The organism is Bradyrhizobium mercantei, from assembly GCF_001982635.1.
Lineage (GTDB): Bacteria > Pseudomonadota > Alphaproteobacteria > Rhizobiales > Xanthobacteraceae > Bradyrhizobium > Bradyrhizobium mercantei.
In genome coordinates this window covers 57,672-171,206 of sequence record NZ_MKFI01000006.1, presented here as the reverse complement: position 1 = coordinate 171,206, position 113,535 = coordinate 57,672, and the positions used below count along the sequence as shown (strand labels likewise).

The 113,535-nt window shown below is 65.3% G+C and carries 103 protein-coding genes (1 of these 103 cut by a window edge); 61 read left to right on the top strand and 42 right to left on the bottom strand.

From position 1 onward, the window contains the following. The 7 genes from lepB to BI327_RS27525 form a co-directional block, all read right to left on the bottom strand. Window positions 1-320, bottom strand: partial view of a signal peptidase I gene (gene lepB / locus BI327_RS27555; protein WP_076864440.1) — the 5' portion only. The gene continues 259 nt to the left of window position 1, outside the view; the window shows 320 of its 579 coding nt (coding positions 1-320); it begins with the start codon at window positions 318-320; its stop codon lies beyond the left edge, outside the window. A gap of 568 nt (window positions 321-888) precedes the next feature. Beyond that, window positions 889-2,061, bottom strand: a complete 1,173-nt coding sequence (locus tag BI327_RS27550) for an acyl-CoA dehydrogenase family protein (RefSeq protein ID WP_076864439.1) — start codon at window positions 2,059-2,061, stop codon at window positions 889-891. A 150-nt stretch (window positions 2,062-2,211) separates the two neighbouring features. Further along, a complete protein-coding gene (locus tag BI327_RS27545; protein ID WP_076864438.1) occupies window positions 2,212-3,441 on the bottom strand; it encodes an MFS transporter in 1,230 nt (409 codons plus the stop codon). Window positions 3,442-3,629: 188 nt separating this feature from the next. Continuing rightward, entirely contained in the window at window positions 3,630-3,962 is a 333-nt protein-coding gene (locus tag BI327_RS27540; RefSeq protein WP_076864437.1) for a hypothetical protein, read from the bottom strand. Between the two features lie 127 nt (window positions 3,963-4,089). Continuing rightward, window positions 4,090-4,479, bottom strand: a complete 390-nt coding sequence (locus BI327_RS27535) for an MAPEG family protein (protein WP_076864436.1) — start codon at window positions 4,477-4,479, stop codon at window positions 4,090-4,092. A 2-nt stretch (window positions 4,480-4,481) separates the two neighbouring features. Beyond that, the gene (locus BI327_RS27530; protein WP_076864813.1) at window positions 4,482-5,225 is read right to left on the bottom strand and encodes an SDR family NAD(P)-dependent oxidoreductase; all 744 of its coding nucleotides are present in this window, start codon (window positions 5,223-5,225) and stop codon (window positions 4,482-4,484) included. A gap of 45 nt (window positions 5,226-5,270) precedes the next feature. Continuing rightward, window positions 5,271-5,651 (bottom strand): DoxX family protein, encoded by a 381-nt coding sequence (locus BI327_RS27525; protein ID WP_076864435.1) that lies wholly within the window; start codon window positions 5,649-5,651, stop codon window positions 5,271-5,273. Window positions 5,652-5,799: 148 nt separating this feature from the next. Between BI327_RS27525 and BI327_RS27520 the strand changes: the two genes are divergently transcribed. Then, window positions 5,800-6,177 carry a winged helix-turn-helix transcriptional regulator gene (locus tag BI327_RS27520; protein ID WP_076864434.1) on the top strand — a complete coding sequence of 126 codons (378 nt, stop codon included), beginning with the start codon at window positions 5,800-5,802 and terminating at the stop codon, window positions 6,175-6,177. A 201-nt stretch (window positions 6,178-6,378) separates the two neighbouring features. Here the strand turns inward: BI327_RS27520 and lepA are convergent, their stop codons facing one another. Further along, on the bottom strand, window positions 6,379-8,190 hold the full coding sequence (gene lepA, locus BI327_RS27515) for a translation elongation factor 4 (protein ID WP_076864433.1): 1,812 nt from the start codon (window positions 8,188-8,190) through the stop codon (window positions 6,379-6,381). Between the two features lie 162 nt (window positions 8,191-8,352). Here lepA and BI327_RS27510 point away from each other — a divergent pair, with 162 nt between their 5' ends. From BI327_RS27510 to BI327_RS27500, 3 genes are all read left to right on the top strand, one after another. Beyond that, window positions 8,353-9,726 carry a YARHG domain-containing protein gene (locus BI327_RS27510; protein WP_076864432.1) on the top strand — a complete coding sequence of 458 codons (1,374 nt, stop codon included), beginning with the start codon at window positions 8,353-8,355 and terminating at the stop codon, window positions 9,724-9,726. Continuing rightward, window positions 9,727-10,506, top strand: coding sequence for a M15 family metallopeptidase (locus BI327_RS27505; RefSeq protein WP_076864431.1), 780 nt, complete (start codon window positions 9,727-9,729; stop codon window positions 10,504-10,506). A gap of 173 nt (window positions 10,507-10,679) precedes the next feature. Continuing rightward, window positions 10,680-12,293, top strand: coding sequence for a glycosyltransferase family 39 protein (locus tag BI327_RS27500; protein ID WP_076864430.1), 1,614 nt, complete (start codon window positions 10,680-10,682; stop codon window positions 12,291-12,293). A 164-nt stretch (window positions 12,294-12,457) separates the two neighbouring features. Here the strand turns inward: BI327_RS27500 and BI327_RS27495 are convergent, their stop codons facing one another. From BI327_RS27495 to BI327_RS27475, 5 genes are all read right to left on the bottom strand, one after another. After that, window positions 12,458-12,784 carry an HPr family phosphocarrier protein gene (locus BI327_RS27495; protein WP_076864429.1) on the bottom strand — a complete coding sequence of 109 codons (327 nt, stop codon included), beginning with the start codon at window positions 12,782-12,784 and terminating at the stop codon, window positions 12,458-12,460. Beyond that, window positions 12,781-13,182, bottom strand: a complete 402-nt coding sequence (locus BI327_RS27490; RefSeq protein WP_021076632.1) for a PTS sugar transporter subunit IIA — start codon at window positions 13,180-13,182, stop codon at window positions 12,781-12,783. Before BI327_RS27490 ends, BI327_RS27495 begins: the two co-directional genes overlap by 4 nt. A 214-nt stretch (window positions 13,183-13,396) precedes the next feature. Beyond that, the gene (locus BI327_RS27485) at window positions 13,397-13,837 is read right to left on the bottom strand and encodes an HPr kinase/phosphorylase (protein ID WP_076864428.1); all 441 of its coding nucleotides are present in this window, start codon (window positions 13,835-13,837) and stop codon (window positions 13,397-13,399) included. Next, window positions 13,834-15,642, bottom strand: a complete 1,809-nt coding sequence (locus BI327_RS27480; protein WP_076864427.1) for a sensor histidine kinase — start codon at window positions 15,640-15,642, stop codon at window positions 13,834-13,836. Before BI327_RS27480 ends, BI327_RS27485 begins: the two co-directional genes overlap by 4 nt. Window positions 15,643-15,752: 110 nt before the next feature. Further along, window positions 15,753-16,454 carry a response regulator transcription factor gene (locus tag BI327_RS27475; RefSeq protein WP_016843287.1) on the bottom strand — a complete coding sequence of 234 codons (702 nt, stop codon included), beginning with the start codon at window positions 16,452-16,454 and terminating at the stop codon, window positions 15,753-15,755. A 243-nt stretch (window positions 16,455-16,697) separates the two neighbouring features. On the opposite strand from BI327_RS27475, the gene BI327_RS27470 reads away from it, so the two are divergent. The 3 genes from BI327_RS27470 (at window position 16,698) to BI327_RS27465 (ending at window position 19,970) form a co-directional block, all read left to right on the top strand. Then, window positions 16,698-17,447 carry a HugZ family pyridoxamine 5'-phosphate oxidase gene (locus BI327_RS27470; protein ID WP_076864426.1) on the top strand — a complete coding sequence of 250 codons (750 nt, stop codon included), beginning with the start codon at window positions 16,698-16,700 and terminating at the stop codon, window positions 17,445-17,447. 219 nt (window positions 17,448-17,666) lie between these two features. After that, window positions 17,667-17,819: a hypothetical protein gene (locus BI327_RS42450; RefSeq protein ID WP_159450490.1), complete on the top strand. Its 153-nt coding sequence runs from the start codon at window positions 17,667-17,669 to the stop codon at window positions 17,817-17,819. A gap of 534 nt (window positions 17,820-18,353) precedes the next feature. Then, entirely contained in the window at window positions 18,354-19,970 is a 1,617-nt protein-coding gene (locus BI327_RS27465) for a phosphoenolpyruvate carboxykinase (RefSeq protein WP_076864425.1), read from the top strand. Between the two features lie 226 nt (window positions 19,971-20,196). On the opposite strand, the gene rocF is transcribed toward BI327_RS27465, so the two are convergent. The 3 genes from rocF to BI327_RS27450 all read right to left on the bottom strand — a co-directional run bounded on the left by rocF (window position 20,197) and on the right by BI327_RS27450 (window position 24,810). Further along, on the bottom strand, window positions 20,197-21,174 hold the full coding sequence (rocF, locus tag BI327_RS27460; protein ID WP_076864424.1) for an arginase: 978 nt from the start codon (window positions 21,172-21,174) through the stop codon (window positions 20,197-20,199). A 108-nt stretch (window positions 21,175-21,282) separates the two neighbouring features. Then, the gene (locus BI327_RS27455) at window positions 21,283-22,101 is read right to left on the bottom strand and encodes an acyl-CoA thioesterase (RefSeq protein WP_076864423.1); all 819 of its coding nucleotides are present in this window, start codon (window positions 22,099-22,101) and stop codon (window positions 21,283-21,285) included. 198 nt (window positions 22,102-22,299) lie between these two features. Further along, window positions 22,300-24,810: a glycogen/starch/alpha-glucan phosphorylase gene (locus tag BI327_RS27450; RefSeq protein ID WP_076864812.1), complete on the bottom strand. Its 2,511-nt coding sequence runs from the start codon at window positions 24,808-24,810 to the stop codon at window positions 22,300-22,302. 297 nt (window positions 24,811-25,107) lie between these two features. On the opposite strand from BI327_RS27450, the gene BI327_RS27445 reads away from it, so the two are divergent. Continuing rightward, the gene (locus BI327_RS27445) at window positions 25,108-25,341 is read left to right on the top strand and encodes a hypothetical protein (protein WP_076864422.1); all 234 of its coding nucleotides are present in this window, start codon (window positions 25,108-25,110) and stop codon (window positions 25,339-25,341) included. A gap of 274 nt (window positions 25,342-25,615) precedes the next feature. On the opposite strand, the gene BI327_RS27440 is transcribed toward BI327_RS27445, so the two are convergent. Further along, window positions 25,616-25,909 (bottom strand): GIY-YIG nuclease family protein, encoded by a 294-nt coding sequence (locus BI327_RS27440; protein WP_076864421.1) that lies wholly within the window; start codon window positions 25,907-25,909, stop codon window positions 25,616-25,618. A 206-nt stretch (window positions 25,910-26,115) separates the two neighbouring features. Here BI327_RS27440 and BI327_RS27435 point away from each other — a divergent pair, with 206 nt between their 5' ends. After that, window positions 26,116-26,547, top strand: coding sequence for a hypothetical protein (locus BI327_RS27435; RefSeq protein ID WP_076864420.1), 432 nt, complete (start codon window positions 26,116-26,118; stop codon window positions 26,545-26,547). A gap of 21 nt (window positions 26,548-26,568) precedes the next feature. On the opposite strand, the gene BI327_RS27430 is transcribed toward BI327_RS27435, so the two are convergent. Then, window positions 26,569-27,366 carry a DUF2865 domain-containing protein gene (locus BI327_RS27430; protein ID WP_076864419.1) on the bottom strand — a complete coding sequence of 266 codons (798 nt, stop codon included), beginning with the start codon at window positions 27,364-27,366 and terminating at the stop codon, window positions 26,569-26,571. A 282-nt stretch (window positions 27,367-27,648) separates the two neighbouring features. Then, window positions 27,649-28,212 (bottom strand): orotate phosphoribosyltransferase, encoded by a 564-nt coding sequence (gene pyrE, locus BI327_RS27425; RefSeq protein ID WP_076864418.1) that lies wholly within the window; start codon window positions 28,210-28,212, stop codon window positions 27,649-27,651. A gap of 224 nt (window positions 28,213-28,436) precedes the next feature. Here pyrE and BI327_RS27420 point away from each other — a divergent pair, with 224 nt between their 5' ends. Then, a complete protein-coding gene (locus BI327_RS27420) occupies window positions 28,437-29,063 on the top strand; it encodes a glutathione S-transferase family protein (RefSeq protein ID WP_076864417.1) in 627 nt (208 codons plus the stop codon). A 116-nt stretch (window positions 29,064-29,179) separates the two neighbouring features. On the opposite strand, the gene BI327_RS27415 is transcribed toward BI327_RS27420, so the two are convergent. From BI327_RS27415 to BI327_RS27390, 6 genes are all read right to left on the bottom strand, one after another. After that, a complete protein-coding gene (locus BI327_RS27415) occupies window positions 29,180-29,815 on the bottom strand; it encodes a LysE family translocator (RefSeq protein ID WP_076864416.1) in 636 nt (211 codons plus the stop codon). A 495-nt stretch (window positions 29,816-30,310) separates the two neighbouring features. After that, the gene (polA, locus tag BI327_RS27410; RefSeq protein ID WP_076864415.1) at window positions 30,311-33,349 is read right to left on the bottom strand and encodes a DNA polymerase I; all 3,039 of its coding nucleotides are present in this window, start codon (window positions 33,347-33,349) and stop codon (window positions 30,311-30,313) included. A gap of 233 nt (window positions 33,350-33,582) precedes the next feature. Then, complete coding sequence (locus tag BI327_RS27405; RefSeq protein WP_076864414.1) at window positions 33,583-34,320, bottom strand: response regulator; 738 nt, start codon at window positions 34,318-34,320, stop codon at window positions 33,583-33,585. After that, window positions 34,317-36,065, bottom strand: a complete 1,749-nt coding sequence (locus BI327_RS27400; RefSeq protein ID WP_076864413.1) for an ATP-binding response regulator — start codon at window positions 36,063-36,065, stop codon at window positions 34,317-34,319. Before BI327_RS27400 ends, BI327_RS27405 begins: the two co-directional genes overlap by 4 nt. Then, window positions 36,035-38,089 (bottom strand): sensor histidine kinase, encoded by a 2,055-nt coding sequence (locus BI327_RS27395; protein WP_076864412.1) that lies wholly within the window; start codon window positions 38,087-38,089, stop codon window positions 36,035-36,037. The genes BI327_RS27400 and BI327_RS27395 overlap by 31 nt, the downstream gene beginning before the upstream one ends. Window positions 38,090-38,123: 34 nt before the next feature. Further along, window positions 38,124-39,080 carry a TRAP transporter substrate-binding protein gene (locus BI327_RS27390; RefSeq protein ID WP_076864811.1) on the bottom strand — a complete coding sequence of 319 codons (957 nt, stop codon included), beginning with the start codon at window positions 39,078-39,080 and terminating at the stop codon, window positions 38,124-38,126. Between the two features lie 219 nt (window positions 39,081-39,299). Here BI327_RS27390 and ugpB point away from each other — a divergent pair, with 219 nt between their 5' ends. The 10 genes from ugpB (at window position 39,300) to BI327_RS27340 (ending at window position 50,550) form a co-directional block, all read left to right on the top strand. Further along, window positions 39,300-40,619, top strand: a complete 1,320-nt coding sequence (ugpB, locus tag BI327_RS27385) for a sn-glycerol-3-phosphate ABC transporter substrate-binding protein UgpB (RefSeq protein WP_089025599.1) — start codon at window positions 39,300-39,302, stop codon at window positions 40,617-40,619. A gap of 112 nt (window positions 40,620-40,731) precedes the next feature. After that, a complete protein-coding gene (locus tag BI327_RS27380; RefSeq protein WP_076864410.1) occupies window positions 40,732-41,679 on the top strand; it encodes an aminoglycoside phosphotransferase family protein in 948 nt (315 codons plus the stop codon). 243 nt (window positions 41,680-41,922) lie between these two features. After that, on the top strand, window positions 41,923-43,545 hold the full coding sequence (locus BI327_RS27375; RefSeq protein WP_076864409.1) for an ABC transporter substrate-binding protein: 1,623 nt from the start codon (window positions 41,923-41,925) through the stop codon (window positions 43,543-43,545). A gap of 298 nt (window positions 43,546-43,843) precedes the next feature. Beyond that, complete coding sequence (locus BI327_RS27370) at window positions 43,844-44,857, top strand: ABC transporter permease (RefSeq protein ID WP_076864408.1); 1,014 nt, start codon at window positions 43,844-43,846, stop codon at window positions 44,855-44,857. An 8-nt stretch (window positions 44,858-44,865) separates the two neighbouring features. Then, complete coding sequence (locus BI327_RS27365) at window positions 44,866-45,765, top strand: ABC transporter permease (RefSeq protein WP_076864407.1); 900 nt, start codon at window positions 44,866-44,868, stop codon at window positions 45,763-45,765. A 217-nt stretch (window positions 45,766-45,982) separates the two neighbouring features. Continuing rightward, on the top strand, window positions 45,983-47,767 hold the full coding sequence (locus BI327_RS27360) for a dipeptide ABC transporter ATP-binding protein (RefSeq protein WP_076864406.1): 1,785 nt from the start codon (window positions 45,983-45,985) through the stop codon (window positions 47,765-47,767). Between the two features lie 69 nt (window positions 47,768-47,836). Then, a complete protein-coding gene (locus BI327_RS27355; protein ID WP_076864405.1) occupies window positions 47,837-48,016 on the top strand; it encodes a DUF4089 domain-containing protein in 180 nt (59 codons plus the stop codon). 7 nt (window positions 48,017-48,023) lie between these two features. Further along, complete coding sequence (locus tag BI327_RS27350; RefSeq protein ID WP_076864404.1) at window positions 48,024-49,421, top strand: AtzE family amidohydrolase; 1,398 nt, start codon at window positions 48,024-48,026, stop codon at window positions 49,419-49,421. Window position 49,422: 1 nt separating this feature from the next. Then, window positions 49,423-49,815, top strand: coding sequence for an oxalurate catabolism protein HpxZ (gene hpxZ, locus BI327_RS27345; protein WP_076864403.1), 393 nt, complete (start codon window positions 49,423-49,425; stop codon window positions 49,813-49,815). Between the two features lie 3 nt (window positions 49,816-49,818). Further along, on the top strand, window positions 49,819-50,550 hold the full coding sequence (locus tag BI327_RS27340; RefSeq protein ID WP_076864402.1) for a GntR family transcriptional regulator: 732 nt from the start codon (window positions 49,819-49,821) through the stop codon (window positions 50,548-50,550). A 51-nt stretch (window positions 50,551-50,601) separates the two neighbouring features. On the opposite strand, the gene atzF is transcribed toward BI327_RS27340, so the two are convergent. Continuing rightward, on the bottom strand, window positions 50,602-52,389 hold the full coding sequence (gene atzF / locus BI327_RS27335) for an allophanate hydrolase (RefSeq protein WP_449240161.1): 1,788 nt from the start codon (window positions 52,387-52,389) through the stop codon (window positions 50,602-50,604). A gap of 237 nt (window positions 52,390-52,626) precedes the next feature. Continuing rightward, window positions 52,627-53,157, bottom strand: coding sequence for a MarR family winged helix-turn-helix transcriptional regulator (locus tag BI327_RS27330; RefSeq protein ID WP_076864400.1), 531 nt, complete (start codon window positions 53,155-53,157; stop codon window positions 52,627-52,629). 156 nt (window positions 53,158-53,313) lie between these two features. On the opposite strand from BI327_RS27330, the gene BI327_RS27325 reads away from it, so the two are divergent. Next, complete coding sequence (locus BI327_RS27325) at window positions 53,314-55,170, top strand: feruloyl-CoA synthase (protein WP_076864399.1); 1,857 nt, start codon at window positions 53,314-53,316, stop codon at window positions 55,168-55,170. A 461-nt stretch (window positions 55,171-55,631) separates the two neighbouring features. Here the strand turns inward: BI327_RS27325 and BI327_RS27320 are convergent, their stop codons facing one another. Next, entirely contained in the window at window positions 55,632-56,156 is a 525-nt protein-coding gene (locus tag BI327_RS27320; protein ID WP_076864398.1) for a MarR family winged helix-turn-helix transcriptional regulator, read from the bottom strand. An 83-nt stretch (window positions 56,157-56,239) separates the two neighbouring features. Here BI327_RS27320 and BI327_RS27315 point away from each other — a divergent pair, with 83 nt between their 5' ends. Further along, on the top strand, window positions 56,240-57,442 hold the full coding sequence (locus tag BI327_RS27315) for a cytochrome P450 (RefSeq protein WP_076864397.1): 1,203 nt from the start codon (window positions 56,240-56,242) through the stop codon (window positions 57,440-57,442). A gap of 42 nt (window positions 57,443-57,484) precedes the next feature. Next, a complete protein-coding gene (locus BI327_RS27310) occupies window positions 57,485-58,696 on the top strand; it encodes an ABC transporter substrate-binding protein (RefSeq protein WP_076864810.1) in 1,212 nt (403 codons plus the stop codon). A 253-nt stretch (window positions 58,697-58,949) separates the two neighbouring features. On the opposite strand, the gene BI327_RS27305 is transcribed toward BI327_RS27310, so the two are convergent. After that, a complete protein-coding gene (locus BI327_RS27305) occupies window positions 58,950-59,603 on the bottom strand; it encodes an isochorismatase family protein (RefSeq protein ID WP_076864396.1) in 654 nt (217 codons plus the stop codon). 148 nt (window positions 59,604-59,751) lie between these two features. Here BI327_RS27305 and BI327_RS27300 point away from each other — a divergent pair, with 148 nt between their 5' ends. Further along, window positions 59,752-60,702, top strand: coding sequence for an AraC-like ligand-binding domain-containing protein (locus BI327_RS27300; protein ID WP_076864395.1), 951 nt, complete (start codon window positions 59,752-59,754; stop codon window positions 60,700-60,702). Between the two features lie 184 nt (window positions 60,703-60,886). On the opposite strand, the gene BI327_RS27295 is transcribed toward BI327_RS27300, so the two are convergent. Together BI327_RS27295 and BI327_RS27290 are read right to left on the bottom strand one after the other, a co-directional pair. After that, a complete protein-coding gene (locus BI327_RS27295; protein WP_076864394.1) occupies window positions 60,887-62,161 on the bottom strand; it encodes an NAD(P)/FAD-dependent oxidoreductase in 1,275 nt (424 codons plus the stop codon). 115 nt (window positions 62,162-62,276) lie between these two features. Beyond that, on the bottom strand, window positions 62,277-63,683 hold the full coding sequence (locus BI327_RS27290) for an MFS transporter (RefSeq protein ID WP_076864393.1): 1,407 nt from the start codon (window positions 63,681-63,683) through the stop codon (window positions 62,277-62,279). A 181-nt stretch (window positions 63,684-63,864) separates the two neighbouring features. Between BI327_RS27290 and BI327_RS27285 the strand changes: the two genes are divergently transcribed. Together BI327_RS27285 and BI327_RS27280 are read left to right on the top strand one after the other, a co-directional pair. Beyond that, on the top strand, window positions 63,865-64,173 hold the full coding sequence (locus BI327_RS27285; RefSeq protein WP_076864392.1) for a hypothetical protein: 309 nt from the start codon (window positions 63,865-63,867) through the stop codon (window positions 64,171-64,173). 20 nt (window positions 64,174-64,193) lie between these two features. Continuing rightward, window positions 64,194-65,090 (top strand): sigma-70 family RNA polymerase sigma factor, encoded by an 897-nt coding sequence (locus BI327_RS27280; protein WP_076864391.1) that lies wholly within the window; start codon window positions 64,194-64,196, stop codon window positions 65,088-65,090. A gap of 136 nt (window positions 65,091-65,226) precedes the next feature. Here the strand turns inward: BI327_RS27280 and BI327_RS27275 are convergent, their stop codons facing one another. Then, the gene (locus BI327_RS27275; protein WP_076864390.1) at window positions 65,227-65,781 is read right to left on the bottom strand and encodes a hypothetical protein; all 555 of its coding nucleotides are present in this window, start codon (window positions 65,779-65,781) and stop codon (window positions 65,227-65,229) included. Window positions 65,782-66,163: 382 nt separating this feature from the next. On the opposite strand from BI327_RS27275, the gene BI327_RS27270 reads away from it, so the two are divergent. From BI327_RS27270 to BI327_RS27250, 5 genes are all read left to right on the top strand, one after another. Next, window positions 66,164-67,336 carry an ABC transporter substrate-binding protein gene (locus tag BI327_RS27270; protein WP_076864389.1) on the top strand — a complete coding sequence of 391 codons (1,173 nt, stop codon included), beginning with the start codon at window positions 66,164-66,166 and terminating at the stop codon, window positions 67,334-67,336. Between the two features lie 226 nt (window positions 67,337-67,562). Further along, entirely contained in the window at window positions 67,563-68,480 is a 918-nt protein-coding gene (locus BI327_RS27265; RefSeq protein ID WP_076864388.1) for a branched-chain amino acid ABC transporter permease, read from the top strand. Beyond that, window positions 68,477-69,424: a branched-chain amino acid ABC transporter permease gene (locus BI327_RS27260; protein WP_076864387.1), complete on the top strand. Its 948-nt coding sequence runs from the start codon at window positions 68,477-68,479 to the stop codon at window positions 69,422-69,424. The genes BI327_RS27265 and BI327_RS27260 overlap by 4 nt, the downstream gene beginning before the upstream one ends. After that, the gene (locus BI327_RS27255; protein ID WP_076864386.1) at window positions 69,417-70,184 is read left to right on the top strand and encodes an ABC transporter ATP-binding protein; all 768 of its coding nucleotides are present in this window, start codon (window positions 69,417-69,419) and stop codon (window positions 70,182-70,184) included. The genes BI327_RS27260 and BI327_RS27255 overlap by 8 nt, the downstream gene beginning before the upstream one ends. Next, window positions 70,177-70,905 (top strand): ABC transporter ATP-binding protein, encoded by a 729-nt coding sequence (locus BI327_RS27250; protein ID WP_076864385.1) that lies wholly within the window; start codon window positions 70,177-70,179, stop codon window positions 70,903-70,905. Before BI327_RS27255 ends, BI327_RS27250 begins: the two co-directional genes overlap by 8 nt. A gap of 381 nt (window positions 70,906-71,286) precedes the next feature. Here BI327_RS27250 and BI327_RS27245 read toward each other — a convergent pair whose 3' ends face one another. Both BI327_RS27245 and BI327_RS27240 read right to left on the bottom strand, forming a co-directional pair. Further along, window positions 71,287-72,723, bottom strand: a complete 1,437-nt coding sequence (locus BI327_RS27245) for a glutamine synthetase family protein (RefSeq protein ID WP_076864384.1) — start codon at window positions 72,721-72,723, stop codon at window positions 71,287-71,289. Window positions 72,724-72,882: 159 nt separating this feature from the next. Next, window positions 72,883-74,241, bottom strand: coding sequence for an aromatic ring-hydroxylating dioxygenase subunit alpha (locus BI327_RS27240; RefSeq protein WP_076864383.1), 1,359 nt, complete (start codon window positions 74,239-74,241; stop codon window positions 72,883-72,885). 110 nt (window positions 74,242-74,351) lie between these two features. Between BI327_RS27240 and BI327_RS27235 the strand changes: the two genes are divergently transcribed. Continuing rightward, window positions 74,352-75,137: an IclR family transcriptional regulator domain-containing protein gene (locus BI327_RS27235; RefSeq protein ID WP_076864382.1), complete on the top strand. Its 786-nt coding sequence runs from the start codon at window positions 74,352-74,354 to the stop codon at window positions 75,135-75,137. A 131-nt stretch (window positions 75,138-75,268) separates the two neighbouring features. Here the strand turns inward: BI327_RS27235 and BI327_RS27230 are convergent, their stop codons facing one another. After that, a complete protein-coding gene (locus BI327_RS27230; protein WP_076864381.1) occupies window positions 75,269-76,177 on the bottom strand; it encodes a helix-turn-helix transcriptional regulator in 909 nt (302 codons plus the stop codon). A 165-nt stretch (window positions 76,178-76,342) separates the two neighbouring features. Here BI327_RS27230 and BI327_RS27225 point away from each other — a divergent pair, with 165 nt between their 5' ends. The 4 genes from BI327_RS27225 (at window position 76,343) to boxB (ending at window position 82,426) form a co-directional block, all read left to right on the top strand. Next, on the top strand, window positions 76,343-77,884 hold the full coding sequence (locus BI327_RS27225) for a benzoate-CoA ligase family protein (protein ID WP_076864380.1): 1,542 nt from the start codon (window positions 76,343-76,345) through the stop codon (window positions 77,882-77,884). 300 nt (window positions 77,885-78,184) lie between these two features. Continuing rightward, on the top strand, window positions 78,185-78,991 hold the full coding sequence (locus BI327_RS27220) for an alpha/beta fold hydrolase (protein WP_076864379.1): 807 nt from the start codon (window positions 78,185-78,187) through the stop codon (window positions 78,989-78,991). A 282-nt stretch (window positions 78,992-79,273) separates the two neighbouring features. Beyond that, window positions 79,274-80,962, top strand: a complete 1,689-nt coding sequence (gene boxC, locus BI327_RS27215; RefSeq protein WP_076864378.1) for a 2,3-epoxybenzoyl-CoA dihydrolase — start codon at window positions 79,274-79,276, stop codon at window positions 80,960-80,962. A 12-nt stretch (window positions 80,963-80,974) separates the two neighbouring features. Next, window positions 80,975-82,426 carry a benzoyl-CoA 2,3-epoxidase subunit BoxB gene (gene boxB, locus BI327_RS27210; protein ID WP_076864377.1) on the top strand — a complete coding sequence of 484 codons (1,452 nt, stop codon included), beginning with the start codon at window positions 80,975-80,977 and terminating at the stop codon, window positions 82,424-82,426. A 335-nt stretch (window positions 82,427-82,761) separates the two neighbouring features. Here boxB and BI327_RS27205 read toward each other — a convergent pair whose 3' ends face one another. After that, window positions 82,762-83,562, bottom strand: coding sequence for an SDR family NAD(P)-dependent oxidoreductase (locus BI327_RS27205; protein WP_076864376.1), 801 nt, complete (start codon window positions 83,560-83,562; stop codon window positions 82,762-82,764). A gap of 251 nt (window positions 83,563-83,813) precedes the next feature. Next, window positions 83,814-84,008 (bottom strand): hypothetical protein, encoded by a 195-nt coding sequence (locus tag BI327_RS41905; protein WP_143271702.1) that lies wholly within the window; start codon window positions 84,006-84,008, stop codon window positions 83,814-83,816. On the opposite strand from BI327_RS41905, the gene BI327_RS27195 reads away from it, so the two are divergent. Both BI327_RS27195 and BI327_RS27190 read left to right on the top strand, forming a co-directional pair. Further along, the gene (locus BI327_RS27195; protein ID WP_076864374.1) at window positions 84,001-84,192 is read left to right on the top strand and encodes a hypothetical protein; all 192 of its coding nucleotides are present in this window, start codon (window positions 84,001-84,003) and stop codon (window positions 84,190-84,192) included. The two genes, BI327_RS41905 and BI327_RS27195, sit on opposite strands and share 8 nt — an antisense overlap. A 47-nt stretch (window positions 84,193-84,239) precedes the next feature. Next, complete coding sequence (locus BI327_RS27190) at window positions 84,240-84,965, top strand: sulfite exporter TauE/SafE family protein (protein WP_076864373.1); 726 nt, start codon at window positions 84,240-84,242, stop codon at window positions 84,963-84,965. A 29-nt stretch (window positions 84,966-84,994) separates the two neighbouring features. On the opposite strand, the gene BI327_RS27185 is transcribed toward BI327_RS27190, so the two are convergent. Beyond that, entirely contained in the window at window positions 84,995-86,053 is a 1,059-nt protein-coding gene (locus BI327_RS27185; protein WP_076864372.1) for a polysaccharide deacetylase family protein, read from the bottom strand. Window positions 86,054-86,221: 168 nt separating this feature from the next. Here BI327_RS27185 and BI327_RS27180 point away from each other — a divergent pair, with 168 nt between their 5' ends. From BI327_RS27180 to phoB, 13 genes are all read left to right on the top strand, one after another. Next, on the top strand, window positions 86,222-87,616 hold the full coding sequence (locus BI327_RS27180) for an OmpA family protein (protein WP_076864371.1): 1,395 nt from the start codon (window positions 86,222-86,224) through the stop codon (window positions 87,614-87,616). Between the two features lie 2 nt (window positions 87,617-87,618). Next, window positions 87,619-87,915 carry a hypothetical protein gene (locus tag BI327_RS27175; RefSeq protein ID WP_076864370.1) on the top strand — a complete coding sequence of 99 codons (297 nt, stop codon included), beginning with the start codon at window positions 87,619-87,621 and terminating at the stop codon, window positions 87,913-87,915. Between the two features lie 109 nt (window positions 87,916-88,024). Continuing rightward, window positions 88,025-88,615 carry a TetR/AcrR family transcriptional regulator gene (locus BI327_RS27170; protein ID WP_076864369.1) on the top strand — a complete coding sequence of 197 codons (591 nt, stop codon included), beginning with the start codon at window positions 88,025-88,027 and terminating at the stop codon, window positions 88,613-88,615. After that, a complete protein-coding gene (locus BI327_RS27165; RefSeq protein ID WP_076864368.1) occupies window positions 88,612-89,520 on the top strand; it encodes a haloalkane dehalogenase in 909 nt (302 codons plus the stop codon). The genes BI327_RS27170 and BI327_RS27165 overlap by 4 nt, the downstream gene beginning before the upstream one ends. Before the next feature lie 18 nt (window positions 89,521-89,538). Then, complete coding sequence (locus BI327_RS27160) at window positions 89,539-89,766, top strand: SelT/SelW/SelH family protein (protein WP_076864367.1); 228 nt, start codon at window positions 89,539-89,541, stop codon at window positions 89,764-89,766. 350 nt (window positions 89,767-90,116) lie between these two features. Beyond that, entirely contained in the window at window positions 90,117-91,172 is a 1,056-nt protein-coding gene (locus tag BI327_RS27155) for a lysylphosphatidylglycerol synthase domain-containing protein (RefSeq protein ID WP_076864366.1), read from the top strand. A gap of 84 nt (window positions 91,173-91,256) precedes the next feature. Further along, window positions 91,257-92,570, top strand: a complete 1,314-nt coding sequence (locus BI327_RS27150; RefSeq protein WP_076864365.1) for an ATP-binding protein — start codon at window positions 91,257-91,259, stop codon at window positions 92,568-92,570. A gap of 136 nt (window positions 92,571-92,706) precedes the next feature. Then, a complete protein-coding gene (pstS, locus tag BI327_RS27145) occupies window positions 92,707-93,717 on the top strand; it encodes a phosphate ABC transporter substrate-binding protein PstS (RefSeq protein ID WP_076864364.1) in 1,011 nt (336 codons plus the stop codon). Window positions 93,718-93,944: 227 nt separating this feature from the next. After that, window positions 93,945-94,934 carry a phosphate ABC transporter permease subunit PstC gene (gene pstC, locus BI327_RS27140; RefSeq protein ID WP_076864363.1) on the top strand — a complete coding sequence of 330 codons (990 nt, stop codon included), beginning with the start codon at window positions 93,945-93,947 and terminating at the stop codon, window positions 94,932-94,934. Between the two features lie 4 nt (window positions 94,935-94,938). Next, window positions 94,939-95,784 carry a phosphate ABC transporter permease PstA gene (gene pstA, locus BI327_RS27135; protein ID WP_076864362.1) on the top strand — a complete coding sequence of 282 codons (846 nt, stop codon included), beginning with the start codon at window positions 94,939-94,941 and terminating at the stop codon, window positions 95,782-95,784. Then, window positions 95,781-96,599 (top strand): phosphate ABC transporter ATP-binding protein PstB, encoded by an 819-nt coding sequence (gene pstB, locus BI327_RS27130; protein ID WP_074131128.1) that lies wholly within the window; start codon window positions 95,781-95,783, stop codon window positions 96,597-96,599. The genes pstA and pstB overlap by 4 nt, the downstream gene beginning before the upstream one ends. 20 nt (window positions 96,600-96,619) lie before the next feature. Beyond that, window positions 96,620-97,339 carry a phosphate signaling complex protein PhoU gene (gene phoU, locus BI327_RS27125; RefSeq protein ID WP_076864361.1) on the top strand — a complete coding sequence of 240 codons (720 nt, stop codon included), beginning with the start codon at window positions 96,620-96,622 and terminating at the stop codon, window positions 97,337-97,339. A 106-nt stretch (window positions 97,340-97,445) separates the two neighbouring features. After that, window positions 97,446-98,156, top strand: a complete 711-nt coding sequence (gene phoB / locus BI327_RS27120) for a phosphate regulon transcriptional regulator PhoB (protein ID WP_016844067.1) — start codon at window positions 97,446-97,448, stop codon at window positions 98,154-98,156. Window positions 98,157-98,430: 274 nt separating this feature from the next. On the opposite strand, the gene BI327_RS27115 is transcribed toward phoB, so the two are convergent. Both BI327_RS27115 and BI327_RS41900 read right to left on the bottom strand, forming a co-directional pair. Next, window positions 98,431-98,943: a GcrA family cell cycle regulator gene (locus tag BI327_RS27115; RefSeq protein ID WP_018269585.1), complete on the bottom strand. Its 513-nt coding sequence runs from the start codon at window positions 98,941-98,943 to the stop codon at window positions 98,431-98,433. A 260-nt stretch (window positions 98,944-99,203) separates the two neighbouring features. Continuing rightward, the gene (locus BI327_RS41900; protein ID WP_143271701.1) at window positions 99,204-99,443 is read right to left on the bottom strand and encodes a hypothetical protein; all 240 of its coding nucleotides are present in this window, start codon (window positions 99,441-99,443) and stop codon (window positions 99,204-99,206) included. Here BI327_RS41900 and BI327_RS27110 point away from each other — a divergent pair. The 3 genes from BI327_RS27110 to BI327_RS27100 all read left to right on the top strand — a co-directional run bounded on the left by BI327_RS27110 (window position 99,442) and on the right by BI327_RS27100 (window position 102,696). Beyond that, entirely contained in the window at window positions 99,442-100,647 is a 1,206-nt protein-coding gene (locus BI327_RS27110) for an aspartate aminotransferase family protein (protein WP_076864809.1), read from the top strand. The two genes, BI327_RS41900 and BI327_RS27110, sit on opposite strands and share 2 nt — an antisense overlap. After that, window positions 100,647-101,573 carry an ornithine carbamoyltransferase gene (gene argF / locus BI327_RS27105; RefSeq protein WP_028342316.1) on the top strand — a complete coding sequence of 309 codons (927 nt, stop codon included), beginning with the start codon at window positions 100,647-100,649 and terminating at the stop codon, window positions 101,571-101,573. Before BI327_RS27110 ends, argF begins: the two co-directional genes overlap by 1 nt. A 121-nt stretch (window positions 101,574-101,694) precedes the next feature. Continuing rightward, the gene (locus BI327_RS27100) at window positions 101,695-102,696 is read left to right on the top strand and encodes an Hsp33 family molecular chaperone (RefSeq protein ID WP_076864360.1); all 1,002 of its coding nucleotides are present in this window, start codon (window positions 101,695-101,697) and stop codon (window positions 102,694-102,696) included. A gap of 220 nt (window positions 102,697-102,916) precedes the next feature. On the opposite strand, the gene apaG is transcribed toward BI327_RS27100, so the two are convergent. Next, on the bottom strand, window positions 102,917-103,315 hold the full coding sequence (gene apaG / locus BI327_RS27095) for a Co2+/Mg2+ efflux protein ApaG (protein WP_076864359.1): 399 nt from the start codon (window positions 103,313-103,315) through the stop codon (window positions 102,917-102,919). A gap of 274 nt (window positions 103,316-103,589) precedes the next feature. Here apaG and BI327_RS27090 point away from each other — a divergent pair, with 274 nt between their 5' ends. From BI327_RS27090 to BI327_RS27070, 5 genes are all read left to right on the top strand, one after another. Beyond that, window positions 103,590-104,843, top strand: coding sequence for an OpgC domain-containing protein (locus tag BI327_RS27090; protein WP_076864358.1), 1,254 nt, complete (start codon window positions 103,590-103,592; stop codon window positions 104,841-104,843). After that, complete coding sequence (locus tag BI327_RS27085) at window positions 104,840-105,610, top strand: SGNH/GDSL hydrolase family protein (protein ID WP_076864357.1); 771 nt, start codon at window positions 104,840-104,842, stop codon at window positions 105,608-105,610. The genes BI327_RS27090 and BI327_RS27085 overlap by 4 nt, the downstream gene beginning before the upstream one ends. 16 nt (window positions 105,611-105,626) lie before the next feature. Further along, window positions 105,627-106,640: an SGNH/GDSL hydrolase family protein gene (locus BI327_RS27080; RefSeq protein WP_076864356.1), complete on the top strand. Its 1,014-nt coding sequence runs from the start codon at window positions 105,627-105,629 to the stop codon at window positions 106,638-106,640. A gap of 239 nt (window positions 106,641-106,879) precedes the next feature. Beyond that, window positions 106,880-108,382, top strand: a complete 1,503-nt coding sequence (glpK, locus tag BI327_RS27075; protein WP_076864355.1) for a glycerol kinase GlpK — start codon at window positions 106,880-106,882, stop codon at window positions 108,380-108,382. Between the two features lie 60 nt (window positions 108,383-108,442). After that, entirely contained in the window at window positions 108,443-110,887 is a 2,445-nt protein-coding gene (locus BI327_RS27070; protein WP_076864354.1) for a penicillin acylase family protein, read from the top strand. A gap of 184 nt (window positions 110,888-111,071) precedes the next feature. Here BI327_RS27070 and BI327_RS27065 read toward each other — a convergent pair whose 3' ends face one another. Next, window positions 111,072-111,353: a hypothetical protein gene (locus BI327_RS27065; RefSeq protein ID WP_076864353.1), complete on the bottom strand. Its 282-nt coding sequence runs from the start codon at window positions 111,351-111,353 to the stop codon at window positions 111,072-111,074. Window positions 111,354-111,502: 149 nt separating this feature from the next. Between BI327_RS27065 and BI327_RS27060 the strand changes: the two genes are divergently transcribed. Then, a complete protein-coding gene (locus BI327_RS27060; RefSeq protein ID WP_076864352.1) occupies window positions 111,503-112,096 on the top strand; it encodes a GNAT family N-acetyltransferase in 594 nt (197 codons plus the stop codon). Between the two features lie 348 nt (window positions 112,097-112,444). Next, on the top strand, window positions 112,445-113,071 hold the full coding sequence (locus BI327_RS27055) for a glutathione S-transferase family protein (RefSeq protein WP_076864351.1): 627 nt from the start codon (window positions 112,445-112,447) through the stop codon (window positions 113,069-113,071). The last annotated feature ends 464 nt before the right edge of the window (window positions 113,072-113,535 follow it).

The following is a 113,535-nucleotide window of genomic DNA, read 5'->3' as shown; positions in this document are numbered from 1 at the left end:
ACGCCACAAAGACGCTCTCCGACGAAATCCTGCATCTTCTCCTGCTTCACCGGCTGGCCATTGATCCAGAGCTGTCCATCCCGCATCTGGATGCGATCGCCCGGCAATCCGACCACCCGCTTGAGGAACGGAGCCGAGGTGCCTGACTTGAGCGACGTCAACGCAACGACATCACCACGCCCCGGAATCGTGTCGGCGGCATAGGCGACGATGCTGACGCTGTCGCCGACCAAAATTGTCGGGGCCATCGATGACGATTCGACCGCCAGCGGCTTCAGCAGGCTGGCGACGAGCGAGAGGATCAGGGCGGGAATGGACATTAAACCTCTTTAAAACCCTGTTAGCCGCGCTTTCTCGGTAGCCGCCTGTTCCGAACGACGGGCCGTTGTTAGCAATTGCCCGAGGAGCGCTGGTTCAAAGTAAAATTGTGCCTAGTTTGATTTCGGCGCATTGAACTTTATCGCGGGGCCGATCTGGACGTTCTCCTCACGAACGAGGGCACGTCCAATTTTCACCACGCACCCTGCTTGCCAATCCCAATAAGCCTCCTGTTTCATTGGCTCCCATCGCTTCTTGCATTGATCATTTGACACATAAGGAACGACGACAAGTGTGAGAACAGCGATAAGTCCGCATCCGACCCAAAATATGCGCATCGTTCATTTCTAAGCGACTAGTGAGGAGCCCTGAGTGGCTACCACTTTCCAAATCTTGTCGTTGCCGTCAAGGGTTGCATCGATAATATCGCGCAACCACGCCAGGCCGCCAGTGTCTCTTGTTGGCCCATAACGGACATACCGTGGTCACGCGGCGATGTCCGGTGCTAGGGGAAAGCCGACATTGCGACGTATCGGTGCGCGCCCTGCTTCAATCTGACTTCATCGCGCCTCAGCGCGTCGTCGGCGGTGCTGCGAGATTGCCCGACAGGATCGCCTTGCCGGCGTCCTCATACTGCGTGTCGCGGGCCTGGATCTGCTGGGCGATCGCGTGCATGTCACGAAACCGTCGCTCGAAAGGATTCTTCGCGAATACCGCGGTCGCGCCGGACATGTGATAGGCGATGTCGACCACCGCGGCGGACTGGTGGATGGTCCAGGTCGAGGCGATGCGGATCGCGATCCGGTGCGCCTCGCTGATCGCTTCACCGCGGGCGAGATCGCTCCAGACCTCGTGTGCCGTCGCATACAGATAGGCGCGCGCGGCGCGCAGGCTGGCCTCGGTGCGGCCGATCTGGCCCTGCACGGCGTTGTTGTCGCGCATCGCCTTGAGGCCTTGCGGGGTCTTGCCGCGCGCAAGCTCGGTCGCCGCATCCAGCATGGCGCGCGCGACGCCGAGCGCGGTGGCGGCAAAGCCCATGCTGAACACCATGTTGGTGGAGAGCTTGTAGAGCGGGCCCGGCTCGCGGCACGCGGCGGGATCGTCGCGCAGCGCCGCGAATTTGTCCGGAATGAAGAGGTTGTCGACCGAATAGGAATCGGTGCCGGTGCCCTTCAGGCCGATCACGTCCCAGACGTCGTACATTGTCGCTTGCGACATCGGGAACAGGATGGTGCGGATCTCCGGCGAGCCGTCGGCCTTCTTGCGCGGCGAACCGTCGGCCTCAACGATGCGGACATGGGCGCCGAGCCAACTCGCCTGCCGCGAGCCCGAGGCGAAGTCCCAGCGCGCACTGGCGCGATAGCCGCCGGGCTCGGCGCGGACCTCATGGGCGATCGCACCCCAGGCCAGGATGCCGGGCGCGGTGTTGAAGATCTCGTGGGCGGCGTCGGGCTCGAGATAGGCTGCGGTCATGGCGCAGACGCTGCACTGGCCGAGGCACCAGGCGGTCGAGGCGTCGGCCTTGGCGATCTCCTCCTGCATCTGCATGAAGGCGTCCAGCGTCGCCTCGGCGCCGCCGAAACGCTTCGGCAGCAGCGCGCGATAGAGCCCGTTCTCGACCAGCGCCGATGTGACGGAAGGCGTCAGCCGTCGCGTCCGTTCGATCTCGTCGGCTTCACTCGTGATCAGCGGCGCCAGCGCGCGCGCCCGCTCGACAAGGTCTACTCCCTGCGGCTTGTTCATGCGTTTCCTCGGCGCCTTCTGACGTTCTTGTTGGGCGGGTCACGCGATGGTGGCCCATCCGGCAAAGGAGGGCAAGGGAAGCCAAGGCGGGACGGCGCCGACGCAGATCAGCTATCCGTCAGCGATGCGCGAGCGTGGATTCATCCGCGCTCAGGCGGCGGCGCGCCCGAGATCGAGCGACGGCTGGCGCTTGGTCGAGAAACTCAGCGCCACGGCAACCGCGGCGAGGCCGATCGCGAAGGAACCGGCGTGCAGCCATGTATAGCCGTGGAACGTGTCGAACACGTAACCGCCGGCCCACGGCCCGAGCGCCATGCCGAGGCTCGCAAACGCCGACACCGCGCCGAACACGGTGCCCATGATGCGCGCGCCGAAGAACTCGCGCACCAGCACGGCATAGAGCGGCATCACGCCGCCATAGGCGAGGCCGAACACGACCGACAGCGCGTAGAACTGCCCGAGCTGCGCCACCGCAAGATACGTCGCGATCGACAGCGCCTGCACCAGGAGGCCGCCGACCAAAACCGGCTTGGCGCCGAGCCGGTCGGCGAGCACGCCGAGCAGCAGCCGGCCGCCGAGCCCGGAGAAGCCGGCGAGGCTGTAGACCGTGACCGCAGTCAACGGCGCGATGCCGCAGACCATGGCGTAGGAGACCATGTGGAAGATCGGCCCCGAATGCGCCGCGCAGCAGGCGAAATGCGCCAGCGCGAGCGTGATGAATTGCGGCGTGCGCAGCGCCTGCGCTGCGGTCCATTCGGTTTGCGGCGCGCCCGCGGTGGGCGCGTTGGTCGCAACCGTCGTTCCCTGCGGCGCCGGGCGCACCAGGAACGATGCGGGGATCAAGAGCGCCCATGCGGCGATGCCGATCACGAGCATCGCGAAGCGCCAGTCATAGGCCGTGATCAGCCAGCTCGCCGATGGCGCGACCGTCAGCGGCGATACGCCCATGCCGGCCGAAACGAGTGCGACCGCGAGGCTGCGATGCTTGTCGATCCAGGCGCTCGCCAGCGCCATCATCGGCGCATAGAAGCTGCCGGCGGCGATCCCGATCAGCACGCCGAAGCAGAGCTGGAATTGCCACAGGCTCTGCGCCTGGCTTGCGCTCACGAGGCCGAGCCCGAGCAGCAGGCTGCCGGCCAGCACCACGATGCGGGTGCCGAAGCGGTCGGACAGCGCGCCCCAGGCGAACGCCGCAAAACCCATGCAGAGGAAGTCCAGCGTCGCCGCCGCCGAGATGCCGGCGCGCGACCAGCCCATCGCATCCGAGATTGGCTGCAGGAACACCGCGAGCGACAGCATGGTGCCGAAGCCGACGCAGGTCATCAGCGCGCCCGCGCCGACCACGACCCAGCCATAATCGAACCGAGCGGCCTTGCTCATGCGTTTCCCCGTCTGCGCGGTTTTGCTGTTGTTGGTCCGCGCTTGAGGGGATGGTGGCGCATCCGTCCGCCATGGGCAAGCTCGCTTGCTCGCCGCGCAGACATCGCGCCGCGCATGGCTCGCAGCGATGTGAGCTCACCTCACGCAGAGCTTTCGGACCGCGCGGAAACGCCGCGGTCAGATTGAGGTTAGCCGCACTGCCAGGCCCGGCCGATCGGCGTCCAGGTCCAGCACGGACCAAAACTGCCGCCATTGTAGCGGCCGCGGTAGAAGCCGGGGCGGCCGAAATAATACAAATCGTCGCCATACCAGTAGCGCGGCGCATAGTCCGGGTAGCCGCGGGCGGCGCCGCGCGGGCCGAGCACCGGAATGGTCTGATTGGGCGGTTGCCGGTAGCCGGGCAGGAAGCCGTAGCCATGCCAGCGGGTGCTGCCATGCCGCTTTTTCGACGATGCGGCCGAGCTCAGGTCCGGCTGCAGCAAGGCGAGGATGACGACGAGGAGGGACAGGATGCGCAACATGACCCGAGTCTAGTCGGGCGGCCGTGCGATGGCGATTCAAATCATGGTGCGTTTTGTTGCTGAGATAAGGAGCGACATCGACTGCGCCAGGGGCATCTCGGCCCTGGGTTGGCAGCCGACGTCCGGGCTACCAAGGCGCTGCGTCCAGAACGAGGCATCCAGCCGCAACAAGCAGCGCTGCGTAGGTCAAGAGCATCCCGAAACCGCGTAGCGCCTCCAATCCCCAAAGCATGCCGATTGCATGCAGGAGCCGCCCGGACGCAAGCGTTGTCCCGATGGCAACAACCATCCAGGCCGCGGCGACGTGCGCCTCGACCAGGCCCAGCGAGATCACCCCAAGTGGAACGTACTCGATGAAGTTGCCCTGGGCGCGAATGCGCCGACGCAGCGTCTCGTCGGCGCTGTCGCCGACCATCTGCCCGACCTTCGCGCGGCGCACGGAAATGGGAAACGACAGGGCGACAAGGGAAACAGCAAAGGCTGCCGCGAACACGGAAGTGGTGGGGAGTACAGTCATGACTAGCGCGCGCCGTCGATGATTGCGCCGCCGTCAGCGGGGAGGCTGGCTCCCGTCACAAACTGCGCGTCCTCGCTCGCAAGGAACAGGACGACCGGCGCGACGTCATTTTCCGGCGCGCCGTATCGGGCCAGCGCGTTTGTCGGTGCGGGCACATTTGCGGCTGAGTCCCATGTCTCCGCGAGCGGCAGGATGTTATTCACGGTGATTTTGTCGACGCCCCATTCGCGGGCAGCGGTCCGCGTCAGGGCGCGCACCGCCTCTTTTGCCATGTTGTAGGGACCATAACCGGTCAAGCCGAGGACGCCGGCCATCGAACCGAAGTTGATGACACGACCTTTGCCGCTCATCTTTAGGTAGGGGTAACAACCTTGCATCGTTCGCAGATACGCGATTGGGCCCGTCTCGAAGTTGCGCTGCAACTGCTCGACTGACAAATCCTTGACGGATGAGTTGGGAACGGACGGATCGAACGCATTGTTCACGAGAATATCGATCCCGCCGTAAGCCGCGACCACCTTATCGATCGCCGATTTGACCTGGTCAGCATCGCTGATATCGCAGACGACGCCCAGCGCCGTGCCGCCCGTCCCTTCGATCTCTGCGACGACGGCATCCACGTTTGCAGGTGTGAGCGACAGGACCGCAACCTTTGCGCCCTCCGCAGCGAACAGCTTCGCGATAGACCGGCCAATACCGCGACCGGCGCCGGTGACAATGGCAACTTTTGCATTGAGTCTATTCATGTTCATCTCCTTCGATAGTTGTTGTGTTGATCGCTTTCCTTCTCGTCAGAACAGCCCGTATGGCGACGCGATTCCGCGTGCGGCGTTCTGCGTAACGAAGGAAGTGATGAGCAACGCGAGGCCGACGATGGCGGGCAACGCCTCGTTGGGCTTCCGCACGGCGAAATGCGCCAGACCAGCTAACAGCAGATGATAGAACATGCCCGCGTAAGCGAGGTCGCTGAGCCCGACGTTGATGCGCGAAAGGACTGCGGCCGGGCCCAAGACTTTAACCACGATCATGAGTGGCACGAGATAGGCCGGGTATCCAAGGCCGGCGAGCGTCTGCCGGACCCATTTCCCTTTCGTCAGGTACATAACGGCGGAGGACAGATACAGCAGCGTCAACAGTGCTGTGCTGATCCAGTATGTGCAGATGGTAGCCATGTGGTCGTTGTGATTGCTGGCGCGACAGCAACTCCTCGGTTGGGGTTGATTGGCGCCGCAGTGCAATTCCTTTGTGCCTCAGCAGCGCACATCGAAAATGCGGATCAAGATTGATAATCGCAAGTAGGATGAATAAGTTGCTGTAGGTATGGAGAAGCATACTATGAAAAGCGCAGAGATAAACATGCATGAGGAGATGCGGCGCGCATTCGCGCTGCTCTCAGGCAAGTGGAAGCTGGAGATCATGTGGCTGCTCAATCAGCGGGTCTACCGCTTCGGCGAGTTGCGAAAAGCCATCCCCGGCATCACTCAGCACATGCTCACGGCACAACTTCGCGAACTCGAAGCGGACGGCCTGATATCGCGCACGGTGTTCGCGGAAGTGCCCCTCCGCGTTGAATATGCGATCACCAAGAAGGCGCGCGGGCTCGGCCCGACGATGGAGGCGCTAACGGCCTGGTGGCATGAATATGGAAGGAGCGTGCCAGCAAGATCTGGCGGTCGCGGCCGCAAGGCCAAGGCCTGAATGCGCCAACTCAAGCTGCCGCCGCTTCCGTCTGCTGGCGGCGGGCTGGTGTCGGGGGCTGCATCCCAGCCACCTTCAGAGCGGCGATGAAGGTTGACACCCACGGTGCATGGGGTTGTTTTCGACTTTTTTGTCGCCCGGTCCCCGAAAGCCGCGGACCAGACCTGCCTGGTCACGCCCGATGTGGCCTGAGCGAGCCCCTCAGCTATCCACCTTGAGCGCGGCAATAAAAGCTTCCTGCGGGATGTCGACCTTGCCGAACTGCCGCATCTTCTTCTTGCCTTCCTTCTGCTTCTCCAGAAGCTTGCGCTTGCGCGTGATGTCGCCGCCGTAGCATTTCGCGGTGACGTCCTTGCGCAGCGCGCGCACGGTTTCGCGCGCGATCACCTTGCCGCCGATCGCCGCCTGGATCGGGATCTGGAACATGTGCGGCGGGATCAGCTCCTTCATCTTCTCGACCATGGCGCGGCCGCGGCCCTCGGCGCGGGTGCGATGCACCAGCATCGACAGCGCGTCGACCGGCTCGGCGTTGACCAGGATCTGCATCTTCACGAGATCGGCCGGCTTGTAGTCGGTCAGATGATAGTCGAACGAGGCGTAGCCCTTGGAGACCGACTTCAGCCGATCGTAGAAATCGAACACCACTTCGTTGAGCGGCAAATCGTATTTCACCATCGCGCGGGAGCCGACGTAGGTCAGCTCCTTCTGCGCGCCGCGGCGGTCCTGGCACAGCTTCAGGACGCTGCCGAGATATTCGTCGGGGGTGAGGATCGTCGCCTCGATCCACGGCTCCTCGATCTCGGCGATCTTGACCACGTCGGGCATGTCGACCGGGTTGTGGATCTCGAGCTCGGTGCCGTCGGTCAGCTTCATCTTGTAGATGACGCTCGGCGCGGTCGCGATCAGGTTGAGGTCGAACTCGCGCGACAGCCGCTCCTGGATGATCTCCAGATGCAGCAGTCCGAGGAAGCCGCAGCGGAAGCCGAAGCCGAGCGCGGCTGACGTCTCCATCTCGAAGGAGAAGCTGGCGTCGTTCAGCCTGAGCTTGCCCATCGCGCCACGCAGCGTCTCGAAATCGTCGGCATCGACCGGGAACAGGCCGCAGAACACGACTGGAATGGCGGGCTTGAAGCCCGGCAGCATTTCGGTGACCGGCTTCCGGTCGTCGGTGATGGTGTCGCCGACGCGGGTGTCGGCGACTTCCTTGATCGCCGCGGTGATGAAGCCGATCTCGCCGGGGCCGAGCTCCTCGACCTGCTGCATCTTCGGGGTGAAGAAGCCGACGCGCTCGACGTCGTAGGCCGCACCGGTGCCCATCATGCGGATGCGCTGGCCCTTCTTCATGGTGCCGTCGACGACGCGGATCAGCACCACCACGCCGAGATAGACGTCGTACCAGCTGTCGACCAGCAGTGCCTTCAAGGTCGCGTCGCGGTCGCCTTTCGGCGGCGGCAGGCGGGTGACGATCGCCTCCAGCACGTCGGGCACGCCGATTCCGGTCTTGGCCGAGATCATCACCGCATCCGACGCGTCGATGCCGATCACGTCCTCGATCTGCTGCTTGACCTTATCGGGCTCGGCCGCGGGCAGGTCGACCTTGTTCAGGACCGGCACGATCTCGTGATTGTTGTCGAGGGCCTGGTAGACGTTCGCGAGCGTCTGCGCCTCGACGCCCTGGCTGGCGTCGACCACCAGCAGGGAACCCTCGCAGGCCGCCAGCGACCGCGAGACCTCGTAGGCGAAGTCGACATGGCCGGGCGTGTCCATCAGATTGAAGATGTAATCCTTGCCGTCCTTGGCGCGGTAGTTCAGCCGGACGGTCTGCGCCTTGATGGTGATGCCGCGCTCGCGCTCGATATCCATCGAATCGAGCACCTGCTCCTTGCCCGCCATTTCGCGATCCGACAGGCCGCCCGTCATCTGGATCAGGCGGTCGGCGAGGGTCGATTTGCCATGGTCGATATGGGCGACGATGGAGAAGTTGCGGATGTTGGAAATCGGGGCAGTTGTCATGGGGCGCGGGATAGCATCCGCACCCCCGCACGGGCAACCATATTGCGGTATTTTGCAGGGGTGTGACGGCGAATCACGGGGGTGTTTCCGGCAGGGTCGCCGTGATCGATTTCCGGGTATGTTTCTGCTAGGTCTGGCGGCCCGAAATTCGTGGATTTGACGATGCGCTGGACCCTTCTCGCCGCCGGATTGCTCGCCATGTTGTTCGCGGCGCCGGCGGCCGCCGATAAGCGCGTCGCGCTGGTCGTCGGCAATTCCACCTATCAGAACGTGTCGCGGTTGCAGAACCCGAAGAGCGATGCAGAGCTCGTGGCCGAGACGCTGCAGCGGCTGGGCTTCGCGCTGGTCGGTGGGCAGGCCCAGGTCGATCTGGACAAGGCCGGTTTCGATGCCGCGATCCAGCGCTTCGGCAGCCAGCTGATCGGCGCCGACGTCGCGCTGTTCTATTACGCCGGCCACGGCATCCAGCTGCGCGGAACGAATTATCTGGTGCCGGTGTCGGCCAATCCTGTGCGGGAGGCCGATGTCGATTTCCAGATGGTCGATGTCGGCCTGGTGCTGCGGCAGATGGAAGGCGCCGGCACGCGGCTCAACATCGTCATCCTGGACGCCTGCCGGAACAATCCGTTCGGCGGCCGCGGCCTGCGCGCCGCCGACGGCGGCCTCGCCCAGATCCGCGCGCCGGAGGGCACGCTGTTGTCCTATGCGACCCAGCCGGGCAACGTCGCGCTGGACGGCGATGACGGCCACAGCCCGTACACGCGCGCGCTCGTCGATACCATGCAGAAGCCCGGGCTCGACGTGCTGCAGGCCTTCAATCAGGTCGGGCTCGTCGTCAAACGTGCGACCGGCAGCGCGCAGCAGCCCTGGGTTTCGACCTCGCCGATCGATGGCTCGTTCTATTTTGCCGGCAACACGCCGGCACAGGTCGCAACCGCCGATCCGCCGGCAACGGTGATCCCGCCGCAGCAGAGCCTGCCGCCGCCAACCTCACCTCCATCGGCACCGCCGGTGGCACGCTCGCAATCGGACTTCATCATTCCGGACTCTGACAGCCGCTTGCTGTCGGAGAGCGATCTCAGGGCGCTAAGCAAGGACGATCTGCGGATTGCCCGCAACGAAATCTTCGCGCGCCGCGGGCGCTACTTCAACGCGCCGGACCTGACCGCGCGCTTCAGCAGGTTTGCCTGGTACGTGCCCCGCTCATGGGACCCGCCGCTCAATGCGATCGAGAGCGCCAATGTCGCGCTGATCGATCGCTTCGAATCCGGCGGCGGCGCGGTGCCAAGCGGCTTCATCTTCCCGGATTCCGACCGGCGTCTGTTGACGCCGGCCGATCTGCGGCAGTTGTCGCGGGACCAACTGCGGATCGCGCGTAACGAGATCTTTGCCCGCAGGGGCCGCTATTTCGATTCCGCCGACCTCAAGGCGTATTTTTCGCGCTTCCCCTGGTATGCGCCGAACAGCTGGAATCCGAAATTGAATGCGGTCGAAGAGGCCAATGTCGCGCTGATCGACCAGGCCGGAAAGCGCTGAATGGCCGCGCGCAAGACAGCCTGCATCATAGCCCTGCTGGCGCTGTTGCCGCCGCTCGCGCACGCGCAGAGCAAAAGCGATTTGCTCGACCGCCTGGTCCGCGCCTATCCCGATGCGCTGTCCACCCATGACGAAAGCACGATCACCTGGCGCGACGGCACGGTGATGCCGGTCGACGACGGCGTCTCCGACAAGCCGTTCGATCAGATGCTGCGCAATGCGTCGATCCTCGATCAGATGCGGCAGCCCTATCCCTCCGGGCCGTCGGCGCCGCCGGCGCCGAATGTCGATCCCGGCCGTTTCCGCAACGAGGCCCTCTTCCGGAAAATGTACGGCGACTGCCACACAGCCGAGGTCAAGCGGAACCTGGTGACGATCATTTGGCTGCCGCGGTCCTGGGGCAAGCCGGTCCAGGTCACCCGGGTCAACGGCATCGCCGAGCGGCTCAAGCAGGTCTCCGCCGAGATCGACGCGCTCGATCCGGCGCTGCGCGCGGCGGCCTTCCCGATCGCGGGTGTGCTGTCTTGTCGCGCCGTTGCCGATACCGGGCGGATGAGCATGCACGGCTACGCGGCCGCGATCGACCTCAACCTGAAGGTCTCGGATTACTGGCTGTGGGCGGGCAAGGGGCAAGGCGAAGGCAAAACCATCCCCTACAAGAACCGGATGCCGCGGGAGATTGTCGATATCTTCGAGCGCCACGGCTTCATCTGGGGCGGCAAGTGGTACCACTACGATACCATGCATTTCGAGTACCGGCCGGAGCTTCTCGAAAAGTGAACCGGCCGGCTCGAGCCATTCTCACGCCAAGCTGATTTCACTGGCCACAAAAACGCGCTAAAGCGCGCTGAAGTGCTGGTGAGCAATCACTCATCGCACTTTCGTTTCCATCCGGCATGATCCCCTCGGGAAGCCACCTTCCAGTTTTCCGGGTCATGCCTCAGGCACAGGCCATGTCGACCGTTTCCACGCTTCCCGCCGTCCGGCGCTCCACCCGCAGACTGACGATCCGGCGGATCGCCGCCTGGATCGCCTCCCGCGCCATCGATCCCAGGACCAGCCTGTGGTTCGTGATCAGCTTCGCACTGGTTCACGCGGTGCTGTGGACGCTGATCCTGGTCAAGCTCAAGGCCGCGCAGGATGTCCATATGGACGTCGCGGAGGCCTATGCCTGGGGCCAGCGCTTCCTGCTCGGCTATGGCAAGCATCCGCCGCTGTCGGGCTGGATCGCCGGGGTCTGGTTCAGGATTTTCCCCGTCACCAACTGGTCGACCTATGCGCTGGCGATGGCGACCGTCAGCTTCGCGCTTGTCGTGTGCTGGCTGATCGCGCTGCGCGTCGTCGATCGCCGCCGCGCGTTCTTCATGGTGGTGATGCTCGCGCTCTACCCGATCTTCAATTTCAAGGGCTTCAAATACAACGCCGACCTCGCGCAGCTGGTGCCGCTGCCGCTTTTGGTGCTGGCCTATCTGAACGCGTTCGAGAAGCGCAGCTTCAAATCAGGTCTCTGGCTCGGCTTTGCCGGCATGCTCGCGCTGATGACCAAATACTGGGTGGTGACGATGATCGGCGCCATCGGGCTTGCCGCGCTGATCCATCCACAGCGCACCCAGTTCCTGCGCTCGCCGGCGCCGTGGGTTGCGATCGGCACGATGATCGTGGCGATGATCCCGCATCTGGTGTGGCTCGAGGAGGTGAACTTCGTGCCGTTCACCTATGCCGGCGACGTCTACGCGCTGTCGAGCCGCGAGCTCAACGTCCAGCTCGTGATCGGCTATATCGTGCACAATCTCGGGCTGCTCGCGATTCCCGCCGTGCTGGGCCTGGTGGCGCTGCTGCTGGGATCGGTGCCGTGGCGGCCGTCGGACGTGCTGGTGCGGATCTGGTCGCGCGGTCCCAATCCGGCCGTCAACCTGCCGCAGGCGCTCAACGTCTGGATCATCCAGTCGATCGTCGCGATCGGGCCGCCGCTCGGCGCGCTGGCGTTCACCGTCTACATCAAGACCGATTGGGGCATCCCGCTGTTCTTCCTGGTGCCGCTTGCGCTGGTTGCGATCCCCTCGCTTCGCTTCCCGCGCATGGCGCTGTTCTCGATCACGGCGATCTGGTTCGTGGCCACGATCGCCACGCTGATCGCCGCGCCCAGCATCGCGACGCAGGAGATCGCATCCAACCATATCGGCGGCTCGACCTACGCCGCGCGCTCCGAACTGGCGCGCGAACTGACCCAGACCTGGCAGGACAAATTCCATACGCGCTGGGCCGTGGTGGTCGCGCGTTCCGATATCGGCGAGCCGATGACGTTCTACAGCCCGGATCATCCGGCGTCGCTGGTGCCGGGCGAAGCGTGGTCGTCGGGGCTGACGTCGCTCGATGAGGCCAAGCGTCTCGGCTTCATCGGCGTCTGCGATACCACCGATCCGGTCTTCTTGCAGCCATGCGAGGCATGGATGGCGGAGCACGCCAAGGATGCCGAGCCGCTGGTGTTGACCACCATGCGCTTCTTCAACGGCCATCCCGGCCCGTCGACGGCGTGGAAGGTCTATCTGGTGCCGCCGGCGAAGTAGTCGTTGCTGGGCATCAGTGCCGTTTCCGTCGCTTCTTCAGCGGCCCTCGAAGGATCGACGGCCACCGACGGGGCCGTGCATCCTTCGAGGCTCGCTCCGCTCGCACCTCAGGATGACGGTGATAGGCTTTGGCTTCGCGTAGCGGCTGAGGGGCGCCCTACGTGCTACGTGCCTTCCTCGTTGAACTTGCTGGCGACGAGCTCGGCGATGGCGTCGAGCGCCTGCTGCGCCTCGTCGCCTTTCGCTGACACCACCACCGTGGTGCCGGGCCCCGCGGCGAGCATCATCAAGCCCATGATCGAGGTGCCGCCGACGGTCTCGCCGCCGCGCGTCACCCAGATCTCGGCGTTGAAGCGCTCGACCAGCTGGACGAATTTCGCCGATGCCCGCGCATGCAGGCCGCGCTTGTTGACGATCAGGAGTTCACGCGAAATCGCGCCCGCTGGCACGCCCGGGCCGACCTGGTTTGCGCCCGGAGCCTCGTCGCTCATTTGCCTGCGAGAACGCGGCTGGCGATGGTGACGTATTTGCGGCCGGCTTCCTGGGCCATCGCGATCGCGTCGGGCAACGAACGCTCCTCGCGAACCTTGGCGAGCTTGACCAGCATGGGAAGATTGATGCCCGCGAGCACTTCCACCTTCGGGCGGCTCATGCAGGAGATCGCAAGGTTCGACGGTGTGCCGCCGAACATGTCGGTGAGGATCGCCACGCCGTCGCCGCTATCGACGCGGTTCACCGCCTCGATGATGTCGCTTCGACAGAGATCGGAATCGTCCTCGGCACCGATCGTAATCGCTTCAATTTGTTTCTGCGGACCCATGACGTGTTCGAGCGCCGCTCTGAACTCGTCGGCAAGGCGCCCATGGGTCACCAGCACTAGACCAATCATTGGAAACTCCTCGCGGGCGCCCTTTGGTGCACCGCACGAACGCGCCACTTTGACCATCCAGAGGCCCTGCGCAAGAGGGCATCTTGGCTAGTCTCCCGGTTCCTGGCGGTAGAGAGGGGAGGCTGCGCCGGCAAAATCCGACGCGATAGTGGATGTGATATGGTTACCAATTCCCTTCCCACAATTGGCCGCAAGATTACGGGAACATGAACTTTCAGGTTGTCGTCAGCGCAGCGACAACCAGCGGCAGGGGTTGAAAGCCGATGCCGACGGGAATTCGCGGTATCAAAACACCATTAAGGCGAATCATGAGCGCTTCGGGCGGCGGCAGCCGCTCGGCATCGCCGGCCGCAAGGTCGACGACCAGCCTCACCACGGCCTCATCCGCGAACGGACAATGGCGGATTCCGAGGCCTCGGATCTCGATCAGACCGGCCAATTGCCGGGCCGGGCGAACCCACAATTGTTCGCCGGCTGTGTCGAGATGGACACGGTCATCCCCCACCAAAATGGCCGGCGGAAGCGCTCCGGTGCGCCCGGCGAGAATCAGGTCGAAGGCGAGACGCGACTTGCCGGAGCCCGACGGGCCGCGGATCAGCACTGCACGCTCGCCGACCAGAACGGCGGATGCGTGCACGCTTGAATTGTCGCTCATAGGGTCGGCAGCCTGACCACGAAGCGTGCGCCGGCGACGGTGGGCTTGCCGTCTTCGTCCGCAGGGCCAAGACGGTTCTCGGCCCAGATGCGTCCGCCATGCGCTTCGATGATCTGCTTGGAGATCGAAAGCCCGAGGCCGGAGTTCTGGCCAAAGCCCTGGTGCGGCCGGTCGGTGTAGAAGCGCTCGAAGATCCGCTCCAGCGCGTCCTCGCCGATGCCGGGCCCGTCATCGTCGACCACGATCTCGACCTCGCCGCGGGTGCGGCGGCAGACGATGCGCACCTTGTCGCCGGGCTTGGAGAACGATTGCGCGTTCGACAGCAGGTTCGAGATCACCTGGCCGAGCCGGGAATCATGGCCGGGCACCGAGAGCGTGTCGGTCGGTCCGCGGCCCTCGAAGCGGGCTTCGACCGCGACGTCATGGCCAAGCCTGGTCTCGTTGGCGACGCTGGTCAGCGTCGTCAGCAGCCGGCGCAGATCGACCGGCGCCATGTCCTGGCGCTGCAATTCGGCATCGAGCCGGCTCGCGTCCGAGATGTCGGAGATCAGGCGGTCGAGCCGCCTGACGTCATGCTCGATCACGGCGAGCAGCCGCGCGCGGCTGTTCTCGTTGCGCGCCAAGGGCAGCGTCTCGACCGCCGAGCGCAGCGAGGTCAGCGGGTTCTTCAGCTCGTGGGCGACATCGGCGGCGAACATCTCGATCGCCTCGATGCGGCTGTAGAGCGCATTGGTCATGTCGCGCAGCGCACCCGAGAGATGGCCGATCTCGTCGCGGCGCCCGGTGAAGTCGGGAATCTCGACGCGGGTCTGGATGCGGTGACGGACGCGCTCGGCGCCGTCGGCGAGCCGCCGCACCGGGCCGGCGATCGTGCTCGCGAGCAGCAGCGACAGCATGATCATGACCGCGGAGGCGACCCCGCCGATCTTGAGGATGGCGAGGCGCTCGGACATCACCAGCTGGTCGATGTCGTCGCCTTGCGTCGTCAGCATCAACGCGCCGCGCACGGCGCGGAAATGCTGCACCGGCACGGCAACCGACACGATGATCGCGCCGCGGTCGGTGACGCGCACCGCGCTGCCCTTCATGCCCTCGAGCGATTGCGCGACTTCGGAATAGCCCTTGCCGCCTTCGGGGCCGAGCTCGCGGTAGATCGGCAGGTCGCCGCGGTTCAGCCAGGTCTTGATCGTGGCCTTGGTCTTCTCATAGAGCGACGGCTTCTCCGACGGCGGCGGCAGCTCCATGCGTAGCACGTCGCCGCGCGCGAACAGGTTGCGGCTGTCGAGGATCAGGCCGCCGTCGCGGTCGAAGATGCGGGCTCGCGTCTTGGTCGGCGCGATCAGGCGGCGCAGGATCGGTGCGACCCGCTCCGGATTGATCGGGAAATCAGCCGATTCATCCGGCTGGCCGAAACTCTCGCCGGGCTTCAAATCGAGCAGCCGGTCCGGATCGATGGTGACGGTATTGCCTTCGACGGTCGCGGACGCCGCGATCGCCTCCGAGATGATCTCGGCATAGACCAAAAGGCTCTGCGTCCGCGCCTCGATCAGGCCGGCGCGGAATTGCGAGAGATAGAGGATGCTTGCGACCAGCGCGACGAGGCCGGCGAGGTTGAGCGAGACGATGCGGCGCGTCAGGCTCGAGAACGACAGCGCAAAGAAGAACTGACCGGCGCGGCGCAACCAGCCGAGCGGACGGCGCCAGCCCTTGTCCTGCGCCAGGCCGTCGGACACGGGCTCCTGATCGAGGAGCTGTGAGGCGTCCTCGGTGTTCAGGCCCTGCTCGAGCTGCGTTCGATCAAGCACTGGCAAAGCTGCCGGTTGGTATGGATGTCGTCCCGCGAAGCAGATGTTTGCCCGAGCTTACCCCAGCCGTGCGGAGCCTGTCAGTTAACAAGCCGCCCGGGAGGCGCAGATCAGGCTTCCTTGAAGCGATAGCCGACGCCGTACAGCGTCTCGATCATCTCGAAGTCGTCGTCGACCACCTTGAACTTCTTGCGCAGCCGCTTGATGTGGCTGTCGATGGTGCGGTCGTCGACATAGACCTGATCGTCATAGGCCGCGTCCATCAGCGCGTTGCGGCTCTTCACCACGCCGGGGCGGGTGGCGAGCGCCTGCAGGATCAGGAATTCGGTCACGGTGAGCGTCACCGGCTCGTTCTTCCAGGTGCAGGTGTGGCGCTCCGGGTCCATCCGCAGCAGGCCGCGGTCGAGCGCACGGGCGTCCGGCTCCTTCGGCGCGGCGGTCGGGTCCTTCGGCTGGCCGCGGCGGAGCACCGCCTTGACGCGTTCGACCAGCAGGCGCTGCGAGAACGGCTTGCGGATGAAATCGTCGGCGCCCATTTTCAGGCCGAACAATTCGTCGATCTCCTCATCCTTCGAGGTGAGGAAGATCACCGGCAGGTCGGACTTCTGGCGCAGCCGGCGCAGCGTTTCCATTCCGTCCATGCGCGGCATCTTGATGTCGAGGATCGCAAGGTCGGGCGGCGACGTGCGAAACCCATCCAGCGCCGACGCACCGTCCGTGTAGGTCATGATGCGATAGCCTTCGGCTTCCAACGCGATCGAGACCGATGTGAGAATGTTGCGGTCGTCGTCGACCAAGGCGATTGTGGGCATGAGCTGCTTTCACAATTGAGAGTGGCTTAAACGGCGGGCACTCTGGCGTCGCGCCGTGGAATTGGGCTTTCGAACGCGGTCAACGAGCAATGCAAGCTGGGCTGAAGTGTGACCGAGTTCCGCAAAAAATACGCTTCTGCGACCCAAGCGATGGACCCCGTATAGCACCCTGAGACCATGAAAACAGGCCCTTTTTTCGCGCGGAACCAGCCCGTTTTGCCCCAAAATTGACCCGAGAGGCCCATGCAACCGACCGCCGACTTCGATCCTGCCCATCTTGCCCACTCACTGCTTCGCCGCAGCCGCCAGGGCGCGCTCGCCACGCTGATGGCCGGCAGCGGCGATCCCTATTGCTCGCTGGTCAACCTGGCGAGCCACCTCGACGGCTCGCCGATCCTGCTGATTTCCCGGCTGGCGCTGCACACCAGGAATATCCTGGCCGACAGAAGGGTGTCGCTGATGCTCGACGAGCGCGCCGAGGGCGATCCACTGGAAGGCGCCCGGGTCATGCTGGCGGGGCGGGCGGAGGAGGTCGCAGACGGCGAGCGGGAGTTCGTCCAACGGCGTTACCTAGCGGCCCATCCGTCGGCGGAAGCCTTTGTAGAATTTAAGGATTTCTCGTTCTTCGTGATCCGGCCGAGCGGCGCCCATCTGGTCGCCGGGTTCGGCCGCATCGTCGACCTCAAGCCGGCGCAGTTCTTGACCGATCTCGGCGGTGCCGACGCGCTGCTGGAGGCCGAGCCGGGCGCGGTGGCGCATATGAACGAGGATCACCGCGAGGCCATGAATCTCTACGCGACCCGGCTGCTCGGCGCCGACAGCGCCGACTGGCTCTGCACCGGCTGCGACCCCGGCGGCATGGACATGCAGGCCGGCCGCGCCACGCTGCGGCTCGATTTCCCCGAGCGGGTCAGCAACGGCACCGAGCTGCGCAAGATGCTGGTGCGGCTCGCCGGCGAGGCACGCGCCAAGGGACAGGGCAAGGAAGAATAGGTCAAGGCAGCAGGGCGGGCGTCCCCGCGCGGCGGTGCACCGCCCGACGAGGCATGGTGTCGCATGGCCGCGTTCGCCAGTCGTTCAGCGAGGCGGAGCGAGCTTTCGCCCAATCGTGGATGCGTTTGCCACCGCGTCTGACAGCGCGATCATTTCGTGCCGGCGCGTCACGTCATCGCCTGGTCGGCGCGATGCGCGCGTGCGAATTTTTGGGCCTGCATGAAGGCGAACGCCCTCAATCGCGATGCCCAAGTCGCGATCACGCGGCGGTGCAGCGTGCTGATTGCGTTATCATCGATTGCTGCGATCGACGATGCTGTCGCCGGCGAACGCAGACGGCGCTGCGGAACATTCGCCGCCGTCGCGCATTGAAGTGACCCAGCTTCGACGACGGCGTGTTGAGCTTGATCGAAGCTGCTTATCTAAAGCTCAATGGTGGTGCTATCCGCGTGCGAAACGATAGCGGACGAGATGCTTGGCATTGCGGCGCCGCGTCGACTCGCGGCAACTTCCCTCAACGACGACACATCCTCAGCGCGAAATGCATAGTGGGCATTCTGGGCTTTGCGCGACGCGGAAATGCGCCGATCGCTGGCACTCTTTGTGCATCGCAACGCCTTGTTCGCAGCGGGAAAGCCGGTCAAATGCCGCCCGACCGCTGCGAAAACAACGAGAATGCGAAAGCAAAGCGAAAGGGTTTCGCGCTGCGGTATTTGCGATCGATGATGGGCCTGCCTTGGAATAAACCAAAAGCCGTTCGACTGGCTTGGCAAGCCCGGCGATCCCCACTATTAGGTCGCCGGACCGGGGCCGAGAGGCTATATTCTGATGACGGTCATCACCGCGACGGGGCGCGACTAGCGACATTCGCGCGAACAAGGATACGCGGGTTCGAGGAGGTTCTTCGTGCAAGAGACGGGCGTGCATAACGGTGCCTTTGGTGCCGACAAATTCGGCTTAAAAAATCTCAAGGGCGTGCATTGGAACTATGGTGCGCCGCAGCTTTACGAGCACGCGTTGCGCAATGGCGAAGCGGTGCTCTCGGCCGATGGCGCGCTTTGCGCGGATACCGGTGAGTTCACCGGCCGCAGCCCGAAGGACAAGTTCACGGTCCGCGACGGCCTGACCGACAAGAGCATGTGGTGGGCCGGCAACCAGTCGATCACCTCGGAGCAGTTCGCAACGCTCCATGCCGACTTCCTCAAGCACGCCGAAGGCATGACGCTGTTCGCGCAGGACCTCTATGGCGGCGCCGATCCGACGCATCGCATCAAGACGCGCGTCTTCACCGAACTCGCCTGGCACTCGCTGTTCATCCGTACGCTGCTCATTCGCCCGGAGACGTCGGAGCTCGCGAGCTTCGTGCCGGAGCTCACGATCATCGATCTGCCGAGCTTCCGCGCCGATCCGAAACGTCACGGCTGCAAGTCGGAGAACGTCGTCGCGATCGATTTCGCCCGCAAGATCGTCCTGATCGGCGGGTCTTATTATGCCGGCGAAATGAAGAAGAGCGTGTTCACCACGCTGAACTTCTATCTGCCCGAGAAGGGCGTGATGCCGATGCACTGCTCGGCCAATGTCGGGCCCGATGGCGACACCGCGATCTTCTTCGGACTGTCCGGCACCGGCAAGACCACGCTGTCAGCCGATCCGAAGCGCACGCTGATCGGCGACGACGAGCATGGCTGGAGCGAGGACGGCGTCTTCAATTTCGAAGGCGGCTGCTACGCCAAGTGCATCAAGCTGTCGGGCGAAGCCGAGCCTGAAATCTATGCCGCCAGCAAGCGCTTCGGCGCGGTGCTGGAAAACGTCGTGCTCGGCGCCAATGACCGCGTGCCCGATTTCGACGACGGCTCGAAGACCGAGAACACCCGCTCGGCCTATCCGCTCGATTTCATTCCGAACGCCTCGCGCACCGGCCGCGCGCCGCATCCGAAGAACGTGGTGATGCTCGCCGCCGACGCTTTCGGCGTGATGCCGCCGATCGCCAAGCTGACGCCGGCGCAGGCGATGTATCACTTCCTGTCCGGCTACACCGCGAAGGTCGCCGGCACCGAGCGTGGTCTCGGCAACGAGCCGCAGCCGGAATTCTCGACCTGCTTCGGTTCGCCGTTCCTGCCGCGCGATCCGTCGGTGTACGGCAATCTGCTCCGCGAGCTGATCGCCAAGCACAATGTCGATTGCTGGCTGGTCAACACCGGCTGGACCGGCGGCAAGTACGGCACCGGCCGCCGCATGCCGATCAAGGTGACGCGCGCGCTGCTGACCGCGGCGCTGAACGGCTCGCTTCGCAACGCCGACTTCCGCACCGACAAGTATTTCGGCTTCGCGGTGCCGACCTCGCTGCCGGGCGTCGAGCCGCACATCCTCGATCCGATCAAGACCTGGGCCGACAAGGTCGAGTTCGACAAGACCGCGCGTGCGCTGGTCGGCATGTTCCAGAAGAACTTTGCCAAGTTCGAAGCGCAGGTCGACGCCGAAGTCCGCGCCGCCGCGCCGGAAGTGAAGCTGGCGGCGGAGTAGGGCGCGCAAGCGGGATGCAATCTGAAAAGGCGGCCCTCGTGGCCGCCTTTTTTGCTTCGATTTCTCTATCGCCGAGCCACGCGCGATATCTCTCCCCGTCATCCTGAGGTGCGAGCACTTGCGAGCCTCGAAGGATGAACGGCCCGGCCGGTGGCCGTCGACCCTTCGAGGGCCGCTGAAGAAGCGGCAACCTCAGGGTGACGGGACTGGCGTGATCCGCGCCTCGCTATTCCCCCATCTCGGGCAGCACGGCATTGGTCGGCGTCTGCCGGTCCGTGATCTGCAAACCGAACAGGCTGCCGATCAGTTCGACCGCGACGCGGGCGGTGCGGCCGCGCTCGTCGAGGAACGGATTGAGCTCGACGATATCGAGCGAGCGCACCAGTCCGGAATCGTGCAGCAGCTCCATGATCAGATGCGCTTCCCGGTAGGTCGCGCCGCCCGGCACCGTGGTGCCGACGCCGGGCGCCACCGCCGGATCGAGGAAGTCGACATCGAACGAGACATGCAGCACGCCGTTCTTGGCGCGCACGCGCTCGATGACACGGCGGGTCAGCACGGCGACGCCGAACTCGTCGATCTGGCGCATGTCTGATATCGAGACGTTGCGCTGCCGCAGCAGCTTGCGCTCCAGCGGATCGACCGAGCGGGTGCCGATCAGATCGAGCTGATCGGGCGGGATCGAGGCGCGCGGCAGCTCGCCGAGCAGGTCGTCCAATCCAGGCTCGCCGCACAGGAACGCCGCCGACATGCCGTGCATATTGCCGGTGATTGTCGTTGCCGGCGTGTTGTAGTCGGCATGGGCGTCGACCCACAGCGCGAACAGCGGCCGGCCCTTTTCCTGCCAGTAGCGCGCGACGCCGTTGATCGATCCCATCGACAGCGAGTGATCGCCGCCCATGAAGATCGGGATCGCGCCGGAATGCGCCAGCCAGTAGGCGCGCTCGGACAGCGCCCGCGTCCAGGTCTTCACCTCGTCATAGAATTTGGTGTTGGCCGGCGCCGGGCCATCGGCCACGACCTGCGGGATCGCGAGGTTGCCGTGGTCGTCGACCTTGAAGTCGAGCTGCTCGAGCAGGCGCGCGATGCCCGCGGTGCGCAGCGCGTCCGGTCCCATCAGCGGACCGGCCTGCGATGCGCCGATCTCGATGGGAACGCCAAGCAGCGCGATGCGAGACGGTCTGGAGTTGTCGGCTTCGGACATGCGGCAGGGCTCCCAAAGACGTGGAACAGAAGCGACGCGCCAATGTTCCCTCAACCCTTGAAATAGGCAATCCGTTCAATTCCGACCATGTGGATAGCTCGGGTGGGGTTACGCTTTGAAGTAAGCGATCTGCGTCGTGGTCGCGAGCAGGCGGCCGGACGGCGACCACAATTCGCCGTGCTGGTCACCGTAGCTCTTGTGGAAGGTCTTGGCGTCGGCGACCGCGAGCACGCGGGTGGTATCCTCGGCATCCAGGTCGGCTGCGTCGGCGTGGAAATAGGTCGTCAGCGACACCGTGCCGAACGGCACCAGTTCACCCCGCGCGTGGAAGACGCGGCCGAAGAACGCGTCCGACATCGACATCAGCGACAGCGCGTCGAGCTTGCGCGGCACGCGGTCGGCGATCCAGAGCTTTGAATAGGGGCTCGACAGCTGCTTTGCCGCGCCGTCCTGAAACTTCGGCTCGCCCTCGGCGAAGCGGAAATCATACTGGTTGGCCCAGGTCATCTTGAGCTTCGGAAACGACCGCAGCCCTTCGAATGGCATAGCACCCGGAAACTCGGCCGGCTGGTGCGACCAGGACGGCCGGCGCTCGGCGAACACGGCGGTCGCCAGGGTTGCGACCTCGCCGCCGCCTTGCGTCATCTCGACCGACCAGTGCTGGCTCGAGCGGTTGGCCTTGACCAGGCGGACATCGAGATCGAACACGCCCTCGGCGACCGGCGCGCAGTAATTGACCGTCAGCGCCAGCGGATCGCCGGCGCGCTGCGGGTGCTGCATCAGCGCGCGCAGCATGGTCGCGGCGGTGCAGCCGCCGAACGGGCCGACGAACGCCCAATAATCCGGACTGGTCCGTCCCTGCCAGCGGCTGTCGCCGGCAGTCACGGCGGTGGCTTCGTCGAAAAGGTGCGGGGTCTTGGTGAGCATGTAAATCCCTAAATACCAGTCTTTGCCGTCGTCATTGCGAGTGAAGCGAAGCAATCCATCGCACCGCATCTGCGGGCCCCATGGATTGCTTCGTCGCTTGCGCTCCTCGCAATGACGGCGTGAGGTTCACTGGCAATATCGCGGGCTGTCGCGCCGAATTCAATGACGTCGGACGTAATCGATTTCCGCGCCCCGGGATTACCCCTTCGCCTCGCGCGGGATGCCGAGCAGCGGCGGTGCGGTCGGATGCACCGGCACGTGCCAGATGTCCTCGGCATATTCGCGGATGGTGCGGTCGGAGGAGAACCACGCCATGCGTGCGACATTGAGGATCGAGGCACGGGTCCAGGCCGGGACCACCTGCCAGCGCGCGTCGATGCCGCGCTGCGCGTCATAGTAGGAATCGAAGTCGGCCGAGACCATGTAGTGATCGAGGTAGCGCAGCGCGTGCCCGATCGAGGCGAAGCGGGCGGCGTCGCCCGGCGAGAACTCGCCGCTCTCGACGGCGCGGATCGCGCGCTCGAGCCGCGGCGATTTGCGGATCACGTCAGAGGCATCGAGGCCCTGCTTGCGGCGGACCATGACGTCGCCGGCCTCGAGGCCGAAGATCGCGATGTTCTCCGGGCCGACCGCGTCGCGGATCTCGATATTGGCGCCGTCGAGCGTGCCGATCGTCAGCGCGCCGTTCAGTGCGAGCTTCATGTTGCCGGTGCCGGAGGCCTCCATGCCGGCGGTCGAGATCTGCTCGGAGAGATCGGCAGCCGGAATGATCACCTCGGCGAGGCTGACATTGTAGTCGGCGAGGAAGGCGACCTTCAGCCTGCCGCCGAGCGAGGCGTCATTGTTGACGATTTCGGCGACGTCGTTGATCAGCTTGATGATCAGCTTGGCGTAGCGATAGCTCGCCGCCGCCTTGCCCGCGAAAATCTTCACGCGCGGCACCCAATTCGCACCCGGATTGTCCTTCATCGCGTGATAGAGCGCGATGGTCTCCAGGATGTTGAGCAGCTGCCGCTTGTATTCGTGGATGCGCTTGATCTGGACGTCGAACAGCGCCGACGGATCGACCTTGACATTGTTGCGCTCGCCGATCAGCCGCGCCAGCGCCAGCTTGTTGTGATGCTTGACGTCGCGGAAGCGCTTCTGGAATTCCAGATCGCTGGAATGGGTCTCGAGCCGCTCGAGCAGCGAGAAGTCGTCGAGCACGGCCTCGCCGCAGGTCTCGCGCAGCAGCGCGGTCAGCCGCGGATTGGCCAGCATCAGCCAGCGGCGGAAGGTGATGCCGTTGGTCTTGTTGGTGATGCGCTGCGGATAGAGGTGATGCAGGTCGTGGAACACGGTCTCCTTCATCAGGTCGGAATGCATCGCCGAGACGCCGTTGATGCGGTGCGAGCCGACGAAGGCGAGCTGGCCCATGCGCACGCGGCGGCCGCTGCGCTCGTCGATCAGCGAGACCGAGGCGCGATATTCGATGTCGCCGGGGAAGCGCTCCTCGGCGAGCGCGAGATGGGCCACGTTGATGCGGTAGATGATCTCGAGATGCCGCGGCAGCAGCCGCTCGAACAGTTCGACCGGCCAGGTCTCGAGCGCCTCCGGCAGCAGCGTGTGGTTGGTGTAGGACAGCGTCGCGACGGTGATCTTCCAGGCCTCGTCCCAGCGGAAGCTGTGCAGGTCGACCAGGATGCGCATCAGCTCGGTGACCGCAAGGCTCGGATGGGTGTCGTTGAGCTGTACGGCTGCCTTCTGCGCGAGGTTGCGCAGGCCGCCATCGGAGGCGAGGTGCCGATTCACCAGATCCTGCAACGAGGCCGAGACGAAGAAATATTCCTGGCGCAGCCGCAGCTCGCGGCCCGCCGCGCTCTCGTCGTTCGGATAGAGGAATTTGCAGATCGCCTCCGCGCGCGCCTGCTCGGCGCTGGCCGACACGTAGTCGCCGGTGTTGAAGACGTCGAGCTTGAGCGGATCGGGCGCGTGCGCCGACCACAGCCGGAGCGCGTTGACGTGCTGGCCGCGCCAGCCGACGATCGGCGTGTCGTAGGCCATCGCCTCGACGGTTTCCGACGGATGCCAAGTGGCGCGGTCGCGGCCACGGTCGTCGACATGCTCGACATGGCCGCCGAAGTGGACGTTGTAGACCACCTCCGGCCGCTGGAATTCCCAGGGATTGCCGAAGGCGAGCCATTCGTCGGGATATTCCTGCTGCCAGCCCTGGTTCATGATCTGGCGGAACAGGCCGAAATCGTAGCGGATGCCGTAGCCGGTCGCGGGGATCGCGAGCGTCGCCATGCTCTCCATGAAGCAGGCCGCGAGCCGCCCGAGGCCGCCATTGCCGAGCGCCGCATCCGGCTCGCATTTGCGCAGGTCCGAGAGATCGACGCCGAGGTCGCCGAGCGCGGCCTCGAACAGCGGCAGCAGTCCCATATTGTTCAGCGCGTCGGTGAACAGCCGGCCGATCAGGAACTCGAGCGAGAGATAATAGACGCGCTTGGCGCCGGCGTCGTAGCTCTGCTTCTCGGCCGTCAGCCAGTGGTGCACGATGCGGTCGCGCAGCGCCAGCGCCGCGGCCTTGTACCAGTCGCGCCTGGTCGCAGCGGTGGCGTCCTTGCCGATCGCAAGCCTGAGCTTGGCAAGGATCGCGCTCTTGATCTCGGTCAGCGCCAGCTCGTCGATCGGCTGGTTCAATGCCGGGTGATTTGTTTGTTCCTGCAACGCCCAATCCCTGCCGTTCAAACGGACCATGATGCGACGACATGCAGCATGATCTCGTCTCCTTGTTCGAGCGTGGTCCCCCGGAAATCCGGTTCCCGCGGTTTTCCGATCACACTCCAGCGCAATGATACGCGCCTTGCACGGCAATCGAAACCGGAACGATACCCATACACCGGCGCTGCCGTGAATTTATGCAAGGACCGGGCCGCTCCGGGAACCTTCCGGAGCCGCCCGCACGGGGCTACGATGGGGCAGCGGAAGCCGGGATTTTTGTGACAATCTGGCGGAGGATGCGTGATGAGACTGTTGATCGAGATCGCGGCCGCGGCCTTGCTCGTGGTGTGCATCACGGCCACCAGCGCAGCCTATGCAGCGGGCAAGCCCGGCCGCAGCGCCGACGGCCTGAGCTGCAGCTTCAGCGTGGTGCAGAATGCCTCGCCGACTGCGCGCTGCGCCGCCATCAAGCGGCAATGCGGCGGCAAGTTCTACGCAAATGCCTGCGGCGACAAACTGCTGTCGGCGGCGAATTAAGGCGCCGCGCAGCGCGCGCTCGCGCGAATCGGGAACACCGTGGTGATACGGATTCCCAGAACTTAAGGAGTTCTTTACAACCACACCTGTCGCTCGTGGGGCGGGCAACATTTTTAGCTCCGACGCATTTCATTCCGAAGCAATTTTCCCCGGGCCGCTGACCTAGTCAGCGGCCCGAATTGCTTTAGGGGCAGCCTTATCCGTGACAGGGCGATGATGCTCGGTCGCGCCACATCGTCGTCCTGGCGAAAGCCAGGACCCATTACCCCAAGTGTCAGATGAGGCCCGACCGGTCGTTCCAGTCAGGATTTTCCGCTTCAATCAGCTTGATCTTCCAATCGCGCTTCCAGAACTTCAGCTGCTTCTCGCGCGCGATCGCTTCCTGCGGTGTCGCGAATTCCTCGACATGCACGAGACGGAACACCCGGTATTTGTAGACAAACTTGGAGCCTCGGCCCGAACGGTGCAGTTCGAGCCTCGCGCCAAGATCGTTGGTGACGCCGACATAGATCGTTCCGTGATGGCGGCTCGCGAGGATGTAGACGTAGTAGCTGCCGGCAGTGCTCATGCGTGGCCAGGGCTCGCGATATGTCGGCCTGTTGGGGTAATGGGTCCTGGCTTTCGCCAGGACGACGCTCCGGGGGCCGTCTGTAAACCATCCATAAATCAATCAGAACGAATTAAGAACACTTTAGCAAGTCTTTGATATATCATTGTGATTCGGCGCTCTTGCCGACACAATATCTATGGTCTCCAAGTCTCCGCGAGGACTACATGTCCACCATCGCCTTTGATCAATTCGCTCTGACCCGGATTGCCGATTTCGCGCGGTCGCTGTCGCGGCTGCATCAGGCCTCGCGGCGCCAGCCGATCGACGACGACCAGCTCGACCGCGAGTTCAACGCGGTCTGCATGTCGATCTGGGGCTACACCACCGATGATTTCAGCGACGAGCTGTTCTCGGACGCGGATCACGCCTGGCTCGATACGCTCGATGAAGCGCATGCGCGGATCTTCGCCGGCGAGCAGGGCTACGATCTCGTCGACGACCACGGCATGCTGACCGACTGGTGGGGCTATTGCTGGATGATCCTCGCCGAGAAGCGCGGCATCCTCAATCCGGAGAACCGCGCCGCCGCGCGGGCCGCGATCGAGGAGAAATACATGGCTGCGCCGAACGTGATCGGCGTCATCGTGGCGCGCTGACCGGCGCGCAGCTCCAAGCCGTCAGTTCGCCTCGGCCCGCTTGGCGGGCTTTGCGGCATTGCCCTTCGGAACCACCGACGACGGCGCCGGCGGCGCGGCATCGCTTCTGGTCTCCGTCAGCGGCGCATCGCTGGCGAGTTCGGCGCTGACCGGCGCAACCTTCATCTCGCCGAGCCGCGCGCGGACCGCCGCGGTCAATCCGGGATAGGAGGCGACCGGCGTGAAGTCGAACGACTGCTCGTTGCCGACGCGGACGCCGGTATAGGCGACCAGCCCGTCGGTGGTCGCGATCACGTCGCCGGCCTTAAGCGAGGCATCGAGCGCGAGGTCGACCGGCGCGAGCCCCGCCGGATCGCGGCCGTTGCAGGTGCAGTCGGCGCGCAGCGCCTTGCGATAGGCGAAGGCATTCTCGCTGTCGGCGTAGCGCTCGCCCGTGCTCGAGGCGGAGCTGTCGATGTGGCTGCCGTAATAGACCTTGGTGGCGCTCGCCGGACAGAAGGCCTGGCAGAGCTGTGCCGGTGTCGCGTTGCCGCGCATCGTCAGCGGGAAATACTTGCCGTCGCAGGTGCGCACGCAATAGGCCGGCCCGGAACCGGCGACGCGCGGCGCCGAGGCGGGGGCGGATGTCTGCCGCTCGGGCTGCTGGTTGAGGCCGAACGGATCGGCGAAGAAATTGGCTTGCGGCGGGGCCTGCCGGCCCTGCTGCTTCTGGGCACCGCCGAAGAAGAAGTCGAACAGCCCTTCGGCCGAGACGGGCGCGGGCACGACCAGGACGGAACCCGCAAAGGCGGCGGCGGCAAGCACCACGCGGCGCCGCATGCGCCGATCACTCAACTCTGTACGCAACGCCAACTCCACCCGACGCGCCACGCCGCGGCGACAAGGTGCCCCGGCGGATTCACCTTAAGACGGGATGGTAAACGAGCGATTGATTGGGCGTGACGGCGTCACAAGAAGAGGGCGGGGATCACGCGAGTCTTTCTTACCTCGCCCCCGCCTGCGGGGAGAGGTCGGATTGCATGAGCGAAGCGAAATGCGATCCGGGTGAGGGGGTACAGGTCTCACCACATTCACGAACGGGGCGAGGGAGACGAAAGACCGTCAGTCCTTCAGGAACTCGCCGGCCTTGTAGAGCGCGCGGAATTGCAAGCCGGCTTCGGCAAAGGTCTCGGTGGCGCCTTCCTCGCGGTCGACCATGGTGAAGACCAGCGCGATCTCGCCGCCGGCCTCGCGCACCGCTTCCACCGCCTTCAGCGCCGAGCCCCCGGTCGTGGTGACGTCCTCGACGATGACGATGCGCTTGCCGGCCAAGCTCTCGCCCTTGGCGAGCCCCTCGACGGCGAGCCGCGCGCCGTGCTCCTTCGGCTTCTTGCGCACGAAGAACGCGGCGATCGGATGGCCCTTCAGCCAGGACAGCTGCGCAATGGCGCCGGCGAGCGGCACGGCGCCCATCTCGAGCCCGCCGACGAAATCGAGCTTGTCGTCCTTCAGCGCCTCATAGGTGAGTTCGGCGAGCAGCGCCGCGCCTTCGGGATCGAGCATGGTCGGCTTCAGGTTGAAATAGAAGTCGCTCTTGCGGCCCGACGCCAGGGTGATCTCGCCGCGGCCGAACGAGCGCTTGCGGATGATCTCGGCGAGGCGGGCGCGGGAGGCTGATTTGGACAAAGGCTTTTCCCTTTGGGGGTCTTGAGGGTTTGAGGCGGCCGGCAATCTATCGGCGGTTACAGGCACATTCCAGCGGGTAAATCCCGCCGTCAACAGTGCCTGCGCCGCCATTTCAGCGCAGCCGTGTGCGGAAAGCGCGGGTTGTGCCGTCACCGGCTTCCCCCTAAAGCAAGCGCCAAACACTCGGCGAAACACTCGGCCAAACACTTGCACGGGAAGCGGAAATGACCATCGAGCTGCACACCTGGAACACGCCCAATGGCCGCAAGATCTCGGTGGCGCTGGAGGAAATGGGGCTGCCCTACAAGGTGATCCCGGTGAACATCGGCAAGGGTGAGCAGATGGCGCCCGGCTTCCTCGCGATCAGCCCGAACAACAAGATCCCGGCGATCGTCGATCCGGATGGACCCGGCGGCAAGCCGGTCAGCATCTTCGAGTCCGGTGCGATCCTGCTCTATCTCGGCGAGAAGACCGGCAAGTTCCTGCCGAAGCCGCTGGTGGAGCGGATCCCGGTCTATGAGTGGCTGATGTGGCAGATGGGCGGTTTCGGCCCGATGCCGGGCCAGGTGCATCATTTCATCGCGCTGGAGAACGAGCAGGACCGCGCCTACGGCCTGAAGCGCTACATGGCGGAGACGCGGCGGCTCTACGGCGTGCTGGATCGCAGGCTCGACGGCCGCGACTTCGTCGCCGGCGATCTGTCGGTCGCCGATTTCGCCATCCTCGGCTGGGCCTGGCGCCACCCGCGCCACAAGGTCGATCTCGCCGACTTCCCCAACGTCAAGCGCTGGTACGAGGCCCTGATGGCCCGCCCCGCGACGAAGCGCGGGATGGACGCGAAGCTGGATTGAGGGGGTGCGTCATTGCCGGGCTTGACCCGGCAATCCATCTTCTTCGCAAAGATCTTCAAGCGCCTGCATGCGCAGGCGATGGATGCGCGGGTCAAGCCCGCGCATGACGAGTTGGCTCACGCTCTCCTTGCCTCGAGCGCCATCTTCATCGCGAGCCCCGCGAGCACGGTACCCATCAGCCAGCGCTGCACCAGGAGCCAGGTCGGGCGGGTGCCGAGGAACACCGCGATCGAGCCGGCGGCGAGCGCGATCATTGCGTTGACGCTGACGCTGATCACGATCTGGATCGAGCCGAGCGCGAGCGACTGCGACAGCACGCTGCCGCCGGCGGGATCGATGAACTGCGGCAGCAGCGCGAGATACAGCATCGCGATCTTCGGGTTCAAGAGATTGGTGAGGAAGCCCATCGCGAACAATTTGTGCGGGCCGTCGACCTTCAGCGCCTTGACCTGGAACGGCGAGCGGCCGCCGGGCTTCAGCGCCTGCCACGCCAGCCACAGCAGATAGCCGGCGCCGGCAAAGCGCAGCGCGTCATAGGCGTAGGGAATAGCAAACAGCAGCGCGGTGATGCCGAACGCCGCGCACAGCATGTAGAACACGAAGCCGAGCGCGACGCCGCCAAGCGAGACGATGCCGGCCGCCGGCCCTTGCGTGATCGAGCGCGAGATCAGGTACATCATGTTCGGCCCCGGCGTCAGCACCATGCCGAGGCAGACGAGCGCAAAGCCGAGCAAAGCGGATGTATGGGGCATGATTGACCTCGCGAGGGGATGTACGCGCTTCTAGCGTGTCATCCGCCGCGCAGCCATGCTGGAATTGCTCTCGGAGCAATGTGGCGGCGGCGATGGTGGTACGAGAGCTTCGGCCGGAACGGCTGATCGCACACGGCATGTAAGGTGAGCACACCGGTCAGGCTCCCTCTCCCCTTGCGGGAGAGGGTGGGGAGAGGGGTAGCCCCGGGCGCCGATGATCGATTGACGCGCGGCTCGCGTAACATCGAACCGCGCGTCATTGAAGCTCATGCTGAGAGCACGTCGTGTGACACCCCTCTCCCCACCCTCCCCCGACGCAAGTCGGGCCTGCCCGACTTGCGCAGATTTACGATGCGCAACCGGGGTAGACCCCGGTTGCGTGGGGGAGGGAGCCCGTCTGCCGGTGCTCACCTGACTTGGAGCGGAGCCGCACATGCGGCGATGGTGTTACGTCACGAATGAGCAGCCACCTTCCGCGAGCCTGCTCTTGAGCCTCTAATGCGCCTCGTCCCAATTGTTCGCGGCGCGAGCGTCGACCTGCAGCGGCAGCGACAGGATCACCGCGGGGAAAGGGGCGTCCTGCATCACCTTCTGCACGACGGGGAGCGTCGCGGCGACCTCGTTGTCGGGTACCTCGAAGATCAGTTCGTCATGCACCTGCAACAGCATCTGCGCCGAGAGCTTCTTCTCGGTCAGCGCGTCCTCGACCCGGATCATGGCGCGGCGGATGATGTCGGCGGCAGTGCCCTGCAGCCGCGCGTTGATCGAGGCGCGCTCGTTGAACGCGCGCACCGAGGCGTTGGAGGCCTTGATATCCGGGTAGTACATTTTGCGGCCGAACAGCGTCGTCACATAGCCGTTGCGGCGGCAGGAGTCCTTGGTCTCGTCCATGTAGGCGCGGATGCCGGGGAAGCGTTCGAAATACTTCTTGATGTAGGCCGAGGCTTCCTCGCGCGCGATGCCGAGCTGGTTGGCGAGGCCGAACGCCGAGATGCCGTAGATGATGCCGAAATTGATCGCCTTGGCGCGGCGCCGCACCTCGCTCGGCATGTCCTTGATCGGCACGCCGAACATTTCGGAGGCGGTCATCGCGTGAATGTCGAGCCCGTCGCGGAATGCCTGGCGCAGCACCGGCACGTCGGCGATCTCGGCGAGCAGCCGCAGCTCGATCTGGGAATAGTCGGCCGACACCAGCTTGTGGCCGGGCGCCGCGATGAAGGCGCGGCGGATCTTGCGGCCGTCCTCGGTACGAACCGGGATGTTCTGCAAATTCGGCTCGTTCGACGACAGCCGGCCCGTCGTGGTCGCGGCCAGCGCGTAGGTGGTGTGCACGCGATGGGTCTGCGGATTGACGTAGGTCGGCAGCGCGTCGGTATAGGTCGATTTCAGCTTCGAGACCTGGCGCCATTCCAGAATCTTCTTCGGGAATTCGTGGCCCTGCTCGGCGAGATCGTCCAGCACCTGCGCGGTGGTCGACCACGCGCCGGTCTTGGTCTTGCTGCCACCCGGCAATCCCATCTTGCCGAAGATGATGTCGCCGATTTGTTTGGGGCTGCCGACATTGACCGGCTCGCCGGCGATCTCCTGGATCTCGGCCTCGACGCGCGCGGCGGTCTGGGCGAAATCGCCCGAGAGGCGTGACAGCACCTGGCGGTCGATCGAGATGCCGCGGCGCTCCATCCGCGCCAGCACCGAGACCAGCGGCCGCTCCAGCGTCTCGTAGACCGTCGTCATCCGCTCGGCGACGAGGCGCGGCTTCAGCACGCGCCACAGCCGCAGGATCACGTCGGCGCTTTCAGCCGCGTATTCGGTCGCCTTGTCGATCGTGACCTGGTCGAAGGTCAGCTTGCCCTTGCCGCTGCCGACGAGGCCGCCGTAATTGACCACGGCATGGCCGAACCAGCGCTCGGCGAGCTGTTCCAGCGCGTGCGAGCCGCGGCCGGCATCGAGCGCGTAGGACATCAGCTGCGCATCGTCGATGTTGCGCAGCGTGACGCCGTGCTGCGCCAGGGTCACCGCGGTGAACTTGACGTTGAAGCCGATCTTCTGGATGCCGGCCGACTCCAGCAGCGGCTTCAGCGCCTTCAGCGCCTCAGTGGTCTTGAGCTGGCCCGGTGCGAGGCCGGCATCGAACAGGCCTGCGCCGCCGCCGGCCTCTCTGTGGTTGAGCGGCAGATAGCCGGCGTCGTTGGGCGCGACGGCGAGTGCCAGTCCGGACAGCTCGGCCTGCATCGGGTCGATCGAGTCCGACATCGCCTCGATCGCGAGATAGCCGGTGTCATGCGCGCGCGCGATCAGGGCGTTGAGCTGGTCGAGACTGCCGATCGCCTGGTAGGCCTTGCGGTCGAAGCCGGTCTTGCCGATCGCCTCGCCGCGGGCTTCGGCGAGCGCGGCCGGCGTGCCCCTCCGGTTGGAGTTCTTGTCGTCGCGCGCGCCGGTCGGCTTGGCCTTCGCCAGCGGGGCTGCGGCCGATGCCGGGTCATCGCCGCGCGCCGGCGTCACGTCCGACGGCGGCAGCGGCGAGAACACGCTGGCGCCGCTCTTGTTGCCGGGATCGGCGTCGACATTGGCGGGATCGATCTGCGCGTAGTCGGCGACGCGGCGGGTGAGGGTGGTGAACTCCATCGCCTTCAGGAAGGCGATCAGCCGTCGCGAGTCCGGATCGTGCACGGCGAGGTCGTCGAGCGGCACCTCGAGCTCGACCTTGTCGTCGAGCAGCACGAGCTGGCGCGAGATGCGCGCCTTCTCGGCATTCTCGAGCAGCGCCTCGCGCCGCTTCGGCTGCTTGATCTCGGTGGCGCGGAACAGGAGCTGTTCGAGATCGCCGTATTCGATGATCAGTTGGGCGGCGGTCTTGACGCCGATGCCGGGCACGCCGGGCACGTTGTCGGTGGAGTCGCCGGCCAGCGCCTGCACCTCGACCACCTTCTCCGGCGGCACGCCGAATTTCTCGATCACCTCGTCACGGCCGATGCGGCGATCCTTCATCGTGTCGAACATCACGACCTTGTCGTTGACGAGCTGCATCAGATCCTTGTCGGACGACACGATCGTCGTGGTGGCGCCGCGCTCGGTGGCGAGCCGCGCATAGGTCGCGATCAGATCGTCGGCCTCGAAGCCGATCTGCTCGAGGCAGGGCAGATCGAAGGCGCGCACCGCTTCGCGGATCAGCGCGAATTGCGGGATCAGATCGTCCGGCGCCGGCGGCCGGTGCGCCTTGTAGTCCGGATAGAGCTTGTTGCGGAACGTGATCTCGGACTTGTCGAATATGATCGCCAGATGGGTCGGGCGGTTGTCCTCGGGCATGTCGCGCAACAGCTTCCACAGCATGTTGCAGAAGCCGAGCACGGCGTTGACCTGCAGCCCGTCGGACTTGCGGTTCAGCGGCGGCAGCGCGTGGTAGGCGCGGAAGATGTAGGACGAGCCGTCGACCAGGAAGACATGGTCGCCCTTCGCCGCGGCCTTGGCGGCGACGGGCTTCGGGGCGGTCTTCGATGCGGGCTTGGCGGGGTCTTTGGAGGCTGTTTTCGGCATGGCCGAAACTTAGGGATTTTTGCGGAGAATGACAGCCTTACCTGTGTGGATTCCGGGTGTGCCGCACAGCGAATTCGATGAATCTGATGAGGATGTACAGGCGTAGTCCCGTCATCCTGAGGTGCGGGCGGAGCGAGCCTCGAAGGATGAATCGGCCCCGCTGGTGGCCGTCGACCCTTCGAGACGCGCGCAAGAGCACGCTCCTCAGGGTGACGGGGCGGCTGCGGAACGGACTAAGCCTTGTCGCCGGTCGGCGAGAACAGATAGCCGCCGCCGCGGATGGTGCGGATCACCGACGGCTTGGTCGGGTCGAATTCGATCTTGCGGCGGATCCGCATGATGCGCAGGTCGACGGCGCGGTCGAAGGCTTCCGCGTCGCGCGCATTGGCGAGTTCCAAAAGGCGCTCGCGCGACAGCACGCGCTTCGGGTTGGCCGCGAACACCTTCAAGAGGCCGAATTCGGAGGCGGTCAGCGGGTGCTCATTGCCCTCGTCGTCGCGCAGCGCCTGGGCCTCGAGATCGAGCCATTTGGTGCCGAACCGCACCAGCTGCTCCTTTTCGGCCTTGGCGGCTGCCGGTTCCGGCGCGGCCGTCTTCGCGGGGCCGCTTCGCCGCAGCACCGAGCGGATGCGCGCCATCAGCTCGCGCAATTCGCAGGGCTTTGCCACATAATCGTCGGCGCCGAGCTCGAGCCCGACCACCCGGTCGATCGGGCTGGCAGTAGCTGTCAGCATGATGACGGGGACGTTGATCTTGCTCTTGAGGTCGCGAATGATCGACAGCCCGTCTTCCTCGGGCATGTTGAGGTCCAGCACCACGAGATCGGGCGTGCTGCTCTCGATCTCCTTGCGCAGGCTCTTGCCGCCATCGCACAGCGTCACGCCGAAGCCATGCATCTTGAGGTAATCGCCGACCATCTCGCGGGCCGGCGCCTCGTCGTCGACAATGAAGATATGCGGGTTCTGGCTCATGATGTCTCTGTCGCCGGCAGTGTAACCGTAAAGGTCGACCCCTGTCCGGGGCCCGGGCTCTGTGCGGTCACATGGCCGCCATGCATGTCGATGATGCGCTTGACGATCGAGAGGCCGAGACCGGTCGAGCTTTCGCCCGCGGTCGGCTTGGCCGACAGCCGCTGGAACCGGCCGAACAGCCGGCTGAGGTCCTCGGGGCTGAGGCCGGGGCCCTGATCGACGATCCGGATCACCGTGTCGTCGCCCTCGTGACTGACCGTGACCGTGATCTTGCCGCCGATCGGCGAATATTTGATGGCGTTGCTGACGAGGTTGTCGATCGCCTCGCGGATCCGGTCGGAGTCGCACATGGTGACGAATTGCTGCGGCCCCGAGACCGAGATGCTCTGCTGCTTGTTGACGGCCGAAGGCAGATTGGCCTCGGTGACCTCGTTGACGAGCGCCGCGACATCGACCGGTTCGCGGCGGATGGTGATGTCGAACGCATCGGCCATCGCATCCGAGATCAGGTGGTCGACCATCGAGGTCAGCCGCTTGGTCGCATCGCGGATATGCTCGACCTGCGCCGTGACGTTTTCCTTCGGCGAGCCGGCGCCGATCAGTTCGGTCAGCATCTCGGTGCGGCCGAGGATCACGCCGAGCGGGTTCTTCAGATCGTGGGCGACGGTGCCGAGGATCTCGTTCTTGAAGCCGTTGGCGCGCTGCAGCCGCAGCCATTGCGCCGACAGCCGGCGGTTGGCCTGCATCAGCGCGCGGGTGCGCTGCGCGACGCGGTCCTCGAGCTGGCTGTTGGCCTCGTGCAGCTGCTGGTAGAGGATCACGTTGTCGAACGCGATCGACAGCCGGCTCGAGAAGATCTCGACCAGCGCACGGTCGGTGTCGGAGAGCTGGCGCTCGGCCTGCAGCAGCACCACGACCTCGCGGCCAGAGCCGGTGCGCGAATAGAGCACGCTGCGGTGGTCGGCGAACTCGTTCTTGCGGGCCTGGAAGGCCGCCTCCACCATGTGCCGCAGGTCGGGATCGAGCGCCTTCGACGAGGTGGTGCCGATGAAGCGGCTGTAGCAGCCCGAGCAGGCCAGCACCGAGAAATCACAGGCGGCGGCGTTGCCGTCGTCGCGCAGCACCAGGATCCCCGCGCAGTCGACATTGAGCAGCGAGGCAAGCTGGGTCAGCACGCCCTCGGCGAGCCGCTGCATCGACTTGAAGTCGTACAGCGTCGAGGCCGCATCGATGATGATCTCGAGCCCGCGCCGCGTCTGCACCATGCGCTCGAGCTGCTGGTAGCTGCGCAGCGCCGCGGTCAGCGAGGTGAACAGCTTGTCGGCGGTGAGCTCGGTCTTCGCCTTGTAGTCGTTGATGTCGTACTGCACGATGACGCGCCGCTCCGGCGCCTGGCCGGGTTGCCCGGTGCGCAGGATGATGCGGACGGTCTCGTTCTTGATCTCGCTGCGGATGTACTCGACGAGCTCGAGGCCGGCGACGTCGGTCTCCATGATGACGTCGAGCAGCACGGCGGCGATGTCGGGATTGTCCCGCATCAGCGTGCGGCCTTCTGCCGCGGAATAGGCCGAGAGGATCTCCAGCGTCGCGCCGTTCAGGTTGTAGTCGCTGAGTGCGAAACGGGTGCCTTCGTGGACGGCATGGTCGTCGTCGATGACGGCGATCTTCCATTTGCGGGCCGACGAGTCCTCCGGGGGGCTCTCGGTATCGTCGATCAGTTGGAGGACATCGTCCTGTTCGGCCATTGACTGCTTCCGTCGGCTGCTGCGTCAGTGATCGTGGGCTCACCCTTGGCGATCCTGGGCATGATAATGCGAAAAGTGGTGCCTTGTCCTACCCTTGACTCCAGCATCATGCGTCCGCCGAGCTGCTGGGTGACCAGGTTATAGACGATATGGAGGCCGAGGCCCGTACCACCTTCGTTGCGGCGTGTCGTGAAGAACGGGTCGAACGCCTGCCGCTGCACGTCCGGCGTCATGCCAGCCCCGTCATCCGCGAAGATGATCTCCACATCATCGACACCGCGTCCGCGCGCCGAGATCGTGATGTTGCCGGAGCGGCCGTCGGCGAAGGCATGATTGACGGCGTTGAGGAAAAGATTGGTTAAGATCTGCCCATATGCACCGGGATAACCGTCGATCAGGAGCCCTTCGGGCACATCGACGGACAGCGCGATCGCGGCCTTCTTCAGCACCGGACGCAGGCTCGCCACGATCTGGTCGGTCGCCTCGCTCAAGGCAAACTGGCGGCGCTCGGCATGCGAGCGATCGACCGCGACCTGCTTGAACGACTGGATCAGCTCGCCCGCGCGCTGCAAATTCGAGACCAGTTGCTGCGATGCGTCACGCGATGCGCGCACGAATTCGTCGAGCTTGGAGCGGCGCAGCGGCTCGGTCTTCAGGTCGTTCTCGAACATCTCGCTGCGGCGGGCAAAGCTCGAGGCCACCGTCAGGCTGATGCCGATCGGATTGTTGACCTCGTGGGCGACGCCGGCGACGAGTCCGCCGAGCGCGGCGAGACGCTCGGCATCGATCAGGTTCTGCTGCGCGGCGTTGAGCTCGAGCAGCGCGCTCTCGGCCTTTTCCTTGGCGCTGCGCAATTCGTCCTCGGTCTTGCGCTTGGCGATGGCGTTCTCGCGGAACACCTCGACCGCGCGCGCCATGGCGCCGACCTCGTCCTTGGCCGACGTGCCCTGCACCGGCCGGTCGAGATCGCCCGAGGTGATGGTGCGCATCGCGGCCATGATCTGCGCCAGCGGCAGCCGGATCGACAGCGCGATCATGACGCCGGCGGACATGATGACGCCGAGGAAGATCACCGCGATCGACAGCACCCGGCGCGAGATCGAGGTCAGCGTCCTGTCGAAGGTCTCCTGCGCCTTCTGCTCGCGCTGGCGCATCTTCACCGAGAGATCGTCGATCGCGCCGATCGCATCGGCCTGGCTGGCGTCGATCGAGTTGCGCAACAGATCGGTGCGGTTGGTGAGCTGTTCGCTGAGCTTGCCGAGCCCGTCGCGCAGCTCGGCGGTCTTGACCTTGAGCCGCGCCAGCGCCATGCGCTGCAAATCGTTCTCGGCCAGATCGGTCATGACCGGGATCGTCTTCTCGATCGTATCGATGTTGCGGCGGGCTTCCTCGGCCGACGACGAGGAAAGCGAGAGGTAGTAGGCGTTGGCGGCGACCAAGAGCGAGGTGAAGGCTTCGCGCGACTTGCCGAGCGCGGGCCAGATCAGCGCGTCGCGATGGCCGGTGGCGCCCTCGATGATGGAATAGAGCCCGGCCATGTCCTTGGTCGGCGACAGCACCTGCTCGTCATAGGTCTTGGAGATCTTGGTCTGCACGGTGCGCAGTTCGCCGAAGCCGTCGAGGAAATGGCTGGTGGCGCGTTCGAGCTGCTCGACCGAGCCCGACAGCATCGGATCGGTCGAGGCGCGGTTGGTCAGCGTGCCGAGCACGGCCTCGCGCAGCAGCAGGATTTCCGCGAACAGGTCCGGGCTCGGCTGGTTGATGTAGCGATGGATCAGGTTTTGCAGACGGCTGGTCTCGCTTTCGAGCTTGGCCAGGATCTTGTCGGATTCCCGCACCTGGCGGACATCGTCCCAGGCCGAGCCGAGCACCTTCGCGCCGTTCCAGATCAGCACCGCCAGCACGATCACGACCGCGGAGTTGAGCAGCGCGATCGACAGGATGCGCCAGCGGATCGGCACCGCGCGCAGCAACTGGACGATGCGGAAACGGCCCTGCGGCCCAAAGGCCGCCGGCCGTCGCATGGTCCCGTCCTGTTTCGGTGCGTCCAAGGTCCGGCTACTCCATGTTGCGGATACGTTCGATCAGCGCGGCGACCGCCGGGTCGCGCTCGGCCTTGGCGTAGAGGCCGGCCATCGCGGCTTCGAACGGCTTGCGGTCGATATCGGTCACGATCTTCACGCCGGCCTGCTCCGCCTGCTTCAGCGAGCGCTCCTCGAGCTCGCGCCATTTCTCGCGCATGTAGAGGCTCGAGCGCAGCGCGGCCTCGCGGAAGATCATCTGGTCCTCCGGCGACAGGCTGGCCCAGGCCTTTTGCGACATCACCAGCACGTCGGGGCTCACGGTGTGCCGGGTCAGCGTGTAGTAGCCGGCATATTTGTAGTGGCCGGTGGTGACGAAGGACGGCCAGTTGTTCTCGGCGCCGTCGATCAGCCGGTTGGCGAGGCCGGTCAGCACCTGGCCGTAGGGCATCGCGACCGGCTCGGCACCGAGCGCGCGCATCATGTCCGACATTTGCTCCGATTGCTGCACGCGCAACCGCATTCCCTTGAGGTCGTCGAGCGACCGCACCGGGCGGACGCTGTTGTAGATCGAGCGGGCGCCGGAATCGTAGAACGTCAGTCCGACGAAGCCGTGGGCCTCGAAACTGTTCAGGATGTCGCTGCCGATCGGTCCGTCCAGCACGTGTTGCAGGTGCTCAAGCGATCGAAACAGGAACGGCATTGCCAGCACATTCACTGACGGCACCATGGTTCCGATCAGCGCGACATTGGTCCGGTTCAGATCGATGGCGCCGGCCCGGGTCTGCTCCAGCGTCTCCTTCTCCTCGCCAAGCTGGCGGGAATGGAAGACCACGATGCGGTGGCGGCCACCGGTGCGTTCGGCGATCAGGCGGTCCATGTAATTCAGCGCCTGGACAGTCGGATAGTCCTCGTTCTGGGTATCGGCGGTACGGAATTCGCGCGCAAAGGCGCCCACCGGCGCAGCTGTGCAAAACAGCGCGACGGCAAGCATCATTATCCGCGAAAGGCCGGCGCGGCGGTACACAGGCTACAATTCCCCTTGTGATTTTTGTCCAGGGCGGGAGGAAAAGGTTCAATGCCCTTTTTAGCAGAACCGCGCCGCTTCGCCCATCGGCCAAACGTTAAATCCCGCGCTGCAACCTGCAGTGTCGATTGAATCTACGGTTGTAGCGCCGTATGAGGGCATGTTGGCATCGAGGAACGGCTCGTCGTGAAGTTCGTTTTCAAGCTCCTGCATCTCGTCGTCGCGGCCCTTCTGCTGGTATCGCCTGCGCGCGCTGCGACCGAGATCATGTGGTGGCACGCGATGTCGGGCGAGCTCGGCAAGCAGCTCGAGAAGCTCGCCGCCGACTTCAACGCCTCGCAATCCGATTACCGCATCGTGCCCGCCTACAAGGGCAACTACACCGAGACCGTCACCGCGGCGATCTTCGCCTTCCGCTCGCGCAGCCAGCCGGCGATCGTTCAAGTCAATGAGATTGCCACCGCAACCATGATGGCGGCGCGCGGCGCGATCTATCCGGTGTTCGAATTGATGCGCGATCAATCGGAGGCATTCGCGCCGCAGGCCTATCTGCCCGCGGTGGCCGGCTACTATGCCGATGTCGACGGCAACATGCTGTCGTTCCCGTTCAATGCCTCGACGCCGATCCTTTACTACAACAAGGATATGTTCCGTTCCGCCGGGCTCGATCCGAGCCAGCCGCCGCGGACTTGGGCCGAACTCGGTACGATGGCGAAACGGCTGCGCGCGGCCGGCGCGATGTGTGGCGTCACCACGTCATGGCCGTCCTGGATCAATGTCGAGAACTTCTCCGCCTTTCACAATCTGCCGATCGCGACCAGGGCCAACGGCTTTGCCGGGCTCGACGCGCAGCTGGTCTTCAACAACCCGATCGTGGTGCGTCATATCGCGCAACTCGCGCAGTGGCAGGCCGACAAGTCGTTCGACTACAGCGGCCGCGGACAGGCGGCCGAGCCGCGCTTCCAGAAGGGCGAGTGCGGCATCTTCATCGGCTCGTCGGGCACCCGCGCCGACATCAGGGCCAATTCCAAATTCGAGGTCGGCTACGGCATGATGCCGTACGAGGCCGACGTGCAGGGCGCGCCGCAGAACTCGATCATCGGTGGCGCGACGCTGTGGGTGCTGCGCGACCGGCCGCGCGCCGAATATGCCGGCGTCGCGAAATTCTTCGCCTATCTGTCGCGGCCGGAGGTGCAGGCCGCCTGGCACCAGAATACGGGCTATCTGCCGATCACCCGCGCCGCGTTCGATCTCAGCCGCGCGCAGGGCTTCTACGATCGCAATCCCGGCGCCTCGATCTCGATCGAGGAGGTCACGCTGAAGCCGCCGACCGACAAGTCCAGGGGAGTCCGTCTCGGCTCGTTCGTGCTGGTCCGCGACGTCATCGAGGAGGAGCTCGAGCAGGTGTTCGCCGGCAAGCGTTCCGCGCAGGCCGCAATGGACGACGCCGTCGAGCGCGGCAACCGCCTGCTGCGCCAGTTCGAGCGCGCCAATCCGGACCGGTGATGATGCAAGCCGTTCTTCCCCCGTCATTGCGAGCGAAGCGAAGCAATCCATCGTGCCCCGCGCTCGGCTATGGATTGCTTCGTCGCTGCGCTCCTCGCAATGACGCCTGAGAATGCTCCTTCCACCCATCACCACCTACGACACCTATCGCGCCTGGCGCGGCGACGCGTCGCGCTGGCTGCCGGTCGCGCGCGAGATCGCCGATCGCCACGGGCTGTCCTGGGGCACGCCACATGTGTTCTCGACCGGCACCAACCTCGTGATCGGGCTCGACGACGACCTGATCCTGAAACTGTTCCCGCCGTTCCTGCGCCCGCAATTCGTCTCCGAGCGCGGCGCGCTGGCGGAGCTGCGCGGGCGGCTCGGCATTCCGATTCCCGACCTCATCGCTGAAGGCGAGCGCGACGGCTGGCCCTATCTCGTCATCACGTGCCTCGCCGGCACCGTCGGTTCGGAGGTCTGGCCATCGCTGCCGGAAGCCGAGCGGGAGCGCGTGCTCGGCGAGATTGGCGCTGTCATCGCCGAGGTGCAGCGCGTGCCGCCCGGCAGCCTGCTTGCGATCGGGCAGCCCTGGGAGGCCTTCATGCGTACCCAGATCGCGCAGTGCCGGGCGCGGCATGAACGGCTCGGCCTGCCGGCGAAATTGCTCACGTCGCTCGACGATCTCCTGCGTGACGCCGTCGAACTGATCCCGATGCACGCGCGACCGGTGATCCTGACCGGCGAGTACATCCCGGAGAATTTTTTGCTCGGCCGCCGCGCCGACGGCTGGCACGTCGCCGGCCTGTTCGACTTCGGCGATGTCCGGACCGGATGGGGCGAGTACGATCTGCTCGGTCCCAGCGCGTTCATGGCCGCCGGGCATCCGCGGCTTGTGCGCAGCCTGTTCGACGGCTTCGGCATCCCGCGCGCTGACGTGACCTTCACGCTGAAGCGGCGGCTGATGGCGCTGTTGATGCTGCACTCCGCCAGCGATCCGCTTCAGCACATCTGCATCGCGGGCTGGCCGGACCGGGTGGATGATTTCGTGCAGTTGCAGGAGCTGATCTGGCCCGGCTAGCCATTTGGACCGCTATCGATCGGCGGCCACAAAGCGGGCAGGCATCATGTTCTGCTTATTGATTGAGCATTAGGCTTAGCTTTGTATGCAATCCGGACGAGCTAGTCATCGCCAGATCAAAATACCTTCTTCGATTTCCTCTATCTATCCAGCAAGTTAGCCTATCATAAGGTTTCGTTAAGGGTTGGCACAATCCTTGCGATCCGAGTTCCAAGGCCGTTCCCAAGGGCGTTGGAGCATCACATGAAGCGTCGCGATTTCCTCAAATCGGTGTCCGGACTGGCCGCGGGGGCGGTGGCGCCGACTGCGCCGGCGATCTGGTCGCCGGCCAAAGCCGACGCGCGCTCCGAGACGCTGCTGATCGTTTCCGAAGGCGGCCCCAATAATCTCGATATCCACGGCGTCGGCACCAACGTGCCCGGCTATGAGGTGTCGTGGAATTGTTACGACCGGCTGATCAGCCACGAGATGAAGAGCGGTCCGGGCGGCGTGCCCTATTACGACCGCGACAAGTTCAAGCCGGAACTCGCCGAGGACTTCAACATCGGCGACATGTCGGTCACCTTCAAGCTGCGCAAGAACGCCAAATTCCACGACGGCACGCCGGTCACCGCGAAGGACGTCAAGTGGTCGCTCGATCGCGCCGTCTCTGTCGGCGGCTTCCCGACCTTCCAGATGAGCGCAGGCTCGCTGACCAAGCCCGAGCAGTTCGTCGTCGTCGACGACCACACCGTGCGCGTCGACTTCCTCAGGAAGGACAAGCTGACGATCCCTGACCTCGCTGTCATCGTGCCCTGCGTCGTCAACTCCGAACTCGTCAAGAAGAACGCCAGCGAGAAGGATCCCTGGGGCCTCGAATTCACCAAGCAGCAGACCGCGGGCTCCGGCGCCTACAAGGTGACGAAATGGACCGCCGGCACCGAAGTCGTCATGGAGCGCAACGACGACTGGGTCTCGGGTCCGATGCCGAAGATCAAGCGCGTGATCTGGCGCATGGTGCCGCAGGCCGGCAACCGCCGTGCGCTGCTCGAGCGCGGCGATGCCGACATCTCCTACGAGCTGCCGTTCAAGGATTTCCAGGAGATGAAGACCAACGGCAAGCTCAACGTGGTCTCGCTGCCGTTCTCCAACGGCATCCAGTACATCGGCATGAACGTCACCAAGCCGCCGTTCGACAATCCCAGGGTGCGGCAGGCGATGGCCTACGCGATGCCTTACCAAAAAATCATGGATGCGGTGCTGTTCGGCCTCGCCAACCCGATGTTCGGCGCCGCCAAGGACAGGCCGACCGAGGTCGCCTGGCCGCAGCCGACCAAATATTTCACCGACATGGAGAAGGCCAAGGCACTGCTCGCGGAGGCCGGCTACGCCAACGGCTTCGAGACCACGATCTCGTTCGACCTGAATTTCGCGGGGGTCAACGAGCCGCTCTGCGTGCTGGTGCAGGAGAGCCTGGCGCAGCTCGGCATCAAGACCACGATCAACAAGGTGCCCGGCGCCAACTGGCGCACCGAGCTCACCAAGAAGGAAATGCCGCTGTTCACCAACGTGTTCTCGGGCTGGCTCGATTACCCCGAGTACTTCTTCTACTGGTGCTATCACGGCAACAATTCGATCTTCAACACGATGAGCTACAAGTCGCCGGAGATGGACAAGCTCATCGACGGCGCGCGCATCGCCGCCGCCAATGGCGACACCGCCGCCTACGACGCCGACGTGAAAGGCTTCGTCGATCTGGCGTTTGCCGACATCCCGCGCATCCCGCTCTACCAGCCCTTCGTCAACGTCGCGATGCAGAAGAACATCTCGGGCTACCAGTACTGGTTCCACCGCCGCCTCGATTATCGCGCGATGGCGAAGGGGTGAGGTGCATGCGCTCCTTCTGCAATGCTCTCGCGTATGCATTTCTTTGTGAGGTGAGCACACCTCTCAGACTCCCTCCCCCCTTGCGGGGGAGGGTGGGGAGAGGGGTAAGCCGCGAACTCGGAACGATGACGTTAGGCGAGATCGTGCCAAACCATGCGCTGCATCACGAGCGCATTGTCGGTGCGCTGCATCTGGCAGCGGAGCAAGCGGCACCCCTCTCCCCAACCCTCCCCCGCAAGGGGGGAGGGAGCCTGACCAATCCCCGAGTGGCGTTTCAGCTACAAGTATCGAGGCGCTCATGCTGACCATGATCGGCAAGCGGCTCTTGTTCGCGATCCCGTCGCTGATCGGGGTCGTGATCGTGACGTTCCTCTTGACGCGCGCGCTGCCCGGCGATCCGGCGGCGTATTTCGCCGGACCCGCGGCGACCAAGGAGGCGGTCGACCAGATCAGGAAGAAGCTGGGCTTCGACAAGCCGCTGATCGAGCAGTTCGTCCGCTACACGGGCGATCTCGCCCACGGCGATCTCGGCACCTCGCTGACGACGGGCCAGCCGGTCGCCGCCGAGCTGCGCAACCGGCTGCCGGCGTCGGCTGAGCTCACACTGCTCGGCCTCGTCGTCTCGATCGTGATCGCGATCCCGCTCGGCGTGCTGGCGGCGACGCGGCCGGGCTCCTGGATCGATCATCTCTGCCGCGTCACCACGACGGCGGGCGTATCGCTGCCGGTGTTCTTCACCGGGCTCGTGCTGGTTTACCTGTTCTATTTCCGGCTCGGCTGGGCGCCGGCGCCGCTCGGCCGGCTCGACGTGTTCTACAGCGCGCCGCCGACCGTCACCGGCTTCTATCTGATCGATACGCTGATCGCGCGCGACTTCGAGGCGTTCCGCTCGGCGCTCAGCCAATTGATCCTGCCGGCGGTGACGCTCGCGATCTTCTCGCTGGCGCCGATCGCACGCATGACGCGCGCCTCGATGCTGGCGGTGCTGGCGTCCGATTTCGTCCGCACTGCGCGCGCCAGCGGCCTGTCGCCGGGCAAGGTGATCGTGACCTACGCCTTCCGCAACGCGATGCTGCCGGTCATTACCACGCTCAGCATGGTGTTCTCCTTCCTGCTCGGCGCCAACGTGCTGGTCGAGAAGGTGTTCGCCTGGCCCGGCATCGGCTCCTACGCGGTCGAGGCGCTGATCGCCTCCGACTTCGCGCCGGTCCAGGGCTTCGTGCTGACCATGGCGGTCATGTACGTGCTGCTCAATTTGTTGATCGACATCCTCTACGGCGTGATCGATCCCCGCGTTCGTCTGGAAGGGTAGGGGGTGTTATGAGCACCGTTGCGCCGACAGTTGAGCCCGCGGGGCCCGCCCGCACCTCCGGCCTCGCCGCGGTCATCGAGCAGACCCGCTATGTGCTGAGCGAGAACAAGGTCACCGGCTTTGCCTTCGCGCTGCTAATCCTGATCCTGTTCGCCGCGTTGTTCGGCCCCTATGTGGTGCCGTACGACCCGCTCGCGTCCGACACTGCGGCGGCGCTGAAGCCACCGTCGGCCGCGCACTGGTTCGGCACCGACCAGCTCGGCCGCGACATCTTCAGCCGCGTCATCGTCGCAACAAGACTCGACACCTTCATCGCGGTCGCCTCCGTCGTGCTGGTGTTCCTGATGGGCGGGCTCGCCGGCATCGCCGCCGGCTATTTCGGCGGCTGGACCGACCGCATCGTCGGCCGCATCGCCGACACCATCATGGCGTTTCCGCTGTTCGTGCTGGCGATGGGCATCGTCGCGGCGCTCGGCAACACCGTGCAGAACATCATCATCGCGACCGCGATCGTCAACTTCCCGCTCTATGCCCGCGTCGCGCGCGCAGAAGCCAACGTCCGCCGCAACGCCGGCTTCGTGCAGGCGGCGCGTCTCTCCGGTAATGGCGAGTACCGCATCCTGCTCGGGCACATCCTGCCCAATATCATGCCGATCATGATCGTGCAGATGTCGCTGACCATGGGCTACGCGATCCTCAACGCCGCGGGCCTGTCCTTCATCGGCCTCGGCGTCCGCCCGCCGACCGCGGAGTGGGGCATCATGGTCGCCGAGGGCGCCGGCTTCATGGTGTCGGGCGAATGGTGGATCGCGCTATTCCCCGGCCTTGCGCTGATGATCGCAGTGTTCTGCTTCAACCTGCTCGGCGACGGCCTGCGCGACATCGTCGACCCGCAGCGGAGGACGTGAGCGATGATGCATTTCGCTCACTGCCTCGTCATGGCCGGGCTTGACCCGGCCATCCATCGCGCGAAGCGCAAATTTGATCTTTCGATGGATGCGCGGGTCAAGCCCGCGCATGACGAGCTGAACGAGCGGAGGACGTGATGACGGTCTTCTTGCGGTGTCGTGTTACCGCTCGACTCCTTTGCATGGGGTTGTTTTCGATATTTTGTGGGAGGCGGGCATGACCGCCCAGCCGCTGCTCGACGTCCAGGACCTCACGGTCGAGTTCACCACGCGCCGTGGCATCGTCAAGGCGGTGCAGCACGTCAACATTTCCGTCGGCAAGGGCGAGACCGTCGGCATCGTCGGCGAGTCCGGTTCCGGCAAGTCGGTGACCTCTTACGCAGTGATGCGGATCCTCGATCGCGCCGGCCGGATCGCCGAAGGCTCGGTGATGTTCTCCGGCATCGACGTCAAGGCGGCGACCGAGAGCCAAATGCGCGATCTGCGCGGCCGCGAAGTCTCGATGATCTTCCAGAACCCGCGCGCCGCGCTCAATCCGATCCGCAAGGTCGGTCACCAGATCGAGGACGTGCTGCGCCAGCACGTCCAGCAGGCGCAGGTCACCGACCGCGGCGAGACGGCGATCGAGGCGCTGGAGCAGGTCAGGATCGCGCGTCCGCGCGAGCGCTATCACGCCTATCCGTTCGAACTCTCCGGCGGCATGTGCCAGCGCGTCGTGATCGCGCTGGCGCTGGCCTGCAATCCGCAGCTCCTGATCGCGGACGAGCCGACCACCGGCCTCGACGTCACCACCCAGAAGGCGGTGATGGATTTGATCGTCGAGCTGACCAAGCGGCGATCGATGTCGACCATCCTGATTACGCACGATCTCGGCCTTGCCGCCGCCTATTGCGACCGCGTCGTGGTGATGGAGAAGGGCCGCGTGGTCGAGACCGCCAAGTCGGCCGACATCTTCGCCGCGCCCCAGCATGCCTACACAAGGAAGCTGATGCGCGCGACGCCGCGGCTCGGCGTGTCCCTCAGGGATCTGCTGCCGGAGGAGGAGACGAAGCCACTGCAGCCCACCCCCGTCATGGCGGGGCTTGACCCGGCCGTCCATCCCTCTGCGCAAAACCATTCTTCCTCGATGGACCCCCGGGTCAAGCCCGGGGGTGACGAGCAGACGCAGCCGCTCCTGTCTGTCGAAAAGCTCGTCAAGGAATACCCCCGCCAGGGCGCAGGCTCGATGCTGACAAAGCTGTTCGGCCGCAAGCCGCCGGTCGAGGAAGAGGTGTTCCGCGCCGTCGACGGCATCAGTTTCCAGATCGACCATGGCGAGAGCGTCGGGCTGGTCGGCGAATCCGGCTGCGGCAAGTCGACGACGTCGATGATGGTGATGCGCCTGCTGGACCAGACCTCCGGCCGCATCATGTTCGACGGCGAGGATATCGGCGGCATCATGCCGCAGTCCTTCGCGCGGCTGCCGCGGCGCAGCCAGATCCAGATGGTGTTCCAGGATCCGACCGACAGCCTCAACCCGCGATTCACCGCGGCGCGCGCGATCGCCGACCCGATCATGCAGCTCGGCGACATCAGGGGGCGCGACGCGCTCCGCGATCGTTGCGAGGAGCTCGCGCGGCTGGTCGGCCTGCCGGTCAATCTGCTGGATCGATTCCCGCATCAGCTGTCCGGCGGCCAGAAGGCCCGCGTCGGCATCGCGCGCGCCATCGCGCTGCACCCGAAGCTCGTGATCCTCGACGAGCCGACCGCGGCGCTCGACGTCTCGGTGCAGGCGGTGGTGCTCAATCTGCTGCAGGATCTGAAGCAGTCGATGGGCATGAGCTATCTGTTCGTGTCGCACGATCTCAACGTGGTGCGCCTGCTGTGTGATCGCGTCATCGTGATGCGCGCCGGCCGCATCGTCGAGCAGGGCGCATCCGAACACGTCTTGGGCAATCCGCAGGATGCCTATACAAGGGAGCTGCTGACGGCGATCCCGCATCCGCCGTTGCCGGTGTCCTGACGCATGATTCGGAAAAGTGGGAACCGGTTTTCCGAATAGATCATGCGCAAAATCATTGCTGGGAGCGAAATGGCCGATCATCTCGACGACTACATGAACGCCGCCGCAAGCGCGATGGCGTTGCCGCTGGAAGAGGCCTGGCGTCCGGCGGTGCGCGCCAATCTCGAGGTCTCGCTGCGGCTGGCCAAGCTGGTCGACGACTTCCCGCTGCCTGATGACGTCGCGTCGGCCGCCGTCTATTCGACCTGAGATCGCGATGTCCGAAACATCAGCTTCCCTATCGGCCGCCGAAATCGCGCAGGCCGTCTCAAGCCGCAAGATGACCGCCCTTGCCGCGACCGAGGCCGCGCTCGCGCGGATCGCCGCGCACGACAAGGTCCTCAATGCCTTCACCGACGTCACTGCCGATCGCGCCCGTGCCAAGGCAAGCGCGATCGACGCAGCGCTCGCGGCGGGGCAGCCGATTGGCCCGCTCGCCGGCGTGCCCTTCGCGGTCAAGAACCTGTTCGACGTGCAGGGCCTCTCGACCCGCGCCGGCTCCAAGATCAACCGCGACCTGCCGCCGTCGCCGCGCGATGCTGTGCTGATCGAGCGGATGGAAGCGGCCGGCGCCGTGCTGGTCGGCGCGCTCAACATGGGCGAATACGCTTACGACTTCACCGGCGAGAACGTGCATGACGGCCCGTCGCGCAATCCGCATGATCCGACGCGGATGACCGGCGGCTCCTCGGGCGGCTCGGGCAGCGCCGTCGGCGGCGCGCTGGTGCCGATCGCGCTCGGCTCGGATACCAACGGCTCGATCCGGGTGCCGTCGTCGTTCTGCGGCACCTTCGGCCTGAAGCCGACTTATGGCCGGCTGTCGCGGGCGCGGTCCTATCCGTTCGTCGCGAGCCTCGATCATCTCGGTCCGCTGGCGCGTAGCGTGAAGGATCTTGCGCTGGCCTATGACGCGATGCAGGGACCCGACGCCGATGATCCCTCCTGCATCGTGCAGTCGGTGGAGCCGACCGTGCCGTTGCTTGCCAATGATGTCCGCGGGCTGCGGATTGCGATCGCCGGCGGCTATTTCCAGCAGAACGTGTTCCCGGAGGCCGTCGAAGCGGTCGCGCGCGTCGCGAAGGCGCTCGGTGCGAAGCGGACCGTGGAATTGCCGGAAGCCGCGCGCGCCCGCGCCGCGGCCTACATCATCACCACGACCGAGGGCGCCGCGCTGCATCTCGACCGGCTGCGCAAGCGCCCGAACGATTTCGATCCTGCGGTGCGCGACCGCTTCATCGCGGGCGCGATGGTGCCGGCGGTCTATGTCGACAAAGCGCAGAAATTCCGCCGCTGGTACCGCGCCAAGGTGCAGGAGCTGTTCCAGTCGGTCGACGTGATCCTGGCGCCGGCAACGCCGTGCACCGCGCCGAAGCTCGGCCAGGTCAATTTCACGCTCGATGGCGTCGAGCTTCCGGTGCGTGCCAATATCGGCATCCACACCCAGCCGATCTCCTTCATCGGCTTGCCGGTCGTGGCGGTGCCGGTGCCGCTTGAGCCGCTGCCGATCGGCGTGCAGATCATCACCGCGCCGTGGCGCGAGGATATCGCGCTGCGGGTTGCCTACGCGCTGGAACAGATGGGTGTCGTTGCGGCTCCCGCGCCGAGAGGTCTTTGATATGGATATCGATCTTCCCGATGTTGTCGCCGAGGTCACGGCCCAGTTCCAGCGCTACGAGAAGGCGCTGGTGTCGAACGACGTCGCGGTGCTCGACGAGTTGTTCCGCAACGACAGCCGCACGCTGCGCTACGGCATCGGCGAGAACCTCTATGGCTACACCGAGATCATGGCGTTCCGCGCCGGGCGCTCGCCGGTCGGCCTGATGCGCAAGATCGACCGCACCGTGATCACGACCTATGGCCGCGACACCGCGATCGCCTCGACGCTGTTCTATCGCGACAACGCGCCGGGTCGGGTGGGGCGGCAGATGCAGACGTGGATTCGCTTCCCCGAGGGCTGGAGAATCGTCGCGGCCCATGTCAGCGTCATCGACGAGCCTAAAGGCGTTTGAGCCATGAGCCTGGACGATCTTCCGACCCGCGCGTCACAGCCCGCCGATCCCGAAGCGGGCCCGCGGCGCGTCGATCGCCCGTCGTCGCTGGCCGACAAGATCACCCGCGCCGAGGAGCTGCGGCTGCAACTCGCCGACGAGATCGTGCGCGGCACGCTGCCGCCGGGCGCAGGCCTCGACGAGACCGACCTTGCGCGCCGCTTCAACGTGTCGCGGACCCCGGTGCGCGAGGCGCTGCGGCAGCTCGCGGCGAGCGGGCTGATCGATGCCCGCGCGCATCGCGGCGCGGTGGTGGCGCGGCCCTCGCTCGAAAGGCTGACCGGCATGTTCGAGGCGATGGCCGAACTGGAGGCGATGTGCGCCGGCCTTGCCGCCGAGCGGATGACGCCGGCGGAGCGCCACGCGCTGGAAGCGGTCCACGAGGAGCTGCGGGTGCTGAGCTACACCGGCAATCCCGAGCGCTTCCATGAGGTCAACGAGCGCTTCCACAACGCGATCTATGCCGGCTCGCAGAACGCCTATATCGCCGAGATCACGCTGGCGACGCGGGTGCGGGTGCAGCCGTTCCGCCGCGCCCAGTTCCGCAATCTCGGGCGCCTCGCCAAATCCCACGCCGAGCACGACCGCGTCGTCGTCGCCATCCTGCGCGGCGACAAGCAAGGCGCTGCGGCGGCGATGCGCGCCCATATCGAGCAGGTGCGTGGCGAATACGAGACCTACGCGGTGTCGGTGTAGTTTTGCTCTTACCACGCAAGAGCGGGGCGAGGGAGCGCACCAACCTAACGGCTACGCCTTCGCCTTCTCCGCCATGAACGCCCGCCAGCCGCCATAGCCGGAGATATCCTTCGCACCATCGATCGCAGCGGGCTCAACAATAAAGCCCTTGGCCTGCCGTCCGTCGGCGAGCCGGATCGTGCCGATCGAGAGCGGCGGCGGAATCGCGGCGACGAATTTGCCGAATGCGGCCGGCGACATCGCCCAGAGCTCGAGCTTGATCGCGTGACCTGTACCCGCCTCGATGCGCAGCATGCCGGGCTTCGGCGGCGTGGTATCGAGGGCGTAGAGCTTGTAGTCCGGCGCGGTGACTGCTTCTTCAAGCAGGCGTGCATCGAGCGTGGTCAATTCGTGGTTCAGCGCCATGCCGGAGAGATGCGCGCCGACCACCGCAATCGTGATCTCGTCGGGGCCGGCCTGCACCGGCACGGCAGCGAGCGGCGGCTGCGGCAGCGCCTTGGCGCCCAGCCCAAGTCCGGTGTCGAAGTGGAACACGCGGCCGATGCTGGCGAGCTCGGCGTCGCGGCTGGCCGGCGCCAGCAGCGTGATGCCGAACGGCGCGCCGTCGGGCCGCATCGCCGCCGGCAGCGCCAGGCCGCACAGATCGAGCAGGTTGACGAAATTGGTGTAGGTGCCGAGCCGCGAGTTGAGCTCGATCGGGTTGGCCAGCACCTGCTCGGTCGAATAGACCGTCGGCGCGGTCGGCAGCACGATCGCATCGAGTTTCGCAAATGTCTTCTCGGAGACACGGCGCAACGCCTGCAGACGATAGAGCGCGGAGAAGGTGTCCGCAGCGCTGGGGTGTGATCCGCCGACCGTGATCTCGCGCGTCACCGGATGAACCGCCTCGGGCGACGACGCCAGGAGGTCGCGGATCACGAGATAGCGTTCGGCGACCCACGGGCCCTCATAGAGCAGCCGTGCGGTCTCGTAGAACGGCGCGAGGTCGAATTCGACGAGGTCGGCGCCGAGCGCCTGCCAGCGCTTGCACGCCTCGCCATAGGCTTTCTCGGCTTCGCGATCGCCGAAGAAGATCAGCTGGCCGGGCTTGGGAATGCCGAGCTTCAGCTTCGCCGGAAAGGGCGCGGGCGGCGCCAGTGGCCGGTCGCGCGAGAACGGATCGGACTCATCGAGGGCGGACATCACGCTGAGTGCGGCCAACGCGTCGTCGACGGTGAGCGAAAACACCGAGATGCAGTCGAGCGTGCGGCAGGCCGGCACCAGCCCGGTATTCGAGATCAGCCCGAGGCTCGGCTTGAGGCCTACGATGTTGTTGAGCATCGCCGGCACGCGGCCGCTGCCCGCGGTGTCGGTGCCGAGCGAGAGCGGCACGAGGCCCGCGGAGACTGCGACGGCTGAGCCCGAACTCGATCCGCCAGGCACCAGGTCACCGCGCACCGGATTTTTGGGAATGCCGTAGGGCGAGCGCACGCCGACCAGGCCGGTGGCGAACTGGTCGAGATTGGTCTTGCCGATGATGATGGCGCCGGCCGCGCGGAGTCTTGCGACAACAGTGGAATCCTGGGCCGGCACATAGGAGAAGGCCGGGCAGGCGGCCGTGGTCGGCAAGCCCGCGACGTCGATATTGTCCTTCACCGCGACCGGCACGCCATAGAGCGGCAGCGACGGGTCCGTGAGGCGTTCGGCCTCGGCAAGCGCGTCCTGCTCGTCGCGCAGGCTGATGAAGATGGCGGGGTCGTCATGCGCGCGGATGCGCTGGTAGCTGCGCGCCACGGTTTGCGCCGGCGTCAGGGTCTTGGTGCGGTGTGCGGCAACGATCGCGGCGACAGTTTCAGTCACGTGGTTGGCCTCGTCTCGTGAGCGGCACGGCATCGGCTGCCTGCCGCGAGGAATTGTAGCCTGATCGAAGCAAGCAATGTGCCATTGTGTACAATTCACGCGCGTTCGCCGTGCGACGGATTATTACACAATATCAGTTGCTTGAAATGACCGTTGGGTGCCGTCGCGGACTGGCGTGAGAGCGCGGTTGCCCAATTTTCAGGCAAGTCTGATCCAAGCCGAAATCCGGCCGATGGATCAGGTGAAACCGGCGAGGATCTGCAACAGCCGTTCGCGGTTGTCCTTGCCGATCTTCTCGGCCACGTGCCGCTCGTGCTCGGCGGCGAGCCGCTTGAACTGTGCCAGTGCGGTCTTGCCGCGCGCGGTCAGATGCAGCGCATGGGAGCGGCGGTCGGTGGCGGAGGGGACGCGGTTGACGAAGTCGCGCTCCTCGAGGCTGTCGAGCAGATGCACCAGCCGCGCGCGCTCGATCCCGAGCCGCTTGGCGACCGCCATCTGGCTGAGGCCCGGATTGGCCCCGATCACGGTCATGATCGAATATTGGGTCGGGCGGATATCGACCGCCGCCAGCGTCTTGATGAAGTCCTGGAAGATCCAGAGCTGGAAGCGCCGCACCGCATAGCCGGCGTGGCCGACCAGCGCGTCGAGGCCGATGTCGTCGTTGGCGTCGCCGCCGCGCGCCCTGCCATTCGCGGCGCGCGCCGGGGAGCGGCGGATTGCCGCTCCGGTTCCTGCCGCCTTGCGCGGCGTCTTTTGCTGGCTTGCCATGACGGCAAGGCTAGCGCGCCCGGGGCGGGAGGGAAAGATTGTTGTTGACGACAACAATTGATGTCCGCAACATTATCGCCAAAGAGCCCGGCCGGGACCGCGGCGCCGCACCATGTTGCTGTGCGATCCCGAAAAGACACGGGCGAGGAGGAAACCATGGCCGCCGTCAGCGCAGACAATCCGAGTAGCCTGTTCGCGACGCCCGCGATCGTTGCCGATAACAGGGGCGACGGCAGCATCCTGGTTCGATCGACGACACCGTTGCAGCAAAGCGCCCGCTGCGTCGGCAACTGGCTGGAGCACTGGGCACAGCAGGCGCCGGATCGCATCTTTCTCGGCGAGCGTGCCAATGCCGAACTGCCATGGAGCACCGTCAGCTATCGCGACGCGCTCGGAATCGTGCGGCGGGCCGCATCATGGGTTCTGGCGCAGCGGCTGAGCGCCGAGCGGCCACTCGTCATCCTCTCCGATAATGGCATCGATCACGCGCTGTTCGCGCTCGCGGCGCAGCATGTCGGCGTGGCCTCGGCTGCGATCTCGCCGGCCTATTCGCTGATGTCGAAAGATTTCGACAAGCTCAAGAGCATGATCGCACTGCTTGATCCCGGCGCGATCTACGTCGCGAGCATCAAGCCGTTCGCGGCCGCGCTTGCCGCAATCGGGCCGCTGCATCGCGCCACCATCGTCAGCGGCAACCCTGATGATGCCGACGCGCTGCCGTTCCGCGCCATTGCAGCGACACCGGAGTCGCCGGACGTGGCAACAGCCTTTGCCGCGGTGACACCGGACACGATCGCAAAGTTCCTGTTCACTTCGGGCTCGACCGGCACGCCCAAGGCCGTGATCAACACCCAGCGCATGCTGACCTCGAGCCAGCAGGCCAAGGCGCAGACCTGGACATTCCTGGAGCAGGCCGGCAGCGAGCTTGTGATCCTGGACTGGCTGCCCTGGAGCCACACCTTCGGCGCCAACCACAATTTCAACCTGGTGCTGCGCAACGGCGGCACGCTCTACATCGACGGCGGCAAGCCGGCGCCCGGCCTGTTTTCGACCTCGCTCGCCAATCTGCGCAGCGCGGTGCCGACGGTCTATTTCAACGTGCCGCGCGGCTTCGACATGCTGATCGCGGCGCTGCGTACCGATGACGAGTTGCGCCGCAAATTCTTCGAGGGCACCAAGTTCGCCTTCTATGCCGGCGCCGCACTGCCGCAGAATCTGTGGGACGCGCTGGAGGAGTTGTCGCTGCAGACCGTCGGGCGACGGCTGCCGATGGTATCGGCCTGGGGCTCGACCGAAACTTCGCCGCTCGCGACCGATTGTCACTTCCTGGCAAAACGCTCCGGCAATATTGGCGTCCCGATCCCGGGCACCGAGCTGAAACTGGTGCCGTCGGGCGACAAGCTCGAGGTCCGCGTGCGCGGGCCCAATGTCACCCCGGGCTACTGGAAGGCGCCCGGGCTGACCGCGGAGGCCTTCGATGACGAGGGCTTCTACAGGATCGGCGATGCCGTCACCTTCGCCGATCCCGACCGGCCCGATCTCGGCCTGTTCTTCGACGGCCGCGTGGCGGAGGATTTCAAGCTCAATTCCGGCACCTGGGTCAGCGTCGGCACCTTGCGGGTCGCCGGCATCGCGGCACTGGCGCCGCTTGCGCAGGATATCGTCGTCACCGGTCATGGCCGCGATGAGGTCCGCTTCCTGGTGTTCCCGAACCTTGCCGTCTGCCGTTCGCTGGCGGGACTGCCCGAGAGCGCCGACGCGCGCGAAGCGATCGATCATCCGGCGGTGCGTTCCGCGATCGGGCAGGGGCTGGCGCGGCTGAAGGCGCAAGGCGGCCATTCCTCCGGCCACGCCACCCGCGCGCTGCTGCTCGCCGAGCCAGCCTCGGTCGACGGCGGCGAGATCACCGACAAGGGCTACATCAACCAACGCGCCGTGCTGACCCGCCGCGCCGCAGCGGTGGCGGTCCTGGAGGACGACGGGGCGTCCGCGCCGATTGGGTGCGCGGATTGAGAGGACATTGGAGCAGGCCTAGTGAGGAAGGCACCAGCGGAAGGGTTCCCTCCCCCCTTGCGGGGGAGGGTTAGGGAGAGGGGTACCGCACGACGTGCGCTATCCTTATCCGTGTCACCCTGAGGTGCTTTGCGAGGCGGTGCACGCGTCGATCGTCTCGCCCGGAGCTTACCCCTCTCCCCAACCCTCCCCCGCAAGGGGGGAGGGAGCCTGAGCAGCGTGCTCACATGACCGGGCGCGACGTTACAAGTCTTGGCATGGGACCTGACGCCGCACTTGCTTGCGTTTATAGTTGCCATAGCAACTAGTCTATGCCAGTTTCCGCTCCCATAGAGACAGGGCCGGTCAACGGCTACGCATTTGGGAGGATAATGTTGCGCAGCAGCGCGCGGGCGACACGCATGGAAAACCGGGCAAAGGCCATGGTGGCGCAGGGCGCCGCCCGTGGTCCGGCTGCGCGGTCAGGTCGTGCTTTGCCCGGTCACGGCGCCGAGGTTCTCGTGCAGCCGGCGCAGCAGGTCGATCAGCACCTCGCGCTCGTCCTTCTTCAGGCACGACAGCAGCCGCCGCTCACGCTCCAGCGCCGCGACGATGACCTTGTCGTGGATGGCGCGGCCGCGCGCGGTCAGCGTGATCGAATGGGTGCGGCCGTCATCGGGCGCGTTGCGGATCGTCAACAGGCCGCGCTTTTGCAGCGCCGCGAGGTTGCGGCTGACCGGTCCCTTGTCGAAGCCGATCACCTGGCAGATCCGCGAGGCCGGAATCCCCGGCTCGATCGCCAGCTGCGAGATGATTCGCCACTCGGTAACGTTGACGCCGAAATTCTTCTGGTAAAATGCGGTGGCGCTGTTCGACAGCTTGTTGCCGATGAAGGTGATGAACGCCGGCACATAGCGATTGAGGTCCAGCAGCGGGCCGTCAGTGGCATCTGCGGGATCGGCCGGTCTCGGCCGGCGGGGCTTTCGGGGGAGGGGCTGACTGCTCATTTCCTCAAATCATCGCTGCGAAACTGTTCGGGAGCAAGTGACATGCGGCCCGTATCGACAAGATCAAACCTCGGGAGGTCCCGATGACCACAGCAACAGATGCGTCCGTCCCGCATCTCGACGTCGATCCGTTCGCGCTCGAGTTCTTCGCCGACCCGTTCCCGACCCATGAGCGGCTGCGCGAGGCCGGGCCGGTGGTCTATCTCGACAAGTGGAATGTCTATGGCGTGGCGCGCTACGCCGAGGTCCATGCGGTCCTGAACGATCCTGCGACGTTCTGCTCCAGCCGCGGCGTCGGCCTGAGCGACTTTTCCAAGGAAAAGCCGTGGCGGCCGCCGAGCCTGATCCTGGAGGCCGACCCGCCCGCCCATACCCGGACCCGCACCGTGCTGAGCACGGTGCTGTCGGCGACCGTGATGAAGCAGCTGCGTGGGCAATTTGCCGCCGCTGCCGAGGCGCGCGTCGATGCGCTGCTGGAGAAGCGCCGCTTCGACGCGATCGCGGACCTCGCCGAAGCCTATCCGCTCTCGATCTTCCCGGATGCGCTGGGCCTCAAGCCGGAGGGCCGCGAGAATCTGCTGCCCTATGCGAGCCTGGTGTTCAATGCCTTCGGTCCGCCGAACCAGCTTCGCGAGGAGGCGATCCAGCGCTCGGCGCCGCACCAGGCCTATGTGGCCGAGCAGTGCCAACGCGACAATCTCACCCCGGGCGGCATCGGTGCCTGCATCCATGCCCACGTCGACAGCGGCGCGATTACTGCGACCGAGGCGCCGCTCCTGGTGCGCTCGCTGCTATCGGCCGGGCTCGACACCACCGTCAACGGCATCGGCGCTGCCGTCTATTGCCTGGCGCGCTTTCCCGACCAGTTCGAGAAGCTGCGCGCCGATCCGACCTTGGCACGCAATGCCTTCGAGGAAGCCGTGCGGTTCGAGAGCCCGGTGCAGACCTTCTTCCGCACCACCACCCGCGAAATCGAGCTCAGCGGCGCCAAAATCCCGGAGGGCGAGAAGGTGCTGATGTTCCTCGCCGCCGCCAACCGTGATCCGCGCCGCTGGGAAGAACCCGACACCTACAACATCACGCGCCGCACGTCGGGCCATGTCGGTTACGGCTCGGGCATCCACATGTGCGTCGGCCAGCTCGTCGCCCGCCTCGAAGGCGAGGTGATGATGGCGGCGCTGGCGCGCCGTGTCGCGAAAATCGAAATCACCGGCGAGCCGAAGCGCCTGTTCAACAACACGCTGCGCGGGCTCGAGAGCCTGCCGGTCGAGATCACGCCGGCCTGACAAAATTGGCCGGCTGCGGAATGACGCAAAGGGAGGGATATGATGAGGGGCTTTGGGTTTGGTTTGGTGCTGGCATTGGCCTGCGCCGCGGGCAGCGCCCGCGCGGAGATTTCCGGCGACGTCGTACGCGTCGGTGTGCTCAACGACATTTCCGGCATCTTCCAGGACACCAACGGCATGGGCTCGGTGGAAGCCGCGCGGATGGCGGCGGAGGATTTCAACGGCGGCGGCAAGGGCATCAAGGTCGAGATCGTCTACGCCGATCACCAGAACAAGGCCGATGTGGGCTCTGCGATCGCGCGCAAATGGCTCGATGTCGAAGGCGTCGACGCCATCGTCGACGTGCCGAACTCGGCGGTCGGCCTCGCCATCAACACCATCCTGCGCGATAGCAGGATGACGTTCCTGGCCTCGTCGACCGCGAGCTCCGATCTCACCGGCAAGGCCTGCTCGCCGAACACCATTCAATGGGTCAACGACGCCTGGGCGACCGGCAACACCACGGCGGCCGCGATGATGCAGCGTGGCGGCAAGGACTGGTATTTTGTGACCGTCGACTACGCACTCGGCAAAGGCATTGAAGCCGAAGCGACGAACTACATCGAGAAGCATGGCGGCAAGGTGCTGGGCTCGAGCAAGCATCCGCTCGGGACGTCGGACTTCGCGTCCTTCCTGCTGCAAGCGCAGAACTCGAAAGCAAAGGTGATCGGCCTCGCCAATGCCGGCGGCGACACCATCAACGCGGTGAAGCAGGCGGCCGAGTTCGGCATCCAGCAGGGCGGCCAGACCATGGTGGCGTTCCTGCTGTTCGTGAACGACGTCCACGGCATGGGCCTCAAGGTCGCGCAGGGCCTGCAGCTGCTGGAAGCCTTCTACTGGGACATGAACGACGACACCCGCGCGTTCGCAAAACGCTTCGCCGCGCGTCCCGGCATGAACGGCAAGATGCCGAGCGGCAACCAGGCCGGCGTCTATGCCTCGACGCTCGCCTACCTCAACGCGGTCGCCGCCACCGGCAGCGACGATGCCAAGGTGGTGGTGCCCCAGATGAAGACCTTCAAGGGTACGGACAAGCTGTTCGGCGAGACCGCGATCCGCCAGGACGGCCGCGTCATCCACCCGATGTATCTGTTCGAGGTGAAGAAGCCGGAGGAGTCGAAATATCCCTACGACTATTACAAGCTGATCGCGACCATTCCGGCCGAGCAGGCATTCCGGCCGCTGGCCGACGGCGGGTGCTCGCTGGTGAAGTGAGGTTGCTGGTGAAGTCAGCTCTTCGCCGCGTACTCGATCCTCCCCTGGAGGGGTCGAGACGATCGAAGCTCGCTCTGGGATCGGTTCGCATGAAAATGCGAACCGACGTGGGGTGAAGGTCTCTCCGTTGAAACGGTGCCCGTGTTGAGAGATCACCCCACCCCGGATCGCACGTCGCTATGCTCGTTGCGATCCGACCCTCCCCCTCCAGGGGAGGGTGAAGGGGGAGCTTCTGCGTTGAGATCGGAACTCGCTACGCCGCCTTCGGGCTCGCCGCCTTCACCCGCGCCAGCATTTCACCCGTCGTCATCACATGCGCGGTGGAGAAGGCGAGGATCGTCAGCGTGGCGCGGTGCACCTCCTCGGCCGATAGCGCGCCCTGACCGACATCGGGATAGTCGAACGTGCCCGTCGCGTCCGACAGGAAGACCACCTTGTAATTGTGGAACATGGCGTCGCGCGCGGTGGCGTGGCAGCAGTTCTCGGTCGTCGTTCCCGAGATGATCACCGTCGTGATGCCCCATTCGCGCAGGATGAGGTCGAGATCGGTCGCGAAGAACGCGCTGTAGCGATGCTTCTTGATGACGTGCTCGCCGGGGGCGGGCGCAAGATCATTGAAGATCTCGACGCCCGTGGTGCCGTCGACCAGCGACGAGCGGTCGGCGATCGGCGCATAGAGATCGTCATAGAGCCCCATGTCGCTGCCGTCGCGGCGATGCACATGCGCGGTGTAGATGACGCGGATGCCCTTGTCGCGGCAGGCCTTCAGGGTCTGCGCCAGACGCGGCACCATGGCGGCGGCCTGCGCGGACCGCAGCTTGGCGCCCTCGGCCACGAAATCGTTCTGCATGTCGACCACGATCATGACGGTGCGCGCGGGATCGATGATTTCGCATTGGTAGCCCATCTGCGTCTCCTCTCCTGGTGGAGGATATTTTCTACGCCGGTTCCTGCGGCCGTTCTTGGCTGTGCGGGCCAATCGCTGGACTCTGCTTGCCAGATGGGAGGGGCGGACGCAGAATATCCCGCTGCCGGGTTGGGCTGGAGCAGGACCAATGCAGACCCCAGATCATGCAGTCGTTGCGCAGACGCTCGTCGCGCCGGGTGACAGTTTCGACCGCTGGCATCACGTCACCTGCCGTGAATTCTCGCTGACCGAATGCCGCCGCGTCGCCGATGAGGCGTTTGCCGCATCGATCTCGATCCGCCATTTCGGTCCGCTTGCGATCAACGACATCTGGTCGTCGACACCGGCCGCCGACCGCATCCGGGTGATGCGCAGCGCGAGCGACGTCCGCAGGGACCCGCGCGACTATTTCATGCTGTGGCTCACGCTGCGCGGCGAGGTCAGCTTTGCCCAGGGCGGGCGCGAGGTGCAGATGCGCCGCGGCGATCTCATGCTGCATGACCAGGCGCAGCCGTTCACGCTGGAATTCGCTCCGAGCGCGCGGTCGATCATGGTGTCGATCCCGCGGCCGCTGCTGCTCGCGCGGCTGCCGGATGCGCAACGCCTGACCGCGCGAAAGGTCGGCAACTCCTCAAAGGTCGGAGCGCTGGCGGGATCGCTGATCCGCCGGCTGACGCGCCTCGACGACGAGGCCGGGCCCGCCGCGATGCGGCTCGGCGCCTCGGTGCTGGATATTTTCGCAACCACGCTGCAGACCGAGCTGACCGACGAGGTGCCACCGCACGGCGATGAACGGCTGGCGCGGGTCAAGGCCTACATCCTGGCCAATCTCGACGATCCCGAGCTCGACCTCGATGCGATCGCCACCGCGCAAAACATCGCGCCGCGCACGCTCAACCGGCTGTTCGCGCGTGAAGGCACGACGCCGATCCGCTGGCTCTGGCAGCAGCGCCTCGCCGGTGCCTACCAGGCGCTCGCCGAACGCCGCTTCGTCCATGTCACCGACGTCGCGCTGAGCTTCGGCTTCAGCGACGTCTCGCATTTCAGCCGCGCCTTCAAGGCCGCGTTCGGGCGGTCACCGCATCAGGTGATGGGGTGAGGAGCGTGCGGATTGCAGTGCAACGGTCAAGCACTGCACTGATCGCGATTCCGTCATCCTGAGGTGCGAGCGGAGCGAGCCTCGAAGGATGCACGGCCACCAGATGGGCCGTTCATCCTTCGAGGCTCGCAAGGGCTCGCGCCTCAGGATGACGGAGATAGAGTGAGCGCGTAACCCGCGACGCCTACTGCGCGACCTTGCTGCTGCCTTGCGTGATCAGCCGCGCGGCGCGCTGGTCGCGGGTGTGGATCCAGAGCCAGTTCATCGCCACCGCAATCCGGTGGCGCACGCCGATCAGGAAGTAGATGTGGGCGAGGCCCCAGATCCACCACGCCAGCGAGCCGCGCAGCTTGAGCCAGCCGAAATCGATCACCGCCTTCTTCTTGCCGATCTGCGCAAGGCTGCCGGCATGCTTGTAGCGGAACGGCGGCAGCGTCTTGCCGTCGAGCCGGGCCCTGATCAATGCGGCGACGTAGCGCCCCTCCTGCTTGGCGGCCGGCGCGATGCCGGGCACCGGATTGCCGTCGGGGTCCTTGATGGTGACGGTGTCGCCGACGGCGAAGACGTCGGGATGGCCGGGCACGGTCAGATCCGGCTCGACCTGCAGCCGGTGGGCGCGATCGGCCGGCGCGTTCAGCCACTCGGCGGCGCGCGAGGCGCGCACGCCGGCGGCCCAGACGATGGTGCGCGCTTCCAACCTCTTGCCGCCGAACACGACGCCGTCGGCCGAGCATTCGGTGACCGGCTCGCCCAGCATCACCTCGACGCCGAGTTTTTCCAGCGACGCCTGCGCATAGGCCGAGAGGTCATCGGGAAAGCCTGCCAGCACGCGCGGCCCGGCCTCGATCAGCACCACGCGCGCCCTGCGCGTGTCGATGTGACGGAAGTCCTGCGGCAGCGTGTCCTTGGCAAGATCGGCGATGGTACCGGCCATCTCGACGCCGGTCGGCCCGGCGCCGATGATGATGAAGGTCAACAGCGCCGCGCGCTTGTCCGGATCGGGTTCGCGCTCGGCGCGCTCGAACGCGACCAGGATGCGCCGCCTGAGCGTGGTCGCGTCCTCCAGCGTCTTCAGGCCGGGCGCGAACGGCTCCCATTCGTCGTGGCCGAAATAGGCGTGGCGCGCGCCGGTGGCGAGGATCAGCGTGTCGTAGGGAATGCTGCCGCTGTCGTCGAGCTGCACCTGCTTTGCCGCCGCATCGACGCCGCAGACATTGGCGAACAGCGTCGTCACCTCGGGCCGGTCGCGCAGGAGATAGCGGATCGGCCAGGCGATCTCGCTGGTCGCGAGCGATGCGGTTGCGACCTGATAGAGCAGCGGCTGGAACAGATGATGGTTGCGGCGGTCGATCAAGGTGATCTCGACCGGCGCGCCGCGAAGACCGAAGGCAGCTTCCAGCCCGCCGAAACCGGCGCCGACGATCACCACGCGATGAGGTTTGGCCGGCGCTTGCGTCATCTGATGGCGTCCTCGGTTTCGAACGGCTTCGTCGTCTGATTATGTAGTCATTCGCGGCCTCGTTCCAATACGAATTGCTTGATCGCCCGATAGCAAAACCCGATCGCTGAAAACCTCACGCATCCTGTGGCGCGGCCGCTGCAACCGCGCGTTGCCGCATCGGCAGGAACAGTCCCGCGACCGCGCCGGCGAATGACAGCGTTGCCGCAAGGCTCATCGCCGCGCCGAAGCCGCTGGTGAAATGTCCGGATGAATCGGCTGCGCCATTGGCGGAAAAGCTCGCGACCAGCGCCGCGATGCCGAACATGCCGCCGAGGAAACGGCCCATGTTGAAGATGCCCGAGGCCTTGCCCATCTCGCTGACGGCAACCGCGCTCAGCACCGCGTTCTGTGCGGCCGGCATCGCCATCGAGACGCCGACGCCGGCAAGCACCAGCGGCGCGACCAGCGCGGAATAGGGCACGGACGGACTCACGATCTCGCTGATCCAGCCGAGCCCGATCGCCTGCATCAGGAGGCCGGTGACGACAAGCGTGCGTTCGCCGAACCGGTTGACGACGGCGCCGGCGATCGGCGCCGTGACGAACAGCGTTGCCGTCCACGGGATCAGGCGCAGCCCGGCATCGAAGGCGTCGAAGCCGAGCGCGATTTGCAGGAACTGCGGCAGCAGGAACAGCACGCCGTACATCGCGGCATAGAACAGCACGCTTGCGGCCATGCCGGACGCGAATGGTCTGGCCGCGAACAACCGCATCGGCACCATCGGGCTGGTGGCACGCAGCTCCCACAGTACGAACAGCACCGCCAGCGCGCCGCCGGCGATCAGCGCGCCGGCGACTTCGGCGCTGGCCCATCCGACGCCGTTGCCGCGCAACAGGGCCCAGACCAAAGCCAAGGCCGCGAGCGCGACCAGTATCAGTCCGGTGATGTCGAGCGGTGCTGACGGTCCAAAACTCTCGCGCAGGCGCGTCAGCACGAGGGCGATCGCGACAAGGCCGATCGGCAGGTTGATCCAGAAGATCCAGCGCCAGCCGAGATGCTCGGTGATGAAGCCGCCGATCGCGGGGCCGATGATCAGCGCGCAGCCGGTGATGCCGCTGAAAATGCCGAGCGCGCGGGCGCGCTCCTCGCGGCCGAACGCGCCGCTCAGGATCGCCATCGCCAGCGGCATCACCAGCGCGGCGCCTGCGCCTTGCAGCGCGCGGGCGGCGATCAGGGCCGCGGCATTGCCGGCCAGCGCGCAGGCCGCGGAGGCCACGACGAAGAGGCCGATCCCGCCCGCGAACATCCTGCGCCGCCCGAAGCGGTCGCCGAGCGCAGCGCCGGTCAACAGCAGCACCGCGAAGGTGAGATTGAAGGCGTTGACGGTCCATTGCAGCGTCTCCACCCGGCTGCCGAAATCGGCGCGGATGGTGGCGAAGGCCGTGGTCATGATCATGGCGTCCAGCGCCATCATGAAGGATGCCAGTGCGGTGAGGCCGAGCACCCAGCGCTGTTCGGCGCGCTCTCGGGGAGTCTGCATGGTCGTTCTCCGTTGGCGCACCGCAGGGTTGCGGCGCGCTTCGCAGGCCAAGACGAACCGGAACGGGCAAAGGATGCGGCCGGAAATTATTTTTGCCGGACCGCATCCTTTGGCAGCCCGGAAACGTCCTTGGGTCTGACGCGGCCGGTTCGGGCCGCAGCACCAGGCCAAGGAGATTGCGATGAGACGGACCCTGATCAGGTACAAGGCGAAGCCGGAACTGGCGGACAAGAATGCCGCGCTGGTTGCGGCCGTGTTCGCCGAATTGAAGGCGGCCGCGCCGGATGGCGTGCGCTACATGACCCTGCGGCTGGAGGACGACACCTTCATCCACATGGTCGAGACCGCGGCCGACGACGGCTCGAGCCCGATCCCGAAGCTTGCCGCGTTCCAGGCCTTCCAGGACGGCATMCGAGATCGCTGCGCCGAGCCGCCGCTGGTTCGCAGTGCTGTGATTGTCGGTAATTATCGTATGCTGGATGAGCCGTGAACCGATCTGGCGGAGCCATCATGACGTCACCACCCCAAGCGCCGGCCGCGACCGAGGTCGACGTGCTGTTGGCGGCGATGCGGCCGAGGCTGCATCGCTACTGCGCCCGCATGGTCGGATCCGTCATCGACGGCGAGGATGTTTTGCAGGACGCGCTGATCAAGGCGGTGGAGGCTTTCGCGTCCGCCGCCCCGATCCAGAACCCGGACGCCTGGCTGTTCCGGATCGCGCACAACACCGCGCTCGATTTCCTCAGGCGGCGCAACCGCCAGGAAGCGCTCCACGCGCCGGAGGAGGTGGACATGATGGCCGGAGAGCTCGATGATTTCAGTCGCCGTGAGATCGCGGCAAGCAGCCTGCGCACCTTCATGCGGCTGCCGGTGGCGCAGCGCTCGAGCGTGATCCTGATGGATGTGCTCGGCTGCTCCTTGCAGGAGGTCTGCGGCATCATGGATTTCAGCCTGCCCGCGGTGAAGGCGGCGCTGCACCGTGGACGCACGCAACTGCGCGCGTTCGCCCGCGAGCCTGACGATGCGCCGCGGCCCGGCCTGTCGCCGGCCGACCGCAACAGGCTGAATGCCTATGTCAGCCGCTTCAACGCCCGCGACTTCGACGCCATTCGCGCCATGATCGCCGACGACATCAGGCTGGAACTCGTCAACCGGACGCGGCTGAATGGCCGGGCCGAGGTGTCACGCTACTTCGGCAATTATGCGAAGATCGACGATTGGCATTTGGTGACCGGACAGGTCGAGGGACGTCCCGCGATCCTGGTGTTCGATCCGGACGCTCTGGACGCGCCGCCGCGATCGTTCATGCTGCTCGACTGGTCGGCCGACAAGGTCGCCACGATCAGGGATTTCCGCCACGCCGCCTATGCGATCGACGGCGCCGAATGGGCGGCGGATGGGGGGTAAATTCAGTGTCGTCCCGGCGAAGGCCGGGACCCATCACCCCAAATGCAAATCGTTACGTGATGCTGGTGCGGCGAGTCCCGCCGACAACATCCGCTGCGGCGTATGGGTCCCGGCCTTCGCCGGGACGACGGTGGTGCTACCGCGTCCGTCCGCCGAATTCGCCGTTGGCGACGCGCGCGATGCGGCTGGTTGGAGCGGCCGGCGCGCTGGTCCTGCCGAAGAACCCGTCCGATCCGCCGCCCGTGTCGCGCGGCTGCGCCGGCGGTTCGTCATCGGCATAACCGCTCGGCCAGAACAGCAGGACAATCGACAGGCCGAGATTGACGAAGCCGCTGACGACGGTTGCATGTTGCCTGCTGCCGATCGCCCACGCCGGAAACTTCTGAGCGATCAGCCCGTCGATGATCGTGAATGCGATCCAGCCCCCCACCACCACGACCGGATCCCATCCGATGTCGCGGATGCGCATGCAGTGGAGCGTGAACGAGGCCACGATGAAGATGCCGGCGACTGCAAGCACGGGCCAGCCCAGTTGCTCGAGCGTCAGCGGCGCGCCGTAACGGAGCTTTTGATAGGCCTGGCTCGCGATGCCCATGCACATCACCGTCACCACGACGCCAAGGGCAATCGAGGCGAGGAAATAATGCAGCCGGCCGATCCGGGCGTTCAAGCCGAACAGAAATCCCAACATGTGACGCGCCCCTTTTGCATCAGCGTCGTCCGGCGATGCTTTCAAGACCGTGAAGGGCGGGACGTCTTGCCCTGGCGTGGTTTCCGGCCGCTTTACCGAATGCCTAAAGCCTGCTGCATTGCGGCACCCGCGGGCCCGGCCCCTGCGACAATCCGTTGCTTGCGCAACCGGCATTATATTTCTTGCCATGGCCGATTTAGACGAATTATGATGCAAGGTGCTGGGGTATGCGCCGAAGGTTCTAATGGAGTGCCGTCGGTTCATGCTTGCTGCACACTTGCGATATCGCGCACAAAACACGTCACAGAACGACGCGCGGAAAGCGTGACCCCGGGGCCTCGATTGGGCCTGGCGGGATCTTTGGTTGAGGAGGGGAGTGAATATGAAAAAGGCATTTTGGCTGGCGGGCGCCATGGCTCTGGCGCTCGCGCAGCCCGCGATGGCGGCTGACAGCGTCAAGATCGGGTTCGTCTCGACCTTCAGCGGTCCGACCGCCGTGATCGGCAACGACATGCGCAATTCGTTCGAGCTCGCGCTCGACCATCTCGGCCGCAAGATCGACGGCAAGCCGGTCGAGGTGATCTACGAGGACGACCAGCAGAAGCCCGATGTCGGCAAGCAGAAGACCGAGAAGCTGGTGCAGTCCGACAAGGTCGATTTCATCGTCGGCTACATCTGGTCGAACGTGCTCTTGGCGTCGCTGAAGACCGCGGTCGACTCCAAGACCTTCCTGATCTCGGCCAATGCCGGTCCGTCGCAGCTCGCCGGCGAACTGTGCTCGCCTTACGTCTTCTCGACCTCCTGGCAGAACGACCAGACGCCCGCCGCGATGGGCCTCTACATGAACCAGAAGGGCGTCAAGTCGGTGTTCCTGATCGGCCCGAACTACGCCGCCGGCAAGGACATGCTCGCGGGCGTGAAGAGCACCTTCAAGGGCGAGGTGGTCGGCGAGGAATACACGGTGTGGCCGAGCCAGCTCGACTTCTCCGCCGAGCTGACCAAGGCGCGCAATTCCAAGGCCGAGTCGATCTTCGTGTTCTATCCGGGTGCGGCCGGCGTCCAGTTCCTGAACCAGTACGCCCAGGCCGGCATCAAGGCGCAGATCCCGCTCTACACCGCCTTCACCATCGACGAATTGTCGCTGCCGCTGCAGAAGGACAACGCGATCGGCATTCCGGGCGCGCAGGAATGGGTCAACGACCTGCCGAACGCCGAGAACAAGAAGTTCGTCGAAGACTACCGCAAGAAGTATCCCGGCCTGCGCCCGACCTACTACGGCGCCCAGGCCTATGACGCCGCCCAGCTGATCAACAGCGCCGTCGTCGCGGTGAAGGGCGACCTCACCAAGAAGGACGCGATGAAGGCGGAGATGGAGAAGGCCAACTTCAAGTCGCTGCGCGGCCCGTTCAAGTACGGCAACAACCACATCCCGATCCAGAATTTCTATCTGCAGGACGTGGTCAAGGATGCCGACGGCCAGCTCTCGCTGAAGACGGTCGCGACCATCGTCAAGGACGACCAGGACAAATTCCACGGCAAGTGTTCGATGAAGTGATCGTTTGCGCCGTGTTGGCGCGCAGCTTGCTTTCGGTTTCACCTCGCCCCGCGTGCGGGGAGAGGTCGGCGCGTAGCGCCGGGTGAGGGGGACTCTCCACAAACCCGGTCTGCGGCGCTGCCCCTCACCCCAACCCTCTCCCCGCGAAGAGCGGGGCGAGGGAGTTCACGTGGCGGCGGCGCGTGCGCGCTGCCGCTGTTTTGTTTCAGCCCGATATGATGGATCCATGTATCTCGTCGTCGAACAACTGCTGAACGGCCTGCAATTCGGTCTCCTGCTCTTCCTGCTGGCGGCCGGACTGACGCTGGTGTTCGGCATCATGGACTTCGTCAATCTGGCGCACGGCTCGCTCTACATGATGGGCGCCTATTTCGCGGCGACCTTCGTGGCCTGGACCGGCAGCTTCGTGCTCGGCGCGCTGCTGGCGCTCGGCGCCACGCTGTTGCTCGGCATCGCACTGGAATATGTCGCGCTCAGGCATCTCTACGGCCGCGACCATCTCGACCAGGTGCTGGCAACCTTCGGCCTGATCCTGTTCTTCAACGATGCCGTGCGGCTGATCTGGGGTCCGGCCGGCCTCGCGCTGCCGCTGCCGACCTGGCTCACCGTCCCGGTGCAGATCATTCCCGGCGTGTATTATCCGGCGTACCGGCTGATGATCATCGTGGTCGCGCTGGCGGTCGCAGCGCTGCTCTATCTCGTCGTGATGCGCACCCGCGTCGGCATGCTGATCCGTGCCGGCGCCTCCAATCGCGAGATGATCGGGGCGCTCGGCATCAACATCAAGCTGCTGTTCACGCTGGTGTTCGGCCTGGGCGCCGCGCTCGCCGGTCTCGCCGGGCTGATGCAGGCGCCGATCCTCACCGTGCAGATCGGCATGGGCGAGAACATCCTGATCCTGGCCTTCGTCATCATCGTGATCGGCGGCATCGGCTCGATCCGCGGCGTCTTCATGGCGGCGATCTTCGTCGGCATCATCGACACGATGGGCCGTGCCTTCCTGCCCGATTTGTTGCGCAAGGTCTTGAGCGGGGCGGCGGCCTCGACCGCGGCGCCGGCGCTATCTTCGATGCTGATCTACCTCCTGATGGCCATCATCCTTGTGCTGCGGCCCGAGGGGCTGTTCCCGGCGGCCAAACGATGAAGCCCAAGCTCAACGCCTCCAATGCGGTCGCGGCGCTGATGTGCGCCGCGCTCATTCTGCTGCCGGTCTATTCGGCGGCGACCGGCAACATCTTCATCCTGACGCTGTTCACCCGCATCGTGATCTTTGCGCTGGCCGCCGCGAGCCTCAACCTCATCATGGGCTATGGCGGCATGATGAGCTTCGGCCACGCCGCCTATCTCGGCATCGGCGGCTATGCCGTCGGCATCCTCGCCGCCGAGGGCATCGGCTCCGGCTTCATCCAGTGGCCGGTGGCGCTTGTGGTCTCGGCGTTGTTCGCGCTGCTGATCGGCGCGCTGAGCCTGCGCACCCGCGGCGTCTACTTCATCATGATCACGCTCGCCTTCGCGCAGATGGCCTATTACGTCGCCTCCGCGCTGTCGCGCTACGGCGGCGACGACGGCTTGACCGTCTACAAGCGCAGCGATTTCGCCGGCTTGATCAACCTGTCGGATCGCAACCAGTTCTATTACCTCTGCCTCGCCTGCCTGTTCGGCGGCCTCTATCTGATCTGGCGTATCGTCAATTCGCGCTTCGGCCTCGTGGTGCAGGGCGTCCGCTCCAACGAGCAGCGCATGCAGGCGATCGGCTTCCATGCCAACCGCTATCGCCTGGTCTGCTTCGTCATATCAGGCACGATCTGCGGCCTGGCCGGTGCGCTGCTGGCTAACAACACCGATTTCGTCAGCCCGGCGGTGATGTACTGGACCCGTTCCGGCGACCTCATGGTGATGGTGATCCTGGGCGGCATGGGCTCGCTGTTCGGCCCCGTGATCGGCGCGATCGTGTATCTGCTGCTCGAGGAGTTGCTGTCGCAGTTCACAGAATATTCGGGATTGATCCTCGGCCCGGTGTTGCTCCTGATCGTGCTGTTCGCACGCGGCGGCATCATGGGCCTGCTCGGGAGGATGCGCCGTGGCTGATCCTCTGCTCCGCGTCGACAATCTGGTCCGCCGCTACGGCGGCATCACCGCGACCGACAACCTCTCGATGGAGGTGGTGCCCGGCGAATTGCACGCCATCATCGGCCCCAACGGCGCCGGCAAGACCACGCTGATCAGCCAGCTCACCGGGCAGGTGATGCCGAATTCCGGCACCATCACCTTCGCCGGCCGCGACGTCACGGGCCTGCCGTCCTACAGGCGCTCCAGGCTCGGGTTGGCGCGCTCGTTCCAGATCACCTCGCTGCTGAAGGACTTCTCCGCGATCGACAATGTCGCGCTCGCGGCACAGGCGCATGACGGCCACTCGTTCCGCTTCTGGGGCAATGCGCGCAAGGAGCGGCATCTGCGCGAGGTCGCGCGCGCGGCGCTGGAGCGCGTCGGCCTCGGCAAGCGCGCCGATATCGTGGTCTCGCAATTGAGCCATGGCGAGCAGCGCGAGCTCGAGCTCGCCGTCGCGCTTGCGACCAAGCCCCAGCTTCTGCTGCTGGACGAGCCGATGGCCGGACTCGGCGTCACTGAATCGGCGCGGATGGTCGCGCTGCTGAAGGAGCTGCGCAAGGAAGTGACCATCGTGCTGGTCGAGCACGACATGGAGGCGGTGTTCGCGCTCGCCGACCGCATCACGGTGCTGGTCTATGGCCGCGTCATCGCCTGCGGCGTGCCGGACGCGATCCGCGGGGATGAAGAGGTCAAGCGCGCCTATCTCGGCGAACAGCATGCGGTGACGCGCCATGAGTGAAGCAAAGGCCGCTGAAACCTTGCTCGAAGTCGATGGCATCGAGACCTGCTACGGGCTGAGTCAGGTGCTGTTCGGCCTGTCGTTGCAGATCAGATCGGGCGAGATGGTCGCTCTGATGGGCCGCAACGGCATGGGCAAGACCACGACGATCCGATCGATCATGGGCCTGACGCCGGCGCGATCAGGCGCCATCCGCTTCGCCGGCGAGGCGGTGCGCGGCCTGCCGTCCTACAGAATTGCAAAACTCGGCATCGGCCTGGTGCCGGAGGGACGCCAGATCTTTCCGAACCTCACGGTGCGCGAAAACCTCGTCGCCGCCTCGGGCAATCGGCTCGGCGCCGCCGATCCCTGGACCATCGACAAGATCCACGCGCTGTTCCCGCGGCTCGCCGAACGCACCAGCAATATGGGCGTCACGCTGTCCGGCGGCGAGCAGCAGATGCTCGCGATCGGCCGCGCGCTGATGACCAACCCGAAACTCCTGATCCTCGACGAGGCCACCGAGGGCCTCGCGCCCCTGATCCGCGACGAGATATGGAGCTGCCTGTCGATGCTGAAGGGCCGCGGGCAGTCGGTGCTGGTGATCGACAAGAACGTCGGCAACCTCGCCCGCATCGCCGACCGCCACTACATCATCGAGCGCGGCAAGACGGTGTGGAGCGGAACCAGCGAGCAGCTGCTCGCCGAGCCAGAGTTGCAGCACAAGTATCTGGGGATTTGAGGCCTGGTCCACGCGCCAGAACCCATCCCCGTCACCCTGAGGAGCGCGTCTTCGCGCGTCTCGAAGGGTCGACGGCCCGGCTGGTGGCCGTGCATCCTTCGAGGCTCGCTCCGCTCGCACCTCCGGCGACAAAGGCGAAGCCTTTGCGCGGGGATGACGGATTACGGGATCAAAGCATCTCAAACTATTCGCGGTGCTCCCAGCAGCTGATCGCCGCCAGACTGCCGCGCGCAAACCGATACCCGTCACCCTGAGGAGCGCGGAGCGCGTCTCGAAGGGTCGACGGCCCGGCTGGTGGCCGTGCACCCTTCGAGACGCGCGAAGACGCGCTCCTCCAGCGACAAAGGCGAAGCCTTTCCGCGGGGATGACGGATTACAAAGTCAAAACATCTCGAAATATTCGCGCTGCTCCCAGTCCGAGACCTCGGCCTGGAAACGCTCGATCTCCGCGTTCTTGATGAAGACGTAGTAGTCGACGAACTCCGGCCCCATCGCCCCGCGGAAGAACGGATCATCCTGAAGCGCGAACACCGCTTCGCGCAGCGACTTCGGCAACAGCGCCGCCTTGGTCTCGTAGGGCGTGTCGGCGGACGGGCCGGGATCGAGCTTGCGGTCGACGCCGTCGAGGCCGGAAAGAATTTGCGAAGCCATGTAGAGATAGGGATTGGCGGCGGGCTCGCCGATCCGGTTCTCCAGCCGGGTTGCCGGATCGTTTGCGCCGCCGAGCACGCGGATCATGACGCCGCGGTTGTCACGTCCCCAGATCGCGCGATCCGGCGCCAGCGAATAGGAGCGGTAGCGCTTGTAGCCGTTGATGGTCGGCGTCGTGAATACGGTCGAGGCCCGCGCGTGCTCGATCAGGCCGGCGAGCCAGGCGCGGCCGAGCGGGCTGAGCGGCTCGCCGGTCTCCTTGGCCATGAAGACGTTCTCGCCGCCCGCGCGCGACACCACCGATTGGTGCAGATGCCAGCCGCTCGCGAACACGTTCGGCAGTTTCGGCCGGCACATGAAGGTCGCGTGATAGCCGTGGCGGTGCGCGATCTGCTTCACTGCGGAGCGGAACAGCACCATGATGTCGGCCGGCGCGAGGCCTACCGTCGGCGCGAAGGTGAATTCGCACTGGCTCGGGCCGAATTCGACCTCGACCGTGCGCAACGGCAGGTCGAGCGCGATGATGTCGCGGCGGATGATCTCGAGCGCCGGCTCCATCTGATCGTAGCGCTGCTCGGTGAGATACTGATAGCCGTGCGACAGCAGGCTGACCGACGGCGGCCGGCCGGGCTGGCCGGCATCCTCCGGCGCCATGTGCGCATCGTCGAGCTTGAACAAATGGAATTCGACCTCGAGGCCGGCGACGAAATCGTAGCCGCGGCCTGCGAGCTGATCGAGCACCTTGCGATAGAGGTTGCGGGTCGCGAACGGCACCGGCCGGCCGTCGCTGAAATAGAGATCGCACAGCAGCCACCCGGTGTTTTGCGCCCAGGGCAGCACGCGGAACGTGGTGGGATCGGCGACCATCAGCACGTCGGCCGCGCCCTCCATCTCCTTCATGCCGAAGCCGCCGCCCGACGTGAACACCGGAAACACCGTCTTGTGCGAGGTGTCCTTGGCGAGCATCGTCGTGGTGATCGAGCAGCCGCTCTCCAGCGAGCGGACGGCTTCGGACGCGATCAGCGTCTTGCCGCGCAGGATGCCGTGCTGGTCGGGGAAGGAGAGGCGGATGACCTCGAGGTTCTTCTCCTCGACGATGCGGCGGAGGCGGGCTGCGGCCTCCTTCTGCTCATTCGACCACAGGCCGTGACGCTCGACGAAGCTCAAGGTGTCACCTCTCCAAAGGCGTCATTGCGAGCCACCCGGTCGGCGCGAAGCGCCGCCGGATGACAGGCTCCGCGAAGCAATCCATCGTTCCGCATGCGCGGAAGCATGGATTGCTTCGTCGCTGCGCTCCTCGCAATGACGGCTGGTGTTGAACACATACTACTCCGCCGCCGTCAGATGCTGCACCTTCCCCGCGATCTCGCGCGGCACGGGCGCGGCCCACGGTGCGCCGCGGCGGCGCTTGACGTCGACTTCCATCCAGTAGAGCTCCCAGCCCAGCGTCGGCCCGATGCCGTCCATCGTCGCCGGGCCCTGGATGCTGCGCGCGGAGGCTTCATCGAGGAACAGCATCGGCTTCTCGCCGCCGCCGACCTTCTCGATCTCCTGCCGCAGCAGGCGGCGATACTGCACGATCGCCTTGTCGCTCTGGCCGAGATGCTCGTTGGTGCGGTCCTGGATCGCGCCCATCGATTCCACCGCCCACTGGTCATGGACGTTGATGTCGGTGCCCATGCCGGTATAGGTCTCGGTCGCCTGCTCGTGCGGATCGAAGCCGTAATCGTTGCTGCGGTTCTTGCGCGACTTGTAGTCGGGCAGCGTATAGAGCTCGAGCCGCTGGTCGCGCATCTTCTGCTTGTCGACCGGCGCGGCGTAGCTGGTGAAGATCGCGTACCAGTAGCAGTTCTCGTCATCGACCGGCACGTGCCACTGCGTGATCGTCATCTCGGTCGACATCGGGATCACGAAGCCGTGCGGGAACAGCTGATTTGTCACCCGCACATGGGTGCTGGTGTCATCGAGCTGGCGCAGCGCGATCAGGCGCAGGCCGTATTCGGTGTGCTCGACATTGATGATCGGCCGATCATATTCGCGCAGGATTTTCGTCATCGGCATGTCGCTGCCGGCCGAGGCGCCGCGGAATTGCTTGCCGTAGGCCGCCGAGGTGTCCTCGTCCTCGAAGAAGCGATGCAGGAAGGAGGCGTGCGCCGGGTCGATGCCGACCTCGAGCGCCTGCAACCAGTTGCAGTTCATGTGGCCCTTGAACGCAAACGTATGGCTTCCGGGCGCGACGAAACAGTCGAGCTCCGGAAACGCCGGCGGGGCGCCTTCGCCGAGATAGGCCCACAGGATGCCGCTCTTCTCGACCACCGGATAGGAGCGCTGCTTGATGCCCTTGCAGAGCTGCGAGCCGGTAGGCTCGGCCGGCGTCTCGATGCACTGACCTGACGCGTCGAACAGCCAGCCGTGGAAGGCGCAGCGCAGTCCGCCATTCTCGAGCCGGCCGAAGGCGAGGTCGGCGCCGCGATGCGCGCAATGGCGATCGATCAGGCCGTAGCTTCCGTCCTCGCCGCGGAACAGCACCAGGTTTTCGCCGAGCAGGCGCACCGGCCGGACCGGGCGCGGTCCCTCCAGCTCCTCGACCAGCGCCGCCGGCTGCCAGTAACTCCGCATCAGCTTGCCGCAGGGATCCTTGCGGCCGGTGCGGGTGATCAGATCGTTCGCTTCCTGGCTCATCATGGCGGCGTCTCCCGGATTTGGATTTGTTCGCCTATTGAACGAATGTGCGAATTATGCCATGTCTGGTCGGGACAGCAAGCGCAATTTTTGAACCGTTCAAAGCCTAACCCATGCCCAAGCTGAAACGGACCGATCAGGACGAACGTGCCACCGACTTCGTCGAGGCGCTCGATCGCGGCCTGCGCCTGTTGCAGGTGTTCGGCACCGTCACCGGTCCGGCGACGCTGAGCGACCTGGCGCGCGCCGCCGACCTGCCGCGCGCCACCGCGCGCCGCATCCTCTTCACGCTCGCGCATGGCGGCTTCGTCTCAACCGACGGCAAGCTGTTCACGCTGACGCCGCATGTGCTGACCTTGGCGGGCTCGTTCCTGCAATCCAACCAGGTGGTGACCGTGTTGCAGCCGGTGCTCGATCGCATCGCGACCGCAGCGCAGGAGATTGCTTCGCTCGCGCTGCTCGACGGCGACGACGTCGTGTTCGTCGCGCGCTCGAGCCCGACGCGGGTGTTCTCCGCCGGTCTCGATATCGGTTACCGGCTGCCGGCGTTCTGCACCTCGGTCGGCCGCGCGATGCTCGGCCGGCTCGACGATGCCGAACTGGCCCCGCGGCTGAAGGCGATGCGCCGCGAACCGGTGACGCCGCAGACGGTCACCGATCCGAAGAAACTGCTCGCCACCATCATCGCCGATCGCGCGCAGGGCTATTCACTGGTCGACCGCGAGGCCGAACCGCATTTCCGTTCGATCTCGGTGCCGGTGCACCGCTATGACGGCACCATCGTCGCCGCCATCAACATGGGCGCACATGTCGATCGGGTGCCGGCCAGGGAATTGATCGATCGCTTCCTGCCGCTGCTGCGCGAGGGGGCGGAGGACGTGAAGAGCCGGTTGTTGTGAGGGCCCCCATCGCCGTCACGGATTTCGTCATTGCGAGGAGCGAAGCGACGAAGCAATCCATGCATCCGGACACGCGGAAGGATGGATTGCTTCGCTTCGCTCCCAATGACGGAGATAGCTTGCGCCGAAGGCTAAAGCGCCACGCTGCGTAGCCCGAAGCTCCGCGCCTCGTTCTGCAGCACCGGCCGCACGGAATCGATCAGCCGCGCGGCGGCGGCATCGACCGAGAGCCCGGCAGTATCGACCACCGCCGATGCGCGGGCGTACAGCGGCTCGCGGCTGACCAGGATGTTGCGCAATTCGGCCATCGCCGAGCGGTCGTCGGCCATCGGCCGCAGGTCCCCCTGGCGGCGAACGCGGGCCATGTGCTCTTCCGGCTCGGCCTTCAGCCAGATCGTGTAGAACGACGACAGGATCAGGTCGAAGGTCAGCGCCTCCGAGACGATGCCGCCGCCGGTCGCCAGCACCATCAATTCCTTACGCGCCAAGAGCTGCGTCAGCGCGGCCTGCTCCATGCGGCGGAAGCCTTCCTGGCCGTACAGCGCGATGATCTCGGCGACCGAGAGGCCGTTCTGCGCCTCGATCTCCTTGTTGAGCTCGACAAAACTCCAGCCGATCTTCTTCGCCAGCATGCGCCCGAGCGTGGTCTTGCCGGCGCCGCGCAGGCCGATCAGCGCAATGCCGGAGAAGGAGGCGCGGCGCGGCGCCAGCGGGCTGCTGCCGGCCAGCATGTCCTTGGCCTGCGCGATCTGGTTGGGCGAGGCCTTGCGCAGGAGATCGCGGATCACGGCCCAGTCCGGGACCGGCTCGCTGGAGGGGATCAGGTCCTCAAGATGCGCGCCCATCGCGGCTGCGACACGGCGCAGCAGCACGATCGAGACATTGCCTTTGCCGCTTTCGAGCTGGGCGATGTAGCGTTCGGAAATGCCGGAGACCTTGGCGAGCACCTTGCGCGACATGCCGCGCAGGGCGCGCATCGTGCGCACGCGCTGGCCGAGCTGTTCGAGGAAGTCGGTTTCCGGATCGTTGGCTGCGGTCATGATCCCCGTACGACGCGCGGGCCTGACTGAATCGGGCCCAAGAGTTTAGGAAACATAGTGCCGATAAGGATTGACAGCAAGCCAAGCTGGTGGCTTTGTATGAATTATAATTCTTAAATTCACAGGAGAGGGAAGCGTGGGGCGTCTGGGTCCGAGGAGCGGGGCATGACTTATAACGCAGTCTCCTGGCTGCTCGACCGCAACGTCGATGAGGGCCGCGGCGACAAGGTCGTGTTCGACGACACGGTGTCGCAAATCACCTATGGCCAGTTGCAGCAGCAGACCCGGCGCCTCGGCAACATGCTGCGTCGGCTCGGCGTCCGCCGCGAAGAGCGGGTCGCCATGATCATGCTGGATACGGTCGATTTCCCGATCGTGTTCCTGGGCGCGATCCGTGCCGGCGTGGTGCCGGTGCCGCTCAACACGCTGCTGACGTCAGAGCAATACGCCTACATCCTCGGCGATTGCCGCGCCCGCGTGCTGTTCGTCTCCGAGGCGCTGCTGCCGGTCGTGAAGGACGTGATCGCGCGGATGCCCGACCTCGAACATGTCGTGGTCTCCGGCAAGGATGCGTACGGCAACAAGAAGCTGTCGGATGAGATCGCGCGCGAGAGCGACGTGTTCGCGACCGCGCCGACGCATGCCGACGAGCCGGCGTTCTGGCTCTATTCGTCGGGCTCGACCGGCATGCCGAAGGGCGTGCGCCATCTGCATTCCAATCTCGCTGCGACCGCGGAGACCTACGCCAAGCAGGTGCTCGGCATCCGCGAGGACGATGTCGGCCTGTCGGCGGCAAAGCTGTTCTTCGCCTATGGACTTGGCAACGCCTTGACCTTCCCGATGTCGGTCGGCGCCACCACGGTGCTCAATTCGGAGCGTCCGACGCCGGCGGTGATGTTCGCGCTGATGAACAGATATCACCCCAGCATCTTCTTCGGCGTACCGACGCTGTTCGCGGCAATGCTGAACGACGAGGCGACCAAGGCGCAGTCCGGCGGCAACCGCCTGCGGGTCTGCACCTCTGCCGGCGAGGCGCTGCCGGAATCGGTCGGCAATGCCTGGCGCGCGCGGTTCGGCGTCGACATTCTCGACGGCGTCGGCTCGACCGAGCTGTTGCACATCTTCCTGTCGAACGCGCCGGGCGACATCAAGTACGGTTCGTCCGGCCGTCCGGTGCCCGGCTACAAGGTGCGGCTGGTCAACGAGGCTGGCGCCGATGTCGCCGACGGCGAGGTCGGCGAGCTGCTGGTCGATGCGCCCTCGGCCGGCGAGAGCTACTGGAATCAGCGCGCCAAGAGCCGCGCCACCTTCGAGGGAGCCTGGACCCGCACCGGCGACAAATACACCCGCGATGCCGACGGCCGTTACACCTTCTGCGGCCGCGCCGACGACATGTTCAAGGTGTCGGGCATCTGGGTCTCGCCGTTCGAGGTCGAGAGCGCGCTGATCACCCATCCCGCGGTGCTGGAAGCCGCCGTCGTGCCGGAAGCCGATCCGGAAGGCCTGCTCAAGCCGAAGGCCTATGTGGTGCTGCGGCCCGGCAACTCAGCCTCAGGCCTGCACGAGGCGCTGAAGGAACACGTCAAGCAGAAGATCGGCCCGTGGAAATATCCGCGCTGGATCGACGTCGTCGACAATCTGCCGAAGACGGCGACGGGAAAGATCCAGCGGTTCAAGTTGCGCGATGGTGAAGGCGCAAAGCACTGAGGCGTCCAGTGAGTAGCTGTGTGCGTAGGCGTTTCCGTGAGGTGAGTGCCCTGGACAGGCTCCCTCCCCCCTTGCGGGGGAGAGGTGGGGAGAGGGGTAAGCCCCGGGCGCCGACGCCTGAGATCAAGCGCTGCCGCATCAACAACTCTCAAAACGTCATCGGACAGCGCTGCGCTGTTGTCATCCTTCGTCGTGCAGCGGAGCAAGCGGCACCCCTCTCCCTGCCCCTCCCCCGCAAGGGGGGAGGGAATGAGAGAGCCGTTGTTGCGTCGCTCGCATGTTGAGAGAACGGAGCTTCACATGATCCTTTCCCCGACCGGCTTCCTCACCATCGACGGTGCCGATCTCGAATACCGCATGATCGGTCCATCACCCGAGACCGCGCCGACCATCGTGATGCTGCATGAAGGTCTCGGCTGCGCCGGGCTGTGGGGCGATTTCCCCGAGAAGCTGCAGGCGGCGACCGGCGCCGGCGTGTTCGCCTATTCGCGTAGCGGTTATGGCGCGTCGTCGCCGGTGAAGTTGCCGCGTCCGGTCGACTACATGCATCGCGAGGCGCTCGACGTGCTGCCGAAGCTGCTCGACCGGATCGGTTTTCGCCGCGGCCTCTTGCTCGGCCATTCCGACGGCGCGTCGATCGCGGCGATCTATGCCGGCGCGCATCAGGATCATCGCCTGCACGGCCTTGCGCTGCTCGCGCCGCATTTCATCGTCGAGGACATCTCGGTGCAGTCGATTGCCGAGATCAAGACGGCGTATGAGACCACCAACCTGAAGGAGAAGCTCGCGCGCTGGCACAAGGACGTCGACAACGCCTTCTATGGCTGGAACGGCGCCTGGCTCGATCCGGCATTCCGCGACTGGGATATCTCCGAGTATCTCGCTTACATCCGCGTGCCCGTGCTGATCGTGCAGGGCGCGGACGACCAATACGGCACGATGCGGCAGGTCGAGATCGCCGAGGGCGAGTGCTACTGCCCGGTCGATGTCGCTGCCATCGCGGGCGCCGGCCATTCGCCGCATCGCGAGGCCGCCGCGGTGACGCTCGAAGCGGTCACCGAATTCGCCAAGGCGGCGCTGCGCGACGACCCGGCCCTGGCGGCGTAAAGGGTCTGCAAATGCATCCATCCCCGTCATTGCGAGCGAAGCGAAGCAATCCATCGCCCCGCGTATGCGGAACAATGGATTGCTTCGTCGCTGTCGCTCCTCGCAATGACGTGGATGGAGGTGCCCGTGCGTCCATCTAGGCCATTGGCCCAACGAACGATTTTTCCGAACATGAAACAAAATGCATGTTTTTGCGTTTTGAACTGGACTAGATCGAAAACATGCATTATTGTGCATGAAGACAAGACGAACCTTCAAACGAACAACAGGTAAGGGTGGCCCATGGCTGGTGACGATCGCGTCCTTGCAAACGGGGCGAAGTACATCGACTTCCAGACCGAGCCGTCGCGCTACCGGCACTGGAAGCTCGACGTCGCCGGCGACGTCGCGACGCTGACCATGGACGTCGACGAGAACGCCGGCCTGTTCGAGGGCTATCAGCTCAAGCTCAACTCCTACGACCTCGGCGTCGACATCGAGCTGGCGGATGCCGTGCAGCGGCTGCGCTTCGAGCATCCCGAGGTCAAGGTCGTGGTGATGCGCTCGGGCAAGAACCGGGTGTTCTGCGCCGGCGCCAACATCCGCATGCTGGCGGGGTCGACCCACGCCCACAAGGTCAACTTCTGCAAGTTCACCAACGAGACCCGCAACGGCCTGGAGGATTCCAGCGAGAATTCCGGCCAGAGCTTCATCACCGTCGTCAACGGCACCGCGGCGGGCGGCGGCTATGAGCTGGCGCTCGCGACTGATCACATCATGATGGCCGATGACGGCGCCGCCGCCGTCGCGCTGCCGGAAGTGCCGCTGCTCGCGGTGCTGCCGGGCACCGGTGGCCTGACCCGCGTCGTGGACAAGCGCAAGGTGCGCCGCGACCATGCCGATTTCTTCTGCACCATCGAGGAAGGCATCAAGGGTAAGCGCGCCGTGTCCTGGCGCCTGGTCGACGAGATCGCGCCGAACTCCAAGCTCGAGGGCAAGCTTGCCGAGCGCGTCAAGGAATTCGCCGCCAAATCGAAGCGCAACGGCACAGGCAAGGGCCTCGCGCTGACGCAGCTGAAGCGCACCATCGACGACAGCGCGATCCGCTACGGCTTCGTCAGCGTCGACATCGATCGCGCGGCGCGCATCGCCACTATCTCGATCAAGGCGCCGGAAACCACCGCGCCGGCGGACATCGACGGCATGATTGCGCAGGGCGCTTCGTTCTGGCCGCTGCAGGTCGCCCGCGAGCTCGACGACGCGATCCTGCATCTGCGCATCAACGAGCTCGAGATCGCGATGCTGGTGTTCAAGAGCCATGGCGACCGCGCCAATGTGGTGTCCCATGACGCGTTCATGGAGGCCAACAAGGCACACTGGCTGGTCAACGAGGTCAGGCATTACTGGAAGCGCGTGCTCAAGCGCATCGACGTCACCTCGCGCACGCTGGTGACGCTGGTCGAGCCGGGCTCCTGCTTCGTCGGCACCTTGGCCGAACTCGTGTTCGCCGCCGACCGCTCCTACATGCTGATCGGCCAGAAGCAGGGCGACAACCGTCCGCCGCCGGCGATCGAGCTGACCGCRATGAATTTCGGGCCCTATCCGATGAGCCATGGCCTGACGCGCTTGCAGTCGCGCTTCCAGGCCGATCCGGTTGATCTGGAGCGCGCGCAGGGCTCGATCGGCAAGGCGCTCGACGCCGAGGAGGCCGAGGAGCTCGGCCTCGTCACCTTCGCGCTCGACGACATCGACTGGGATGACGAGGTCCGCGTGTTCTTCGAGGAACGCACCTCGTTCTCCCCCGACGGCCTCACCGGCATGGAAGCCAATCTGCGCTTCGTCGGTCCGGAGACCATGGAATCGAAGATCTTCTCGCGCCTCACCGCGTGGCAGAACTGGATCTTCCAGCGGCCGAACGCGGTCGGTGAAGACGGCGCGCTGCGCCGCTACGGCACCGGCCAGAAGGCGCAATTCGACATGACGCGAGTTTAAGGGAGCACGGCCATGAACATGAACATCATGAACGTCGATTACTCGACCAAGATTCCGAACAATGTGAATCTCGCCGAAGACCGCCAGGTGCTGAAGGCGCTGGAGGGCTGGCATCCCGGCTACATGGACTGGTGGAAGGACATGGGCCCGGACGGCTTCCAGGAGTCACTGGTCTATCTGCGCACCGCCTATTCGGTCGATCCGCGCGGCTGGGCCAAGTTCGACTACGTGCGGATGCCCGAATATCGCTGGGGCATTCTCCTTGCTCCCCAGGAGGAAAATCGCGTCATTCCGTTCGGCGAGGACTACGGCAAGCCGGCCTGGCAGGAAGTCCCCGGCGAGCATCGCGCGATGCTGCGCCGCCTGATCGTGATCCAGGGTGACACCGAACCCGCCTCGGTCGAGCAGCAGCGCCATCTCGGCAAGACCGCGCCGTCGCTCTACGACATGCGCAATTTGTTCCAGGTCAATGTCGAGGAAGGCCGCCATCTCTGGGCAATGGTCTACCTGTTGCAGAAGTATTTCGGCCGCGACGGCCGCGAGGAGGCGGACGATTTGTTGCGCCGCCGCTCGGGCGATGCGGATTCTCCGCGCATGCTCGGCGCCTTCAACGAGGCGACGCCGGACTGGCTGTCGTTCTTCATGTTCACCTACTTCACCGATCGCGACGGCAAGATGCAGCTGCATTCGCTGGCGCAGTCGGGCTTCGATCCGCTGTCGCGCACCTGCCGCTTCATGCTGACCGAGGAAGCCCACCACATGTTCGTTGGGGAAACCGGCATCACCCGCGTCGTGCAGCGCACCTGCGATGCGATGAAGGACGCCGGCATCACCGATCCGAACGACATCGCGAAAATCCGCGCGCTCGGCGTGATCGACCTGCCGACCATCCAGAAGAAGCTGAACCTGCACTATTCGCTGTCGCTCGATCTGTTCGGCTCGGAAGTGTCGACCAATGCGGCCAACGCCTTCAACGCCGGCATCAAGGGCCGCTACAAGGAAACCACGATCGAGGACGACCACCAGCTCAAGAGCTCGACCTATCCGGTCATGAAGCTGGTGGACGGCCAGATCAAGCTGGTCGACGAGCCGGCGCTGACCGCGCTCAACATGCGGCTGCGCGACGACTACACGCAGGATTGCGTCAAGGGCATGCTGCGCTGGAACAAGGTGATCTCGACCGCGGGCATCGACTACAAGCTCACGGTGCCGAACACCGCGTTCCATCGCCAGATCGGCGAGTTCAAGGACGTCCACGCGACGCCCGATGGCCTCCTGATCGACGACGCCACCTGGGCGCAGCGCAAGAACGACTGGCTGCCGTCGACCGCGGACGGCGACTTCATCGCCTCGCTGATGAAGCCGGTGACCGAGCCCGGCGAGTTCGCCTCCTGGATTTCGGCGCCGAAGGTCGGCATCGACAACAAGCCCGGCGATTTCGAATATGTGAGGATCGAGAGCTGATCCTCACGAGCATGATCCGGAAAAGTGTGAAGCGGTTTTCCGAAGAGATCATGCTCAAACAATAAATCGGGCCATGATGCGGATCGCATCATGACCCGACAGTTCCTCTCCTCCCGGAGGGGCCGAAGAGGGGTGAGCCGAACAAGGTCCTGGCTCGCCCCTTTTCTTTCTGTATCGCGCGCTCATTCCGTCATCACCCGCGCGAAAGCGGGTGATCCAGTATTCCAGAGACCGCTGGGCAGGATTGAGAGGCCGCGGCGTACTGGATGCCCCGGTCTAGCCGGGGCATGACAGCGGTAGGAATGGCCGCGAAGGTCGATCGCCTCGATACCGTGCTACCCCGCGATCTCCAGTCCCGCGGTCGCGTAGACCACGCCGCCGTCGACCGCGATGGTGTTGCCCACGACATAGTCGCCGGCGCGGGAGGCGAGATAGATCGCGGTGCCCGCCATGTCCTCGTCGCTGCCGACCCGCCGCGACGGAACGCGTTGGGCGACTTCATCCGCGTGGTCGCGCGCGGCCCGGTTCATGTCCGACTTGAAGGCGCCGGGCGCGATCGCGGTGACGTTGATGTTGTCCTTGATCAGGCGCGTCGCCATCCGGCGCGTCAGGTGGATCACCGCGGCCTTGCTCGCGGCATAGGAATAAGTCTCCATCGGATTGACGAAGATGCCGTCGATCGAGGCGATGTTGATGACCTTGCCCGGCTTGTCGTGGCTCGCCGCCGCGCGCAGCGGCTTGGCCAGCGCCTTGGTCAGGAAGAAGATCGACTTGACGTTGAGGTTCATCACCTTGTCCCAGCCGCTCTCCGGGAATTCGTCGAAGTCCGCGCCCCATGCCGCGCCGGCATTGTTGACGAGGATGTCGAGCTTCGGCTCGCGCTTGATGATTTCGCTCGCGAGCTTGTCGCAGCCCTCGACGGTCGAGATGTCGATCGGCAGCGCGATGCATTCGCCGTCATAGGCGGCGGAAAGCTCCTGGGCGGTGGCCTCGCAGGGACCAGCCTTGCGCGCGGTGATGTAGACCCTGGCGGCGCCCTGCGCGAGGAAGCCGGCCGCGATCATCTTGCCGATGCCGCGCGATCCCCCGGTCACCACTGCGACGCGGCCCTTCAGTGAAAACAGATCCTTGAACATGTTGCCTCCTTGGCTATGGCAAGCGTTCTGGCCGTGTTGACGGAGCTAGTCAAGGAACCAGCGGGACGGGCGAACCCGATGCGCGATCAATCTCCGGCGTTGTTCTGATCTGTTTGCCCGCAGGGCGCGCGCATCTACCCGATCAAGCTTTCTTGAGATGTGATGCAGTGCACAAGCAGGTCAGCCGATTTGACGCATCATGCGCGTGGGGTGGAATTCCGGATCAAGGAGTTCCAGTAATGAAGCACATTTCATTGCCGGTGACCGGCGTGATGCCTGTCACCCTCATTCATTTTGGACGACGGCGGAAGGGACTTTTCGCGGCCATCCTCGGCGCAATGCATTCCACGCGGCGGCTCCAGACGCGCCGCGTCCTGAAGCAATATCAGCATCTGATCGATCGTGCCGATCGGCACCGCATCAATCCGGAGGGCGGTAATGTCCATCGGTGAACGGTCGGCGACGCGCAAATCGATCATCCGTCTCCCTGAGATCGGCGAGACCACGTTGTTGATTGCCATCGCACTCGGATTTCTTGTGCTGCACCTCCTCACTGCAACATTGCTGATGCCGGCGGCCTCGGCCGATGCGGCCGCGCCACAGGAGGCGAGGGCGGTTCACACCGACTAGCGTTCTCCGGTTCATCCATCATCCCTGCCATCAACGGAGGTCCATTCGTGGCCGACGTGACGTCATTCCTCGTGCTCAGCGCCGCAGTGTTTTGCGGCGCCTTCGTGTCCGGCCTTGCCGGCTTTGCGTTTTCGGCAATCGCCGGCGCGATCCTGTTGCATGCGATGCCGCCGACCGAGGCGGTGCCGCTGATGATGGCCTGCAGCGTCGGCGTGCAGGGGGCCAATCTGTGGGCGCTTCGGCACAACATCCAGTGGAGGCAGAGCCTGTCGCTGATAGCAGGCGGGCTGATCGGGGTGCCGCTTGCGCTTTGGCTGTTGCACAACACCGATAGCCGGACCTTTCGCGAAGGCTTCGGCATCATGGTCGCGCTGTATGCCGGCTACATGCTGTTCAGGCCCGCGATCGGCTACCGCCGCTTGCCCGAGGGGCGCAACGCGCTTGTCGGGTTTGGCGGCGGCCTGATCGGCGGATTGACCGCGATGCCCGGCGCGCTGCCGACCATCTGGTGCGATATCCATGGCGTGCCGAAACAACAGCAGCGCGGCCTGGTGCAACCCTTCATCGCGGCGATGCAGATCTCGGCGCTCGTGATGATGCTGCTGCATCGCGACCTCTCGATGAAGGTCGCCTACGACGTCGTCCTCGGTGCTCCGGCGCTGCTCGCCGGCTCGTGGCTTGGCATCTTCGCGTTCCGCAACATCAACGAGGCCAACTTCAGGCGGGTGATCCTCGGCCTGTTGCTGGTGTCGGGGCTGTTGCTATTGGCGTAGAGTCTCTATCCGGGCTACGGAAAGCTCGATCACGCCGCGTCGATGCGGCGGAAGCCGTTCCACACCGCGGTGGCGGCGCCGGAGGTCAGAACCGGCAGCAGGCGCGCGTCCTGGTAATTGCCGTTCAGCGAGACCCGCTGCAACGCGGTCAGGTGGTCGGCGCTTTCCGGAAACAGCATGCCGGGCCGCGTCGTCACCGCGGTCCGGAAGCCGATCGATTTGGCGAGCGCGAATTCGCGCTGCCCGGCGGCGATGCGGTCGCCATAGGGATAGGCGAGATGCAGCGCCGGCCGCTGCAGCGCATCCTCGATCCGCGCCCGGCTGGTTGCGAGCTCGAACGATGCGATGGTCTCGCTCTGCTTGGCCAGATTGCAGTGGCTGATGGTATGCGCGCCGATGGTGACCAGCGGGTCGTCGGCAAAGCCGCGCAGCTCGTCCCATGACATGCAGAGCTCGCGCGCGATGCCGCTCTCGTCGACGCCATGGCGGACGCACAGCTCGGAGATCGCGGCCTGCATCTCCTGCTCGCCCGGCAACGAACGCAGCCAGTCGTGCATGCGGCCGAACGCAGCGCGCTTGGCCTGCGGCGTCGCGGTGTCGATCCGCGTCATGGTGCCGTCGATCGGCACCTCGATCGCGGACGCTGCCGCGATCACCCGCTCCAGCGCGATCCACCACAATTTGCCGCAGCCCTCGGCGAAGTCGCTCGCGACAAAGACGGTGAACGGTGCGTTGAACTCGCGCATGACGGGCAGCGCGAAATCGCGGTTGTCGCGATAGCCGTCGTCGCAGGTGAAGCAGGCGAAGCGCCGCGCGAAATTCCGTTCGGTGAGACGGCGATGCGCCTCGTCCATGGTGACGACGTCGACGTCGAGCGCGCGCAGATGCGTCAGCATCGCGCGCAGGAAGTCCGGCGTGACCTCGAGATGATGGTTGGGCTGGAACGCGTCGCTGCGCCGCGGGCGGACGTGGTGCAGCATGAAGATGGCGCCGACGCCGGCGAAGATCGGCCGCAGCAGGATATGCGCACCCGAGAAATACAGCGCCTCCATCCCGGCACGGATCACGGTGTTGCGGAGTTGTTTCATGAGGGCGCGGGCCGGCCGATTTGCATTCCGCCGCAAACTTAGCGAAAGACCACTGAAGAAACTGTTATCCCGGTCCGACATGGCGCCCCCGCCATGGCGCTTGATTTGGGGTTTGACAGTCAGCCAAGGGTTTGTTTTCTCTCTGGTTCCCGACCCGCAGGACGCTGAATGCACGGACTTTTCAAGTGGAGTAGCAAGTGGTGGCCGGGGGTGATTCCACTGGTCGTGCTGTGGGGTATCGCGGCCTGGAGCTCGACGGCAACGGTCGAAGCGGACCTTGCCGCGCGTTCTAATGCCGCACTCAAGGACACCGTGCTCGACAAGCGTCGCATCAGCGTCGACGGCCGCGACGTCACGTTCGCGGCCAACGCCTTCTCCGAAGACGGGCGTCTCAGCGCGGTGGCGTCGGTCGAGGCCGTGCCGGGCGTGCGGCTGGTCAACGACGAGACCCGCCTTGTTCCCGAAGCCAAGCCGTTTGTCTGGTCCGCCGAACGCGACGTGGTGCGCGTCACGCTCGGCGGCAATGCGCCGCTGCCGGCGAGCAAGAGCAAGCTGACCGAGGCCGCGAAGGCCGCTCTCGGCGGCGTCGAGGTGGTCGATCAGATGGCGCTCGCCCGCGGCGCGCCGCAGCGGTTCGACGCGGCGGCGCTGTTGCTGCTCGACCAGATCGGCAAGCTGAAGGACGGCAAGATCACGCTGACCGACAACAAGGTCAATCTCGCCGGCATGGCACGCGAGCTTGGCGGACGCGAAGCGGTCGCGGCGGCGCTGAAGAATCTGCCGGAAGGCTATTCGGTCGCCGCCAACGACATCAAGGCGCCGCCTTACGTGTTCCAGGCCTACAAGGATCCGGTCGCGGTGACGCTGACGCTGACCGGCTACGTGCCCGACAACAACGTGCATGCCGCGCTGGTCGCCGCCGCCGGCCGCAAGTTCTTCAGCGAGAAGGTGGTCGATAATCTCAAGGCCAGCCTCGGCGCGCCGTCAGGCTTCGCGGCCGCGGTGGTGCCGGCGCTCGGCGCGCTGTCGCGGCTGTCGACCGGAACGCTCGTGGTGTCGGACCGCGAGGTGAAGCTGTCCGGCGATGCGCTCTATGACGCCGCCGCCGGCCAGATCCGCGACGGGCTCGGCAAGGACTTTCCGCAGGGCTGGCAGTACAAGGCCGAGGTCACCGTGAAGCCGGCGGCGGCACCGGTCGATCCCACCGTGTGCCAGCAGCTGTTCTCCGAGATCCTGTCGAAGGCCAAGATCCGCTTCGACACGGGCAAGGCCGACATCGTTCCCGACTCCGCGGGTCTGCTCGACCGGCTGATCGAGACCGCGATGCGCTGCCCCAATGCGACGATCGAGGTCGCCGGCCATACCGACAGCGACGGTGAGGAAGCGGCCAACCAGGCATTGTCGGAGCGTCGCGCGCAGGCCGTGGTCGATTACCTCGTGCGCGCCGGCCTGCCGGCCAACCGCTTCACGCCGATCGGCTATGGCAGCACGCAGCCGCTCGCCGGCAACGAGAGTGAAGACGGCAAGGCGCAGAACCGCCGCATCGAATTCGTGGTGAAGTAGCGATGACCGTGCTCGCGACATTCTTCTGGGGTTGGCTGCTCGGTGCCGCGCTGCTCGGCTTTGGCATGGGCTGGATATCGGTGGTGCATCGGGCGCAGGCCCTCTCGCGCGTCTGGATGATCTGGCTGGCGGTGCTCGCCGCCGCGCTGGTGGCCGCGTCGTTCGCGCGGATCGTGCCCGGCCGCTTCGGCTACTGGCTCGATCTGTTCCTGGTGATGTTCGCGCTCTATCTCGTCGGATGCGCGATCGGCTCCTGGCTGCGCGACTGGGTGGTTTCGCGCAGCAAGCCCGCGAGCTGATCCCCTAAACCCTTGATCATTGGACCGGTGCGGCGCCGCCACGCGTGGCGCGCGCCGCATGCATTTTAGTGCTTGACATCAATACGTACGTACGTATTAAATCACGTCCATGCCAAAACCCTCTCTCCGCGATGCCATCCTCGACGCCGGCCTGAAGGAAATGTTCCGGACCGGCTATCACGGCACCAGCGTGCGCGACGTGACCGCTGCCGCCGGCGCGCCGCAGGGCTCGTTCACCAACCACTTCCGCTCCAAGGAGCTGTTCGCCTCCGAAGTGCTCGACCGCTACTTCCTTTATGTGCGCGGCCTGGTCGCCGAAGCACTCGGCGACACGACGCTGGCGCCGCGCGAACGGCTCCGCCGCTATCTCGATCTGATCACCGGCAAGCTCGCGCATGACGGCTTCACCCGCGGCTGCCTGATCGGCGATTTCAGCCTCGAGGCATCGGGCTCGAGCGAGATGCTGCGCGAGCAGCTCGACGAGATCTTCCGGGAATGGCGCACGCCGTTTGTCGCCTGCATCACCGAGGCTCAGGCCAAAGGCGAGATCGCCTCCGACTTCAATGCCGACGAGCTTGCCGATTTCCTGCTCGCATCCTGGCAGGGCGCGATGCTGCGCATGAAGGTCGAACGCAGCGCTGCCGCGCTCGAACGTTTCAAGACGATCGCATTCCATACCGTGTTCAAGGAGTTGCCATGACGACATCTGCCGATATCAGCCTGCATCATCGCGCCGTGCTCGGGACCACGATGGCGTACCGCGAGCTTGGCCGCAGCGACGCGCCGCACGTGCTGTTCCTGCACGGCAATCCGACCTCGTCCTATATCTGGCGCAACATCATGCCGCTGGTGGCGCCGGTCGGGCATTGCATCGCCCCCGACCTGATCGGTTACGGCCACTCCGGCAAGCCCGACATCGCCTACCGCTTCTTCGATCAGGCCGACTATCTCGACGCGCTGATCGACGAACTCGGCATCACCTCGGCGTATCTCGTCGCCCAGGATTGGGGCACGGCGCTCGCATTCCACCTCGCGGCGCGCCGCCCGCATTTGGTGCGCGGGCTCGCCTTCATGGAGTTCATCCGCCCGATGCGGGATTGGTCCGACTTCCACCAGCACGAGGGCGCAAGGGAAACGTTCCGCAAATTCCGCACACCGGGCGAGGGCGAGGCGATGGTCCTCGACAACAATGCATTCGTCGAGCGCGTGCTGCCCGGCTCGATCCTGCGCAAGCTCAGCGAGGAAGAGATGGAAGCCTACCGTGCGCCGTTCGCGACCCGCGAGAGCCGCAAACCGACCTTGATGCTGCCGCGCGAATTACCGATCGCGGACGAGCCGGCTGACGTCTATGCGGCACTCACCACGGCGCACGCGGCGCTGGCGGCATCGACCTATCCGAAGCTGCTGTTTGCCGGCTCTCCCGGGGCGCTGGTGTCGCCGGCCTTCGCCGCCGACTTTGCCGCACGGCTGCAGCATTGCGCGGTCATTCAGCTCGGTGCCGGCGCGCACTATCTGCAGGAAGATCATCCGGAGGCGATCGGCCGCTCGGTTACAGGCTGGATCGCGGGCATCGAGGCCGTAAACGCGCAGCATCTCGCCGCATGAGTGGATGGAGAGCGTGCCATGACCGATCTCTCGATCACCTATTGCCGTCCCTGCGGCTACGAGAAGCGCGCCAGGGAAGCCGCCGCGCTGCTGCGCGAGCGCCTCGGGCTCGAGGCGAAGCTGGTGCCGGGCAAGGGCGGCATCTTCGAGGTCGCGCTTGACGGCAAAGTGATCGCCAAGCGCGTGAAGGGGCATTTCCCCGATGCCGCCGAAATCGTCACCGCGGTGGCGACTGCGCGGGCATAACGAACCGCAGGCTTGCCTCATCGCCGTCGCGTGACCATCGCGGCGGCGATTTTCGCCGATCGGGTGCCACCGCAGTGTGCACTTCCCGTAGTTTCCCGGATGGCTTTGCGCTCGGTTCGGCGGGCTAACTGCCGCACGCCCACGTCAAGTCTTGTCGAAGGTGGCGAGAAACGCGCATATTTGTGTACCCGCTGTCATGAATCATTCCTAATATCTTGAAGATGCGCGTTTTATTGTCCTTTGACGAATTCCACTCCGGCAAAAAACGCGCTACACGGGGCAGGGAACAGCGAAGCGCCGGCGGAGGTCGCCCGGGAGCCGTCGTCGCGGGATCGCAATTCGAGGTCTAGATGCTGGAAGCAATAGGCAGGGCGATGGCGTTTCTGCGCCAGAAGCAAATCCTGCACCGGCTGGGTGTTGTCATCAGCATCGCCGTTATCGGCATCGCCTGCTACGTCCTCTACCACATGCTGCGCGGCATCGACACCAACGAGGTGCTCGAGGCCATCAAGAGCACCGAGCCGCGACAAATCGCGCTGGCGGGACTGTTCGTCGCAGCCGGCTATTTCACGCTGACCTTCTACGATCTGTTCGCGGTGCGCGCGATCGGCCACGCCCACGTGCCCTACCGCATCAACGCGCTCGCGGCGTTCACCTCCTATTCGATCGGCCACAATGTCGGCGCCAGCGTCTTCACCGGCGGCGCGGTGCGCTACCGGATCTATTCGGCCTGGGGATTGAACGCGATCGACGTCGCCAAGATCTGCTTCCTCGCCGGCCTCACCTTCTGGCTCGGCAATGCCGCCGTGCTCGGGCTCGGCATCGCATACCACCCGGAGGCCGCCGCCAACATCGACCAGCTGCCGCCCTGGCTCAACCGCACGCTGGCGTTCGGGATCATCATCGCGCTGGTCGCCTATGTGGTCTGGGTCTGGACCCAGCCGCGGGTGGTGGGCCGCGGCCCCTGGACCGTGACCCTGCCGGGCGGTCCGCTGACGCTGCTCCAGATCATGATCGGGATCGTCGACCTCGGCTTCTGCGCGCTCGCGATGTACGTGCTGGTGCCGGACGAGCCCAATCTCGGCTTCGTCGTGGTCGCGGTGATCTTCGTGTCGGCGACCCTGCTCGGCTTCGCCAGCCATTCCCCGGGCGGGCTCGGGGTGTTCGACGCCGCCATGCTGGTCGGCCTCTGGCAGATGGACCGCGAGGACCTGCTCGGCGGTATGCTGCTGTTCCGCCTGCTCTACTATATTGCCCCGTTCGTCATATCTGTAATCTTGCTGACGTTTCGGGAGGTTATCGTCGGCGCCCGACTCAAACGGCTGCCGCAGGCTGATTCGGGTCCCCGCGCCGAGCCGCATCATGAGGCGGTTCTGGTCCGCAAGCGCGGTGATTCCGGCGCCTGATGACGCGGACCGATGCCTCCCAAAGGAAGGTCGACGTGACCGTGCCTGGGCGAGACATGAACCGACGGGAAGAAAGCCGCCGCGATGGCAATTGACGATACGCCGCAATCCATTTTCTCGCCCTGGCCCGACCGGCTGCGCCATTCCGCGCTGATCCTGCTCGCCGCTGCGCTGGCCTTGAGCGTGGTGGTCGCGCTCGGCGAATTGTCGCTGGTGCGCGCCTGTGCGGTGTTCGTCTGCATCGCGGCCGCGGCGCTGGTGCCATGGCGGCTGCATGATGCCGGGACCTCGCGCGAGGATGTCCGCGGCGTCAATCCGGTGGAGGCCGCAGCGGTCAGCGCCGTCGTCGCCGGCATGCCGGACCCGGCGGTGCTGCTCGATCGCGCCGGCCGCGTCATCCATCTCAATGCCGCCGCGGCGCAGCTCGCGCCGGCGCTGCGCAGGAACGAATTGGCGCAATTTGCGCTGCGTTCGCCCGAAATCATCACCGCGCTGCGCGAGGCGATCGCGACCACCGAGCCGCGCCGCGCCACCTATACCGACCACGTCCCGGTCGATCGCTGGATGGAACTGGTGATCACGCCGGTGCCGGTGCCGACCCAGTTCGGCGGCACCGAGAAGTGCATGCTGATGACGTTCCACGACCTGACGCCGCTGCGCCGGGTCGAGGAGATGCGGGCCGACTTCGTCGCCAATGCCAGCCATGAGCTGCGCACGCCGCTCGCCGCGCTGTCCGGCTTCATCGACACCTTGCAGGGGCCGGCGCGCGAGGACGCGCGGGCGCGCGAGCGCTTCCTCGGCATCATGCACACCCAGGCCACCCGCATGGCGCGGCTGATCGACGACCTGCTGTCGCTGTCGCGGGTCGAGCTGTCGGCCCATGTCCGGCCGGAGGCCTCGATCGACATCGTGCCGATCATCCGCCAGGTGGCCGACGGGCTCGAGGCCCTGGCCAGCGAGCGCCAGGTCGAGATCGACGTCGATCTGCCCCAGGCCCCGGTCATGATCGCCGGTGATCGCGAGGAACTGCTCCGCCTGTTCGAGAACCTGATCGAGAATGCCCTCAAATACGGCGCCTCCGGGGGCCGCGTCATAGTGTCGCTCAATCAGACCGCACCGGGCGCATCGGGCGAGGGAACCCCCGAAATCCGTGTCCTGGTACGGGATTTCGGCCCCGGCATCGCGCCTGAGCACCTGCCGCGGCTGACCGAGCGCTTCTACCGGGTGGATGTCGGCGACAGCCGTAACCAGGGCGGAACAGGCCTCGGATTATCCTTGGTGAAACATATTCTTAACCGTCATCGCGGGCGTCTCTTGATCGAGAGCGTGCCGAAGAATGGTGCGACTTTTACCGCCTGTTTTCCCCGCCCGAAGACCCCGCTGCCAACCCAAAGCTAAGCATTTTCAGTCGCTTAGCTCTGTCATCCAACTGTCATCCAACCTTCGTAAAAGCAGCACCGACCGCTCCTAGATGGACCGGCGTGAGCGCGATCGGGCGCATTCGGCGCTTCGCTCACAAGATGGAGACGACCCCATGAATTTCATCAAAGCAATCGTCGCTGCCGGCATGGTCGCCGCTTCGACGTCGGCCTTCGCTGCCGATATTACCGGCGCGGGCGCGACGTTTCCGTTCCCGATCTATTCGAAGTGGGCTGACGCCTACAAGAAGGAGACCGGCAACGGTCTGAACTACCAGTCGATCGGTTCCGGCGCCGGCATCAAGCAGATCCAGGCCAAGACCGTGACCTTCGGCGCCACCGACGCGCCGCTCAAGGCCGAGCAGCTCGAGAAGGACGGCCTGGTCCAGTGGCCGATGGTGATGGGCGCGATCGTTCCGGTCGTGAACGTCGAAGGCGTCAAGTCGGGCGATCTCGTGCTGTCCGGCGAAGTGCTCGGCGACATCTATCTCGGCAAGATCACCAAGTGGAATGACGCGGCGATCGCCAAGCTCAATCCGAAGCTGACCCTGCCGGCCGACGCGATCACCGTCGTGCGCCGTTCGGACGGTTCGGGCACCACCTTCAACTTCACCGACTACCTCTCCAAGTCGAATGCCGACTGGAAGTCCAAGGTCGGTTCCGGCACCGCGGTCGAGTGGCCGGTCGGCGTCGGCGCCAAGGGCAACGAAGGCGTTGCCGGCAACATCAGCCAGACCAAGAACGCGATCGGCTATGTTGAGTATGCCTATGCCAAGCAGAACAAGCTGACCTACACCGCGTTGGTCAACAAGGCCGGCAAGACCGTGCAGCCGACCATCGGCGCCTTCCAGGCGGCTGCCTCGAATGCCGACTGGGCCAAGGCTCCCGGCTACTACGTGATCCTGACCGACCAGCCGGGCGAAGCCTCCTGGCCGATCACCGCCGCGACCTTCATCCTGATGCACAAGGACTCGACCGACAAGGCGGCCTCGCAGGAAGCGCTCAAGTTCTTCAAGTACGCCTTCGAGAAGGGCGACAAGGCGGCCGAAGAGCTCGACTACATCCCGATGCCGGACTCGGTCGTCAAGCTGATCGAGAAGACCTGGTCGTCGGACATCAAGAGCTAAGTCTGACGGTTTGAACACAGCCTGTGCCGCCTTCAAGGCGGCACAGGTTGAGCGGTTAAGACCCGGGCTCCATCACAGCGGTCACAAACGCGGGTGGGGCCCGGGGTTCGCGCCTTCGGAGGCGCAAGCCGGAACGACGCCCGGCCTCATGCGTCCGTAAAGATCGCTTCGGGGCGTGGCGGTTTGTGCAGGTTTCAAATAAAAAAGAGGGGATAGGCGTGGCAGACATGGCTGTTCAGGGCGATGTAATGGAAGCCGCGGGACCTTACGATCGCGCAAAGGCCCTCAGCGCCTTCAGGCTCGGTGATCTCACCTTCTACTGGATCACCCGCATCTCGGCGATCTCGGTTCTGTTGATCCTCGGCGGCATCATCCTGTCGCTGATCGTCGGCGCCTGGCCGGCGATGAAGGAATACGGTTTCGCCTTCCTCTGGACGCAGCGCTGGGCGCCCTCGGCCGATCCGCCGGTGCTCGGTGCGCTCGGCCCGATCTACGGCACGCTGATCACCTCCATCATCGCGATGCTGATCGCCATTCCGGTCGGCATCGGCATCGCCGTGTTCCTCACCGAGCTCTGCCCGCAAATGCTGCGCCGCCCGATCGGCATCGCCATCGAGCTGCTCGCCGGCATTCCCTCGATCATCTACGGCATGTGGGGCTTCTTCGTGCTGGGGCCGTTCCTGGCCAACACGTTCCAGCCCTTCATGATCCGGATCTTCGAAGGCGTCCCGGTGCTGGGCGCGGTGTTCGCCGGCCCGCCGTCCTATCTCAGCCTGTTCAACGCCGCGCTGATCCTCGCGATCATGGTGCTGCCGTTCATCACCGCGATCTCGGTCGACGTGTTCAAGACCGTGCCTCCGGTGCTCAAGGAAGCCGCCTACGGCATGGGCTGCACCACCTGGGAAGTCGTTCGCAGCGTCGTGATCCCCTACACCCGCGTCGGCGTGATCGGCGGCGTCATGCTGGCGCTCGGCCGCGCGCTCGGCGAGACGATGGCGGTGACCTTCATCATCGGCAACTCGTTCCGCATCTCGTCGTCGATCTTCGCGCCGGGCACCACGATCTCCGCGGCGATCGCTTCCGAATTCGCCGAGAGCGACGGCCTGCACCAGTCCGGCCTGATCCTGCTCGGCCTGCTGCTGTTCGTGCTGACCTTCTTCGTGCTCGCCGGCGCGCGGCTGATGCTGATGCGGCTTGAAAAGAAGGCGGGGAAGTAACGCCATGAACCCGATCTACAAATCCCGCCGCCGCAGCGACATCGTCATCCGCGCACTTTGCGTCGGCGCCGCGCTGTTCGGCGTCACCTGGCTGGCGCTGATCCTGTTCACGCTGCTCTACAACGGCCTTGCCGGCCTCAGCGTGCAGCTGTTCACCCAGAACACGCCGCCGCCGGGCTCGACCGAAGGCGGTCTGCTCAACGCCATCGTCGGCTCGGTGATCATGACCGTGATCGGCGTCGGCATCGGCGCGCCGCTCGGCCTGTTCGCCGGCACCTACCTCGCCGAGTACGGCAAGCACGACAAGCTGACCTCGGTGATCCGTTTCATCAACGACATCCTGCTCAGCGCGCCCTCGATCATCATCGGCCTGTTCATCTATGGCGCGGTCGTGGTGCCGATGCGCGGCTTCTCGGCGATCGCCGGTGCGCTGGCGCTCGCCGTGATCGTGATCCCGGTCGTGCTGCGCACCACCGAGGACATGCTGCTCCTGGTGCCCAATCCGCTGCGCGAGGCGGCCTCGGCGCTCGGCCTGCCGCGTTCGCTGGTGATCAAGCGGATCGCTTATCGTGCGGCCCGGTCGGGTCTGATCACCGGCGTGCTGCTGGCGACCGCGCGTGTCGCCGGCGAAACCGCGCCGCTGCTGTTCACCGCGCTGTCGAACCAGTTCTTCAGCTGGGATTTGACCAAGACGATGGCCAACCTGCCGGTGACCATCAACAACTTCGTGCAGAGCCCCTACGCCTACTGGAAAGAACTGGCGTGGAGCGGCGCACTGCTCATCACATTCACTGTGCTCGCGCTGAATATCGGCGCGCGTATCCTTGGTGCCGAAAGGGCCGCAAAATGACCGAGCTTTCCGTCTCCACGACTGCCGCGGGCCACATTCCCCAGGTTCCGCTTCCCGAAGCGCCGCCGAAAGTCACGGTGCGCAACCTCAACTTCTATTACGGCGAGCACCACGCGCTGAAGAACATCAACCTGACGCTCGGCACCAATCGCGTCACGGCGTTCATCGGCCCGTCGGGCTGCGGCAAGTCGACCCTGCTGCGCATCTTCAACCGGATGTATGACCTTTACCCGGGCCAGCGCGCCGTCGGCCAGCTGATGCTGGACCAGACCAACATTCTCGATCCCAAGCTCGACCTCAATCTGCTTCGCGCGCGGGTCGGCATGGTGTTCCAGAAGCCGACGCCGTTCCCGATGACGATCTACGAGAACATCGCCTTCGGCATCCGTCTCTACGAGAAGATCTCGAAGTCCGAGATGGACGACCGGGTCGAGAAGGCGCTGCGCGGCGGCGCGCTGTGGAACGAGGTCAAGGACAAGCTGAACGCCTCCGGCCTGTCGCTCTCGGGCGGCCAGCAGCAGCGCCTGTGCATCGCGCGCACCGTGGCGGTACGTCCCGAGGTGATCCTGTTCGACGAGCCGTGCTCGGCGCTCGATCCGATCTCGACCGCCAAGGTCGAGGAGCTGATCCAGGAGCTCTCCGAGGACTACACGATCGCGATCGTCACCCACAACATGCAGCAGGCGGCGCGCGTCTCCGACAAGACAGCCTTCATGTATCTCGGCGAACTGATCGAGTTCGACGACACCAACAAGATCTTCACCTCGCCGAGCGATCGACGCACCCAGGACTACATCACCGGCCGGTTTGGTTGACCGGGCTGAGGAGACAAGCGATGGCTTCTGAACATACCGCCAAGGCATTCGACAGCGACCTGCAGGAGTTGACCCGCCTGGTCGCCGAGATGGGCGGCCTCGTCGAGCGGATGATTACCGAGTCGGTCGATGCGCTGATCCGTCGCGACGTCGCGCTCGGCAAGCGCGTGGTCGCCGCCGACATCGAGATCGACAATCTGCAGCGCGTCATCGAAGAGCGCGCGGTACTGACGATCGCCCGCCGCCAGCCGATGGCGATCGACTTGCGCGAGATCGTCAGCGCAATGCGCGTCGCTACCGACCTCGAGCGGATCGGCGACCTCGCCAAGAACATGGGCAAGCGCGTCGCGGCGCTGGAGAGCGATTTCCAGCCGCTGAAGCTGATCCGCGGCCTCGAGCACATGACCGACCTCGTGCTGTCGCAGGTCAAGTCGGTGCTCGACGCCTATGCCGCGCACGATCTGCCGGCGGCGATGAACGTCTGGAAGGGCGACGAGGAAGTCGATGCGATCTGCACCTCGCTGTTCCGCGAACTCCTCACCTACATGATGGAGGATCCGCGCAACATCTCGTTCTGCATCCATCTGATGTTCTGCGCCAAGAACATCGAGCGGATCGGCGATCACGCGACCAACATCGCCGAGACCGTGTTCTACATGATCGAGGGCCAGCAGATCACCGACAAGCGCCCGAAGGGCGACATGACTACTTTTGCCACCACGGTGCCGGGCACCACCTAGGGGCATGATCCGTGCAAGTCGCTTGCGCGGGGGGCTTTGCTGAAGGAAGTAGGCGTTTCGGTTTGCGTCAGGGCAACGGATCTCCACAGAGAAAGAACTTAGACCGATGAGCGCACGCATTCTGGTAGTCGAAGACGAGGAAGCGCTGACGACTTTGTTGCGCTACAACCTCGATGCCGAAGGCTACGATGTCGAAACCGTGGGGCGCGGCGACGATGCTGATACCCGCCTGAAGGAGCGCGTTCCCGACCTCGTGGTGCTCGATTGGATGCTGCCGGGCCTGTCCGGCATCGAGCTGTGCCGCCGCCTGCGGGCACGGCCCGAGACCAAGCAGCTTCCGATCATCATGCTGACCGCGCGCGGTGAGGAGAGCGAGCGCGTGCGCGGGCTTGCCACCGGCGCCGACGATTACATCGTCAAACCGTTCTCGGTGCCGGAGCTGCTGGCGCGGGTGAAGGGCCTGCTGCGCCGCGCGAGCCCCGAACGGCTTGCGACCGTGCTGACCTATGGCGACATCGAGCTCGACCGCGAGAAGCGCCGCGTGGCGCGCTCGGGCCGCCCGATCGATCTCGGGCCGACCGAGTATCGCCTGCTCGAATTCTTCCTCGAGCATCCCGGCCGCGTGTTCAGCCGCGAGCAGCTGCTCGACAGCGTCTGGGGCCGCGACATCTACATCGATGAGCGCACCGTCGACGTGCATATCGGCCGCCTGCGCAAGCTGCTCAATCCGGGCCGCGAGCAGGATCCGATCCGCACCGTGCGTGGCGCCGGCTACGCGCTCGACGACCGGTTTGCGAAGGCCGAGCCGCAGCCGTAACGGCTGCGGGCCTTTTTACCCGTTGTCATAGCAAAGCAATCCATAGCGCCGCGAGCGGTGGCGTGAATTGGTTTGTTATCGCGTGAGGTGAGCACACTGTCTGGCTCCCTCCCCCCTTGCGGGGGAGGGAGCCCGACATGCGTGCTCACCTTACGTCGTATGTTCGCTTCTCCCCGGGCTGCGATCCGACCTTCTTGTGACGTCACACACTCACAAAAAAATCCCCGCTTGCGCGGGGATTTGTTTTTGCAGTCCAGGCTAGTTTTCCCGAGTGCTACTTGATCTGCGGCTTCGCCGACGGCCGGCGGCGATCGGCGGCGGGCTGGTAGGCGACGCGCGAGTGATGCGCGCAATAGGGTAGGCCGGCGAGCGCCTTGCCGCCGCAGAAGAAGAATTCCGGGCTCGAGGGATCGCCGACCGGCCAGTGGCAGGTGGCCTCGTTGAGCTCGAGCAGCGATAGCCGCTGGCTCATCGGCACGACGTTGTCGTACGAGATCGGATCGGGCTCCATCTCGACCTCGAAGGCGTGCGCGAGCGCGGTGTTGCCGCGCGAGACCGGGCGCGCCACCCGCATCATGTGCTGGGCGGGACGCGCCTTGCGCTGCCGCGGCGCAGCCGTGGAGGGAGCCTTGGCGCGGCCGGATAGGCCGAGCCGGTGTACTTTGCCGATCACGGCGTTTCGCGTCACATTGCCAAGTTCCGCTGCGATCTGGCTGGCCGAAAGGCCAGACTCCCAGAGCTTCTTCAGCTGCTCGACGCGATCGTCGGACCAGGTCAATACCGTCATCGCATTCTTCCTTTCGCATGGCGCCGGCCAGTCATTGGAGCGGCGCTGCGAGCCAAATCTGGACAAATATCCCTGCGGCCAGAATCCCTTAGCCCTCGCCGGGCGCGGTGTTGCGCCCGAACGTTTACGCGAGACACGAAGGCTACTTAGAGGGTCCAGTACTGCCGCACGAGATGTCGTACCCGACAGGCCAAACGCTACAATATGGCGTGACTCTGGCGCAAGAGTCCGCGGCCGTGCGTCCACATGTTCCCACACAGTTAAGCATTGCAATGAGGCTTTTCCACCGCACCGGAATGCTCCGGATTGCGCTCGCTGCGCATTGCAGAAAGGCCGGCAAAAGGGCGGCTCCTGGCGATTGACACGGTGCCGCCGCAGCATAGAATGTTGCCCACGTGCCGCCCGCAAAGGCGGCCGTTTTGTTTTCCGAAGCTGGCCGTTGCTGCGCTGGCGTCAATGCGCGCGGCAATTGTCGGCCTCAAACCGGCAGTGAACGCCATGACCAACGTCGCCTCGTCGCATCTGCTCCCCGTCTTCGCCAGGGTCGATCTCGGCTTCGAGCACGGTGAGGGCGCCTGGCTGATCGCAACCAACGGCGACCGCTATCTGGACTTCACCTCGGGCGTCGCGGTGAACGCGCTCGGGCATGCGCATCCGCATCTGGTCAAGGCGCTGCAGGAACAGGCGACCAAGCTCTGGCACATGTCGAACCTGTTCAAGAGCCCGGACGGCGAGGTGCTCGCGGCGCGGCTCTGCGAGCAGAGCTTTGCCGACTTCGTGTTCTTCTGCAATTCCGGCGCGGAAGCGATGGAGGGCGTGATCAAGCTGGTGCGCCATCATCACTTCTCCAAGGGCCATGGCGAACGCTACCGCATCATCACCTTCGAAGGCGCCTTCCACGGCCGCACGCTCGGCACGCTGGCTGCGACCGGCTCGGCGAAATATCTCGAAGGCTTCGGCCCGCCGATGGACGGTTTCGACCAGGTGCCGCATGGCGACATCGAGGCGGTGAAGAAGGCGATCGGCCCGCACACCGCCGGCATCCTGATCGAGCCGGTGCAGGGCGAGGGCGGCGTGCGCGGCGCGCCGCAGGCCTTCTTCAAGGCGCTGCGCGCGCTGTGCGACGAGCATGGCCTGCTGCTCGCATTCGACGAGGTGCAGACCGGCATGGGCCGCACCGGCGACCTGTTCGCCTACAAGCGCACCGGCGTCACCCCGGACGTGATGTCGCTGGCGAAGGCGCTCGGCGGCGGCTTCCCGATCGGCGCGGTGCTGGCGACCGCGCAGGCCGCGGCCGGCATGGCGCCGGGTTCGCACGGCTCGACCTTCGGCGGCAATCCGCTCGCGGTCGCCGCCGCCAATGCCGTGCTCGACGTCATGCTGAAGCCCGGCTTCTTCGACCACGTGCAGAAGATGTCGCTGCTGCTCAAGCAGAAGCTCGCTTCCGTCGTCGACCGCTATCCCGGCGTGCTGTCGGAGGTGCGCGGCGAGGGGCTGTTGATCGGCGTCAAGGCCGTGGTGCCGTCGGGCGATCTGATCGCCGCGCTGCGCAACGAAAAGCTGCTCACCGTCGGCGCCGGCGACAATGTGGTCCGGTTCCTCGCGCCTTTGATCGTGACCGAGGCCGAGATCGACCAGTCGATCGGCTCGCTCGAGCGCGCCTGCGCGACATTGTCGGCGGCGCAGCCGAGGAAGGCCGGATAATGAGCAAGCCGGTGCGTCACTTCCTCGACATCAACGAGCTGCCGCTCGGCGAGCTGCGCAACATGCTTTCCGCCGGAGCCGCCATGAAGGCGAAGCTCAAGGCGCATGAGAAGGGCAGGAAGCCGCTCGAGGGCAAGACGCTGGCGATGATCTTCGAGCGCCCATCGACCCGAACTCGCGTGTCGTTCGACGTCGGCATGCGCCAGCTCGGCGGTGAATCCATCATGCTGACCGGCGCCGAGATGCAGCTCGGCCGCGGCGAGACCATCGCCGACACCGCGCGCGTGCTGTCGCGCTATGTCGATGCGATCATGATCCGCATCCTCAACCATGACGCGCTGCTCGAGCTCGCGGCCCACGCCACCGTTCCCGTCATCAACGGCCTGACCCGGCGCTCGCATCCCTGCCAGGTGATGGCCGACCTGATGACCTATGAGGAAAATCGCGGCTCGATCGAGGGCAAGACCGTGGCCTGGACCGGCGACGACAACAACGTGCTGGCCTCCTGGGCGCATGCCGCCGAGCGGTTCAAGTTCCAGCTCAATGTCGCGACCCCGCCGGAGCTGTCGCCGAAGAAGCCGATGCGCGACTGGATCAAGGCGACCGGCGCGCCGATCATGCTCGGCACCGATCCGGAGGCCGCGGTGCGCGGCGCCGACTGCGTCGTCACCGACACCTGGGTGTCGATGGGCGACAAGGAGGGCGAGCACCGCCACAACGTGCTGCGGCCCTATCAGGTCAATGCCAAGCTGATGTCGCTCGCCAAGCCGGACGCGCTGTTCATGCACTGCCTGCCCGCGCATCGCGGCGAGGAGGTCACCGACGAGGTGATCGACGGGCCGCAATCCGTGGTGTTCGACGAGGCGGAAAACCGCCTGCACGCGCAGAAGGGCATTCTGGCCTGGTGTTTCGACGCGGTCGCGTAGGGCCACATCTGCGGTTGTCGTCCCTGCTCCCGTGCGCAATTGCGCACTAGGCAGGGACGACGTCGATCCTCGGTATGCTGAACCCCTTTATTTCACGGTCCGAGACCCCAGATAGAGCGCCATGGTTTCACAATCCCCCGACATCAAAATCACCACCGAGGCGCCAATTCGCGCGCCGTCAGCGGTTCCTGTCGACGATGCCGTGCTGGCCTTCGAGGTCGGCGCGCTGGACCTGCGCGGCCGGCTGACCCGGCTCGGCCCCGCACTCGACGAGATCCTGCACAAGCACGATTATCCGCCTGCGGTCGGCAAGCTGCTCGGCGAGGCCATCGTGCTGACGACGCTGCTCGGCTCAACGGTCAAGTTCGAGGGCCGCTTCATCCTGCAGACCAGGACCGAAGGTCCGGTCTCGCTGTTGATCGTCGATTTCCAGGCGCCGGACCGGCTGCGCGCCTATGCACGCTACGACGCGGCGCAGCTCAAGCCGGGCCAGACCTCGGGCGAACTGCTCGGCAAGGGCCACCTTGCGATGACGATCGATCAGGGCTCCAACACCAGCCGCTACCAGGGGCTGGTCGCGCTCGACGGCGGCGGCCTGGAAGAGGCGGCTCACGAATATTTCCTGCGCTCGGAGCAGATCCCGACGCGGGTGCGGCTTGCGGTTGGCGAGGAGATGCGCGGCGGCGAGGGCGGCAAGCTGCACTGGCGCGCCGGCGGCATCCTGCTGCAATTCCTGCCCAAGGCGCCCGAGCGCGCCAAGCAGGCGGATCTGCATCCCGGCGATGCGCCGGAGGGCACGGTCACGCACTCGGTGCCTGACGATGACGCCTGGGTCGAGGGGCAGTCGCTGATCTCGACCGTCGAGGATGTCGAGCTGATTGATCCCGATCTCTCCGGCGAGCGGCTGCTGTACCGCCTGTTCCACGAACGCGGCGTGCGCGTCTTCAATCCGCAACCGCTGCGCGCGCAGTGCTCCTGCTCGCGCGATGCGGTGTCGTCGATGCTGAAGAGCTTTGCGCCGAACGATCGCGCCGAGATGGTCAAGGACGGCAAGGTCGTCGTGACCTGCGAGTTCTGCTCGTCGGTCTACGAGTTCACGCCGCAGGAAGCGGGCGTGGAGTAAGGCAGGCTTCCCGCCACACAACGCTCGTCATCACCCGCGAAAGCGGTGGATCCAGTATTCCAGAGACGCCGGTACTTGAATCGAGAGGCCGCTGCGTACTGGATCGTCCGGTCAAGCCGGGCGATGACAGGTGTAGGTGGGGGCAGATCCCTCCACGCGCCGGAGTCTGTCATCGGGCTCGCCGAAGGCGAGACCCGGTGGCGGGGCATGACACCACCGGCTAATTGAGCACCCGCTTCCCATCCGGGCTCGGACTGTCCAGCGAGAAAGTCGGCACGGCGATGTCGAAGCGCTCGCCGGCTTCGGTGACCATCTGATAGCTGCCGGTCATGAAGCCGGAGGCGGTCGGCAGCGGCACGCCGCTCGTGTATTCGAACCGCTCGCCGGGCGCGAGCACCGGCTGCTCGCCGACCACGCCTTCGCCGCGCACCTCCTGGCGGCGGCCGGTGGCGTCGGTGATGATCCAGTGCCGCGTGCGCAGCTGCACGGTTTCCGGGCCCGAATTGACGATCACGATCTTGTACGACCAGAAATATTCGCGCCGGTCGATGGACGAGCGCTCCGGCATGAAGTTCGGCTCGACGGTGACTTCGATCTGGCGGGTAACGGCGCGATACATACGGCTCAATCCGATGGTCTTGGTGCGTGATCCGCTTTCGACCGGATCACGCGCAAACAGGACGCCATCATAGCCAATTGATCAGCCGGAACCAATCGCCTGGCAGGCGGTGAAAACCCGGCCCCGGAGGCAGTCTGTTCATCGCGCTTTCAACATAGTTCCGCTCTAAAGCGCGGCCGCATGCCGCCGCACTCTGCGCTTTGTCGGCACGGCGCGGACCGATATTATCTCTTCAGCTGGGCATGCGGGGCGTCCGCGGCCGACACGGTGTTTGATGAGCTCGATTGCCGATCCCATAGCCGGTTCGCCGGTGGCTGACACCAAGGCCGAGGCCAAGAGCGAGGCAAAAGCCGCGGCGCCCGCGATCACGCTGCCGATGACCGGCGAGCGCGAGCTCAGGCTCGATCTGTTCCGCGGGCTCGCGCTGTGGCTGATCTTCATCGATCATCTGCCGACCAATCTTCTGACCTGGCTGACGATCCGCAATTACGGCTTCTCCGACGCCACCGAGATCTTCATCTTCATCTCCGGCTACACCGCGGCCTTCGTCTATGGCCGCGCCATGCTGGAGGGCGGCTTCGTGATCGCGACCGCGCGCATCCTGCGCCGGGTCTGGCAGATCTATGTCGCCCACGTCTTCCTGTTCACGATCTTCCTCGCCGAGATCTCCTATGTCGCGACCTCGTTCGAGAACCCGCTCTACAGCGAGGAAATGGGGATCATGGACTTCCTCAAGCAGCCCGACGTCACCATCGTCCAGGCGCTGCTGCTGCGCTTCCGTCCCGTCAACATGGACGTGCTGCCGCTCTATATTGTCTTGATGCTGTTCCTGCCGCTGATCCTGTGGCTGATGAAGTGGAAGCCCGACGTCACGCTCGGCCTGTCGGTCCTGCTCTACGCGCTGACCTGGCAGTTCGACCTTTATCTGTCGGCCTATCCGAACGGCTTCTGGGCGTTCAATCCGTTCGCCTGGCAATTGCTGTTCGTGTTCGGCGCCTGGTGCGCGCTCGGCGGCGCGCGGCGGATGTCGCGGATCCTGTCCTCGAACATCACGATGTGGATCTGCATCGTCTATCTGGTCGCCGCGTTCTTCGTGACGCTGACCTGGTACGTGCCGCAGCTCGGCCACATCATGCCGAAGGTCGTCGAGCAGTGGATGTATCCGATCAACAAGACCGACCTCGACGTGCTGCGGTTCGCGCACTTCCTGGCGCTCGCGGCCCTCACGGTGCGCTTCCTGCCCCGGGATTGGCCGGGCTTGAAATCGCGCTGGCTGCGACCATTGATCCTGTGTGGCCAGCATTCGCTTGAGATATTCTGTCTCGGGGTCTTCCTCGCCTTTGCCGGTCACTTCGTGCTTGCCGAAGTCTCGGGCGGTGCCGCACTGCACGCCTTGATCAGCGTCTGCGGCATCCTCATCATGTGCGGCATGGCGTGGATTATTTCGTGGTACAAGCACTCCGCCGACAAAGGCGCCTCGAAAAAAGGCGCCGTCGGCAACGCCGATCTGGCGGGAGGGGGAGCATGAAGTCCGCGCGGACGATGCTGGGCCTGTTGCTGGCCGCCTGTTTGGCGGCCGCGCCCGCGCGCGCCGGCGACACTCCCGAGCCTGCACCACCGGCACCGCCCTGCGACGTGCCCGCCTATCTGCTGACGAGCGAGAGCTCGCTGCCGAAGGTCACCGACGCCGTGAAGGCCAACCAGCCGCTCAACGTGCTGGTGGTGGGCAGCCGCTCCTCGACCATTCCCGGCAACGAGGCGAGCGCCTATCCGGCCACGATGCAGGCGGCGCTGAAGGAGGCATTTCCGCAGGCTACGATCGATCTATCCGTAGAATTACAGGCAAAAAGCACCGCCGAGGAGACCGCGGGAACCCTTGTTAAGCTTGTTGAAGCAAAAAAGCCTACTTTGGTTATCTGGCAGACCGGGACGGTGGATGCTATGCGAGCGGTCGATCCCGACGACTTCCGTACCGCCATCAACGACGGCGTTGTTGCGCTGCGGGGCACCGGGACCGACGTGGTGCTGGTCAATCTGCAATACAGCCCGCGTACGGAGACGATGATCTCTGCGCCGCCATATCTCGACAATATCAAGGTGGTGGCGCAGCAGCACGACGTTCCGCTGTTCGACCGGTTCGCGATTATGAAGCAGTGGAGCGACGCCGGATATTTTGACCTGTTCAGCACCGCGCATGGTGTCGATCTGGCCAAGAAGGTTCATGCCTGTCTTGGCCGCGCCCTTGCGAAATTCGTGATCGATGCGGCCCATCTGGGCCCGGTGCAGCAGAATTAGAGGAAGCAGAGTTGTGATGCGTTTTGCCTTCCCTTTTCGCCCTCGCGCAGGGCGGAGCCTGTGCGCCGTTGCGGCGCTCTTGCTGCTCGCGCCGCTCGCGGTTGCGCCGTTGTGCGCGCAGACCGGCCAGGCCGACCAGCATGCCGCGCTCTCATCGGGTGCCAAGCCTGAGGCTGCAAAGCCCGATGCGGCGAAGCCCGCCGCGATCGAAGCCGATGCGGCCAATCAGCAGCCGCGACAGGGCGTCGCCGCCAAGGCGCTCGACACGGTGAAGCAGGTCGCGCGCTCGGCGAGCGACATCTTCCACCGCGTGCCCTGCCATCAACCCAAGGGCGCGGCGAACACCACCGGCTCGCTGCCGCATGTCGCGGCCAAGCTCGCCGCCGGCAAGCCTGTTATCATCATCGCGTTCGGCTCGTCCTCGACCCAGGGCTACGGTTCGTCGGCGCCGGAATTCACCTATCCCAACCGCCTCGCCGCGCAGCTGCGCCGGCAGTATCCCTCCGCCGACATCACCGTGCTCAACCGCGGCAAGGGCGGCGAGGACGCGCCCGAGATGATGAAGCGGTTGCAGACCGAAGTGATCGACATGCATCCCGACATGGTGATCTGGCAGGTCGGCACCAACGCGGTGCTGCGCAACCTCGATCCCGTCGAGACCGCCAAGCAGGTCGAGGACGGCGTCGCGCGCATCCAGGCCGACGGCGCCGATCTCGTGCTGGTCGATCCGCAATATTCGCCGCGCGTCACCGAGCGTCCCGAGAGCGCGCGCGGCATGGTGAAGCTGCTCGGCCGCATCGCCGCGCTGCGCCATGTCGGCATCTTCCCGCGCTTCGAGGTGATGCGCGACTGGCACGAGAAACAGGCGATCCCGATCAGCGATTTCGTCACCGCCGACGGCCTGCACATGAACGATTGGGGCTATGCCTGCTTCGCCCAGCTGCTCGGCGACGACATCATCCGCTCGGTCGGCGCGATCAAGATCGGCGTCAACGTGCCTGCGGACGTGCGGACCTACCGGCCGATGTGATCGGGCTGTCTTCTCTCCCGGCTCTTGTTCTATCACCGTCACCCTGAGGTGGCCGCTTCTTCAGCGGCCCTCGAAGGGTCGACGGCCCGACTGGTGGCCGTCGATCCTTCGAGGCTCGCTCCGCTCGCACCTCAGGATGACGGGTCTGATGGCTTCACCGGGCTGAAACATCCCCAGCTTGACCTCGCCGCGGTAATCCGCTCCCTTGGCGCCTCGACCAAGCCTCAAGGGAAACGCTCATGTCTTACGTGCTGGCCATCGATCAGGGCACCACATCGTCGCGCGCCATGGTGTTTCGCAGCGACATCTCGATCGCTGCCGTGGCGCAGCAGGAGTTTCCGCAGCATTTCCCGGCCTCCGGCTGGGTCGAGCACGAGCCGGAGGACATCTGGACCTCGACGGTCATGGTCTGCCGCGAGGCGCTGGAGAAGGCCGGGCTGAAGGCGAAGGACATCGCCGCGATCGGCATCACCAACCAGCGCGAGACCACCGTGGTGTGGGACCGCGCCACCGGCCAGGCCGTGCACCGCGCCATCGTCTGGCAGGACCGCCGCACCGCCGACATCTGCGCCAGGTTGAAAGCGGAAGGCCATGAGCCCGCGATCTCGGCCAAGACCGGCCTGATCATCGACCCTTATTTCTCGGGGACAAAAGTCGCCTGGATCCTCGACCACGTGCCGGGCGCGCGCGAACGCGCCGAGCGCGGCGAGCTGCTGTTCGGCACCGTCGACTGCTACCTGTTGTGGCGGCTCACCGGCGGAAGGGTGCATGCAACGGATGCCACCAACGCCTCGCGCACGCTGCTGTTCAACATCCACACCGGCGCCTGGGACGACGACCTCATCAAGCTCTTGCGCGTGCCGCGCTCGATGCTCCCCGAGGTGAAGGATTCCTCCGCCCGCTTCGGCGAGAGCACTGCTGACCTGTTCGGCGGCCCGATCGCGATCTCGGGGATCGCCGGCGACCAGCAGGCCGCGACCATCGGCCAGGCCTGCTTCGAGCCCGGCATGATGAAGTCGACCTACGGCACCGGCTGCTTTGCCTTGCTCAACACCGGCACCACGCCGGTCGCCTCGAAAAACAAGCTGCTCACGACCATTGCGTATCAGCTCAATGGCGAGCGCACCTACGCGCTGGAAGGTTCGATCTTCGTCGCCGGCTCTGCGGTGCAGTGGCTGCGCGACGGGCTCGGCATCATCAAGCACGCCGCCGAGACGGGGCCGCTTGCCGACAAATCAGACAGCATGCAGAGCGTCTACCTCGTGCCGGCGTTCGTCGGCATGGGCGCGCCGTACTGGAATCCGCGCGTGCGCGGCGCGCTGTTCGGGCTCACCCGCAACACCGGCCCGGCCGAGCTCGCGCATGCGACCTTGGAGAGCGTCTGCTACCAGACCTTCGATCTGTGGGCTGCGATGCGCACCGACTGGCCGGAGGCCAACGCCGCCAACACCGTGCTGCGCGTCGATGGCGGCATGACCGCATCCGACTGGACCATGCAGCGGCTCGCCGACCTGCTCAACGCGCCGGTCGATCGCCCGATGATCCAGGAGACCACCGCGCTCGGCGCCGCTTATCTCGCCGGCCTCGATGCCGGCGTCTATCCGGAGCCCGCGAAGTTCGCCGACAATTGGCGGCTCGAGCACCGCTTCCGGCCGGCGATGAGCGAGGCTACCCGCGAGCGCAAGCTCGCCGGCTGGGCCCGCGCCGTGAAGGGCGTGCTGGCGAGCGACGAGGGGGAGTAGCGCCGGGCAAAAATTCCGGCTCAAGTCTCGTACCAATAATAACAACCATCGGAGAACAACATGAACACGGATCTCAACCGCGTCATCAGACTACTCAATGCTGCGCTCTGCGCAGCAATGCTCGCCGCACCCGCCGCCGCGCGCGAGAAGCCGAGCGCGCTTGTGTCCGCGCGCGAGGTCAAGACCGACGTCGCCGGGCTGAAGGCGCCGGGCCAGATCCTGGTCGACGCCTGGGGCATTCCGCACATCTACGCCGGCAACGAGCACGACCTGTTCTTCCTGCAAGGCTTCAACGCCGCGCGCGACCGGCTCTGGCAGATCGATCTCTGGCGCAAGCGCGGGCTCGGTCTGCTGGCCAAGGATTTCGGCCCGGCCTATGCCGAGCAGGACAAGGCGCTGCGCCTGTTCCTCTATCGCGGCGACATGAATCCCGAATGGGCCGCCTACGGCCCGAAGGCGAAGTCCTATGCCGAAGCCTTCGTCGCCGGGGTCAATGCCTATGTCGCCGACGTCAAGGCGGGCAAGCGTCCGCTGCCGATCGAGTTTCGGATCGCGGGCACGATGCCTGATCTCTGGTCGGCGGAGGATGTCGTGCGCGTCCGAAGCCATGGTCTGACGCGCAACGTCGCCTCCGAGGTGAAACGCTCGCTGGTGGCCTGCGCCGCCGGCCTCGATGCCGATCGCTTCCGCGTCAAGCTGGAGCCGGAATGGACCACGAAGATCCCTGACGGCCTCGATCCCTGCAGTGTGCCGAAGGGCGTGCTCGCCGCCTACGACCTCGCCACCCGCCCGGTCAAGTTCGCCGCCCCAAAGGACCAGAAGGCCGCGCTGGCGCATGATCCCGACACCTACCTCGCCGAAGCCGATCAGCAGCGCGACACCATCGGCTCCAACAATTGGGTGATCGCGGCATCACGCACCGCGACGGGGCGTCCGATCCTCGCCAACGATCCGCATCGCGAGCACTCGGTGCCGTCGCTGCGCTACATCGTCGGGCTCAATGCGCCGGGCATCTCCGTGATCGGCGCCGGTGAGCCGGCGCTGCCGGGCATCTCGATCGGCCACAACGACACCATCGCGTTCGGCCTCACCATCTTCAACGTCGACCAGGAAGACCTCTACGTCTACGAGCTCAACCCGGACAATCCGAACCAGTACCGTTACGGCACGGGCTGGGAGGACATGCGCATCGTGCATGAAAAGGAAGCGGTGAAGGGCGAAGCCGACCGCGACCTCGAGCTGAAGTTCACCCGCCACGGCCCGGTGATCTTCGTCGATGCCGACAAGAAGCATGCCTTCGCCGTGCGCTCGATCTGGTTCGAGCCGGGCACCTCGGCTTATTTCGGCTCGTCCGACTACATGACCGCGAAGAGTTGGAACGGCTTCCTCGGTGCGATGCGGCGCTGGGGCGCGCCGTCGGAGAACCAGGTCTATGCCGACACGTCAGGCAATATCGGCTGGGTCGCCGCCGGCAAGACGCCGCGCCGCACCAGCTTCGATGGCCTGATGCCGGTGCCCGGCGACGGCCGCTACGAGTGGCAGGGTTTTCTGTCGCTCGACGAATTGCCGAAACTCTATCAGCCGAAGCAGGGCTTCATCGCCACCGCCAACCAGATGAACCTGCCGGCGGATTATCCGGTGAGCGAACGCAGGGTCGGTTTCGAATGGGCCGACAGCGCGCGCTGGCAGCGCATCACCGAGGTGCTGCAAGCCAACAGCAAGGTGACGCTGGCCGATGCGATGGCGCTGCAGAACGATGACACCGGCATGCTGGCGCGCCGTCTCGTCGCGCTCTTGAAGCCGCTCACGTCCGACGATGCCAACGTCAAGAAGGGCCTCGATCTCCTCAAGGCGTGGGACGCTCGCGACACCGAGGACAGCGCTGCGGCTGCGGTCTACGAGGTGTGGATCGCAAACCACCTCGGTCCGGTGCTGCTCAAGACCACGGCGCCGAAGGCGGCCGAACTGATCGCGCCGGAGGCTTCCAGCATCTCCGCCATTGTGGCCTATCTCGAAAAGCCCGATGCGGCGCTCGGCAGCGATCCTTCGGCCGGGCGCGACCGCGTGCTGCGCGACAGCCTCGGCGCGGCCGTCGCCGACGTCACCGACAAGCTCGGGAGCGATGCGTCGACCTGGCGCTGGGGCCGGCTGCATGTCGCGCAGTTCAATCACGCGCTGATGCCGCTCGCCGACAAGGCCACGGCAACGCAGATGCAGGTCGGCCCGCTCGCTTACGGCGGCGCCGCCAACGTGCCGCGCGCCGCCACCTACCGCCGCTCCGACTATCATCTGACCTCCGGCGCCTCGTTCCGCATGGTGCTCGATGTCGGCAATTGGGATGCCAGCCGCACCATCAACACGCCCGGCCAATCCGGCGATCCCTTCAGCGGCCACTACCGCGACCTCGCGCCGCTCTGGGCGACAGGGCAGTATGTGCCGCTGCTCTACAGCCGCCCGGCCGTGGAAGCGGCGACGGCGGAGGCGATCTCGCTGACGCCGCGGTGAGGGCGAGTACGCCTCAGCGGCCGCGCCACGAACTCATTGTCGTCCCGGCGAAGGCCGGGACCCATAACCACAGGGTCGCGTTGTGGCGCGATGCTGTAGCCCCAGCTTGCGCCATCCTCACGTCCTGTGGCTATGGGTCCCTGCTTTCGCAGGGACGACAGGGAGTGTGCGGCACCGCAGCGCGTTACTTCTCCTGCTTCTCCTGCACCTCAAGCATCGCCCGCAACGTATCGTCGCTGAGCTTGCCGTTCGGCGACGGCACGCGCCGCTCGACCGTCTCGACCGGCCGCGCATGCTGCGGAACTGCCTGTGCGTTGCGCACGGGCGCTCCATCCTCGACGTCCACGGCCTCATCAGCCGCGCCCGCACCATAGGCATAACCAACGCTGCGCCGGCGCCGCGCGGGCTTCGGCTTTGGTGGCGGCGGCGTGTAAATGATCGGCGGCAGCGTGTGATGGCGCGACACGGTCGTTGCTCCGGTGGCCTCTGCACATGGAGCCGCTGATTCGCCAAAACACCCACTGACAAATCGGTAACATTGTTACGCGGCGTTGCATTGCATCTGCCGCGACATCCGAATATCTCCGGCCGACACGCAGAAACAAAGGTTGCGCGATGCTGCTCCCCGACGGTTACTCCGACATCCCCCAAGGCAAGGTCGCCGCCGTCGTCACACATCTGGAAATGACCGCGCGCCCGCCGTTGCGCGACGATCCGCCCGGTGCGTGGCGGCTGCGCAAGGTCGATCCGCCCGCGCTCGATTGGTATCGCGATCTCTACCGCCGCGTCGGCGAGGACTGGCTGTGGTTCACCCGCACCGGGCTCGATGACGCCGATCTCGCTTCTCGGATTCACGCGCCCGGCGTTGAGCTCTACGGGCTTGCCGTCGATGGCCATGATGAAGGCCTGCTCGAACTCGATTTCAGCGTAGTCGGCGAATGCCAGCTGCTCTATTTCGGCGTCACCGGAAGATTCATCGGCACCGGCGCCGCGCGCTTCCTGATGAACCGCGCGCTCGAGATCGCCTGGTCGCGCGATATCGGCCGTTTCTGGGTGCACACCTGCACCTTCGATCATCCCTCTGCCGTCGCGTTCTACCAGCGCTCCGGCTTCCGCCCGTTCCTGCGCCAGATCGAGGTGGCGGATGATCCGAGGCTCGACGGCAAACTGCCGCGCGATGCGGCAAGGCACGTGCCGATGATTGAGTAGCCGCTGCCACAGACGCCGCCGTCGTCCCGGGCAAGCGTCAGCGCGACCGGGGACCCATAACCACCGAAGTGAGTTGGTTCACTGTGCTGGGGCCTCAGCCTTTGCCATGACGGAAGCCGGTGGTCATGCGTCCCTGCTCCGGAGCGCAATCGCGCACAAGGCAGCGACGACACTGAATATTTGGCTTGCTGGTCATGCTTCACCGGAATGACTCGGCATATTGCAATGCGGCGCAGTCCATCTACGATGGTGCAAAGTGCAACCTCTGACCTCGGCTTGGCCGGCACACCTCGAAAGCACCGCTTTCGAGGGCCGTGGCCTGCCGCGGCATCACGTTCGAGATGACTGATGTTTTTGATCGGCCAATACGACTCGCCCTTTGTTCGCCGTACCGCGATCGCGCTGCGGCTTTATGGATTGCCGTTCGAGCACAAGCCGTGGTCGACCTTCGGCGATGCGGAGAAGGTCGCGGCTTATAATCCGGTGCAGCGGGTGCCGACGCTGGTGCTCGATGACGGCGAGGCGCTGATCGAGAGCGGCGCGATCCTGGATTATCTCGACGAATTGGTCGGGCCGGAGCGCGCGATGCTGGCGCGTTCGGGCATCGAGCGGCGCCGGCATCTGCGCATCATGGCGCTGGCGACCGGGCTCGCCGACAAAGCGGTGAGCCTTGTCTACGAGCGCGTGCTGCGCAAGGAGCAGCTCAAGCTGTGGGTCGAGCGTTGCGAGGGGCAGATCTCCCGCGTGCTCGCGGTGCTGGAGCAGGAACGGACGGCGGTGCAGTCGCCGTACTGGCTGGCCGATCGTATCGGTCACGCCGACATCGCGGTGGCCTGCGCGCTGCGCTTCACCGGCGAGGCGCATCCGCATCTGTTCGACGCGCGCTATGGGGCGCTCAAGGCCCACGCCGCGCGCTGCGAGGCGCTGCCGCCGTTCCAGGAGATCGTGCAGCCGCTGGCGCCGCCGAAGGGGTAGCGGATGTGAGATCTCGTACGTGAGTTGAGCACGCCTCTCAGGCTCCCTCTCCCACGCAACCGGGGTACACCCCGGTTGCGCATCGTAAATTTGCGCAAGTCGGGCGGGCCCGACTTGCGTCGGGAGAGGGTGGGGAGAGGGGTGGCCCCGGGCGAGATGATCGATGAGTGCATTGTCTTCGCAAGTTCGTTTGTTGGTTGACGAGACGAATACGGAGAGTTCGGGCCGTGTGGCACCCCTCTCCCCAACCCTCCCCCGCAAGGGGGGAGGGAGCCCTTCCGCCGGTGCGTCCTCACGCGCGCGTGCCACTGAGTTGCCCGACGGCGCAAGTCCCCGCGGCAAATATATTTCGCTTTATCAGAAGTGCAACTCAGTGTATGAATTCCCCGTCTCACCCGATCGAGGGTGCGCTTCGCGATCGTCACGAACGCGGTGTGAGATGCGGTGGACGCTGATTGCGCAGT

Excerpts from the sequence above, each read along its gene's own strand:
- pstB (WP_074131128.1), top strand. The coding sequence starts at position 95,781 with ATGACCGAGCTTTCCGTCTCCACGACTGCCGCGGGCCACATTCCCCAG.
- BI327_RS27205 (WP_076864376.1), bottom strand. The coding sequence starts at position 83,562 with ATGTTCAAGGATCTGTTTTCACTGAAGGGCCGCGTCGCAGTGGTGACC.
- BI327_RS27415 (WP_076864416.1), bottom strand. The coding sequence starts at position 29,815 with ATGCCCCATACATCCGCTTTGCTCGGCTTTGCGCTCGTCTGCCTCGGC.
- BI327_RS27070 (WP_076864354.1), top strand. The coding sequence starts at position 108,443 with ATGAACACGGATCTCAACCGCGTCATCAGACTACTCAATGCTGCGCTC.
- BI327_RS27340 (WP_076864402.1), top strand. The coding sequence starts at position 49,819 with ATGAGCCTGGACGATCTTCCGACCCGCGCGTCACAGCCCGCCGATCCC.
- BI327_RS27185 (WP_076864372.1), bottom strand. The coding sequence starts at position 86,053 with ATGAAACAACTCCGCAACACCGTGATCCGTGCCGGGATGGAGGCGCTG.
- BI327_RS27100 (WP_076864360.1), top strand. The coding sequence starts at position 101,695 with ATGGTTTCACAATCCCCCGACATCAAAATCACCACCGAGGCGCCAATT.
- apaG (WP_076864359.1), bottom strand. The coding sequence starts at position 103,315 with ATGTATCGCGCCGTTACCCGCCAGATCGAAGTCACCGTCGAGCCGAAC.
- BI327_RS27320 (WP_076864398.1), bottom strand. The coding sequence starts at position 56,156 with ATGAGCAGTCAGCCCCTCCCCCGAAAGCCCCGCCGGCCGAGACCGGCC.
- BI327_RS27530 (WP_076864813.1), bottom strand. The coding sequence starts at position 5,225 with ATGAATAGACTCAATGCAAAAGTTGCCATTGTCACCGGCGCCGGTCGC.
- BI327_RS27370 (WP_076864408.1), top strand. The coding sequence starts at position 43,844 with ATGCTGACCATGATCGGCAAGCGGCTCTTGTTCGCGATCCCGTCGCTG.
- BI327_RS27160 (WP_076864367.1), top strand. The coding sequence starts at position 89,539 with ATGACCGATCTCTCGATCACCTATTGCCGTCCCTGCGGCTACGAGAAG.
- BI327_RS27310 (WP_076864810.1), top strand. The coding sequence starts at position 57,485 with ATGAGGGGCTTTGGGTTTGGTTTGGTGCTGGCATTGGCCTGCGCCGCG.
- BI327_RS27275 (WP_076864390.1), bottom strand. The coding sequence starts at position 65,781 with ATGTTGGGATTTCTGTTCGGCTTGAACGCCCGGATCGGCCGGCTGCAT.
- lepA (WP_076864433.1), bottom strand. The coding sequence starts at position 8,190 with ATGACAACTGCCCCGATTTCCAACATCCGCAACTTCTCCATCGTCGCC.
- BI327_RS27500 (WP_076864430.1), top strand. The coding sequence starts at position 10,680 with ATGTCGACCGTTTCCACGCTTCCCGCCGTCCGGCGCTCCACCCGCAGA.
- BI327_RS27355 (WP_076864405.1), top strand. The coding sequence starts at position 47,837 with ATGGCCGATCATCTCGACGACTACATGAACGCCGCCGCAAGCGCGATG.
- pstA (WP_076864362.1), top strand. The coding sequence starts at position 94,939 with ATGAACCCGATCTACAAATCCCGCCGCCGCAGCGACATCGTCATCCGC.
- BI327_RS27085 (WP_076864357.1), top strand. The coding sequence starts at position 104,840 with ATGAAGTCCGCGCGGACGATGCTGGGCCTGTTGCTGGCCGCCTGTTTG.
- BI327_RS27080 (WP_076864356.1), top strand. The coding sequence starts at position 105,627 with ATGCGTTTTGCCTTCCCTTTTCGCCCTCGCGCAGGGCGGAGCCTGTGC.
- BI327_RS27535 (WP_076864436.1), bottom strand. The coding sequence starts at position 4,479 with ATGACTGTACTCCCCACCACTTCCGTGTTCGCGGCAGCCTTTGCTGTT.
- BI327_RS27445 (WP_076864422.1), top strand. The coding sequence starts at position 25,108 with ATGAGACTGTTGATCGAGATCGCGGCCGCGGCCTTGCTCGTGGTGTGC.
- BI327_RS27470 (WP_076864426.1), top strand. The coding sequence starts at position 16,698 with ATGCAACCGACCGCCGACTTCGATCCTGCCCATCTTGCCCACTCACTG.
- BI327_RS27315 (WP_076864397.1), top strand. The coding sequence starts at position 56,240 with ATGACCACAGCAACAGATGCGTCCGTCCCGCATCTCGACGTCGATCCG.
- BI327_RS27330 (WP_076864400.1), bottom strand. The coding sequence starts at position 53,157 with ATGGCAAGCCAGCAAAAGACGCCGCGCAAGGCGGCAGGAACCGGAGCG.
- BI327_RS27525 (WP_076864435.1), bottom strand. The coding sequence starts at position 5,651 with ATGGCTACCATCTGCACATACTGGATCAGCACAGCACTGTTGACGCTG.
- phoB (WP_016844067.1), top strand. The coding sequence starts at position 97,446 with ATGAGCGCACGCATTCTGGTAGTCGAAGACGAGGAAGCGCTGACGACT.
- BI327_RS27485 (WP_076864428.1), bottom strand. The coding sequence starts at position 13,837 with ATGAGCGACAATTCAAGCGTGCACGCATCCGCCGTTCTGGTCGGCGAG.
- BI327_RS27365 (WP_076864407.1), top strand. The coding sequence starts at position 44,866 with ATGAGCACCGTTGCGCCGACAGTTGAGCCCGCGGGGCCCGCCCGCACC.
- BI327_RS27230 (WP_076864381.1), bottom strand. The coding sequence starts at position 76,177 with ATGACCGCAGCCAACGATCCGGAAACCGACTTCCTCGAACAGCTCGGC.
- BI327_RS27290 (WP_076864393.1), bottom strand. The coding sequence starts at position 63,683 with ATGCAGACTCCCCGAGAGCGCGCCGAACAGCGCTGGGTGCTCGGCCTC.
- pstS (WP_076864364.1), top strand. The coding sequence starts at position 92,707 with ATGAATTTCATCAAAGCAATCGTCGCTGCCGGCATGGTCGCCGCTTCG.
- BI327_RS27295 (WP_076864394.1), bottom strand. The coding sequence starts at position 62,161 with ATGACGCAAGCGCCGGCCAAACCTCATCGCGTGGTGATCGTCGGCGCC.
- BI327_RS27170 (WP_076864369.1), top strand. The coding sequence starts at position 88,025 with ATGCCAAAACCCTCTCTCCGCGATGCCATCCTCGACGCCGGCCTGAAG.
- BI327_RS27360 (WP_076864406.1), top strand. The coding sequence starts at position 45,983 with ATGACCGCCCAGCCGCTGCTCGACGTCCAGGACCTCACGGTCGAGTTC.
- BI327_RS27380 (WP_076864410.1), top strand. The coding sequence starts at position 40,732 with ATGCTCCTTCCACCCATCACCACCTACGACACCTATCGCGCCTGGCGC.
- BI327_RS27505 (WP_076864431.1), top strand. The coding sequence starts at position 9,727 with ATGGCCGCGCGCAAGACAGCCTGCATCATAGCCCTGCTGGCGCTGTTG.
- BI327_RS27150 (WP_076864365.1), top strand. The coding sequence starts at position 91,257 with ATGGCAATTGACGATACGCCGCAATCCATTTTCTCGCCCTGGCCCGAC.
- BI327_RS27400 (WP_076864413.1), bottom strand. The coding sequence starts at position 36,065 with ATGGCCGAACAGGACGATGTCCTCCAACTGATCGACGATACCGAGAGC.
- BI327_RS27055 (WP_076864351.1), top strand. The coding sequence starts at position 112,445 with ATGTTTTTGATCGGCCAATACGACTCGCCCTTTGTTCGCCGTACCGCG.
- BI327_RS41900 (WP_143271701.1), bottom strand. The coding sequence starts at position 99,443 with ATGGCGTTCACTGCCGGTTTGAGGCCGACAATTGCCGCGCGCATTGAC.
- BI327_RS27305 (WP_076864396.1), bottom strand. The coding sequence starts at position 59,603 with ATGGGCTACCAATGCGAAATCATCGATCCCGCGCGCACCGTCATGATC.
- BI327_RS27240 (WP_076864383.1), bottom strand. The coding sequence starts at position 74,241 with ATGATGAGCCAGGAAGCGAACGATCTGATCACCCGCACCGGCCGCAAG.
- boxB (WP_076864377.1), top strand. The coding sequence starts at position 80,975 with ATGAACATGAACATCATGAACGTCGATTACTCGACCAAGATTCCGAAC.
- BI327_RS27520 (WP_076864434.1), top strand. The coding sequence starts at position 5,800 with ATGGAGAAGCATACTATGAAAAGCGCAGAGATAAACATGCATGAGGAG.
- BI327_RS27115 (WP_018269585.1), bottom strand. The coding sequence starts at position 98,943 with ATGACGGTATTGACCTGGTCCGACGATCGCGTCGAGCAGCTGAAGAAG.
- BI327_RS27350 (WP_076864404.1), top strand. The coding sequence starts at position 48,024 with ATGTCCGAAACATCAGCTTCCCTATCGGCCGCCGAAATCGCGCAGGCC.
- BI327_RS27090 (WP_076864358.1), top strand. The coding sequence starts at position 103,590 with ATGAGCTCGATTGCCGATCCCATAGCCGGTTCGCCGGTGGCTGACACC.
- phoU (WP_076864361.1), top strand. The coding sequence starts at position 96,620 with ATGGCTTCTGAACATACCGCCAAGGCATTCGACAGCGACCTGCAGGAG.
- BI327_RS27435 (WP_076864420.1), top strand. The coding sequence starts at position 26,116 with ATGTCCACCATCGCCTTTGATCAATTCGCTCTGACCCGGATTGCCGAT.
- BI327_RS27260 (WP_076864387.1), top strand. The coding sequence starts at position 68,477 with ATGAAGCCCAAGCTCAACGCCTCCAATGCGGTCGCGGCGCTGATGTGC.
- BI327_RS27405 (WP_076864414.1), bottom strand. The coding sequence starts at position 34,320 with ATGAGCCAGAACCCGCATATCTTCATTGTCGACGACGAGGCGCCGGCC.
- BI327_RS27540 (WP_076864437.1), bottom strand. The coding sequence starts at position 3,962 with ATGTTGCGCATCCTGTCCCTCCTCGTCGTCATCCTCGCCTTGCTGCAG.
- BI327_RS27060 (WP_076864352.1), top strand. The coding sequence starts at position 111,503 with ATGCTGCTCCCCGACGGTTACTCCGACATCCCCCAAGGCAAGGTCGCC.
- BI327_RS27250 (WP_076864385.1), top strand. The coding sequence starts at position 70,177 with ATGAGTGAAGCAAAGGCCGCTGAAACCTTGCTCGAAGTCGATGGCATC.
- polA (WP_076864415.1), bottom strand. The coding sequence starts at position 33,349 with ATGCCGAAAACAGCCTCCAAAGACCCCGCCAAGCCCGCATCGAAGACC.
- BI327_RS27545 (WP_076864438.1), bottom strand. The coding sequence starts at position 3,441 with ATGAGCAAGGCCGCTCGGTTCGATTATGGCTGGGTCGTGGTCGGCGCG.
- BI327_RS27280 (WP_076864391.1), top strand. The coding sequence starts at position 64,194 with ATGACGTCACCACCCCAAGCGCCGGCCGCGACCGAGGTCGACGTGCTG.
- BI327_RS41905 (WP_143271702.1), bottom strand. The coding sequence starts at position 84,008 with ATGGACATTACCGCCCTCCGGATTGATGCGGTGCCGATCGGCACGATC.
- BI327_RS27270 (WP_076864389.1), top strand. The coding sequence starts at position 66,164 with ATGAAAAAGGCATTTTGGCTGGCGGGCGCCATGGCTCTGGCGCTCGCG.
- BI327_RS27475 (WP_016843287.1), bottom strand. The coding sequence starts at position 16,454 with ATGCCCACAATCGCCTTGGTCGACGACGACCGCAACATTCTCACATCG.
- BI327_RS27225 (WP_076864380.1), top strand. The coding sequence starts at position 76,343 with ATGACTTATAACGCAGTCTCCTGGCTGCTCGACCGCAACGTCGATGAG.
- BI327_RS27110 (WP_076864809.1), top strand. The coding sequence starts at position 99,442 with ATGACCAACGTCGCCTCGTCGCATCTGCTCCCCGTCTTCGCCAGGGTC.
- BI327_RS27550 (WP_076864439.1), bottom strand. The coding sequence starts at position 2,061 with ATGAACAAGCCGCAGGGAGTAGACCTTGTCGAGCGGGCGCGCGCGCTG.
- BI327_RS27165 (WP_076864368.1), top strand. The coding sequence starts at position 88,612 with ATGACGACATCTGCCGATATCAGCCTGCATCATCGCGCCGTGCTCGGG.
- BI327_RS27495 (WP_076864429.1), bottom strand. The coding sequence starts at position 12,784 with ATGAGCGACGAGGCTCCGGGCGCAAACCAGGTCGGCCCGGGCGTGCCA.
- pstC (WP_076864363.1), top strand. The coding sequence starts at position 93,945 with ATGGCTGTTCAGGGCGATGTAATGGAAGCCGCGGGACCTTACGATCGC.
- BI327_RS27220 (WP_076864379.1), top strand. The coding sequence starts at position 78,185 with ATGATCCTTTCCCCGACCGGCTTCCTCACCATCGACGGTGCCGATCTC.
- glpK (WP_076864355.1), top strand. The coding sequence starts at position 106,880 with ATGTCTTACGTGCTGGCCATCGATCAGGGCACCACATCGTCGCGCGCC.
- BI327_RS27235 (WP_076864382.1), top strand. The coding sequence starts at position 74,352 with ATGCCCAAGCTGAAACGGACCGATCAGGACGAACGTGCCACCGACTTC.
- hpxZ (WP_076864403.1), top strand. The coding sequence starts at position 49,423 with ATGGATATCGATCTTCCCGATGTTGTCGCCGAGGTCACGGCCCAGTTC.
- BI327_RS27375 (WP_076864409.1), top strand. The coding sequence starts at position 41,923 with ATGAAGCGTCGCGATTTCCTCAAATCGGTGTCCGGACTGGCCGCGGGG.
- BI327_RS27420 (WP_076864417.1), top strand. The coding sequence starts at position 28,437 with ATGACCATCGAGCTGCACACCTGGAACACGCCCAATGGCCGCAAGATC.
- rocF (WP_076864424.1), bottom strand. The coding sequence starts at position 21,174 with ATGTCCGAAGCCGACAACTCCAGACCGTCTCGCATCGCGCTGCTTGGC.
- BI327_RS27325 (WP_076864399.1), top strand. The coding sequence starts at position 53,314 with ATGGCCGCCGTCAGCGCAGACAATCCGAGTAGCCTGTTCGCGACGCCC.
- BI327_RS27455 (WP_076864423.1), bottom strand. The coding sequence starts at position 22,101 with ATGCTCACCAAGACCCCGCACCTTTTCGACGAAGCCACCGCCGTGACT.
- BI327_RS27395 (WP_076864412.1), bottom strand. The coding sequence starts at position 38,089 with ATGCGACGGCCGGCGGCCTTTGGGCCGCAGGGCCGTTTCCGCATCGTC.
- BI327_RS42450 (WP_159450490.1), top strand. The coding sequence starts at position 17,667 with ATGAAGGCGAACGCCCTCAATCGCGATGCCCAAGTCGCGATCACGCGG.
- BI327_RS27180 (WP_076864371.1), top strand. The coding sequence starts at position 86,222 with ATGCACGGACTTTTCAAGTGGAGTAGCAAGTGGTGGCCGGGGGTGATT.
- BI327_RS27265 (WP_076864388.1), top strand. The coding sequence starts at position 67,563 with ATGTATCTCGTCGTCGAACAACTGCTGAACGGCCTGCAATTCGGTCTC.
- BI327_RS27195 (WP_076864374.1), top strand. The coding sequence starts at position 84,001 with ATGTCCATCGGTGAACGGTCGGCGACGCGCAAATCGATCATCCGTCTC.
- BI327_RS27440 (WP_076864421.1), bottom strand. The coding sequence starts at position 25,909 with ATGAGCACTGCCGGCAGCTACTACGTCTACATCCTCGCGAGCCGCCAT.
- BI327_RS27510 (WP_076864432.1), top strand. The coding sequence starts at position 8,353 with ATGCGCTGGACCCTTCTCGCCGCCGGATTGCTCGCCATGTTGTTCGCG.
- BI327_RS27300 (WP_076864395.1), top strand. The coding sequence starts at position 59,752 with ATGCAGACCCCAGATCATGCAGTCGTTGCGCAGACGCTCGTCGCGCCG.
- BI327_RS27155 (WP_076864366.1), top strand. The coding sequence starts at position 90,117 with ATGCTGGAAGCAATAGGCAGGGCGATGGCGTTTCTGCGCCAGAAGCAA.
- BI327_RS27490 (WP_021076632.1), bottom strand. The coding sequence starts at position 13,182 with ATGATTGGTCTAGTGCTGGTGACCCATGGGCGCCTTGCCGACGAGTTC.
- BI327_RS27430 (WP_076864419.1), bottom strand. The coding sequence starts at position 27,366 with ATGCGGCGCCGCGTGGTGCTTGCCGCCGCCGCCTTTGCGGGTTCCGTC.
- argF (WP_028342316.1), top strand. The coding sequence starts at position 100,647 with ATGAGCAAGCCGGTGCGTCACTTCCTCGACATCAACGAGCTGCCGCTC.
- BI327_RS27390 (WP_076864811.1), bottom strand. The coding sequence starts at position 39,080 with ATGCTTGCCGTCGCGCTGTTTTGCACAGCTGCGCCGGTGGGCGCCTTT.
- BI327_RS27175 (WP_076864370.1), top strand. The coding sequence starts at position 87,619 with ATGACCGTGCTCGCGACATTCTTCTGGGGTTGGCTGCTCGGTGCCGCG.